The 112,378-nt window shown below is 67.3% G+C and carries 106 protein-coding genes, 2 tRNA genes and 1 pseudogene (1 of these 109 cut by a window edge); 60 read left to right on the forward strand and 49 right to left on the reverse strand.

Features of this window, described 5'->3' with window-relative positions; genetic code table 11:
• Positions 1-356 (forward strand): annotated as a pseudogene (locus tag QZ853_RS07260) (4-hydroxyphenylpyruvate dioxygenase); the annotation flags it as partial.
• A gap of 102 nt (positions 357-458) precedes the next feature.
• Positions 459-1,766, forward strand: a complete 1,308-nt coding sequence (gene hmgA, locus QZ853_RS07265) for a homogentisate 1,2-dioxygenase (RefSeq protein WP_295571658.1) — start codon at positions 459-461, stop codon at positions 1,764-1,766.
• Positions 1,767-1,843: 77 nt separating this feature from the next.
• Here hmgA and QZ853_RS07270 read toward each other — a convergent pair whose 3' ends face one another.
• Positions 1,844-2,383 (reverse strand): hypothetical protein, encoded by a 540-nt coding sequence (locus QZ853_RS07270; protein WP_295571660.1) that lies wholly within the window; start codon positions 2,381-2,383, stop codon positions 1,844-1,846.
• 125 nt (positions 2,384-2,508) lie between these two features.
• Between QZ853_RS07270 and QZ853_RS07275 the strand changes: the two genes are divergently transcribed.
• Together QZ853_RS07275 and QZ853_RS07280 are read left to right on the forward strand one after the other, a co-directional pair.
• Positions 2,509-3,141 carry a hypothetical protein gene (locus QZ853_RS07275; RefSeq protein ID WP_295571662.1) on the forward strand — a complete coding sequence of 211 codons (633 nt, stop codon included), beginning with the start codon at positions 2,509-2,511 and terminating at the stop codon, positions 3,139-3,141.
• A gap of 75 nt (positions 3,142-3,216) precedes the next feature.
• Complete coding sequence (locus tag QZ853_RS07280) at positions 3,217-4,176, forward strand: sodium:calcium antiporter (protein ID WP_295571663.1); 960 nt, start codon at positions 3,217-3,219, stop codon at positions 4,174-4,176.
• A gap of 74 nt (positions 4,177-4,250) precedes the next feature.
• Here the strand turns inward: QZ853_RS07280 and QZ853_RS07285 are convergent, their stop codons facing one another.
• The 8 genes from QZ853_RS07285 to QZ853_RS07320 form a co-directional block, all read right to left on the reverse strand.
• Positions 4,251-4,640: a Na+/H+ antiporter subunit G gene (locus QZ853_RS07285; protein ID WP_049401677.1), complete on the reverse strand. Its 390-nt coding sequence runs from the start codon at positions 4,638-4,640 to the stop codon at positions 4,251-4,253.
• On the reverse strand, positions 4,637-4,921 hold the full coding sequence (locus QZ853_RS07290; RefSeq protein ID WP_005411334.1) for a K+/H+ antiporter subunit F: 285 nt from the start codon (positions 4,919-4,921) through the stop codon (positions 4,637-4,639). Before QZ853_RS07290 ends, QZ853_RS07285 begins: the two co-directional genes overlap by 4 nt.
• Positions 4,918-5,424: a Na+/H+ antiporter subunit E gene (locus QZ853_RS07295; RefSeq protein WP_295571664.1), complete on the reverse strand. Its 507-nt coding sequence runs from the start codon at positions 5,422-5,424 to the stop codon at positions 4,918-4,920. Before QZ853_RS07295 ends, QZ853_RS07290 begins: the two co-directional genes overlap by 4 nt.
• The gene (locus QZ853_RS07300; protein ID WP_295571666.1) at positions 5,421-6,956 is read right to left on the reverse strand and encodes a monovalent cation/H+ antiporter subunit D; all 1,536 of its coding nucleotides are present in this window, start codon (positions 6,954-6,956) and stop codon (positions 5,421-5,423) included. Before QZ853_RS07300 ends, QZ853_RS07295 begins: the two co-directional genes overlap by 4 nt.
• Positions 6,953-7,345 carry a Na+/H+ antiporter subunit C gene (locus QZ853_RS07305; protein WP_295571668.1) on the reverse strand — a complete coding sequence of 131 codons (393 nt, stop codon included), beginning with the start codon at positions 7,343-7,345 and terminating at the stop codon, positions 6,953-6,955. The genes QZ853_RS07300 and QZ853_RS07305 overlap by 4 nt, the downstream gene beginning before the upstream one ends.
• On the reverse strand, positions 7,345-10,173 hold the full coding sequence (locus QZ853_RS07310; RefSeq protein WP_295571670.1) for a monovalent cation/H+ antiporter subunit A: 2,829 nt from the start codon (positions 10,171-10,173) through the stop codon (positions 7,345-7,347). The genes QZ853_RS07305 and QZ853_RS07310 overlap by 1 nt, the downstream gene beginning before the upstream one ends.
• A 331-nt stretch (positions 10,174-10,504) precedes the next feature.
• A complete protein-coding gene (locus tag QZ853_RS07315; protein WP_295571672.1) occupies positions 10,505-10,990 on the reverse strand; it encodes an Mpo1-like protein in 486 nt (161 codons plus the stop codon).
• Between the two features lie 226 nt (positions 10,991-11,216).
• Positions 11,217-12,143 (reverse strand): phosphoribosylaminoimidazolesuccinocarboxamide synthase, encoded by a 927-nt coding sequence (locus tag QZ853_RS07320; RefSeq protein WP_295571674.1) that lies wholly within the window; start codon positions 12,141-12,143, stop codon positions 11,217-11,219.
• Positions 12,144-12,284: 141 nt separating this feature from the next.
• Between QZ853_RS07320 and QZ853_RS07325 the strand changes: the two genes are divergently transcribed.
• From QZ853_RS07325 to QZ853_RS07380, 12 genes are all read left to right on the forward strand, one after another.
• Complete coding sequence (locus tag QZ853_RS07325; protein WP_295571676.1) at positions 12,285-12,614, forward strand: DnaJ domain-containing protein; 330 nt, start codon at positions 12,285-12,287, stop codon at positions 12,612-12,614.
• A gap of 32 nt (positions 12,615-12,646) precedes the next feature.
• Entirely contained in the window at positions 12,647-13,321 is a 675-nt protein-coding gene (gene rpe / locus QZ853_RS07330; protein WP_295571678.1) for a ribulose-phosphate 3-epimerase, read from the forward strand.
• A gap of 58 nt (positions 13,322-13,379) precedes the next feature.
• A complete protein-coding gene (locus QZ853_RS07335; protein WP_295571679.1) occupies positions 13,380-13,859 on the forward strand; it encodes a GNAT family N-acetyltransferase in 480 nt (159 codons plus the stop codon).
• A 7-nt stretch (positions 13,860-13,866) separates the two neighbouring features.
• Positions 13,867-14,466: a hypothetical protein gene (locus tag QZ853_RS07340; RefSeq protein WP_295571680.1), complete on the forward strand. Its 600-nt coding sequence runs from the start codon at positions 13,867-13,869 to the stop codon at positions 14,464-14,466.
• Between the two features lie 194 nt (positions 14,467-14,660).
• The gene (locus QZ853_RS07345) at positions 14,661-15,146 is read left to right on the forward strand and encodes a hypothetical protein (protein ID WP_295571681.1); all 486 of its coding nucleotides are present in this window, start codon (positions 14,661-14,663) and stop codon (positions 15,144-15,146) included.
• A 74-nt stretch (positions 15,147-15,220) separates the two neighbouring features.
• Positions 15,221-16,156, forward strand: coding sequence for a lipid kinase YegS (yegS, locus tag QZ853_RS07350; protein WP_295571683.1), 936 nt, complete (start codon positions 15,221-15,223; stop codon positions 16,154-16,156).
• 207 nt (positions 16,157-16,363) lie between these two features.
• Positions 16,364-17,839: an anthranilate synthase component I gene (trpE, locus tag QZ853_RS07355; RefSeq protein ID WP_295571684.1), complete on the forward strand. Its 1,476-nt coding sequence runs from the start codon at positions 16,364-16,366 to the stop codon at positions 17,837-17,839.
• 67 nt (positions 17,840-17,906) lie between these two features.
• Positions 17,907-18,677, forward strand: a complete 771-nt coding sequence (locus QZ853_RS07360) for an SIMPL domain-containing protein (RefSeq protein WP_295571686.1) — start codon at positions 17,907-17,909, stop codon at positions 18,675-18,677.
• A gap of 2 nt (positions 18,678-18,679) precedes the next feature.
• On the forward strand, positions 18,680-19,267 hold the full coding sequence (locus QZ853_RS07365) for an aminodeoxychorismate/anthranilate synthase component II (RefSeq protein WP_014038739.1): 588 nt from the start codon (positions 18,680-18,682) through the stop codon (positions 19,265-19,267).
• Positions 19,268-19,283: 16 nt separating this feature from the next.
• On the forward strand, positions 19,284-20,315 hold the full coding sequence (gene trpD / locus QZ853_RS07370) for an anthranilate phosphoribosyltransferase (protein ID WP_295571687.1): 1,032 nt from the start codon (positions 19,284-19,286) through the stop codon (positions 20,313-20,315).
• 74 nt (positions 20,316-20,389) lie between these two features.
• Positions 20,390-21,184, forward strand: coding sequence for an indole-3-glycerol phosphate synthase TrpC (gene trpC / locus QZ853_RS07375; RefSeq protein ID WP_295571688.1), 795 nt, complete (start codon positions 20,390-20,392; stop codon positions 21,182-21,184).
• Positions 21,181-21,897, forward strand: a complete 717-nt coding sequence (locus QZ853_RS07380; protein WP_295571689.1) for a haloacid dehalogenase-like hydrolase — start codon at positions 21,181-21,183, stop codon at positions 21,895-21,897. The genes trpC and QZ853_RS07380 overlap by 4 nt, the downstream gene beginning before the upstream one ends.
• 77 nt (positions 21,898-21,974) lie before the next feature.
• Here the strand turns inward: QZ853_RS07380 and QZ853_RS07385 are convergent, their stop codons facing one another.
• Both QZ853_RS07385 and crp read right to left on the reverse strand, forming a co-directional pair.
• Positions 21,975-22,736 (reverse strand): sulfite exporter TauE/SafE family protein, encoded by a 762-nt coding sequence (locus QZ853_RS07385; RefSeq protein WP_054172646.1) that lies wholly within the window; start codon positions 22,734-22,736, stop codon positions 21,975-21,977.
• Between the two features lie 54 nt (positions 22,737-22,790).
• Positions 22,791-23,480, reverse strand: coding sequence for a cAMP-activated global transcriptional regulator CRP (gene crp, locus QZ853_RS07390; protein WP_197584449.1), 690 nt, complete (start codon positions 23,478-23,480; stop codon positions 22,791-22,793).
• Positions 23,481-23,629: 149 nt separating this feature from the next.
• Here crp and speD point away from each other — a divergent pair, with 149 nt between their 5' ends.
• Both speD and sugE read left to right on the forward strand, forming a co-directional pair.
• Positions 23,630-24,424: an adenosylmethionine decarboxylase gene (gene speD, locus QZ853_RS07395; protein WP_006473908.1), complete on the forward strand. Its 795-nt coding sequence runs from the start codon at positions 23,630-23,632 to the stop codon at positions 24,422-24,424.
• A 168-nt stretch (positions 24,425-24,592) separates the two neighbouring features.
• Positions 24,593-24,913, forward strand: coding sequence for a quaternary ammonium compound efflux SMR transporter SugE (gene sugE, locus QZ853_RS07400; RefSeq protein WP_295571690.1), 321 nt, complete (start codon positions 24,593-24,595; stop codon positions 24,911-24,913).
• 55 nt (positions 24,914-24,968) lie between these two features.
• Here the strand turns inward: sugE and coq7 are convergent, their stop codons facing one another.
• Positions 24,969-25,613 carry a 2-polyprenyl-3-methyl-6-methoxy-1,4-benzoquinone monooxygenase gene (gene coq7 / locus QZ853_RS07405; RefSeq protein ID WP_295571691.1) on the reverse strand — a complete coding sequence of 215 codons (645 nt, stop codon included), beginning with the start codon at positions 25,611-25,613 and terminating at the stop codon, positions 24,969-24,971.
• Between the two features lie 197 nt (positions 25,614-25,810).
• Here coq7 and rplM point away from each other — a divergent pair, with 197 nt between their 5' ends.
• Together rplM and rpsI are read left to right on the forward strand one after the other, a co-directional pair.
• Positions 25,811-26,239 (forward strand): 50S ribosomal protein L13, encoded by a 429-nt coding sequence (rplM, locus tag QZ853_RS07410; RefSeq protein ID WP_005414692.1) that lies wholly within the window; start codon positions 25,811-25,813, stop codon positions 26,237-26,239.
• Between the two features lie 2 nt (positions 26,240-26,241).
• The gene (gene rpsI / locus QZ853_RS07415; RefSeq protein ID WP_005411311.1) at positions 26,242-26,634 is read left to right on the forward strand and encodes a 30S ribosomal protein S9; all 393 of its coding nucleotides are present in this window, start codon (positions 26,242-26,244) and stop codon (positions 26,632-26,634) included.
• 319 nt (positions 26,635-26,953) lie between these two features.
• On the opposite strand, the gene QZ853_RS07420 is transcribed toward rpsI, so the two are convergent.
• Positions 26,954-27,028: transfer RNA gene (locus tag QZ853_RS07420), tRNA-Gln, on the reverse strand.
• Between the two features lie 55 nt (positions 27,029-27,083).
• Positions 27,084-27,160, reverse strand: a tRNA-Met gene (locus QZ853_RS07425).
• Between the two features lie 121 nt (positions 27,161-27,281).
• Between QZ853_RS07425 and QZ853_RS07430 the strand changes: the two genes are divergently transcribed.
• From QZ853_RS07430 to bfr, 3 genes are all read left to right on the forward strand, one after another.
• Positions 27,282-27,902 (forward strand): RNA pyrophosphohydrolase, encoded by a 621-nt coding sequence (locus QZ853_RS07430; protein ID WP_295571692.1) that lies wholly within the window; start codon positions 27,282-27,284, stop codon positions 27,900-27,902.
• Positions 27,903-28,010: 108 nt separating this feature from the next.
• A complete protein-coding gene (locus tag QZ853_RS07435) occupies positions 28,011-28,220 on the forward strand; it encodes a bacterioferritin-associated ferredoxin (protein WP_100474180.1) in 210 nt (69 codons plus the stop codon).
• Positions 28,221-28,361: 141 nt separating this feature from the next.
• Positions 28,362-28,832 carry a bacterioferritin gene (gene bfr, locus QZ853_RS07440; RefSeq protein ID WP_295571695.1) on the forward strand — a complete coding sequence of 157 codons (471 nt, stop codon included), beginning with the start codon at positions 28,362-28,364 and terminating at the stop codon, positions 28,830-28,832.
• Between the two features lie 40 nt (positions 28,833-28,872).
• On the opposite strand, the gene QZ853_RS07445 is transcribed toward bfr, so the two are convergent.
• From QZ853_RS07445 to QZ853_RS07455, 3 genes are read right to left on the reverse strand one after another with little or no spacing between them, the layout of a single operon-like run.
• Entirely contained in the window at positions 28,873-31,113 is a 2,241-nt protein-coding gene (locus tag QZ853_RS07445) for a hybrid sensor histidine kinase/response regulator (protein ID WP_295571698.1), read from the reverse strand.
• A gap of 1 nt (position 31,114) precedes the next feature.
• On the reverse strand, positions 31,115-33,001 hold the full coding sequence (locus tag QZ853_RS07450; protein ID WP_295571699.1) for an EAL domain-containing protein: 1,887 nt from the start codon (positions 32,999-33,001) through the stop codon (positions 31,115-31,117).
• Positions 33,002-33,045: 44 nt separating this feature from the next.
• Positions 33,046-33,663 carry a DUF4126 domain-containing protein gene (locus tag QZ853_RS07455; RefSeq protein WP_295571700.1) on the reverse strand — a complete coding sequence of 206 codons (618 nt, stop codon included), beginning with the start codon at positions 33,661-33,663 and terminating at the stop codon, positions 33,046-33,048.
• A gap of 179 nt (positions 33,664-33,842) precedes the next feature.
• Between QZ853_RS07455 and QZ853_RS07460 the strand changes: the two genes are divergently transcribed.
• The 5 genes from QZ853_RS07460 to ampE all read left to right on the forward strand — a co-directional run bounded on the left by QZ853_RS07460 (position 33,843) and on the right by ampE (position 37,538).
• Entirely contained in the window at positions 33,843-34,586 is a 744-nt protein-coding gene (locus QZ853_RS07460; RefSeq protein ID WP_345777895.1) for a DUF6776 family protein, read from the forward strand.
• A gap of 4 nt (positions 34,587-34,590) precedes the next feature.
• The gene (locus tag QZ853_RS07465; RefSeq protein ID WP_295571701.1) at positions 34,591-35,055 is read left to right on the forward strand and encodes a polymer-forming cytoskeletal protein; all 465 of its coding nucleotides are present in this window, start codon (positions 34,591-34,593) and stop codon (positions 35,053-35,055) included.
• 31 nt (positions 35,056-35,086) lie between these two features.
• Entirely contained in the window at positions 35,087-35,479 is a 393-nt protein-coding gene (erpA, locus tag QZ853_RS07470; protein ID WP_106550933.1) for an iron-sulfur cluster insertion protein ErpA, read from the forward strand.
• Between the two features lie 119 nt (positions 35,480-35,598).
• Positions 35,599-36,504 carry an NAD(+) diphosphatase gene (gene nudC / locus QZ853_RS07475; protein WP_295571703.1) on the forward strand — a complete coding sequence of 302 codons (906 nt, stop codon included), beginning with the start codon at positions 35,599-35,601 and terminating at the stop codon, positions 36,502-36,504.
• A gap of 146 nt (positions 36,505-36,650) precedes the next feature.
• Positions 36,651-37,538, forward strand: coding sequence for a regulatory signaling modulator protein AmpE (ampE, locus tag QZ853_RS07480; RefSeq protein ID WP_295571704.1), 888 nt, complete (start codon positions 36,651-36,653; stop codon positions 37,536-37,538).
• A gap of 508 nt (positions 37,539-38,046) precedes the next feature.
• Here the strand turns inward: ampE and QZ853_RS07485 are convergent.
• The 9 genes from QZ853_RS07485 to QZ853_RS07525 all read right to left on the reverse strand — a co-directional run bounded on the left by QZ853_RS07485 (position 38,047) and on the right by QZ853_RS07525 (position 52,282).
• Positions 38,047-38,472 (reverse strand): DUF2752 domain-containing protein, encoded by a 426-nt coding sequence (locus QZ853_RS07485; RefSeq protein WP_295571706.1) that lies wholly within the window; start codon positions 38,470-38,472, stop codon positions 38,047-38,049.
• Between the two features lie 43 nt (positions 38,473-38,515).
• Positions 38,516-38,794, reverse strand: a complete 279-nt coding sequence (locus QZ853_RS07490) for a CD225/dispanin family protein (protein WP_295571708.1) — start codon at positions 38,792-38,794, stop codon at positions 38,516-38,518.
• A gap of 34 nt (positions 38,795-38,828) precedes the next feature.
• A complete protein-coding gene (locus QZ853_RS07495; RefSeq protein WP_005419784.1) occupies positions 38,829-39,116 on the reverse strand; it encodes a CD225/dispanin family protein in 288 nt (95 codons plus the stop codon).
• A 184-nt stretch (positions 39,117-39,300) separates the two neighbouring features.
• Positions 39,301-41,190, reverse strand: coding sequence for an MFS transporter (locus QZ853_RS07500; protein ID WP_295571710.1), 1,890 nt, complete (start codon positions 41,188-41,190; stop codon positions 39,301-39,303).
• A gap of 85 nt (positions 41,191-41,275) precedes the next feature.
• Positions 41,276-42,070, reverse strand: coding sequence for an SDR family oxidoreductase (locus QZ853_RS07505; protein ID WP_295571712.1), 795 nt, complete (start codon positions 42,068-42,070; stop codon positions 41,276-41,278).
• 170 nt (positions 42,071-42,240) lie between these two features.
• Positions 42,241-44,418 carry a YccS family putative transporter gene (gene yccS, locus QZ853_RS07510; RefSeq protein ID WP_295571714.1) on the reverse strand — a complete coding sequence of 726 codons (2,178 nt, stop codon included), beginning with the start codon at positions 44,416-44,418 and terminating at the stop codon, positions 42,241-42,243.
• Positions 44,419-44,575: 157 nt separating this feature from the next.
• Positions 44,576-47,698: an efflux RND transporter permease subunit gene (locus QZ853_RS07515; RefSeq protein WP_295571716.1), complete on the reverse strand. Its 3,123-nt coding sequence runs from the start codon at positions 47,696-47,698 to the stop codon at positions 44,576-44,578.
• 31 nt (positions 47,699-47,729) lie between these two features.
• Positions 47,730-50,963 carry an efflux RND transporter permease subunit gene (locus QZ853_RS07520; protein ID WP_295571718.1) on the reverse strand — a complete coding sequence of 1,078 codons (3,234 nt, stop codon included), beginning with the start codon at positions 50,961-50,963 and terminating at the stop codon, positions 47,730-47,732.
• A 74-nt stretch (positions 50,964-51,037) separates the two neighbouring features.
• Complete coding sequence (locus QZ853_RS07525) at positions 51,038-52,282, reverse strand: efflux RND transporter periplasmic adaptor subunit (RefSeq protein WP_295571720.1); 1,245 nt, start codon at positions 52,280-52,282, stop codon at positions 51,038-51,040.
• A 186-nt stretch (positions 52,283-52,468) separates the two neighbouring features.
• Here QZ853_RS07525 and QZ853_RS07530 point away from each other — a divergent pair, with 186 nt between their 5' ends.
• The 9 genes from QZ853_RS07530 to QZ853_RS07570 all read left to right on the forward strand — a co-directional run bounded on the left by QZ853_RS07530 (position 52,469) and on the right by QZ853_RS07570 (position 61,384).
• Positions 52,469-53,788 (forward strand): M20 family metallopeptidase, encoded by a 1,320-nt coding sequence (locus QZ853_RS07530; RefSeq protein ID WP_295571721.1) that lies wholly within the window; start codon positions 52,469-52,471, stop codon positions 53,786-53,788.
• A 533-nt stretch (positions 53,789-54,321) separates the two neighbouring features.
• Positions 54,322-55,140, forward strand: a complete 819-nt coding sequence (queF, locus tag QZ853_RS07535; protein WP_295571723.1) for an NADPH-dependent 7-cyano-7-deazaguanine reductase QueF — start codon at positions 54,322-54,324, stop codon at positions 55,138-55,140.
• A gap of 197 nt (positions 55,141-55,337) precedes the next feature.
• Positions 55,338-55,631: a LysM peptidoglycan-binding domain-containing protein gene (locus tag QZ853_RS07540; protein WP_005411287.1), complete on the forward strand. Its 294-nt coding sequence runs from the start codon at positions 55,338-55,340 to the stop codon at positions 55,629-55,631.
• Between the two features lie 45 nt (positions 55,632-55,676).
• A complete protein-coding gene (locus QZ853_RS07545; RefSeq protein WP_295571724.1) occupies positions 55,677-56,189 on the forward strand; it encodes a hypothetical protein in 513 nt (170 codons plus the stop codon).
• A gap of 332 nt (positions 56,190-56,521) precedes the next feature.
• Complete coding sequence (locus tag QZ853_RS07550) at positions 56,522-58,744, forward strand: NADP-dependent isocitrate dehydrogenase (RefSeq protein ID WP_295571725.1); 2,223 nt, start codon at positions 56,522-56,524, stop codon at positions 58,742-58,744.
• Between the two features lie 314 nt (positions 58,745-59,058).
• Positions 59,059-60,024, forward strand: a complete 966-nt coding sequence (locus QZ853_RS07555; RefSeq protein ID WP_295571726.1) for a hypothetical protein — start codon at positions 59,059-59,061, stop codon at positions 60,022-60,024.
• The gene (locus QZ853_RS07560) at positions 60,017-60,565 is read left to right on the forward strand and encodes an ATP/GTP-binding protein (RefSeq protein ID WP_295571727.1); all 549 of its coding nucleotides are present in this window, start codon (positions 60,017-60,019) and stop codon (positions 60,563-60,565) included. The genes QZ853_RS07555 and QZ853_RS07560 overlap by 8 nt, the downstream gene beginning before the upstream one ends.
• A complete protein-coding gene (locus QZ853_RS07565; protein ID WP_295571728.1) occupies positions 60,558-60,971 on the forward strand; it encodes a roadblock/LC7 domain-containing protein in 414 nt (137 codons plus the stop codon). Before QZ853_RS07560 ends, QZ853_RS07565 begins: the two co-directional genes overlap by 8 nt.
• 53 nt (positions 60,972-61,024) lie before the next feature.
• Positions 61,025-61,384: a hypothetical protein gene (locus QZ853_RS07570; RefSeq protein WP_295571730.1), complete on the forward strand. Its 360-nt coding sequence runs from the start codon at positions 61,025-61,027 to the stop codon at positions 61,382-61,384.
• Between the two features lie 81 nt (positions 61,385-61,465).
• On the opposite strand, the gene QZ853_RS07575 is transcribed toward QZ853_RS07570, so the two are convergent.
• Positions 61,466-62,212, reverse strand: coding sequence for a KilA-N domain-containing protein (locus tag QZ853_RS07575; RefSeq protein ID WP_295571732.1), 747 nt, complete (start codon positions 62,210-62,212; stop codon positions 61,466-61,468).
• 218 nt (positions 62,213-62,430) lie between these two features.
• On the opposite strand from QZ853_RS07575, the gene aceK reads away from it, so the two are divergent.
• Both aceK and QZ853_RS07585 read left to right on the forward strand, forming a co-directional pair.
• A complete protein-coding gene (gene aceK / locus QZ853_RS07580) occupies positions 62,431-64,161 on the forward strand; it encodes a bifunctional isocitrate dehydrogenase kinase/phosphatase (RefSeq protein ID WP_295571734.1) in 1,731 nt (576 codons plus the stop codon).
• A 66-nt stretch (positions 64,162-64,227) separates the two neighbouring features.
• Positions 64,228-65,115: an energy transducer TonB gene (locus QZ853_RS07585; RefSeq protein ID WP_295571736.1), complete on the forward strand. Its 888-nt coding sequence runs from the start codon at positions 64,228-64,230 to the stop codon at positions 65,113-65,115.
• A 34-nt stretch (positions 65,116-65,149) separates the two neighbouring features.
• Here QZ853_RS07585 and QZ853_RS07590 read toward each other — a convergent pair whose 3' ends face one another.
• The 3 genes from QZ853_RS07590 to QZ853_RS07600 all read right to left on the reverse strand — a co-directional run bounded on the left by QZ853_RS07590 (position 65,150) and on the right by QZ853_RS07600 (position 70,960).
• On the reverse strand, positions 65,150-66,721 hold the full coding sequence (locus tag QZ853_RS07590) for a sensor domain-containing diguanylate cyclase (protein WP_295571738.1): 1,572 nt from the start codon (positions 66,719-66,721) through the stop codon (positions 65,150-65,152).
• A gap of 114 nt (positions 66,722-66,835) precedes the next feature.
• On the reverse strand, positions 66,836-67,852 hold the full coding sequence (locus tag QZ853_RS07595) for a cupin-like domain-containing protein (RefSeq protein ID WP_295571740.1): 1,017 nt from the start codon (positions 67,850-67,852) through the stop codon (positions 66,836-66,838).
• 111 nt (positions 67,853-67,963) lie between these two features.
• Positions 67,964-70,960: a TonB-dependent receptor gene (locus QZ853_RS07600; protein WP_295571742.1), complete on the reverse strand. Its 2,997-nt coding sequence runs from the start codon at positions 70,958-70,960 to the stop codon at positions 67,964-67,966.
• 467 nt (positions 70,961-71,427) lie between these two features.
• Between QZ853_RS07600 and QZ853_RS07605 the strand changes: the two genes are divergently transcribed.
• Positions 71,428-72,648 carry a sugar MFS transporter gene (locus QZ853_RS07605; protein ID WP_295571744.1) on the forward strand — a complete coding sequence of 407 codons (1,221 nt, stop codon included), beginning with the start codon at positions 71,428-71,430 and terminating at the stop codon, positions 72,646-72,648.
• 17 nt (positions 72,649-72,665) lie between these two features.
• On the opposite strand, the gene QZ853_RS07610 is transcribed toward QZ853_RS07605, so the two are convergent.
• Positions 72,666-73,673: a LacI family DNA-binding transcriptional regulator gene (locus QZ853_RS07610; RefSeq protein WP_295571745.1), complete on the reverse strand. Its 1,008-nt coding sequence runs from the start codon at positions 73,671-73,673 to the stop codon at positions 72,666-72,668.
• Between the two features lie 341 nt (positions 73,674-74,014).
• Here QZ853_RS07610 and QZ853_RS07615 point away from each other — a divergent pair, with 341 nt between their 5' ends.
• Positions 74,015-76,546 carry a glycoside hydrolase family 3 protein gene (locus QZ853_RS07615; RefSeq protein ID WP_295571747.1) on the forward strand — a complete coding sequence of 844 codons (2,532 nt, stop codon included), beginning with the start codon at positions 74,015-74,017 and terminating at the stop codon, positions 76,544-76,546.
• A 107-nt stretch (positions 76,547-76,653) separates the two neighbouring features.
• Here the strand turns inward: QZ853_RS07615 and rho are convergent, their stop codons facing one another.
• A complete protein-coding gene (gene rho / locus QZ853_RS07620; protein WP_295571749.1) occupies positions 76,654-78,432 on the reverse strand; it encodes a transcription termination factor Rho in 1,779 nt (592 codons plus the stop codon).
• 228 nt (positions 78,433-78,660) lie between these two features.
• Positions 78,661-78,990 carry a thioredoxin gene (trxA, locus tag QZ853_RS07625; protein ID WP_005411275.1) on the reverse strand — a complete coding sequence of 110 codons (330 nt, stop codon included), beginning with the start codon at positions 78,988-78,990 and terminating at the stop codon, positions 78,661-78,663.
• A 511-nt stretch (positions 78,991-79,501) separates the two neighbouring features.
• Between trxA and rhlB the strand changes: the two genes are divergently transcribed.
• The 6 genes from rhlB (at position 79,502) to rpoH (ending at position 85,674) form a co-directional block, all read left to right on the forward strand.
• Positions 79,502-81,214 carry an ATP-dependent RNA helicase RhlB gene (gene rhlB / locus QZ853_RS07630; RefSeq protein ID WP_295571751.1) on the forward strand — a complete coding sequence of 571 codons (1,713 nt, stop codon included), beginning with the start codon at positions 79,502-79,504 and terminating at the stop codon, positions 81,212-81,214.
• Between the two features lie 108 nt (positions 81,215-81,322).
• Positions 81,323-82,009: a cell division ATP-binding protein FtsE gene (gene ftsE, locus QZ853_RS07635; protein ID WP_014648630.1), complete on the forward strand. Its 687-nt coding sequence runs from the start codon at positions 81,323-81,325 to the stop codon at positions 82,007-82,009.
• A 3-nt stretch (positions 82,010-82,012) separates the two neighbouring features.
• Positions 82,013-82,960: a permease-like cell division protein FtsX gene (gene ftsX, locus QZ853_RS07640; protein WP_295571753.1), complete on the forward strand. Its 948-nt coding sequence runs from the start codon at positions 82,013-82,015 to the stop codon at positions 82,958-82,960.
• A 7-nt stretch (positions 82,961-82,967) separates the two neighbouring features.
• Positions 82,968-83,810 (forward strand): response regulator, encoded by an 843-nt coding sequence (locus QZ853_RS07645; RefSeq protein WP_295571754.1) that lies wholly within the window; start codon positions 82,968-82,970, stop codon positions 83,808-83,810.
• Complete coding sequence (gene ung / locus QZ853_RS07650) at positions 83,807-84,520, forward strand: uracil-DNA glycosylase (protein WP_295571755.1); 714 nt, start codon at positions 83,807-83,809, stop codon at positions 84,518-84,520. The genes QZ853_RS07645 and ung overlap by 4 nt, the downstream gene beginning before the upstream one ends.
• Positions 84,521-84,798: 278 nt before the next feature.
• Positions 84,799-85,674: an RNA polymerase sigma factor RpoH gene (gene rpoH, locus QZ853_RS07655; protein ID WP_249842682.1), complete on the forward strand. Its 876-nt coding sequence runs from the start codon at positions 84,799-84,801 to the stop codon at positions 85,672-85,674.
• A gap of 90 nt (positions 85,675-85,764) precedes the next feature.
• On the opposite strand, the gene purD is transcribed toward rpoH, so the two are convergent.
• From purD to purH, 3 genes are read right to left on the reverse strand one after another with little or no spacing between them, the layout of a single operon-like run.
• Positions 85,765-87,048, reverse strand: coding sequence for a phosphoribosylamine--glycine ligase (purD, locus tag QZ853_RS07660; RefSeq protein WP_295571756.1), 1,284 nt, complete (start codon positions 87,046-87,048; stop codon positions 85,765-85,767).
• Positions 87,049-87,106: 58 nt separating this feature from the next.
• A complete protein-coding gene (locus QZ853_RS07665; protein WP_295571757.1) occupies positions 87,107-87,985 on the reverse strand; it encodes a hypothetical protein in 879 nt (292 codons plus the stop codon).
• A gap of 16 nt (positions 87,986-88,001) precedes the next feature.
• Positions 88,002-89,585 carry a bifunctional phosphoribosylaminoimidazolecarboxamide formyltransferase/IMP cyclohydrolase gene (gene purH, locus QZ853_RS07670; RefSeq protein WP_295571759.1) on the reverse strand — a complete coding sequence of 528 codons (1,584 nt, stop codon included), beginning with the start codon at positions 89,583-89,585 and terminating at the stop codon, positions 88,002-88,004.
• 209 nt (positions 89,586-89,794) lie between these two features.
• Between purH and QZ853_RS07675 the strand changes: the two genes are divergently transcribed.
• From QZ853_RS07675 to QZ853_RS07700, 6 genes are read left to right on the forward strand one after another with little or no spacing between them, the layout of a single operon-like run.
• Complete coding sequence (locus QZ853_RS07675) at positions 89,795-90,412, forward strand: CDP-alcohol phosphatidyltransferase family protein (protein ID WP_295571760.1); 618 nt, start codon at positions 89,795-89,797, stop codon at positions 90,410-90,412.
• A 34-nt stretch (positions 90,413-90,446) separates the two neighbouring features.
• Complete coding sequence (locus tag QZ853_RS07680; protein WP_295571761.1) at positions 90,447-92,198, forward strand: bifunctional alpha/beta hydrolase/class I SAM-dependent methyltransferase; 1,752 nt, start codon at positions 90,447-90,449, stop codon at positions 92,196-92,198.
• A gap of 23 nt (positions 92,199-92,221) precedes the next feature.
• Positions 92,222-93,526 (forward strand): phosphatase PAP2/dual specificity phosphatase family protein, encoded by a 1,305-nt coding sequence (locus QZ853_RS07685; protein ID WP_286072066.1) that lies wholly within the window; start codon positions 92,222-92,224, stop codon positions 93,524-93,526.
• A complete protein-coding gene (locus QZ853_RS07690) occupies positions 93,523-93,960 on the forward strand; it encodes a hypothetical protein (RefSeq protein WP_295571762.1) in 438 nt (145 codons plus the stop codon). Before QZ853_RS07685 ends, QZ853_RS07690 begins: the two co-directional genes overlap by 4 nt.
• Positions 93,961-93,973: 13 nt before the next feature.
• Entirely contained in the window at positions 93,974-94,603 is a 630-nt protein-coding gene (locus QZ853_RS07695; protein ID WP_295571763.1) for a lysophospholipid acyltransferase family protein, read from the forward strand.
• Entirely contained in the window at positions 94,600-95,595 is a 996-nt protein-coding gene (locus tag QZ853_RS07700) for a phosphatidate cytidylyltransferase (RefSeq protein WP_295571765.1), read from the forward strand. Before QZ853_RS07695 ends, QZ853_RS07700 begins: the two co-directional genes overlap by 4 nt.
• 106 nt (positions 95,596-95,701) lie before the next feature.
• Here QZ853_RS07700 and fis read toward each other — a convergent pair whose 3' ends face one another.
• From fis to prmA, 3 genes are all read right to left on the reverse strand, one after another.
• Positions 95,702-95,977 carry a DNA-binding transcriptional regulator Fis gene (fis, locus tag QZ853_RS07705; RefSeq protein ID WP_005419706.1) on the reverse strand — a complete coding sequence of 92 codons (276 nt, stop codon included), beginning with the start codon at positions 95,975-95,977 and terminating at the stop codon, positions 95,702-95,704.
• 115 nt (positions 95,978-96,092) lie between these two features.
• Complete coding sequence (locus QZ853_RS07710) at positions 96,093-96,866, reverse strand: DUF3426 domain-containing protein (protein WP_295571767.1); 774 nt, start codon at positions 96,864-96,866, stop codon at positions 96,093-96,095.
• 42 nt (positions 96,867-96,908) lie between these two features.
• Positions 96,909-97,829 (reverse strand): 50S ribosomal protein L11 methyltransferase, encoded by a 921-nt coding sequence (prmA, locus tag QZ853_RS07715; protein ID WP_295571957.1) that lies wholly within the window; start codon positions 97,827-97,829, stop codon positions 96,909-96,911.
• A 164-nt stretch (positions 97,830-97,993) separates the two neighbouring features.
• On the opposite strand from prmA, the gene QZ853_RS07720 reads away from it, so the two are divergent.
• Both QZ853_RS07720 and QZ853_RS07725 read left to right on the forward strand, forming a co-directional pair.
• Positions 97,994-98,959: a hypothetical protein gene (locus QZ853_RS07720; RefSeq protein WP_295571769.1), complete on the forward strand. Its 966-nt coding sequence runs from the start codon at positions 97,994-97,996 to the stop codon at positions 98,957-98,959.
• Positions 98,956-99,330, forward strand: coding sequence for a hypothetical protein (locus QZ853_RS07725; protein ID WP_295571771.1), 375 nt, complete (start codon positions 98,956-98,958; stop codon positions 99,328-99,330). Before QZ853_RS07720 ends, QZ853_RS07725 begins: the two co-directional genes overlap by 4 nt.
• A 127-nt stretch (positions 99,331-99,457) precedes the next feature.
• On the opposite strand, the gene accC is transcribed toward QZ853_RS07725, so the two are convergent.
• The 5 genes from accC to QZ853_RS07750 all read right to left on the reverse strand — a co-directional run bounded on the left by accC (position 99,458) and on the right by QZ853_RS07750 (position 103,299).
• Entirely contained in the window at positions 99,458-100,825 is a 1,368-nt protein-coding gene (accC, locus tag QZ853_RS07730) for an acetyl-CoA carboxylase biotin carboxylase subunit (protein WP_295571772.1), read from the reverse strand.
• A 10-nt stretch (positions 100,826-100,835) separates the two neighbouring features.
• The gene (gene accB, locus QZ853_RS07735) at positions 100,836-101,315 is read right to left on the reverse strand and encodes an acetyl-CoA carboxylase biotin carboxyl carrier protein (protein ID WP_295571773.1); all 480 of its coding nucleotides are present in this window, start codon (positions 101,313-101,315) and stop codon (positions 100,836-100,838) included.
• A gap of 53 nt (positions 101,316-101,368) precedes the next feature.
• A complete protein-coding gene (locus QZ853_RS07740) occupies positions 101,369-101,788 on the reverse strand; it encodes a lysozyme inhibitor LprI family protein (protein WP_295571958.1) in 420 nt (139 codons plus the stop codon).
• Between the two features lie 2 nt (positions 101,789-101,790).
• A complete protein-coding gene (gene aroQ / locus QZ853_RS07745; protein WP_295571774.1) occupies positions 101,791-102,240 on the reverse strand; it encodes a type II 3-dehydroquinate dehydratase in 450 nt (149 codons plus the stop codon).
• Positions 102,241-102,564: 324 nt separating this feature from the next.
• Entirely contained in the window at positions 102,565-103,299 is a 735-nt protein-coding gene (locus QZ853_RS07750) for a DOPA 4,5-dioxygenase family protein (protein WP_295571775.1), read from the reverse strand.
• A gap of 160 nt (positions 103,300-103,459) precedes the next feature.
• Here QZ853_RS07750 and QZ853_RS07755 point away from each other — a divergent pair, with 160 nt between their 5' ends.
• On the forward strand, positions 103,460-104,287 hold the full coding sequence (locus QZ853_RS07755) for an isocitrate lyase/phosphoenolpyruvate mutase family protein (protein ID WP_295571777.1): 828 nt from the start codon (positions 103,460-103,462) through the stop codon (positions 104,285-104,287).
• Positions 104,288-104,356: 69 nt separating this feature from the next.
• Here the strand turns inward: QZ853_RS07755 and QZ853_RS07760 are convergent, their stop codons facing one another.
• Complete coding sequence (locus QZ853_RS07760; RefSeq protein WP_295571778.1) at positions 104,357-104,890, reverse strand: hypothetical protein; 534 nt, start codon at positions 104,888-104,890, stop codon at positions 104,357-104,359.
• Between the two features lie 124 nt (positions 104,891-105,014).
• Here QZ853_RS07760 and QZ853_RS07765 point away from each other — a divergent pair, with 124 nt between their 5' ends.
• Together QZ853_RS07765 and QZ853_RS07770 are read left to right on the forward strand one after the other, a co-directional pair.
• Positions 105,015-105,611 carry an NAD(P)H-dependent oxidoreductase gene (locus QZ853_RS07765; RefSeq protein ID WP_295571780.1) on the forward strand — a complete coding sequence of 199 codons (597 nt, stop codon included), beginning with the start codon at positions 105,015-105,017 and terminating at the stop codon, positions 105,609-105,611.
• Positions 105,612-105,627: 16 nt separating this feature from the next.
• The gene (locus QZ853_RS07770; RefSeq protein ID WP_295571782.1) at positions 105,628-106,221 is read left to right on the forward strand and encodes a TetR/AcrR family transcriptional regulator; all 594 of its coding nucleotides are present in this window, start codon (positions 105,628-105,630) and stop codon (positions 106,219-106,221) included.
• 6 nt (positions 106,222-106,227) lie between these two features.
• On the opposite strand, the gene QZ853_RS07775 is transcribed toward QZ853_RS07770, so the two are convergent.
• Entirely contained in the window at positions 106,228-107,022 is a 795-nt protein-coding gene (locus tag QZ853_RS07775; RefSeq protein ID WP_295571783.1) for a D-alanyl-D-alanine carboxypeptidase family protein, read from the reverse strand.
• A 122-nt stretch (positions 107,023-107,144) separates the two neighbouring features.
• On the opposite strand from QZ853_RS07775, the gene QZ853_RS07780 reads away from it, so the two are divergent.
• Together QZ853_RS07780 and QZ853_RS07785 are read left to right on the forward strand one after the other, a co-directional pair.
• Entirely contained in the window at positions 107,145-108,680 is a 1,536-nt protein-coding gene (locus tag QZ853_RS07780; protein WP_295571784.1) for an alkaline phosphatase, read from the forward strand.
• Positions 108,681-108,960: 280 nt separating this feature from the next.
• Positions 108,961-109,860 carry a LysR substrate-binding domain-containing protein gene (locus QZ853_RS07785; protein ID WP_295571786.1) on the forward strand — a complete coding sequence of 300 codons (900 nt, stop codon included), beginning with the start codon at positions 108,961-108,963 and terminating at the stop codon, positions 109,858-109,860.
• A gap of 62 nt (positions 109,861-109,922) precedes the next feature.
• On the opposite strand, the gene QZ853_RS07790 is transcribed toward QZ853_RS07785, so the two are convergent.
• The 3 genes from QZ853_RS07790 to QZ853_RS07800 form a co-directional block, all read right to left on the reverse strand.
• Positions 109,923-110,636, reverse strand: a complete 714-nt coding sequence (locus tag QZ853_RS07790) for a transporter substrate-binding domain-containing protein (protein ID WP_295571788.1) — start codon at positions 110,634-110,636, stop codon at positions 109,923-109,925.
• Positions 110,637-110,697: 61 nt separating this feature from the next.
• Positions 110,698-112,221, reverse strand: a complete 1,524-nt coding sequence (locus tag QZ853_RS07795) for a carotenoid oxygenase family protein (RefSeq protein WP_295571790.1) — start codon at positions 112,219-112,221, stop codon at positions 110,698-110,700.
• A gap of 26 nt (positions 112,222-112,247) precedes the next feature.
• On the reverse strand, positions 112,248-112,378 hold the 3' portion of the coding sequence (locus QZ853_RS07800; RefSeq protein WP_295571792.1) for a DUF2141 domain-containing protein. The gene runs 292 nt beyond the window's last position; 131 of the gene's 423 nt are visible here — the last part of the coding sequence; its start codon lies off the right edge, out of view; it ends in the stop codon at positions 112,248-112,250.

A 112,378-nucleotide genomic window follows, 5' to 3' on the forward strand; every position in this document is an offset into this window, starting at 1 on the left:
ACAACGGCGAAGGCATCCAGCACATCGCCCTGACGACCGAGAACATCTTCGAGACGGTCGAGGCGATGAAGGAACGCGGCGTCGCCTTCCAGGACACGATCGAGACCTATTTCGAACTGATCGACAAGCGCCTGCCCAACCATGGCGAGGACGTGGAGCGGATGCGCAAGAACCGCATCCTGATCGACGGTTCGGACGAGGAAGGCCTGCTGCTGCAGATCTTCACCCAGGACACCTTTGGCCCGATCTTCTTCGAGATCATCCAGCGCAAGGGCAACGAAGGCTTCGGCGAAGGCAACTTCACCGCGCTGTTCGAGAGCATCGAGCGCGACCAGATCCGCCGCGGCGTGCTGTAACGTCATCAGCAGCGCCGGGCCAGTCCCGGCGCCTGCCCATCTGTAGAGCCGAGCCATGCTCGGCTGCTTTCTGTTCCGGTTTTGCTGTATCCAGGAGCCCCCATGTCCAGCGCCATCACCGCCCGCGGTTACCAGTCCGGCTTCGGCAACGAGTTCGCCACCGAGGCCGTTGCCGGCGCGCTGCCGGTTGGGCAGAACTCACCGCAGAAGGTGGCCCACGGCCTGTACGCCGAACAGCTGACCGGCACCGCCTTCACCGCGCCGCGCGGCAGCAACCGCCGCAGCTGGCTGTACCGGATCCGCCCGGCGGTGGCCCATGGTGAGTTCACCCCGTTCGCGCAGTCGCAGCTGCAGTGCGATTTCGGCGCGCAGCCGGCCTCACCGAACCAGCTGCGCTGGAGCCCGCTGCCGCTGCCGGAACTGCCGACCGACTTCGTTGAAGGCCTGTACACGATGGGCGGCAATGGCTCGCCCGATGCGCATGCCGGCCTGGGCATCCATTTGTATGCCGCCAACCGCGACATGGTCGGCCGCTATTTCTACAACGCCGACGGCGAGCTGCTGATCGTGCCGCAGCTGGGCGCGTTGCGCCTGCTGACCGAAATGGGCGTGATCGAGATCGAACCGCAGCAGATCGCGGTGATCCCGCGCGGCGTGCGCTTCCGCGTGGAGCTGCCCGATGGTCCGAGCCGTGGCTATATCTGCGAGAACTACGGCGCGCTGCTGAAGCTGCCTGACCTCGGCCCGATCGGCTCCAACGGCCTGGCCAATCCGCGCGACTTCGAGACCCCGCATGCGGCGTTCGAGGATGTGGATGGCGACTTCGAACTGATCGCCAAGTTCGAGGGCCGCCTGTGGCGCGCGCCGATCGATCATTCGCCGCTGGACGTGGTGGCCTGGCACGGCAACTACGCGCCGTACCGCTACGACCTGCGTCGCTTCAACACCATCGGCTCGATCAGCTACGACCACCCGGACCCGTCGATCTTCCTGGTGCTGCATTCGCCCAGCGACACGCCGGGTACCAGCAACATGGACTTCGCGATCTTCCCACCGCGCTGGCTGGTGGCGCAGAACACGTTCCGGCCGCCGTGGTTCCACCGCAACATCGCCAGCGAATTCATGGGCCTGGTGCACGGTGCCTACGACGCCAAGGCCGAAGGCTTCGTGCCAGGCGGCGCCTCGCTGCACAACTGCATGAGCGGCCACGGCCCGGATGCACCGACCTTCGACAAGGCGTCCAATGCCGACCTGTCCAGGGCGGATGTGATCAAGGATACGATGGCTTTCATGTTCGAGACCCGCGCGGTGATCCGCCCGACCGCGCAGGCGCTGGCTGCCGGCCATCGCCAGGGCGATTACCAGCAGTGCTGGAACGGCCTGCGCAACAACTTCCGGTCGTCCCGCTAGGTAGGTGCCGACCTTGGTCGGTACGGGCCGTGACCGCATCCACGCCACGCGTGGATGATTACCGCCGGAACCTGCGCTTACGCGACCTCGGCAAACGCGTCGCAATGCTCCAGCGGCAACGCCTCCAGCAGGCGCTGTCGCACGCGCTGGCAATAGCCCTCCGAAGTCAGCGCAGGCAGCAGCCGCATTGCCGACTGCAGCCGCTGCAGTACCTCATCCTCCGCGCGTGCCTGTTGCAGGTCGCGGAACAGCGCCGCTGCCTGTGGATGCCGCTGCATCTCCAGGATGCCCAGCACGTAGATGCGCGCGGCCACCAGCGAGCGACGGCGCTCGACCGGCGTGGCTGCTTCTGCCACCGGCACGGGAGCCGCCACGGTGGCACGCGGTGCGGCGACGGCCGCAGGCGCAGCGTCCGCACCGGCTGAACCCGCGCTCAGGTAGCCCGCCTGCACCAGTTGCATGACCATCGCCGGTGCTTCCTGGCCCAGCAGGCCGGTCAGGTCGGCAACGGTGCGCTGGCCGTCGCACAGGATCAGCAGCCGGCGCTGGCGCATGTCCAGCGGCGCGCGGTGGGCCTGCAGCGCGGTTCGGGCGAGGTCGGTCTTGCGCGGTTGCATGGGAGGGACAGCCAAGTCGGTGCACGCCGAGCCTGAACGCGGGGCATGAAACGGCGATGACAATGCAGCGCCTGCACGCGCGCTGCGCTAGCGTGCAGCCAACCACGTGCCAAGGAACCGCACCGATGAAGCATCTTCCACTTGCTGGTCTTCTGCTCCTTTCGCTCGCCGCTTGCGGCCGTGCGCCTGAAGCACCCGCTGAGGCCCCAGCCAAGGGCGCGACGCCGCCCACTGCAGCGGCCGATGCCGATCTGGCGACCCGGTCGCCGGCCGATCCCCGCACCGACAGCCCTGCGCGGCTGGACGGCTACGCCGGCGCGAAGCTGGGCGCAGGTATCGCCGAGGTGCGCAGTGGCTTCGGCACGCCGCTGCAGGGCCTGGGCACCGATGCGGCAGGCAAGCCGCTGCCGGCCGATGACAACAACGACGGCTGCTATTTCCTGCGCCCGCAGGATGCCGAGGACCCGCGCCTGATGATCGAGGGCCGCAAGCTGGTGCGCTACGACGTACGCAGCACCGGCATCGTCGCCCCGGGCGGCGGCAAGGTCGGCATGACCCTGGGCGAGCTGCAGCTGCTGTACCCCGAGCGCGCCGACGTCGGCCCGGACAAGTACGACGAGAAGGCCCAGCACCTGCGCGTGCGCCCGGCCCAGGACGGCGCGGCCATCATCGATTTCGCGCTGGGCGCCGACGGCAAGGTCGGCAGCTGGCGGGTCGGCCAGACCCCGCAGGTGGATTACGTGGAAGGCTGCGGCTGACCACGGCCGCCGTGGCTCACCCGCCAAGGGTGGGCCACGCGTAGAATCGCGCCACGACCGCTGGGGGAGTGCTCGATGATCGCCATTGCCATTGCCTGGTTCCTGCTTGGCCTGCTGCTGCTGGCGCTGGGCGGGGACTCCATCGTCAAGGCCGTGTCCGGCCTGGCCCAACGCGTCGGGGCCACGCCCTTCACCGCGGGCCTGCTGCTGCTCGGGGTGGCCACCTCGTTGCCGGAACTTGCGGTCAACGCGCGCGCACTGGCGGTGGGTCAGCCGGAACTGGCGCTGGGCAATGCGGTGGGCAGCAGCATCGTCAACCTCGGCCTGACCCTGGCCATGGCGGCCATTGCCGCGCCGCTGCTGCTGCGCGCACGCCTGCAGACGGTGCTGTGGTGGTCGCTGCTGGCGGCCGGCATGCTGCTGATCCTGTTCGGCCTGGATGGCCGCCTGGCGCGATGGGAAGGCGCCGTGCTGGTGGCCGGCTTCATCGTCGTGCAGGTCGTGCTGCTGCGCCGTGGTCGCAGCGAGAACGCCGCGGTGCAGGCGGCCATTGCCGAATCCGCGTTGAGCCGCACCAGCCTGCCGTTGAACGTACTGAGGGTGTTGATCGCGGCGCTGGCGCTGTACTGGGGGGCGCGCCTGGTGGTGGGGTCTGCCGCCGACTTCGGTGCTGCGCTGGGCTGGACCCCGCTGCTGGTCGGCCTGCTGCCGGTGGCAATCGGCACCGCGCTGCCGGAAGTGGCCACCGCCATCGCCGCCGCGCGCCGCGGGCATGGCGACATGGTGCTGGGGCACGTACTGGGCTCGAGCGCGGTCAACCTGCTGCTGGTGATCGGCGCGATGGCGCTGCTGCAGCCGTTGGCACTGCCGGCCTCGTTCGTGCGTCTGGAACTGCCCGCGTTGCTGGCGTTCGCGCTGGTGCTGTACCCGATGCTGCGCGGCGACCTGAAGATCAGCCGAGGCGAAGGCGGCATCCTGCTGGTCGCATTCGTCGGCTGGTTCGTGCTGGAACTGCTGCTGGTCGGCCTGGCATGAGCTAGTGCCGGCCGCTGGCCGGCAACCTCATTGCCTCTGACGGAACCCTTGCGACTGCCTGCCAGCGGCCTGCACTACCGGTTCTGCGTGGTTTCTTCTTCCCGCACCGGCTCTGGCGGCGGCAGCTGCTCCTCGGCGGCCGGCTCGTTGCCCGGCAGGCTGGGGCGGGTTTCCATCAGCAGCGACAGCGCGGCCTTGGCCATCATGTGCGCGCTGATCGGCGCGGTGATGAACAGGAACACGGTGATCAGCAGCTCGCGCGGCTGCGGGTCCTGGCCCAGGAAGATGTGGTAGCAGACCGAACATACCAGCACGCAGCCCACGCCCAGCGTGCTGGCCTTGGTTGGTGCGTGCAGGCGCTTGAAGAAGGTGGACAGCTTCACCAGGCCCAGTGCACCGACCAGGATGAAGAAGCAGCCGAACAGCAGCAGGATCGACAGGCCGATCTGGATCGCGGTGATCATTCGACGATGTCCCGGCGCAGCACGAACTTGCTCAGCACGACGGTGCTGCCGAAGCCCAGCATGGCGATGATCAGCGCGGCCTCGAAGTAGATCGGCGAGTTGAGGTACATGCCGAACAGCATCAGCTCGGCGATCGCTGTCACCGACAGGGTATCCAGCGCGAGGATGCGGTCGGGCACGGTCGGCCCGCGCAGCAGGCGCCAGGTGGCCAGCAGCATGGCCAGGCCGACCACGTGCATGCACACGACCAGGGTGGTCTGGATGACTTCAAAACCGGTCATGGGAAGATCTCCATCAACGGCGCCTCGTAACGGCGCTTGATCGTATCGATCAGGTCCTGCGGGTCCTCCAGGTGCAGCACGTGCACCAGCAGGTACTTGCGGTCGTCGCTGAGCGCGGCCGAGACGGTGCCCGGGGTCAGCGTGATCATGCTGGTCAGCGCGGCGATGCCGTGGATGTTGGCGATGTCCAGCGGCAGCCAGATGAAGCCCGGGTGGATCTTCTTCTCCGGGCCGAGCACCTGCAGGGCGACGCGGATGTTGGACATCAGGATGTCCCACAGGGTCACGCACAGCAGCTTGGGCACCGGCCGCAGCGTACCGATGCGGGCGAACTCGCGGTCCAGGCGTGCGGCGAACAGTGGCACCACCACGCCCAGCAACAGGCCCAGCACGATCTGGCCGAGAGTGAAGCTGTCGGACATCAGCAGCCAGAACGCCACCACCATGATGCTGAGCATCGGCGAGGGAATGATGCGGCGGAACAGGGAGCGCTGGGCGGTCATGGCTGGCGGATCTCCGGCGTGGTCGCGCGCAGCTGCTGCACGTACTCGCTGGGGTGCAGGAGCTGTGCAGCGGTGGCGTCGGTGTAGCGCATCAGCGGGGCGGCAGCCAGGGTCATGCCGATGCCGTAGCCCAGCAGGATGCAGGCGGCGTACAGCTCGACCCGGCGCAGGCGTGCCTTGCGCGGCTTCGGTGCCTCCGGATCGACCGGTGGCACGCGCCAGAACAGGCGGATGCCGCCGCGGGTCAGGCCCATGATCACCAGCAGGCTGCTGGCCAGCACTGCGGTCCAGACCGGGCCGGTGTATTGCGCCGGCATGCCGGCCAGCAGCGCGGCCTTGGCCAGGAAGCCGGACAGCGGCGGCAGGCCGGCGACCGATACCGCGCCGACCAGGAACAGCACCGCCGGTGTTTCCTTGCCCGGCATTGGCGCGACCACCTCCTTGCGGTCGCTGGCGCCGCCACGACGGCGACGGATCAGATCGGCGATCAGGAACAGCGCGGCAGCGACGAAGCTGCTGTGCGGCAGGTAGTACAGACCGGCCGAGAGCACCTGCGGTGTCCCCACCGAGAAGGCGATGAACAGCGTGGCCGCCGAGACGATCACCAGGTACGAGATCAGCACGCGCAGGCGGGTCGCGGCCATCGCACCGAGGCCGCCGAGCACCAGCGTCGCCACGCCGGCCCACAGCAGCCAGTCGCGGCCGTAGCCGGCCATCGCACCGGCGTCATCGCCGAACCACAGCATCTGGATGCGCAGCACCGAGTACAAGCCCACCTTGGTCATGATCGCGAACAGCGCGGCCACCGCCGCCGGTGCGCGCGAATAGGCTTCCGGCAGCCACAGGTACAGCGGCATCAGTGCGGCCTTGGCGCAGAACACCAGCAGCAACAGGCCCATCGTGGCCTTTACCAGGGTCAGCTGCGCCGGCGGCACCTGCGCGATGCGCTGCGACAGCTCGGCCATGTTCAACGAACCCAGCGAGGCGTACAGCAGGCCCAGTGCGATCAGGAACAGGGTCGAGGCGGTGACGTTGAACACCACGTAGTGCAGGCCGATGCGCATGCGCAGGCCGCGGCCACCGCTCAGCAGCAGGCCGTAGGAGGCGATCAGCATCACCTCGAAGAACACGAACAGGTTGAAGATGTCGCCGGTGAGGAACGCGCCGTTCAGGCCGACCAGCTGGAACTGGAAAAGCGCATGGAAGTGCGGTGCACGCCGGTCCCAGCCCGAGCAGGCGTGCAGCAGGCAGGGAATGGCCAGCAGCAGGGTGGTCAGCAGCATCCACGCCGACAGCCGGTCGGCCACCAGCGCGATGCCCAGCCGCGATGGCCAGTCGCCCAGCAGGTAGACGTTGATTTCACCGCTGGCCGTGCTGGCAAACAGCAGGCCCACCGCCAGCGCCAGCGCCGACAGCGCGGTCCAGGCCACCGCGCGCTGCACCCTCGGGCCGTAGCGACGGTGTTCGACGAACAGCGACAGCGCAGCACCCAGCAGCGGAATCAGGATCGGCAGGATCACCAGATGGTTCATGCGCGGTCCTCGCCCTGGCGCGGCGGCACGCTCTCATCCTGCAGGTCGTCTTCAGGCTCGTGGGCGTCCACGTGGTCGCTGTGGTTGTCGCTGCGGCTGCGCATGGCCAGCACGATGCTGACCGCAGTCATCGCGAAGGCGATCACGATCGCAGTCAGCACCAGGGCCTGCGGCAACGGGTCGGTGTAATTGCCGAGGTGGCTGTCCACACCTTCCTGCAGCACCGGCGCCTTGCCCAGCACCACGCGGCCACCGGCGAAGATCAGCAGGTTGGTGGCGTAGGACAGGAAGGTCATGCCGAGGATCACATCGAAGCTGCGCGCACGCAGCAGCAGGTAGATGCCGATGGCAGTCAGTACGCCGATCGCGGTAGCCAGGGCCAGTTCCATCAGTGCATCTCCCCGGTGCGTGCCGAACGGCGTTGCAGGTCGATCTCACCCTTGCGGGCGGTGCGGGTACGCGAGGGCTTGATCGTGCCCATCATCGACAGCATCAGCATGGCGCCGCCGAATACCACCAGGTAGACCCCGATGTCGAAACCGATCGCGCTGGCCAGCGGCACCTCGCCAATCAGCGGCAGGTGCAGGTCGAGGTGGCCACTGGTCAGGAACGGCACGCCGAACAGCATCGAGGCACAGCCGCTGAGCAGGGCGATCAGCAGGCCCATGCCGATGCAGCGGATGTAGTCGAAGCCGAAGCGCGACTCCACCGATGCGGTCCCCTGGATCACGTACTGGATCAGCAGCGGGACCGCCAGCACCAGGCCGGCGATGAAGCCGCCGCCCGGTGCGTTGTGGCCGCGCAGGAACAGGAAGATCGACACGGTCAGGGTCAGCGGGAACATGATCTGCGCCAGGTCGGCCGGTACCGGCAGCTTGATCGGCGGGCCGGGCATGATCTGTTCCGGTGCCATCCGCGTGCGGCGCAGCAGGGCGTGCACCACCAGCGCGGCGATGCCGAATACGGTGATCTCGCCGAACGTATCGAAACCGCGGAAGTCGACCAGGATCACGTTGACCACGTTCTGGCCGTACGCCTCGGGCAGGGCACGGGCGAGCAGCTCGCCGGCCATGGTGTTCGGCGGCAGGGTCATCGCCGAATAGGCCAGCGCGCCAAGCCCGGCACCGGCAACGATCGCGATCACCGCGTCGCGCCGCTTGCGCCAGCGCGGCCGCTCCGGCCCGGACTGCGCGGGCAGGTAGTTCATGCCCAGCAGCATCAGCACCAGGGTGACCATCTCCACCAGCAGCTGGGTCAGCGCCAGGTCCGGCGCGGACAGGAACACGAAGGTCAGCGCCACCATCAGGCCGACGCCGCCGACCAGCAGCACCGCCAGCAGGCGCTGCTTGTAGACGCGCAGGGTGGCTACCGCACAGGCCATCATCACCAGCCACAGCGCCCAGCCCAGCAGCGGGATCGGCTGTGGCTTGGTCCAGTTCGGCGAGGCCGGATTGGCGATGTAGGGTGCAGCGGCCACGGTGATGGCCACCAGCACCAGGCCCAGCAGCATGCGCTGCAGGCTGCCATTGGCGATGCCGTTGGTCAGGCGCATGGCCAGCGCGGAGATCGCATCCAGCTGCGCATGGAACACATTGCGGCCAGTGCTGACGTTGGTCACGGCGTGCAGGTTGATCAGCTTGCGCAGGCCGAAGTACAGCGCCACGCCGCCGACCACGCCGATCGCGCTCATCGCCAGCGGCAGGTTGAAGCCGTGCCAGACTGCCAGGCTGTACTCGGGCATCGCGCTGCCGAGGATCGAGGCGGCGGCGGCATGCAGCACCGGCGCCACGGTCACTGCCGGGGCCACGCCCACGGCCACGCAGATCACCACCAGCAGTTCCACCGGCACCTTCATCCAGCGCGGGGGTTCGTGGGGCACGCGGTCCAGGTCGTGCGGACCGGGGCCGAAGAAGGTGTCGTGCACGAAGCGCAGGCTGTACGCCACCCCGAATACGCCAGCCAGCAACGCCGCGATCGACACCGCCGTGCGCATGATTCCCGGGCCCCCGGCCGTGATGGCTTCGGCGAACAGCATTTCCTTGGACAGGAAGCCATTGAGCAGGGGGATGCCCGCCATTGCCAGCGAGGCAATGATCGCCAGCGCGCTGGTGAACGGCATCAGCCTGCGCAGGCCTCCCAGCTTGCGCATGTCGCGGGTGCCGGTCTCGTGGTCGATGATGCCGGCGGCCATGAACAGCGAGGCCTTGAAGGTGGCGTGGTTGAGGATGTGGAACACGCCGGCCACCACCGCCATCGGCGTGGACAGGCCGAACAGCAGGGTGATCAGGCCCAGATGCGAGATCGTCGAATAGGCCAGCAGGCCTTTCAGGTCGTGCTGGAAGATCGCGTTCCAGGCGCCGATCAGCAGGGTCAGCGCGCCGATGCCGCTGACCGTGTAGAAGAACAGGTCGCTGCCGGCCAGCGCCGGGTGCAGGCGCGCCAGCAGGAACACGCCGGCCTTCACCATGGTGGCCGAGTGCAGGTAGGCCGAGACCGGGGTGGGCGCGGCCATCGCGTGCGGCAGCCAGAAGTGGAACGGGAACTGCGCGCTCTTGGTGAAGATGCCTGCCAGCACCAGGAACAGCGCATACGGATAAAGCGCGCTGGCGCGTATCTGCTCGCCGGCGGCCAGCACGACGTCCAGGTCGAAGCTGCCGACGATGCGGCCGATCAGCAGCACGCCACCGAGCAGGGCCAGGCCACCGCCGCCGGTGATCACCAGCGCCATGCGCGCGCCTTCGCGGGCGTCCTGGCGGTGCGACCAGAAGCCGATCAGCAGGAACGAGCTGATGCTGGTCATTTCCCAGAAGATCATCAGCAGCAGCAGGTTGCCCGACAGCACCATCCCGAGCATGGCGCCCATGAACAGCAGCAGGTAGCAGTAGAAGCGGTGCGCGTTGTCCTGCTGGCTCAGGTAGTAGCGCGCATACAGCACCACCAGCGCGCCGATGCCCAGCACCAGCCCGGCGAACATCCAGGCCAGCCCGTCCAGGCGCAGGGTGAAGTCCAGCCCGATCTGCGGCAGCCACGGCACCAGGGTGCGGACCACCTGGCCATCAAGTACAGCGGGCGTCAGCCAGCCGAGGATGGCCAGTCCGCCCAACGGCGCCAGCGCCGCCAGCCAGGCAGCAGTCGAGCGCGAACTACGGGGGAAGGCCGCAACGGCCACTGCCATCAGGAAGGGCAGGACCAGCAGCAGGGGCAGGCTGGGGAGCATGCAGGGAATCCATGATTCACGAGCAGGTCAGGGAGGATAACAGGCTGCGAAATGTCGCCGAAACCCATCGAACAGCGATCAATTGCATGTAACGTCCGCTGATTCATTTTTTCTGCGACGCAACATCACGTTCCTGCGGTACCTCGCTGCCTGCCCTCGGGGATCACCCTACGCCCACGCAGGGAGACCGCAGGCCCTGTCGCACAGGGGCTGCCGTCGACGGGCGGGAAGTGGGGAACGGGTCACCGGCGCAGGCTGGCAGGCCTGCCGTGGAGTGACGGTGACGGAATCTGCCCGTTCAGGAAAGAACGGTTGCGGTCGGGTAGGCAGGTCAGTAGCGCCAATCGAGCTTGCGGTAGAACTTGGCCATCACCCAGGCCGGGCCGATCAGCAGGTAGGTCAGGTCGGTCAGGAAGCTGGGCTTGCGGCCCTCGAACGTGTGGCCGATGAACTGCGCCACCCAGGCCACCACGAACACGCCCATCGCCAGCCAGAACAGGTTGTGCAGGCCGATCTCGGCCTCCAGCAGGCGGCACAGGCAACCGAACACGAAGAACTGGATGAGCATGCCGATGCCCAGCGGGCGCGACAGCTTGTTGTAGAAGCACCAGGCGCTGAACATCGCGAACGCCGACCAGATGCCGTACTGGAACCAGGTGATCAGCGGCGGCAGGCACCACAGCAGGGCCACCACCGACCACAGGATCGCCGGCACCGCCACCACATGGATGCGCTGGTTGATCACGTTGCGGTGGTCATCGGAGTAGCTGGCGAAATAGCGGTCGATCGGCCGCGCAAGCTCGGTGGAGGTCTGCATGCGGCCAGCATACTCCCGCCGGGGCCAGGCGGTGAGGGGCGGCGGATGGCTGGCGCCGACGAGTGGGGCCGATGGGACGAGGCCGACCGGGTAGAGTCGACTGTATCGCGGCCGATTTCATGCCAGTCGACCGCATCCCGGCCGATTCCATCCCAGCAGACGCACCGCCGTCGGCGGCCGCGCCTTCAGAACGCCCCCAGCCTTTCCGGCCGGGGGCGCAGGCGGATCAGTCGACGCTGATCCCGGCCAGGCGCTGCAGCGCCTCTGCGTACTTGGCGCGGGTGCGCTCGATGATTCCCGCCGGGATGTTCGGGCCCGGGGCGGTCTTGCCCCAGTCCAGCGTCTCCAGGTAATCACGCACGAACTGCTTGTCATAGCTCGGCGGGCTGGTGCCCACTTCGTACTCGTCGGCCGGCCAGTAACGCGAGGAATCCGGCGTCAGCATCTCGTCCATGATGTACAGGCGGCCGTCGGCATCGGTACCGAACTCGAACTTGGTGTCGGCCAGGATGATGCCGCGCTCGCGGGCGTAATCGGCGGCGAACTTGTAGATGCGCAGGGTGGCATCGCGCACGCGCTCGGCCAGGTCGGCACCGACCTGCTTGACCATCGCATCGAAATCGATGTTCTCGTCGTGGTCGCCGACGGCGGCCTTGGTCGACGGGGTGAAGATCGGCTCGGGCAGCTGCTCGGCCTGTCGCAGGCCGTTGGGCAGGTCGATGCCGCTCACCTTGCCGGTGCGCTGGTAGTCCTTCCAGCCGCTGCCGATCAGGTAGCCGCGGGCGATCGCTTCCACCGGCACCGGCTTCAGCTTGCGGGTGACCACCGCGCGCTTTGCATACAGGGCCGGGTCCACGCCCTCGGGCAGCACGCCGGCCACGTCGATGCCGGTCAGGTGGTTGGGCATCAGGTGCGCGGTCTTGGCGAACCAGAAGTTGGACACCTGGCAGAGCATCTCGCCCTTGCCCGGGATCGGGTCGGGCAGCACCACGTCGAACGCCGACAGGCGGTCGGTGGCGACCATCAGCAGGTAGTCGCCCGGCGGGGTCCCTGCGGGCAGCCGCTCGCGCGGGATATCGAACACATCACGCACCTTGCCGCGATGGCGCAAGGGCAGGCCGGGGAGATCGGATTGCAACAGCGTGGTTGGCACGGGCACTCCTGGGGCGTTGTCGATACGGCTGCCCAACGGACCCGGCGGGCCCGCTGACCAGCGGGCGGCCTAGTGTAAAGCCGTCCGGGCCCGCTGTGACGTAAAATGAGCGTCCATTTCGTCGGTCGACCCCGGAGCGCCATGCGCTGGTACGGAAAACTGCTCGGATTCATCGCCGGCGCCCTGTTGTTCCGGCCCAATCCGCTGTTCGGCGCGGTGGTCGGCCTGTTGATCGGCCATGCCTTCGACTCGGACTGGTTCCGCCTGAACAAGGAGAACCCGTACCGGGAGCTGGGGCTGACCTCGGAGGCCACCGATGCCGAGGTCGAGCGCGCCTACCGCAAGCTGATCTCCCAGTACCACCCCGACAAGCTGGGCGGCGCCGCCCCCGAGCTGCAGCAGCAGGCCGAACAGAAGTCGCGGCAGATCAACGCCGCCTACGACCGCATCAAGACCCTGCGCAAGCGCTGAACCCCTTTCCCCTCGTGCCCAAGGCCCCGGCCATGTCCAACTGCCTCATCGCCCCGTCCATCCTGTCCGCCGATTTCGCCCGCCTGGGCGAGGAAGTGGACAACGTCCTGGCCGCCGGTGCGGACTGGGTCCACTTCGACGTGATGGACAACCATTACGTGCCCAACCTGACCATCGGCCCGATGGTCTGCCAGGCCCTGCGCAAGCACGGCGTGACCGCGCCGATCGACGTGCACCTGATGGTCGAGCCGGTGGACCGCATCATTCCCGATTTTGCCGAGGCCGGTGCCACCTACATCAGCTTCCACCCGGAGGCCAGCCGCCACCCGCACCGCACCATCCAGCTGATCCGCTCGCTGGGCTGCAAGCCGGGCATCGTGCTGAACCCGGCCACCCCGGTGGACATCCTCGACTGGGTGCTGGACGAACTGGACCTGGTGCTGCTGATGTCGGTCAACCCGGGCTTCGGCGGCCAGGCCTTCATCCCCTCGGCGCTGGACAAGCTGCGCGTGGTCCGCCAGAAGATCGATGCCAGCGGCAAGGACATCCGCCTGGAGATCGACGGTGGCGTGAAGGCCGACAACATCGGCGCAATCGCCGCTGCCGGTGCCGACACCTTCGTGGCCGGCTCGGCCATCTTCAACACCAAGACCAGCTACCAGGACGTGATCGCGCAGATGCGCGCGAACGTTGCCGCCGCCCGCTGACAAAAAGGGGACGGAGGGGATTAAGCTCGAATAATCCCCTCCGTCCCTTTTTGCGCACATGGCACTGTTGAACATCCGCCCGGCCACCGTCGCCGACGCTGGCCTGATCCTGCATTTCATCCGCGAGCTGGCCATCTACGAGAAGGCCGAGCATTCGGTGCAGACCGATGAGATCGGCATCGCCGAGAGCCTGTTCGGCGCCGATGCGACCGCACGCGCGCTGATCTGCGAAGCCGACGGCCAGGCCATCGGCTATGCGGTGTATTTCTACAACTATTCCACCTGGCTGGGCCGCAAGGGCATCTACCTGGAAGACCTGTACGTCAGCCAGGAAAAGCGCGGCGTCGGCGCAGGCAAGGCGTTGCTGAAATACATCGCCCGGCAGGCCGTGGCCGAAGGCTGCGGCCGCTTCGAATGGTCGGTGCTGGACTGGAATACCCCGGCCATCGAGTTCTACACCGCCGCCGGCGCCAAGCCGCAGGACGAGTGGACCGTGTACCGGCTGGAAGGCGCGGCGCTGAAGGCATTTGCCGGGTAGCCGCCAAGTGGATGCGCTGACCCTGCCGCAACGCATCACCCTGCTTCGCCAGCAGCTGCCCGCGTCCATCCGTATCTGCAGGCAGGCACTGATGGAATCGGGCGGGGATCTTGCCGTGGCGCATGCCTGGATCGTGCGCCGGCTGGTTGCCGAGTACAGGCAGCGCACGGGTGCCCCGGGGGATGAGGCCGCCGCCGACCTGCAGCGGTGCGGCCATGATGTCGAGCGCGCGCTGGTGCTGTGGCAGCGCCGCCATCCAGCACCGCCGCTGCCTCCCCTGGAGCGGATCGCGCAGGGGCATCCGCTGGCAGCAGAGCTTCCAGCACAGGACGACCTGCGCCGGTTCGTGCATGTCCTGCCGGGTGCGTACGGTGCCTTCGAGGTGCGTCTTGTCACCCACGCCGCACGCTTCACCGAGACCGCCTATGGCTTCGACTACGACCTGGCCATGCAGGATCCGCTGACGCGGGTCGAGCGCCGGTTTGCCGATGGCATGGGCGCACTCGCCATCCTCCTGCAGCAGCACGGCATCGAACCGGCAGGGCTGCGCGACGTGGATGATTTCGACAGCTGCCTGCTGCACAGCCCGATCGACGCCTATCTCTGAGCCGCCGCGCCATGGCAAAAAAAAGACCACGCCAAACGCCGGCGTGGCCCTGCTCTATTCGTGGGAGGCTGATCCTGCCTCCATCCGTCGTCCCTGCTATGGCCTTCCATTCTCCGGGTCTTCAATGACAACCTGGTGACATGATGTCGTCAGTGATCCTGCAGGGACTGGCGCAGGCGCACTAAAGTGCGCTGATGAAGAATGATGCCGCCGACCTGCTTGAAACGTGGTTTCAGTCTGCATCAGAAGATGCGCTGGTGATGGATCTGGAATACATCAACACTGAGGCGCGCGGGAATCTCTACACATTCTCTCCACCGGCGGAAGTGACTCTGGATGTCGAGCAGGTGGTTGCCTTCATTGACAGGGTCGCCGCGCACCGATCCGCACAGGTCGCAGGCCATGCAATGACGTTCTACTGCTGGCATGACATGAAGGTGCGCCAGCTGCGCCTGAGCCTAGTGTCATCCGTGCACGGTAAGTTGCCATTTGCCTGCCACCACGTCGAGCCAACGGATATCCGCAGCGTTGTGCATCCCATTGTGCTCGATGGCTGGAACAATCCTCGATTCATGTATTTCGAGGAAAATGACGCGTTTGACGAATTCGAAACCGACACCGACGAGCCGCTGTATACGGAAAAGCATCCCCTCCGGGGCGCGGTCATTGCGCTTGTCTGAACGGTTGCCACCGCCTTTCACCGGCCCGGAACGCGCGATTGCTAGCCTGTGCCACCCCCTGCTGGAAGCATCGAATGACCACCCCGCGCTGGCGCCTGATCCTCAACGGTAAATCCGCGGGCAACGACGAACTGCGTGAGGCTGTTGGCCACTGGCGCGGGCAGGGTGTGCAGCTGGAGGTGCGGGTGACCTGGGAGGACGGCGACGCCGAACGCTATGTGGCCGAGGCGATTGATCACGGCGTGGATGTGATCGTCGCTGCCGGTGGCGACGGCACGCTCAGCGCGGTCGCGGAAACACTGGCGCATCGCGAGGAATCGGCCGATGCGCTGCCCTCGCTGGCGCTGATCCCGATGGGCACCGCCAACGATTTCGCCACCGCCGCCGGTATTCCCACCGAGCCGCAGGACGCCTTCGCGTTGATCGGCCAGGTGACCCCGCACGCCATCGATCTGCTGCGCGTGGACGCCGATGGCACGCCCTGGTGGTGCGCCAATCTGGCCAGCGGCGGCTTCGGCACGCAGGTCACCGTGGAGACCGATGCCGGGCTGAAGAAGATGCTGGGCGGTCTGGCCTATGTGATCACCGGCATCGCCAAACTGGGGCGCATCGAGCCGATCAACGCACGCCTGTCGGGGCCGGACTTCGCCTGGGAAGGCGACTTCATCGCCCTGGGCATCGGCAACGGTCGCCAGGCCGGTGGCGGCCAGCAGCTGTGCCCGCAGGCGCTGATCGACGATGGCCTGCTGGATGTGACGGTGCTTCCGGAGCTGGAGGGTGAAGTGGCTGCCACCCTTGGCCAGATGTTGAAGTCCGGCACCCAGGCCGCGCTGGAACAGTTGGCTACGCGTGCGCGCCTGCCGTGGCTGCAGATCGACGCGCCGAAGACGCTGACCCTGAACCTGGACGGCGAGCCGGTGCAGGCCCGGCAGTTCCGCATCGACTGCGTGGCGGGCCGGGTGCGCATGCATCTGCCGGCCGGTTGCCCGTTGCTGGGCGGGCAGGGGTAGTGCCGACTCTGCCGGTCCCCGCCGCCGGCCCGGCGCTTGCCGTGGTTCAGGTTCACAGGGTTTCCCTCCCGCCGATCCTGCGATACAGTCAGGGGGTGTCCAGCCTGACGACCCCGCATACCCTTTCTTCCGCACGCCGTTGGTGGCGATGGTGGCCCGTTGCCGTCGTCCGCCCCCATAACGCTGTGTCCCGGAAGGAAAGTCGTCTTGAACTCGCACGCTCAGTTTCAGCAGCAGGCCGCTGAAGGCCACACCCACATTCCCGTTGTCCGCGAAGTGCTGTCCGACCTGGACACCCCGCTTTCGGTCTACCTGAAGCTCGCCGACGGCCCCAATACCTACCTGTTCGAATCCGTCGAAGGCGGCGAGCGCTTTGGTCGTTACTCGATCATCGGGCTGCCGGCGCGCCGCGTGTATGCCTTCCACGGCCACACGCTGACGGTGCGCGAGGATGGCCAGGTGGTGGACACCCGCGAGGTGGCCGATCCGTTCGCCGAGGTCGAGGCGCTGCGCAGCGCCCACTCGGTGCCGAAGCTGGACGGCTTGCCGGGCTTCACCGGTGGCCTGGTTGGCTGGTTCGGTTTCGAGTGCATCGGCTACATAGAGCCGCGCCTGGCGCCGCCGGCCGGCCGCGATGAGCTGGGCACCCCGGACATCCTGCTGCTGGATTCCAACGAGCTGGCGGTGTTCGACAATCTCAAGGGCCGGCTGTACCTGATCGTGCATGCCGACCCGCGTGTCGACGGTGCCTTCGAACAGGCGCAGGCGCGCCTGGACGCACTGACTGCGAAGCTGCGTGCACCGGGGGCCGGTTATCCGGCACCGCTCAACAGCGACGTGCTGGACGAGTCCGATTTCGTCTCCGGTTTCACCCGCGAAGGCTTCGTCGATGCGGTCCAGCGCAGCAAGGAATACATCCGCGCCGGCGACATCTTCCAGGTGGTGCTGAGCCAGCGCCTGAGCGTGCCGTTCAAGGCGCGCCCGGTGGATGTGTACCGCGCGCTGCGTGCGCTGAACCCGTCGCCGTACATGTATTTCCTCGATGTCGGCGACCTGCAGGTGGTCGGCTCCTCGCCGGAAATCCTGGTGCGCCTGCAGGATGGCGAAGTGACCGTGCGCCCGATCGCCGGTACCCGCCCGCGCGGTGCCACCGTCGAACAGGACCTGGCGCTGGAAGCCGAACTGCTGGCCGATCCGAAGGAACGCGCCGAGCACCTGATGCTGATCGACCTCGGCCGCAACGATGCCGGTCGCGTGTCCAAGGCCGGCACCGTGGAAGTGGGCGAGCAGTTCGTGATCGAGCGCTACAGCCACGTCATGCACATCGTCAGCGAAGTGACCGGGCAGCTGCAGCCGGGCCTGAGCTACGCCGACGTGCTGCGCGCCACGTTCCCGGCCGGTACGGTCAGCGGTGCGCCGAAGATCCGCGCGCTGGAAGTGATCCGCGAGCTGGAACCGATCAAGCGCAATGTGTATGCCGGCAGCATTGGCTACATCGGCTGGCACGGCGATGCCGATACCGCGATCGCGATCCGCACTGCGGTGATCAAGGATGGCCGCCTGTACGTGCAGGCCGGCGCCGGCATCGTCTACGACTCGGACCCGGGCAAGGAATGGGACGAGACGATGAACAAGGGCCGCGCGCTGTTCCGCGCCGTCGCCCAGGCCGCCAAGGGCCTGTAAGCCTCCCCGTGCCGTGGCCCGCTCCGCGGCATCTTCCGCTGTTCCCGTTCAAGACAAGGAGTACCGCATGAAGCTGCTGAGCGCATTGCTGTGGTCGTCGCTGCTGGCCACGATGGCCCAGTCTGCATGGGCGCAGGCCAACACCATTCCCTCACAGCCGCATCTGCTGGTGAAAGGGCAGGGTACCCGCACGGTGATGCCCGACCGGTTCGGCCTGCAGTTGAACCTGGAAGAGACCGACATGGACGCCGATGCGGCGCGCCGACGCGTGCAGGACAACGTGGCGCGCGCGCTGGCGCTGTTCAAGCAGCACAAGGCAGTGGAGGACAGCGTGCGCGCGGACAACCTGCGTATCGGCCCTGCAACGCGCTACGAGCAGAACCGGCAGGTCTTCATCGGTACCCGCGTGTCGCGCCAGTTGCGTGCCAGCTTCGCCAGCGTGAAGGCGATGCAGGACGTGCTGGGCGCGTTGAAGGCCAATGAGAACGTGCAGGTCAGCAACGTCGCCCCGACGTACTCGGGCGAAGTGGCGCTGCGCCGGGAGCTCAAGGGCGAAGCCGTGGCCCAGACGCGCGACGCTGCGCAGGGCCTGGCCAAGGCTTACGGCACCCAGCTGCGCGGGCTGTACAGCATTTCCGACGTGGCGCCGAACTTTGCCTACGGCGTGCAGGCCGGCACCTGGCCCAGCAGTGGGGATCTAGTGACGCCGCCTTCGCCGCCCGCGCCGATGAACAGCATCGAGGCCACAGGCTCCCGCCTGGGCGAGTCGGTACAAGCCGGCCCCATCACCTATACCGAAAACGTATACGCCATTTTCCTGATAAGCGACGGAACCTGACCATGTTGTGGATGATCGACAACTACGACAGCTTCACCTACAACCTCGTGCAGTACCTGCAGACGCTGGGCGCCGAGGTGAAGGTGGTGCGCAACGATGCGATGAGCGTGGACGAGATCGCCGCGCAGAAGCCCGAGCGCATCGTCATCTCGCCCGGCCCGTGCACGCCCAACGAAGCGGGCGTGTCGCTGGAACTGATCCAGCGGCTGGGCCCGACCACGCCGATTCTCGGCGTCTGTCTGGGCCACCAGGGCATCGGCCAGGTCTACGGCGGCACGGTGATCCGTGCCGGCAACATCATGCACGGCAAGACCTCGCCGATCCGCCATGAAGGCAAGGGCGTGTTCGCCGGTCTGCCGGACCGCTATCAGGCCACCCGCTACCACTCGCTGGTGGTGGACAAGAACAGCCTGCCGGACGTGCTGGAAGTGACCGCCTGGACCGAGAACGACGACGGTTCGATCGAAGAGATCATGGGCCTGCGCCACCGCCAGTTCCCGGTGGAAGGCGTGCAGTTCCACCCCGAATCCATCCTCACCGAACACGGCCACGCCCTGCTGCGCAATTTCCTGCAGCGCCCGGCGGCCTGATCCAAGGAGCATTCCCATGAGCTTCTCCCCCCAGGAAGCCCTGCACCGCACCATCGAGCACCGCGAAATCTTCTTCGACGAAATGGTCGACCTGATGCGGCAGATCATGCGCGGCGATGTCTCGCCGATGATGACCGCGGCGATCCTCACCGGCCTGCGCGTGAAGAAGGAGACCGTGGACGAAATCGCCGCGGCGGCCACCGTGATGCGTGAATTCGCCCGGCCAGTGCCGGTGGCCGATACCTCCAACCTGGTCGATATCGTCGGCACCGGTGGCGACGGCTCGCACACCTTCAACATCTCCACCTGTTCGATGTTCGTCGCCGCCGCCGCCGGTGCGCGCGTGGCCAAGCACGGCAACCGTAGCGTGTCGTCCAAGTCCGGAAGCGCCGATGCACTGGAAGCGCTGGGCGCGGTGATCGAGCTGCAGCCGGAGCAGGTGGCCGCAGCCATCGAGCGGACCGGCATCGGCTTCATGTTCGCGCCGATCCACCATCCGTCGATGAAGGTGGTGGCACCGGTTCGCCGAGAAATGGGCGTGCGCACCATCTTCAACATCCTCGGCCCGTTGACCAACCCGGCCAGTGCGCCGGCGGTGCTGATGGGCGTGTTCCATCCCGATCTGGTCGGCATCCAGGCGCGCGTGCTGCGCGAACTGGGCACCGAGCGCGCGATGGTGGTCTGGGGCCGCGACAACATGGACGAGATCTCGCTGGGCGCCGGCACCCTGGTCGGCGAACTGCGCGACGGCAAGGTGCGCGAGTACGAGATCCACCCCGAAGATTTCGGCATCGCCATGTCGGCCAGCCGCAACCTGCGGGTGGACAGCCCGGAGCAGTCCATCCAGATGCTGCGCGCGGTGCTGGACAACACGCCGGGCCCGGCGCTGGACATCGTCGCGCTCAACGCCGGCGCCGCGCTGTACGTGGCCGGCGTGGCCCACGACATCGGTGACGGCCTGGCCCGAGCCCGTGCCGCCATCGCCAACGGCAGCGCCCGCCAGCGCCTGCAGCAGTATGTCGAGACCACCCGCGCGCTGGCTGCCTGAGCGCGCGGTTCAGCCTGACCTCCTTGATGGCCGATAATGGCCGTCCTCACCGCCCCCGCACCGAACCGAAGACGATGAGCGACATCCTGCAGACGATCCTGGCCCGCAAGGCCGAAGAAGTGGCCCAGCGCCGCGCCCAGCGCCCGCTCGAGGCGCTGCAGGCCGCCTTGGCCAGCGCCCCACCGGTACGTGGCTTCGTGCGCGCGCTGCAGGCGGCGGTGGCCAACGGCGACCCGGCGGTGATTGCCGAAGTGAAGAAGGCCAGCCCCTCCAAGGGCGTGATCCGCCCGGACTTCCGCCCGGCCGACATCGCCGTCAGCTACGAATTCGGCGGCGCCAGCTGCCTGTCGGTGCTGACCGACGTCGATTTCTTCCAGGGCGCCGACGCCTACCTGCAGCAGGCCCGCGAAGCCTGCACGCTGCCGGTGCTGCGCAAGGACTTCGTGATCGATGCCTACCAGGTATACGAAGCGCGCGTGCTGGGTGCCGACTGCATCCTGCTGATTGTCGCTGCACTGGACGACACCCAGCTGGCCACCCTGTCCGAACTGGCCCTGTCGCTGGGCATGGACGTGCTGGTGGAAGTGCATGACATCGACGAACTGGAGCGCGCACTGCAGGTGCCGGCGCCGATGATCGGCATCAACAACCGCAACCTGCGCACTTTCGAGGTCTCGCTGCAGACCACCCTGGGCATGCAGAACGCCGTACCGCGCGACCGCCTGCTGGTCACCGAAAGCGGCATCCTCGGCCCGCAGGACGTGGCCCTGATGCGCGACGCCGGCATCCACGCGTTCCTGGTCGGCGAAGCCTTCATGCGCGTGGAAGAGCCGGGCGAGGGCCTGCGTCAGCTATTCTTCGCAGCATGACAACGCACTATCCAACGCCGCGCGGGGACGCGCCGCTGGTGGTCTTCGACTTTGACCACACCCTCTACGACGGTGATTCGGGCACCCACCTGTTCGCCTCGCTGATCAAGCGCAATCCGCTGCGCATGCTGGCCGCGCTGCTGGTTACGCCGATCGCCGGGCCGCTGGTGGCGATGCTGCCGACCCGGCGAACCGGTATCTCGGTCTACGTGTGGATCGGCAGTTTCGGCCTGCACCGCGCGCGTGATTTCAACAAGGTCATCGACGCCTACGTGCTGCGCAACGAGGCGCAGATGCGCGCCAAGCTGCTGCCGCAGGCGCTTGAGGTGTTCGCCGCGCACCGTGCCAAGGGCGACCGCGTGGTGGTGGCCACCGGCGCGCCGCCGGAGCTGGCCCGCGCCATCCTGGCCTTCGTGGCGCACCAGGATGTGCCGGTGATCGGCACCGAGGTCGGCCCGCGCCTGGGTGGCGTCGGCCCGACCCGGCACTGCCACAACGAAGAGAAGATGCGCATGCTGCGCGAGCGCGGTTATGGCGATATCGACATCGCCTATTCGGACAGCACCGCCGACCTGCCGCTGCTGCTGGCGGCCAAGGCCCCGGTGGTGGTGAACCCGAAGCGCTCAAAGGTGGACTTCTTCCGCCGCGTGTTGCCGGCCGGCACCCGCATCCTCAACTGGGGCTGCGTCGAGCGCGGCGGCGACAAGACCTGAGCCGGGGTTGGATCCCCAAAGGGGCTCTGACCCGCACGGCACGATCACCGATCCGCCGGGCCATGCCCGGCGAGCGATCAGCGGTACAGGTGCCCGTACACCGCATGGCCGATCTGGAACAGGCTGATGCCCAGCACCAGGACGCCCACGGCCACCAGCACCCAGCGCTCCTTCACCCGCTTGACCAGGATCGCCGCCACCGGCGCGGCCATCATGCCGCCGATCAGCAGCCCGGCGACGATCTGCAGGTGCTGTACGCCCATCGACAGCAGGAAGGTGGCCGAGATGGTCAGGGTGACGATGAACTCGGCGGCGTTGACCGTACCGATGGTGGTGCGCGCCTGGCCGCCGCGGGCGAGCAGGGTGGAGGTCGCCACCGGCCCCCAGCCGCCGCCGCCGCTGGCGTCGAGCAGGCCGGCGAAGAAGCCCAGCACCGGTACCCGGCGGATCTCGCCCTTGGGCATCCAGCGCCCGGCGGCACGGGCCAGGATGATGATCGCCAGCACCAGCAGGTACAGGTAGATCAGCGGCCGGATGATGTCGCCGGGGATCTGGGTGAGCACATAGGCACCGACGGCGCCGCCCACCGCGCCAGGCAGGGCCAGGCGCAGGAACAGGCGTTTATCGACATTCCCGGCGGCGAGGTGCGACACACCCGAGGCGCCGGTGGTGAACACTTCCGCGGTGTGGATGCTGGCGCTGACCTGCGCCGGCGGCAGGCCCATGCTCAGCATCACCGACGATGAGACCAAGCCGAAGGCCATGCCCAGCGCGCCGTCGACCAGCTGCGCGCCGAGGCCGATGAGGATGAACCACCAGAATTCGCTGCTCAGTTCCATGCACCGAGCCTAGCGCGCGAAGGAGTGCGGACCAAGGTCCGCACCCACCGGGGATCAACGGGTACCGTACAGCACCACGGTCTTGCCGCGCGCGTGAAGCAGGCCGTCGGTCTGCAGCTTCTTCAGCACGCGGCCGGCCATTTCACGCGAGCAACCGACCAGGCGCGCCAGTTCCTGGCGCGAGACGCGCAGCTGGCTGCCTTGCGGATGGCTCATCGACTCCGGCTCCTGCGCCAGGTCGTGCAGGGTGCGCACGATGCGATCGGTAACGTCCAGGAATGCCAGGCGGCTGGCTTTGCGGCTGGTGTCTAGCAGGCGCTTGGAGATCTGCTGGCCCAGCGCGTACAGCAGGCGCGGGGCGTCGGCCGACAGCGGGCCGAGGAACAGCTGATGCAGGCGCTCGTAGCTGATTTCAGCCAGTTCGCAGGCGGTACGGGTCCGCAGGATGACCTCGCGGCGGTCCGATTCGACGAACAGGCCCATCTCGCCGACGAACTCGCCGGCACCGAAGTAGCCCAGGACCAGCTCGCGATCGTCATCTTCCTCGGCCATGATCGAAACCGAGCCGCTGACGACGTAATACAGGGTTCCGGCCGGGTCTCCGGGGCGGAAGACATCGGTACGGGTGGGATATCGCCGCCTGTGGCTGTGGGCCAGGAAGCGATCGATTGTGGCGATATCCAAGGCCAGTGGACTGCTAGCTAGGCGCACGGTTGACACGATAGGGGCGCTCCCTCTGCGCATGAACGGATTCACGGGTTCGATAGCGGAGCTTAACCAGCGCAATTGTTAAGGGCAAACAGTGTGCCAGAACTCTTGCGTCTTCACGTTCCCCCCGGGGGCAGTTTGCCCCATAATTCCCCCTTTCCCTTCTTACACAGGAATCGACCGCCGTGGTCAAGCCGTTGCCTCGCCTGAGGCTGCAGGGTTTCAACAACCTCACCAAGGCGCTGAGCTTCAACATCTATGACGTGTGTTACGCGCGCACCGAAGAGGAGCGTCAGCGTTACATTGAATACATCGATGAAGAGTACAACGCCGACAGGCTGACTCAAATCTTGACCGATGTCGCCGAAATCATCGGTGCCAACATCCTGAACGTGGCGCGCCAGGACTACGACCCGCAGGGTGCCTCGGTGACCATCCTGATCTCCGAAGAACCGGTGATCGACAAGAAGCAGGCCGGCAAGGAGCTGATCTCCGACGCCGTGGTCGCGCACATGGACAAGTCGCACATCACCGTGCATACCTATCCGGAAACGCACCCGCAGGAAGGCATCGCCACCTTCCGCGCCGACATCGACGTGGCTACCTGCGGCGTGATTTCGCCGTTGAAGGCGCTGAACTACCTGATCGAGAGTCTGGAATCGGACATCGTGATCATGGATTACCGCGTGCGTGGCTTCACCCGTGACGTGAAGGGCAAGAAGCACTACATCGATCACAAGATCAACTCGATCCAGAACTTCCTGGCCAAGAACATCAAGTCGCGTTACGAGATGTTCGACGTCAACGTCTATCAGGAAAACATCTTCCACACGAAGATGCACCTGAAGGACTTCGATCTGGACCAGTACCTGTTCGAGGAAAAGGCCAAGAACCTGTCGTTCAAGGAACGCATGAAGATCGAAGCGCTGCTCAAGCGCGAGATCGAAGAGCTGTTCCACGGCCGCAACCTGTCCGAGTAATGCCCCATGCGCGATGCCCGCCGGCATCGCCACCAGGCGGGACGACCCGTTCCGTGGAACCCGTGCTTGGTGCGCGTTATGGTTTCACGGTGATGTACCGACCCACGGCCCGGTGTGAAAACACCGGGCCGTTTCGTTTTTTCAAAAAAAGGTAAGGAGCCCCCACCCATGCCCTGGATCTACCTGCTGCTGGCCGGCCTGTTCGAGATCGGTTTCGCCCTCGGGATGAAGTACTCTGAAGGCTTCAGCAGACCCCTGCCCACCGTCGCCACGGTGGTGTCCGCGCTGATCAGCCTGTACCTGATGAGCCAGGCGATGAAGAGCATTCCGGTCGGCACGGCCTATGCGATCTGGACCGGCATCGGCGCGCTGGGCGTGGCGGTGCTGGGCATCTTCCTGTTCAACGACAGTGCGTCGCCGGCCCGTCTGGCCTGCGTAGGCCTGATCGTGGCCGGTGTGATCGGCCTGAAGCTGGTGTCGCCCAACTGACATGATGGGGTCGGAACCTTTTCCCGAGGAAAAGGGATCCGACCCCGTATCGCGACTACAGCCGGTAGGCGATGGTCTTCATCACCTTGGAGGCCAGCGCCATCGCCCCCGGGATCGGGAACGGCAGGCGGCGTGCGCCGGCCTGCTCGGCGTGGTCCGCGTGGCGGGCCTCGTCTTCCTTCATCACCGCGATGACCGCGCGGCTGCGCAGGTCGCCGGCCGGCAGGTCGACCAGGTGTTCGTCCAGATGGGCTTCCACCTGGCGCTCGGTCTCGACCACGAAGCCCAGGTTCCAGCCATCGCCACGCAGCCCGGCCAGGGTGCCGATGGTGTAGCTGCCGGCGTACCACAGCGGATTGAACAGGCTCGGGCGGCTGTCCAGTTCGCCCAGCCGGGTGGCGCACCAGGCCAGGTGGTCGGTTTCCTCCTGGGCGGCTTCCAGCAGGTGTTCACGCGTGGCCGGGTCACGGGCCACAGCGGCCTGGCCGAAGTACAGACCCTGCGCGCAGACTTCGCCGACGTGGTTGATCCGCATCAGGCCGGCCGCGTGCCGGCGCTCGGCGTTGTCCATGCCTGGCTCGGCGGTGTCCGCCGCCGGGTAGGGGCGGGCCGCCGGCGGGTTGCCGAACACCGTGTCCAGGGCGCGCTGCGCCTCGGTGAGCAGGTGGTCCAGCGGGGTGGTCTGGCGGAGCACGGTCATGGCGGCACGCGATGGGGCGGAAGACTCCCGATTCTCGCCCGCGCCCGGGCCCCTGCCAACCCGGGACCCGGCGCGGCTTGCACCCGGCCGCCAGGGTGAGTACAATCCCGCCTCTTACGCTTCACCTTTTCACAACGCGTGGCAGAGTTCCGGTGAGCCTTTCGCCGCAATGAGCCCGACCTAACCTAGAGTTCTTCATGAGCACTTTCACTGCCAAGAACGAGACCGTCCAGCGCGACTGGTACCTCGTCGACGCCGAGGGCAAGACCCTGGGCCGTCTCGCCACCGAGCTGGCCCGCCGTCTGCGTGGCAAGCACAAGCCGGTCTACACCCCGCACGTTGATACCGGCGACTACCTGGTCGTCATCAATGCAGAGAAGATTGCCGTCACCGGCAAGAAGCTGCAGGACAAGATGTATCACCGTTTCACCGGTTACATCGGCAACCTGAAGACCGAATCCCTGGCCCAGGCGCTGGAGCGCCACCCGGAGCGCGTGATCGAGATCGCCGTGAAGGGCATGCTGCCGAAGGGCCCGCTGGGTCGCCAGATGTACCGCAAGCTCAAGGTCTACGCTGGCACTGAGCATCCGCACGCCGCACAGCAGCCGCAGGTTCTGGATATCTAATCATGGCTATCACTCAAAACTACGGCACTGGCCGCCGCAAGTCCTCCACCGCTCGCGTGTTCCTGCGCAAGGGTTCGGGCAACATCACCGTCAATGGCCGTCCGCTGGACGAGTTCTTCGGTCGTGAGACTGCGCGCATGATCGTGCGCCAGCCGCTCGAGCTGACCAAGAACACCGAAAGCTTCGACATCCTGGTCACCGCCGCTGGCGGCGGCACCACCGGCCAGGCCGGTGCGATCCGTCTGGGCATCGCCCGTGCTCTGGTCGAGTACGACGAAACCCTGAAGTCCGAGCTGCGCAAGGCTGGCTTCATGACCCGTGACGCCCGTGAAGTCGAGCGTAAGAAGGTCGGTCTGCACAAGGCCCGCCGCGCCACCCAGTTCTCCAAGCGCTGATTTACCGCGCCTGGTTGGGCTCCTTCGGGGGCCCGCTGGATGGAAAAACAAAAGCCCGGCTTCGGCCGGGCTTTTGCTGTTTCTGGGTTGTGCATTCCCAGGTTGCCGGCCAGCGGCCGGCACTACCCGTGGTTTCGCGTCTTGGGAGGAGGTGGGGCAGGGCCTTTTCCTGTGGAAAAGGATCCGCCCCCTGGTCTCTCTGGGGGAGAGCTCCTTTGGTGTTCAAGAGGATGCGCCCACAGGCGCGGGGATACGGTGAGATGCGTGACCAAACAAAAAAAAAGCCTGATCTTTCGATCAGGCTTTTTTCTTTTTTGTCTGGCTGCCCCGGATGGATTCGAACCACCGAATGCCTGAGTCAGAGTCAGGTGCCTTACCGCTTGGCGACGGGGCAAAACGTGCAACTATTGTCTCACTTTTCACACTGAAAAACAACTTGATTTTCAGTGTGGTGGCTATGGGTGGACTCGAACCACCGACCCCAGCATTATGAGTGCTGTGCTCTAACCGGCTGAGCTACATAGCCTTGGTGAGCCCGCTATTCTGCGGATGTGTATCGTCCCTGTCAACACTTTTGTACCGCGCTTGTGGGCTGACAGGCGGCATGGGATAGTCCCAACCAGTAGATTTTCTTAGGAGTCCGCATCGTGATCGATCCGGACGGCTATCGACCGAACGTCGGCATTGTGCTGATGCGGCAGGACGGCCAGGTGTTCTGGGCACGACGTGTGCGCCGGGATGGCTGGCAGTTCCCGCAGGGTGGCATGAACACCGACGAGACGCCTGTCGAGGCCATGTATCGTGAACTGCAGGAAGAGACCGGCCTGCTGCCTGAGCATGTGGAAGTGCTCGGGGCGACGCCCGGCTGGCTGCGCTACAAGCTGCCGGCGCGGGCCATCCGCCGCAATGAGCGGCAGGTCTGCATCGGGCAGAAGCAGGTCTGGTTCCTGCTGCGCCTGACCGGCGACGAATCCCACGTGAAGCTCGACCACACCGACTCGCCGGAGTTCGACCACTGGCGCTGGGTGGATTTCTGGTACCCGGTGGAGCACGTGGTGATGTTCAAGCGTGGCGTCTATGCGCGTGCCCTGCGACATCTGGCGCCCCTGGCGCGCGGGGTGGCCGGGCAGGGCGTTACCGCCATGCCCAAGAGTGCCGCCGAGGCCTGGATGCCGGGCCACACCGCCGGCCATGACCGCCCCCGCAAGCGCCCGCGAAGCCGCGGTTACTGGCCAAAGAAGGCCACGGGCGACGTTCCATCCAACTGATCGGCTGAACGGTATCGAGAATGGTTCAGGCCTCTGATTGACAACCATTCTCGTTTCCATTGGAATATCCACCAGGCCACTCTTGGCCTGTCAGCCCGGTTCACGCCTGTGTACGTCTGCATCTGCAACGGAGTCACCGACCACCAGATCCGCGAAGCCGCCAGCCATGGCGTCAGCACGGTGGCCGAACTGACCATGCGTACCGGCTGTGGCGCCACCTGCGGTTCCTGCCTGGACATGGCCGGCGAGCTGCTGGCCAAGGCACGTGCCACCCACGATCTGCCGCTGCCGGTACTTGGCCTGGCCCAGGTTGCCTGACCGTCTTTCGCGGCGGATTGACGCCGCGTTTCCGCCTCCTTCAGCGACCGCCGCGCAGGCCAATGCGCACGATTCGCGTTCCTTCACCGCGGCGCGCAAGGCGCTAAAGTGCCTGCGTTTTCAGCGTGCAGGAGCATCCCCATGAAGGGCGACACCAAGGTCATCGAATTCCTCAACAAAGTCCTCTACAACGAGCTGACCGCGATCAACCAGTACTTCCTGCACGCCAAGATGCTGAAGAACTGGGGCATCAAGGAGCTGGCCGAACACGAGTACAAGGAATCGATCGACGAGATGAAGCATGCCGACATGCTCGCCGACCGCATCCTGTTCCTCGAAGGCCTGCCGAACTTCCAGGCGCTGGGCAAGCTGCGCATTGGCGAGAACCCGACCGAGATCCTGCAGTGCGACCTGTCGCTGGAACGCGACGGCGTGGTCACCCTGCGCGAGGCCGTGGCCTATGCGGATTCGGTCGGTGACTACGTCAGCCGCCAGTTGTTCGTGAAGATCCTCGACTCGGAGGAGGAACACATCGACTGGCTGGAAACCCAGCTGGACCTGATCGAGCGCATCGGCGAGCCGAAGTACCTGCTGAGCAAGCTGGAAGACTGAGCGTTCGCATGGAGCGTCGAGCCATGCTCGACGCTACCGGTTACCGGTGCTGGCCGAGGTAGCCGGTCAGCGCCACGCGCGCACGGGCGAACTCGGCCACCAGCAGCGCCACCGCCACGGCGGGGCGCTGCAGGCTGCCGCTGCGGGCTTCGTGCTCGATGCGTCGCGCCACCGCCGACAGCGACAACGCGCCGACGTTCGCACTGGATGATTTCAGGCTGTGCGCGACTGCCAGCAGGCGGGTGTCGTCGCCGGCCTGTGCGGCCTGCTGCAACTGCTGTACCAGTGCGGGCGTGTCTTCCAGGAACACCGAAATGATCTGGTTGGCGGCCTCGCCGATCACCGCGCGCAGTTCGTCCAGTACTGCGCGGTCGAGCACCGGTTGCGGGGCCACGCTGGCTGGCTTGGCTTGTGGCGTCGAGCGTGCGCGACGATCGCCCGATCGATCGCTGTCGAGTTCCGCCAACCGAGCATGGCCCGGCTCTACCGGGGGCGCGCCGTCGAGCAGGCTCGACGCTACGGCATCGCCAGACCGCTGGCCCCAGCGCCGCAACAACGCATGCAGCGTGCCGCGTGTAATCGGTTTGGACAGGTAGTCGTCCATCCCCGCCTGCAGGCAGCGCTCGCGGTCGCCGGCCATGGCGTTGGCAGTCATCGCGATGATTGGCAGCCGCGCCAGCCCGCGCTCGGTTTCCTCGGCACGCCAGCGGCGGGTGGCGGCGTAGCCGTCCAGCACCGGCATCTGGCAGTCCATCAGCACCACATCCATGCCGCCTTCGCGCAGCAGCCCCAGGGCCTGCTCGCCATCGGCTGCGTTGCGTACTTCGCACTGGAATACGCGCAGCAGCTGCTCGGCGACCATCCGGTTGACGGTGTTGTCTTCCACCAGCAGCACGCGCAGGTGCAGCGGCGGCAGCGTGGTGGTCGCCGGCGCTTCCTCTGCGTTGGCCAGCAGGGCCGCCGGGCGCGCCTGCGTGGTGGGTGCGGCCAGCAGGGCATGCAGGGCCGCATCGTCGAAATGCGCCGGCAACGCCTGCTGACGCGGCCGCGCCGGCATTGCATCATCCTGCAGCCACAGCACGTGCAGGCCGTCGTCGTCGCCGCGCTCGGCCAGCGCCTGCTGCAGTGTCGCCTCGCCGTGCCGGCGCGCACGCGCATCGATCAGCAGCCAGGCTGGCGCCGGTTGCCCCGGGCGCGGCATTGCGCGCAGGCGCTCGACCAGTTCGTCGAGCTGCGCCAGCGCCAGCGCCTGCACCTGCAGCCCGTGATGGGCCGCAATGCGCTCGACTCGCGCCTGCAGCAGCGCATCGCCGCTGAACAACAGCAGCGCGGCCGGCGCGCGTGCCATCGCAGGCAGGTCGCCGGGCACCTTCAACAGCGGAATCTCGAACCAGAACGTGGCGCCCTGGCCGGGCGTGGACTGCACGCCGATGCGCCCGTGCATCAGGTCGATGATGCGCTTGCAGATCGCCAGGCCCAGGCCGGTGCCGCCGTAGATGCGGGTGGTCGAGGCGTCGGCCTGGCTGAAGGACTGGAACAGGCGTGCCTGCAGGGCCTCGTCGATGCCGATGCCAGTGTCGACGATCTCGAAGCGCAGCTGGTGCTGCGCCGCGCTTTCGCCCAGGCGCTGCACCCGCAGCAGCACCTGGCCGCGGGCGGTGAACTTGATGGCGTTGGCCAGCAGGTTGCTCAGTACCTGCCGCAGCCGCACCGGATCGCCACGCACCGGCAGGCGCACCGTCGGATCCAGCTGCAGCCCCAGTGACAGGCCCTTGGAATCGGCGGCGCGCTGCATCAGCTGCACCACGCCATCGAGCAGGTCGCGCAGGTTGAAGCTGGTGATCTCCAGTTCCAGCGCCTGCGCTTCCAGCCGCGAGTAGTCGAGGATGTCGTCGACGATGCGCAGCAGCTGCTGCGAGCTGGCCGATGCGGTGGCCAGCATCTGCCGCTGGTCTTCACCCAGCGGGCCACGTGCGATCAGCTCCAGCATCGGCAGGATGCCGTTGAGCGGCGTGCGGATTTCATGGCTCATCGTGGCCAGGAATTCGCCCTTGGCCAGCACCGCCGCTTCGGCGGCCTGCTTGGCCTGCAGCAGCTGCTGTTCCAGCTGCCCCTGGCGCTCGGTGGTGTGGCGCAACTGGTCGCGCTCGCTGGCCAGCGTGTTGCGTTCCCGCTGCAGCAGGGCCAGCGCACGATCCCGTGCGCGCAGGCGCAGGCCCATCAGCAGCAGCCCCGCCGCTGCCACCATGAGCGCCGCCAGCAGCGCGACCCACAGCGGCACCTCAGAGCACCGCGTTGTGGAAGTCGAAGTTCAGGTCACTGCCGGCCGACTGCACCATGTTGCCCTGGATGTAGTCGACACCGCCCACCCACATTGCGGCAGCGGCCTGCGGGTCTTCGATCTGCTGGCCGATGATCTGCAGCCCCGCACCGTGCGCGCGTTCGATCGCCCGGCGCAGTTCCTCGCGGGTGGCCGGATTGGTATGGCTGCTGGAGAAACGCGCGGCCATGCGCACGAACGACAGGGGCAGTTGGGTCAGCAACGCATCGGCTTCGCCGCCCGGCTCGAACTGGCTCAGGCAGAAGCGCACGCCGGCCCCGGTCATGCGCTGGCAGAACTGCTGCAGCGGTACGGTGTGGATCAAGGCGTCGGGCAGGCGCACGTCGATCACCAGCGCGCTGCCGGGCAGGTCGCGCCGCTGCAGTGATTCCAGCAGCCAGTCGGTGAACGCATCGCGCTGCAGTGTGCGCAGCGACTGCGAGACGAACAGGTTCAGCGGCTGTGTCGCGTGCCGGTACAGGTCCAGCAGGCCCAGCGCATGGTCCATCACCTGCTGGTCGAGGTCGGCGATGCGGCCGGCGGCTTCGGCGGCCGGGATCACCTGGCCGGCGGCCAGCACCGTGCCATCGGCCTGGCGCAGGCGCAGCAGCAGCTGGTACTGCGCGGTATTGCCGCCGGCGACGGCGACAATCGGCTGATACGCCAGTTCCAGCTGGCCTTCCAGCAACGCCAGGTGTTCCTGATCACTGACCGCGTCGCGATGTACGTGGCCGGCCACGCCGGCGCTGAGCAGGCGTGCCTGCAGTGTGGTGCGTTCGACGGCTTCCAGCGCGCTGTGGGCATCGTCGAAGCCGGGCGACAGCGGTGCATAGCCGACCACGCCGCGCAGGTGCACGGACTCGTCGTCGCGGATCACGAAGGCCCGTACCGACAGCTGCTCGCGCAGGGCGGCGGCGATGCCTTCCAGGCTGTCCTCGGCGGCATTGCGCGCCAGCAGCAGGAAGCTGTTGTCGTTCAGGCGCGCCAGCAGGTGCGGATGGCCAGCCTCGGCCAGGCGCTGTCCGGCCTGTACCATCAGGCGTTCAAAGGCGGCATAGCCGTAGCGCTCGCGCAGGCCCAGCGCACTGGAGACTTCGACGAAGAACACCCCGCCCGTGTCGCGGTGGGCGAGGGCGGCGTTGAGCTGCTGCAGGACGTGGTGGCGCGTCGGCAGGCCGGTTTCCGGATTGCTGGTGGCCGGCGCGCCGGACGCACCGGGCAGGGTCGCGGCCTGCGCACGTGCACGGCGGATGCGGTTGGACACGGCGGCGATCAGGTGGCGCGGCCGGATCGGCTTGCTGAGGTAATCGTCGGCGCCGCTGTCGAGCACCTCGAACTGGCGCTCCGGATCCGGGTCGCCGCTGAGGAACACGATCGGCAGCAGCTGCAGGCCGGGTTGCTGGCGGATCAGCGCAGTCAGGCGCATGCCATCCAGGCCGGGCAGGTGCAGGTCCATCAGGATCAGGTCCGGATGGTGTTCCTTGATCGCCTGCAGCGCGCCATCGGCGTCGCTGTGCACGATCGCCTGCATCCCGGCGCCGTGCAGCACGCTCTGGGCGAACAGGGCCTGGGCGCGATCGTCTTCGACGATCAGCACGCGGTAGGGCGAGTCGGACGGTGACGGTGCGTGGTCGCTGTTGCCTGCTTCGGCGGCAGTTGCCGCGATCGGGCCGGGCAGCGGCGGCGGTGCCGCATTGGCCATGGCGGCACCGGCAGCGGCGACAGGCACCGTGGTGGGCGTTGCGGCGGTGGGGCTGGTCGCGGTGCTGGCCCAGCGTTGCCAATGATCGGCCGGAGGGGTTTCAGCGCGTCCCGGGCGGGCGCCCGCGGGGGATTCGTTTGCGGCCATCGGTGCTCCTGGTGTTCGCATCCATTATGCGACAAGCCCGGCGGTCAGCCGCTGCTGTGCTGTCGTGGACTGTCGGCTGCAGCACCGCGCGCCAGCCAGCGCACGCCCTTCCACAACGCGCGCCAGACCAGCCACACCAGCAGCGCGCCGGCCAGGCTGCAGGCCAGCACCACCACCAGCGCGATCCACGGGTGCGCCAGTGCCAGCGCCAGACCGCCGACCACCACGGTGTCTTCGGCGGCCGACGCTACCCAGTTGCTGGCCGGCTCCGGCGAGGTGTTGAGCAGGGCGCGGGTGCCGGCCTTCAGGCCGTGGCTGGCCAGGGCGACACCGGCGCCGGCGGCAAGTGCGCCGGTTCCCAGCTGGCCGTCCGGCGACAGCGTGGCGGCAGCGAGGAAGGCACCGGCGGGCACGCGCGCCAGGGTCTGTACAAGGTCCCAGGCCGAGTCCACGCCAGGAATCTTGTCGGCAAAGAATTCGGTGATCGCCAGTGCCGCAGACGTGCCCAGCACCCACCACGATTCGGTGGCCTGCAGGGCGGGCGGCAGATCGACCCAGCCGAGCAGTCCGGCCAGGCCGACGCCGAACACGGTGAGGTAGACGCGGATGCCGGCCAGCCAGGCCAGCAGGATGCCGATCACGAACAGATGGGCTTCGGTCATGGCGGTGCTCCGGCGACGGAACTGTGCAGGGGGCCACACTATCGGCGATGGCGTGGCTGAACGCCACCGGCCGCGGCCGGGCCCTGCGCAGGAAACCCGCCCGTCCTGTCATACACTAGCCCGTCGTTTGCCACAGGGGCCGTACTGGTGTCGCCCTCGCGATGCCCCGGAATCCACCCATGACCAACCGCCCTCCCATGCGCGTGCAGGTGCGCCTGCCCGGTGCGCCGCAACCGCCTGCCGACCGTCGCCGCCTGCTGGTGATGGGCGGCATCTGGCTGCTCAGCCTGGTGCTGGCGGTACTGGGCGGCTGCTGGATGGCCACCCCGCGCGATGCCCAGGGCCAGCGCCTGCAGGCCGCCGAGAAGCGCGCCGAGGCGCTGCAGGGCCAACTGACCGAGCTGCGCCAGAAGCAGGCCACGCTGGAAGCCTCCGACCGCATCAGTCGTGCCGCCAACACCGAAGTGCAGTCCTCGCTGGCCGAGCGCGACGAGGAAATCGCCGGCCTGCGCGCCGACGTGGCGTTCTACGAGCGCCTGGTCGGATCGACCAGTCAGCGCAAGGGCCTGAACACCCATTCGATCGAGTTCAGCCCGGAAGCGGCCGGCACCTGGCAGTACACCGCCGTGCTGACCCAGAACCTCAACCGCGGTGCCATCAGCCAGGGGCAGATGCGTTTCACCGTGGAAGGCGTGAAGAACGGCAAGCTGGCCACGATCAGCTGGGATGATCTGCACCAGCGCAGCAAGGTGCCGGGACAGGATTACTCGTTCCGGTACTTCCAGCAGATCACCGGCAGCGTGATGCTGCCGGCTGACTTCACCCCGCAACGCGTGCGGGTGACATTGGGGAGTGGTACGGGGGGTACCACCCAGGTATTCGACTGGAAACAGGCCGGTGCGCCGGCCAGCAAAGGGGAGTAGGCAGATGTTCGGAAGCAGCAAATCCAACCGTGACGGCCAGCTGGTGGTGGATGCCCTGATCGGCAACCAGGTGGTGATCCGTGGTGATGTGGAATTCAGTGGTGGCCTGTATGTGGAAGGCCGCATCCACGGCAAGGTGATCGCCGCCGAAGGCGCCAGTGGCGCGACCCTGACGGTCGCCGAGCATGGCGTGATCGAGGGTGAGATCCGTGCCCAGGTCGTGGTCATCAGCGGCCGCCTCGACGGTGACGTGCATGCCACCGAGAAGGTCGAGCTGACCCCGAGCGCGCGCGTCAACGGCAACGTCCATTACCAGGTGGTGGAAATGAATGCGGGCGCGCAGCTGAACGGCCGCCTGATCCATGCCAGCGCCCCGATGGCGGCCCTGCCGGCGCCGGAAGGCGCCGACGCCGCTGATGGCAAGGGAGACACCGCTGCGCGCCGCAAGCTGGCCGAGGCGATGTCTTGAAAGCCATCTTCGGCGCCCCCATGCTGACGCCATGAGCACGCTAGTCTCCCTGCCCGGCGCCACCCCGGCCGCCGCGCCCGATTACCAATCGCTGGAGCGCCCGCTGAACTTCACCGAGTCGGCGGCTGCCAAGGTCAAATCCCTGATCCAGGAAGAGGGCAACCCCGACCTGGCATTGCGCGTGTACATCGAAGGCGGCGGCTGTTCCGGTTTCCAGTACGGGTTCGAGTTCGACGAGAACCGTGCCGACGATGACCTGGCGGTGCAGACCAGCGGGGTGACCCTGCTGGTCGACCCGCTGAGCCTGCAGTACCTGATGGGCGCCGAGGTGGACTACACCGAGAGCCTGACCGGTGCGCAGTTCGTGATCCGTAACCCGAACGCCAAGACCACCTGCGGCTGCGGCAGCAGCTTCAGCATGTAGGCAGGGCGCGGGGCCTGCGTCCCGCGCGACAAGGTGTGTGGAGCAAGCTCCGCACCCGTAGACAGTTTCCGGATAGCCTGCGGCTTGCCACCCGCATCGATTGGCGGCACGCTTGCCGGATGCCCAAGACTCCTTCGCCGCTTTCCGGTTTCGCCTTCGTTGGTGAACCGCTGGAGCGCGCCGATGCCCTGCGCGAAGATGCCGATGCACTGGCGCGCCTGTGGCCGGGCGCGCGTATTCTCGTACTCGATCAGGACGGCAGCGCTTTCACCGGCGATGACGACCAGCCGCTGGCGCTGAGCGGTGCCGACATCGGCGGTGGCCCCGGTGCCGCGATCTTCTTGGGCCTGCGAGGGGAGCAGGCCTGGTTCTCGGTTGAAGCGGCCAACGTCGCCGTCGCCGCGCCCCGCCGTCTCGACCTGCGGCAAGCCGCCCTGCTGTGGTCGATGGCCGACGCGACCGCCTTCAGCTACGCCCGTGGCATGTCCTACTGGCATTCGCGCACCCGCTTCTGCGGTGTGTGCGGTGGCACCGTGGCGTTCGCCCGCGGCGGCTTCGTTGGGCACTGTGCGCAGTGCTCCACCGAGCATTATCCGCGGGTCGATCCGGCGGTGATCGTGGCAGTTGAGAACCAGGGCCGGCTGCTGCTGGGCCGCCAGTCGAACTGGGCGCCGCGTCGCTACTCGGTGCTGGCCGGTTTCGTCGAACCCGGCGAGACCTTCGAGCAGACCGTGGTGCGCGAGGTGCACGAGGAGAGCAAGGTGCGGGTGACTGCCTGCCAATACCTCGGTTCGCAGCCCTGGCCGTTCCCGGGGGCGCTGATGGTCGGTTTCCGCGCGCAGGCACACGACGACCTGCCGACCGTGGACGGTGAACTGGAAGATGCGCGCTGGTTCAGTGCCGACGAGGTGGGCGCGGCGCTGGCGCGTGATGCCGAGGACGATGGCCAGGGCATTCGTCTGTCACCACCGATCTCGATTTCCCGGGGCCTGATCGAGCACTGGTACCGGCAGCAGCGGGCATGACGCCCGGCCGCTGGCGGTGCGTCCTGGGTGCGAGCATTGCCGCCACCTGAACACGCCTCCGGTTACAGTCCGAATCACTGCTGAGGGGCTCGCTGCCAAAGGTAAGGTAGCGTCGCCGAGCGTCTTGTTTCGTAGGGAGTCCTGCCATGTTCACCACTCTGGCCGCCGTGCTGGTGGCGCTGGCCCTGGGCCATGTTGCCCCGGCCGCTGCCGCTTCGCTGCGCCGTTTCGACGGCTTCCGGCGCTGGCTGGTCTGGCTGGACGCACAGGGGGGCAAGGCCTGGCAGGGGCCGGCGGGTGTGGCGCTGGCGCTGCTGCCGCCGGTGCTGCTGATGGCGCTGCTGGCGTGGCTGCTGCGCGGTGTGCTGTTCGGCCTGCCATCGCTGTTCCTGGGGGTGGCGGTGCTGGCCTGGTGCTGGGGGCCGCGTGATCTGGATCGCGATATCGAGGCGATCATCGACGCTGACGATGCCGCGACGCGCCAGGCAGCGGTGCGCAACCTGCAGGCCGCGGGTGGCAGCCTGCGCGAAGACATGCCGTCGCTGGTCGAGGCGACCGTGCTCAACGCATTGCGGCGCTGGTTCGCGGTGCTGTTCTGGTTTCTGCTGCTGGGCCCGGCCGGCGCGCTGGGTTACCGGCTGCTGGCGCTGATGGCGGAAAGCCCGATGCGCGCGCGCGTGCCGGTAGAGCCGTTGGCGCTGGCGCAGCGCCTGCTGGGCTGGATCGAATGGCCGGTGGCACAGTTGATGGCGTTCTCGATGGCACTGGTGGGCAACTTCGATACCGCGTGGAAGGCGTGGCGGCAGGCGCATGGCGAGCGCCTGGCAGGCAATATCGGCTTCCTCGGCGCGGTGGCACGCGCCAGCGTCAACGCCGAGCTGCGCGAGGATGCGCACGACTACACCGAGGCCGGATTGCTGCCGGTGTGGCAGCGCCTGCCGGAATTGCGTGATGCGATGAGCCTGGTGTGGCGGATGCTGCTGCTGTGGCTGGCCGTGCTGGCGCTGCTGGTGATTGCAGGCTGGGTGACGTAGGTGCTTTGCAGGGCTTGCAGCCCTGCACCTGCAGAGGCCGGAGCCAAAGCCAAAGCGGCTCTGGGTTGCCGATGGTTGGGCGGGGCGGTGTGGGGCTGCAGGACACGCCGTAAACCCGTCCGTGGGGGCTCGATGGCGCCATCCATGGCGCCAACGGTCCTTCAGCCCCACACCGCCCCACCCCCGACAGTTTCCCGCTGACGGTGGGTCAACTGCGACTGCCGGTGGGTGTCGACCTTGGTCGACACGGTAGATCCACGCCATGCGTGGATGCAGAGCGAAGCGATCCGCTTGCGCTTTTGATCTTCTCTTTCTTTTCCGTGGTGGACGCGCACGGAAACTGTCCGTGGCCGGGCGGGTGGGCTGCGCCGGGGCGTGAGCCGCATGGATGCGGCGACCGAGCTTACATGGACGTACTTGCAGCGGCCCCTGCGCAGCCCACCCGCCCGGCCAGATCCCGTATCAATGCACTCGCCCACCACGAGGGGCTGCGCCGTTGGCTGCAAACCTAGATCGGCGCCAGCGCGGTGAACGGTGCCCACGGCAGGTTGCGCAGCAGCGCATAGCCGGGCAGTACCCAGAGCCAGAACGTGGGATTGGCCAATACCCGCATCAGCGGGTCGAGCATGCGCGGACGGATGCCAGCGATGTTGAGCAGCATCAACAGCAGGAACGGCAGGCTGACGACCAGCAGCGGGTTCATCGCCATCGCGCCGGGCAGGTCGAAATGGACCAGTGAGTACAGGCAGCGGGTGCTGCCACAGCCCGGGCAGTACAGGCCGGTCAGCGCGTACAGCGGGCAGCTCGGCAACGGGTTGCCGGCGGCATAGGGATTGACGTTGCGCAGCACCACTGTGGCACCTGCAGCCAGGCCAGCGGAAACCAGCAGTGGCGCCCAGCGGGCGAGTCGGGAGCGAGCAGGAAGCGCGGACATGCAACAACGGATCCGGCGCGGACGCCGGATCCGTCCACGTCGATCAGTAGCTGCCGTTGCTCATCGCGCCCATGCCGCCGAGCACAACGAAGAACAGCACGTACAGCACGACCACCACGACCCAGGCGATGGCCGACCAGATGGCCCACTTCTTGGCCTTGGCGGCGGAGTCCTGGGCGCCGGCGATGTCGCCAGCAGCCAGCTTGCCGTTGACCTGTGCGGCGTAGACGATCGACACGATTCCGGCCGGCAGGCAGCAGAACAGAGTGGTCAGGATGGCCCAGACCAGGTTGTTCGGGACCTGCGGAGTGGCGGTATTCATGGGTTCAAGCTCCTTGATGGGTGATGGTGGTGAATCATTGGTCGGAAAGAGCGCCCAGTACGGCCAAGCCGCCGAACAGCCCGAACCACAACAACAACAGGACCGGCAGGGCAACGGCCGAAGCCACCGCCCACCAGCCCGCCTTGCGCGACGCGCTATAGGCCCCGGGCAGGTCGCCGGCCGCGCGGCGGCCGTCGACCTGGGAGGCATAGACGATCGACACCACGCCCAACGGCAGACAGCAGAACAGCGTCGTCAGGATCGCCCAGACCAGATGGTTGGGGATGTAGACCGGACGGCTGAGCGGTGGTGGTTGATTCAAAGCGAGACTCCATTCCTTGGTGGCCGGCCTTGGTGAATTGGCCGGACCTCCCCCCTGTGGGTGCGTAATCTACCGCAACCTGCGTTGCATGTATGCGTTTACAGTTGCGCCACGACGGCATATCCACTGGACGGTGGCGTATGCAGAGGGGGGAGGGCTGGCGCTGACCGCCGGGCCGATTCGGTCAGGCGTGATCGCCACGCAGGGCCCGGACCTGCGCCTCCAGCAGCGGAGCGCTGGTGTTGTGCCCATCTACCGCCGGCGCTGCCACCACCTCGATGGTGGCGCGGAAGCGGCGCGGCACGCGCATGCGGCCCAGGCGGCTGTCGCGCCGGCTCCACATGCTCGACCACATGCCGCGCAGCGCCATCGGCACCACCGGCACCGGCCGCCGTTCGAGGATCTTCTCGACGCCGGATTTGAACGGCGCCATCGCACCATCCTTGGTCAGCGCGCCTTCCGGGAAGATGCAGACCAGCTCGCCTTCGGCCAGCGCCGCATCGATCTCGTCGAACGCGCGCTGCATCAGCGCCGGGTCTTCGCGGGCGCCGGCGATCGGAATCGCCTTGGCGGTGCGGAAGATCCAGCGCATCACCGGAATGTTGAAGATCCTGTAGTACATGACGAAACGCACCGGGCGCGGAATCGTCGCCGACAGGATCAGCGCGTCCATGTAGCTGACATGGTTGCAGACCAGCAGTGCGGCGCCTTCGTCAGGCACGTTGGCCTCGATGCCGTGCGGGCGCAGGCGGTACAGGGTGCGCACCATCAGCCAGCTGAGGAAGCGCATCAGGAATTCGGGGACGATGGTGAAGATGTAGATCGCCACCAGCGCGTTGGCGATGGCCAGCGCCAGGAACTGCTGCGGGATGGTCCAGTGCAGCAGCCGGTGCGCAGCCAGCGACAGCAGCGCCGCAGCCACGATGAAGCCGGAGTTCTGGATGTTCAGCGCGGCGAACACGCGCGACATCTGCGCCTTCGGCGTACGGCTCTGGATCAGCGCGAACAGCGGCACCACGAAGATGCCGGTGAACAGGCCGATGCCGATCAGGTCGACGACGATGCGCAGGCTGCCGGGCTGCTGCAGGAAGGTGCCGATGGTCAGCCCGTGCGCACTCGCTTCGCCGCTGCGGGCGAAGTACAGGTCGAGCAGGAAGGCGGTCATGCCGAACGCACCCAGGGGCACCAGGCCGATTTCCACCGTGCGTGCGGACAGCTTCTCGCACAGCAGCGAGCCGACGCCGGTACCGACCGAGAACAGCGCCAGCGCGAAGATGTACAGGATCGGCTCGCCGCCGAGGTTGGTCACCGCATAGGCCGGCAACTGCGAGGTCAGCACCGTGCCGACGAACCAGAACCAGGACACACCCAGGATCGAATTGCGCACCGCCTTCTGCTGCCGCGCCATGCGCAGCACCGCCAGCGATTCGGGCAGCGGATTCCAGTTGATCTCCAGGTTCGGGTCGCCGGCATCCACCTTGGGAATCAGGCGGGCGGCGATGTTGCCGCAGATGGCCAGCGCGATGATCGCGCACGCCGCCACTACCGTGCCATGGCTGCCGGCCACGGTGAACACCAGGCCGCCGACGATCATGCCGGAGAGGATCGACATCGAGGTGCCCATCTCGACCAGGCCGTTGCCGCCGGTCAGTTCCTCGGGCTTGAGCACCGAGGGCAGCACCGAGTACTTCACCGGGCCAAAGAGCGTGGATTGCATGCCAGTGCAGAACAAGGCGACCAGCAGCACTGGCAGGCTCTGGGTAAGGAAGCCGGTCGCGGCCAGCGACATGATCACGATCTCCATGGTGGTGGTGATCACGATCAGCCGCGATTTTTCCAGCTTGTCGGCGATCTGCCCGGCCAAGGCCGAGAACAGGAAGTAAGGCAGGATGAAGATGGCCGGTGCCAGCGTGGCGTACAGGCCGAGTTCTTCCTCCGGCACGGCCATGAACAGCAGCATGCTGATGATCGCCTGCCGGTACACGTTGTCGTTGAACGCACCGAGCGCCTGGACGACGAAGAACGGCAGGAAACGGCGCTGGCGCAGCAGAGCGAACTGGTTGTGACCGGACATGGAGCCTCCTTGACCGGCGCAGCCTAGCATTCCTGCCGGGATGCAGGGACCGGTGCGGACCGTTGGTCCGCACTACTCCAGAACTTCAGACGATATCGTCGACCACGCCGCCATCCACGCGCAGCGCGGCGCCTGAGGTGGCCGAGGCCTGCGGTGAGGCCAGATACACCACCATGTTGGCCACTTCCTCGACCGTGGCAGTACGTTGGATGACCGAGGACGGGCGATGTTCCATCACGAACTCGCGGCCGATCTGCTCCAGCGGCTTGCCACTGCGCTGGCGTTCATCCTCGAACATCGCGGCAAAACCCTCAGAGAGCGTCGGCCCCGGGAGCACCGCGTTGACGGTGACGCCACTGCCGGCCACGCGCTTGGCCAGGCCACGTGACAGCGCCAGCTGGGCGGTCTTGCTGACGCCGTAGTGGATCATGTCGGCGGGGATGTTGCGCGCCGACTCGGAGGAGATGAACAGCACGCGGCCCCAGCCGGCATCAACCATCGCCGGCAGCAGCGCACGCGACAGGCGCACGCCGGACATTACGTTGGTCTGCCAGTAGCGTTCCCAGGTGGCGTCGTCGGTCTGGAAGAAGTCTTCCGGGCCGAAAATGCCAGCGTTGTTGACCAGGATGTCGATCGCGGGCACGCCCGCGAGCAGTGCCTCGACACCCGCCGCACCGGACAGGTCCGCGGCGACGCCGATCACTTCGGCGCCTGGAACTGCGGCCAGTACGCGCCGGCGTGCGCGTTCGATGCTGCCGGTGCTGCGACCGTTGAGGACCACTCGCGCACCGGCTTCGGCCAGGCCTTGCGCGATGGCCAGCCCGATGCCGGCGGTGGAGGCGGTGACCAGCGCGGTGCGGCCGCTGAGTTCGATCTTCATGGCCGGAATCCGTGAGCAGGGCATCACCCAGTATCCGCGCGGCGGCGTGATCGGGCTGCAGCGCCCGGCGCAACGCGCTGTTGCGGCGCGGGTAGCGCCGGGTCATGCCCGGCGGCCTCGTCACGTTGCCGCAACCGGCACCTGCCGGGCATGGCCCAGCGCTCCCGAGGTCAGGTCAGGCTCCGCACCGCCTCATTGGCCGCCGCGCGGACCTTCGGCAGCAGGCGCAGCACCAGCGCCATCTGCGTGCGGATCAGCTGCAGCTTCGGCGGCATCGCGTCGTCGATCTGTTCCAGCTCGGCGGCCACCGCGCGGTCGGCATCGTTGTCGTCCTCGGTCACCGGCTGGCGTGCAGTAAGGGCACCCGCCAGCTGCTGCAGCGCCTTGCGCACGCGTTCACCGGCGGCCAGCGCCAGCGGATCGCCGGCATAGCTGTCCACCTGGTCGCGGTGTGCGCCGAGGGCCGACAGATGGCCGAGCAAGGTGTTGGACAGGGCCAGGAAATGGAAACCGGCATCCAGATTACGGCGTACATGGCCGGGCTCGCGCAGCATGTTCGACAGCGCCGTGGATAATGCGGCGTCGGCGTTGTGCATGTCACGGCGGGCGATGCGGTAGGCCAGGTCGTCGCGCATGCCGCTGCGGTACTGGCCCAGCACGGCATCCAGATAGCGTGCAGCGGTATCCAGCACGCGCCCCAGAACAAGGTGCAGCTGGCGACCCTGCCAGTCGGGCAGGATCAGGAACGCTGCCGCCGCCGCGATCGCACAGCCCAGCAGCGTATCGACCATGCGCGGCACGATCAGCAGGAAGCCATCACCGATCAGGTTGAAGCAGGTCAGCGCCATCACCGTGATCGCTGCCGAAGCCACCAGGTAGCGGTCGGTTCGGGTGAAGAAGAACAGCAGCGCCGACAACAGTGCGATCAACAGCTGCACGTGCAGCTGCGGGAACAGCTGCAGCAGTGCCCAGGTCAGCACCAGGCCGGCCACGGTGCCAACGATGCGTTGCGCCAGGCGCTGGCGGGTGGCGCCGAAATTGGGCCGGCACACGAACACGATGGTCAGCAGCACCCACGAACCGTTCTGTGCATTGAACAGGCGGATCGCCGCGAAGCCGGCGATCAGCGCCAGCGCCATGCGCAGGCCGTGGCGAAACAGCACCGAACCGGGCGTGAGCTGCTGGCGCAGGCGCACGCCCATCTCGCGCAGTGTGTGCGGGTTGCTGTCGCGCAGGCGGGTATCGACGTTGTCGAGGCTGGCCTCGGAGCGCTCGGCATCGAGGAGGCGGCGCTCGATGCTGCGCAGGTTGTGCACCAGCAGGTCCAGCGAGCCGAGCAGGCGTTGCCACTGCGGGCGCTGCTGGTGGCGCAGGTAGGCCAGCGCATCGACCAGATCGCGCCCTGCCTGCTGGTTGCTTTCACCATAGACGAACGGGCGGCGCAGGCGGATCGCCTCGCCCAGGCGTGCGCAGGCCTGCCCTTGCAGATCGAGCAGGCGCTGGCAGCGGTACAGCACGTCGCTGTGGAAGAACGCCTCGACCAGCGCGCCGTACGGGTAGTGCGAGGAACTGGCGCGCTCGTGGAAATCCTGCGCCATGTAATACAGCCGCAGGTACAGGCCGGAATTCACGCCGGGCCGGCCCGAGCGGCCGAAACGGGCCAGGATCGCGGCCTTGGCTTCGTTCAAGGCACCGACCACGCGGCGGTTCTGCTCGGCCAGATCCAGCTGGCGGCGCTGCAGGTCGGCCTCGCGCACCGGCTCGAACAGGGCGGCCTTCAGCTGCAGGTAGCGGCCCAGCTCCTGGTACAGCCGCGCGACGCGCTCGCGCACCGGACGGTTGGCGAACAGCGCGGTCCACAGGATCGACAGCAGCCCATACCAGGCGGCGCCGGCCAGCAGGTGGCTGACCGCATCCAGCGCGGTGTGCAGGTCGCGGCTGCCGTGCTGCTCCAGGCCGATCATGGTGTAGATCGCCAGCGTCACCGTGGCCTGGGCGATGGACGCATAGCGTTCGCCCAGCGCACCGAGCAGGGTCAGGCCGAAGGTGGACAGCGCCAGTGCGCCGATGAAGATCCACGGCCACGGGAACAGCCAGATCACTGAGGCCGCCGCGATGCAGAAGCACAGCAGCGACAGCAGCACTGCCTTGGTCCGGCCCCACGCGTTGTCGTCGGTCTCGGCGATCGCGCTGGCGATGATGCCGAGGAATACCCCGGGCAGCGCGGTAAGCGCGTCCCAGTACCAGCACACGGCCATCGCCGCGCTCAGGGCGATGAACACCCGCAGGCCATAGCTGGCCTTTTCGTGGGCCCACAGGCGGCTGAGGCGGGATTGGCGGGCGGACATGCAGGCTCGGCGTATGGATCGACCACCATTATTGCGGGGTACGCGTGAAGTATGCAGTGCGGGCCAACGGCCCGCACCCACCATTCGCACCACGGTAGTGCCGGCCACTGGCCGGCAGATGCACCGGGGAGGCCGGCCAGCGGCCGGCTCTACCGGGCTATGCCCGCTGCGCGCGCTTGAGCAGCTTGGCTTCGCGCTTGCGTGCGCGACGTGCCCGCCAGCGTTCGGCCAGGCAGGAGAAGATCACGTACAGCGCCGGCGTGCTGAGCAGGGTCAGGCTCTGCGAGAACAGCAAACCACCGATCATCGCGATGCCCAGCGGGCGCCGCAGCTCGGAGCCCTCGCCGAGGCCGATCGCCAGCGGCACCGCCGCCAGGATCGCCACCATGGTGGTCATCATGATCGGGCGGAAGCGCACGATGCTGGCTTCGCGCGCGGCATCGCGCGGTGCCAGGCCGTGCACGCGCTGTGCCACCAGCGCGAAGTCGATCATCATGATCGCGTTCTTCTTGACGATGCCGATCAGCAGCACCAGCGCGATCATCGAGATCACCGACAGTTCGGTATTGGTGCCGAACAGGGCCAGCAGCGCGCCCACGCCCGCCGCCGGCAGCGTCGACAGGATGGTGACCGGGTGGATCAGGCTCTCGTAGAGCATGCCCAGCACCAGGTATACGGTCAGGATCGCCGCCAGCACCAGGATCAGCATGTCGCTGGGGTCGGAATTGAAGCCGAAACCGGCATCGTCGGCCAGGCGGATGTCGCCCGGCATGCGCATGCCGGCCACAGTCGCGTCGATGATCGCCTTGGCCTCGCCCATGCTCACGTTCGGGGCCAGGTTGTAGCTCAGGTCCATCGTCGTGTACTGGTTTTCATGGGTGATCTGCGATGGCGCCAAGCCCGGAACCTGGGTCGCCACTGCGGTGATCGGCACCATGTCGCCGTTGCGCGCACGCACGTAGATCTCGTCCAGCGCCGCCGGGGTGGCGGTCTGCGAGGGCAGGGCGTTGACCACGACGCTGTACTGGTTGATGTCCGAGTAGATGGTGGAAATCTGGCGTTGGCCGAATGCACCGTACAGCGCGCCGTCGATGGCGCCGACGGTGATGCCCAGGCGCGCGGCCTTGGCACGGTCGATCTGGATGTTCTGGCGCAGGCCGGCGTTGTCCACGTCGGTGCCGACGTCGCGCAGCTTCGGGTTCTTCTTCAGTTCCGCCTGCAGCTTGGGCAGCCATTCCTGCAGTGCGGCGAGGTCGTTGCCCTGCAGCGAGATGCGGTACTGCGCGCCCTGGCTGGAACCACCGCCGTCGTTGCTCGGCAGATCCTGGATCGCGCGCAGGCGCAGTTGCAGGTCCGGGTAACGGTCGGCCTTGGCGCTCAACCGTGCCAGCGCATGCGCGGTGGTTTCGCGGCGGCCGTCGCTGCGCGATTTCAGCTCGATATTGAACTGCGCACTGGAGCCCTGGCGGCCGCTGCCCAGGCGCACGCCCACGGTCTTCACCGCCGGGTCGGCCATCAGCATGTCGGTGATGCGGCGCTGGCGGGCGACCATGTCCTCGAAGGACACGGTGGCGCTGGAGTTGGCGCGTCCCCAGATCAGGCCGGTGTCCTGTGGCGGGAACGCGCCCTTCTTCACTGCGCCAAACAGGAAGATGGTGACGCCGATCAGCAGCAGCGGGGTCAGCGACATCAGCAGCGCATGGCGCAGGGAGAAGTCGAGGAACAGGGTATAGACGCGCAGCATGCGTTCGTGGCCGGCATCGAGCCAGCGGCCGAAGCGCGACGGCGGCGCGGCGTGGTCGTGGGCGCTGAGGAAACGGCTGCACAACGCAGGGGTCAGCGTCAGCGAGACGATCATCGACACCACGATCGCCGCGACCAGGGTGACGGTGAACTCGCGGAAGAACGCGCCCATCATGCCGCTGGCGAACAGCAGCGGGATGAACACCGCCACCAGCGAGGCGGTGATCGAGACGATGGTGAAGCCGATTTCGCGTGCACCGGTCAGCGCCGCCTGCATGCGAGGCATGCCTTCGTCGAGGTGGCGCATGATGTTCTCGATCACCACGATCGCATCGTCGACCACAAAACCAATCGCGATCACCAGCGCCAGCAGGCTCAGGTTGTTCAGGGTGAACCCCATCACGTACATCACCAGCGCAGCACCGGCCAGCGACAGCGGCACGGTCACCGCGGCGATCAGGGTAGGGGCCAGACGGCGCAGGAACAGCGCCATGGTCAGCACCACCATCGCCAGGCTGATCAGCAGGGTGATCTGCACTTCATGCAGCGAGGAACGGATGGTCGGCGTACGGTCGAAGTACGGCGTCATCGTGGTGCCGGGCTGCAGGTAGTCGCGCAGGGTCGGGATCTGCGCCTTGACCCGGTCCACGGTCTCCACGATGTTGGCCCCGGCACGGGTGAACACGTACATCACCACCGCCGGTTTGTGGTCGAACCACGCGGCCTGGTAGGCATCCTGCTGGCCGTCGTAGACGTTGGCGATGTCCTTCAGGCGGATCACCCGGCCATCGCCCTGGGTCTTGACCACCAGGTTGGCGAAGTCGGCGGCGCGCGCCACCGAGTCGTTGGCGATGATGGCAGTAGTGGTGTTGCCATCGCTGAGGAAGCCGGTGGGCGAGGTCACGTTGGCCGCACGCACCGCATTGCGCAGGTCATCTGCGGTCAGGCCGAGCGCGTTCATCAGGCGCAGGTTGACGTCCACGCGCACCGCCGGCGTCGAGGCACCGGCGATGTCGACCGAGGCGACGCCGCTGATCTGGCGGATGCGCTGGGCCAGCAGCGAGTCGGCGACGTTGTACAGCTCGTCGGCCGACTGCGTCTGCGAGGTCAGCGCGATGGCGATCACCGGGTCGTCGTTCGGGTTCGCCTTCTGGTACATCGGCGAACCCATGCCCGAAGGCAGGTCGGCCTGCGCCGAGTTGATCGCGGTCTGTACGTCCAGCGCGGCCGAATCGATGTTGTGGCCACTCTGGAAGATCATGAACACCAGCGAGCTGCCTTCCGAGCTGGACGAGCGCATGCGGTCGATGCCCGGCAGCTGGCCGAGGTGGCGCTCCAGCGGCGCGGTGACCGTGCTGGCCATGGTCGCCGCGTCTGCACCAGACTGGCTGGCGTGCACGAAGATCACCGGGATCTCGATGTTCGGCAATGCCGATACGCCCAGGCGCAGATAGCAGATCAGGCCGACCATGAACAGGCCGATGGCCAGCAGGGCGGTGCCGATCGGGCGGCGGATGAAGGGGCCGGACAGGTTCATCGCGCGGCCCCCCGCAGCAGCGGGGCGTGGATCATGCCTGCGGCTCCTGCAGCGAACCGTTGCGCAGCGCACGCTGTTCGCGGCGGCGCGCCAGCCACTCGGAGAAGCGCTCCATGTACAAGTAGATCACCGGTGTGGTGTACAGCGTGACCAGCTGTGACAGCAGCAGGCCACCGACGATGGCGATGCCGAGCGGGCGGCGCAGTTCCGACCCGATGCCGGTGCCCAGTGCCAGCGGCAGTGCGCCGAGCATGGCCGCGGCGGTGGTCATCATGATCGGACGGAAGCGCAGCAGGCAGGCGCGACGGATTGCTTCGTGCGCGTTGGCACCGGCACGACGTGCCTCGATCGCGAAGTCCACCATCATGATGCCGTTCTTCTTGACGATGCCGATCAGCAGGACGATGCCGACGATGCCGTCCACCGACAGGCTCAGGCCGCACACCATCAGCGCCAGCAGCGCGCCCACGCCGGCCGGCGGCAGGGTCGAGATGATGGTGATCGGGTGGATGTAGCTCTCGTACAGCACGCCCAGCACGATGTAGATGACCACCAGCGAGGCCAGCAGCAGCCACACCACGTCGGTCTGGCTGCCGGTGAACTCGGCGGCCTTGCCGATGAACTCGGCGTGCAGGTGGGCCGGCATGTCCAGGCTGGCCTTGGTCTCTTCAATGGCCTTGACCGCATCGGACAGCGAATAGCCCGGCGCCACGTTGAAGGAGACGGTCACCGCCGGCAGCTGCTGCTGGTGGCTGACCACCAGCGGCGCGCTGCTGACCTTGCCTTCGGCCAGTGCCGACAGCGGGATGATGTTGCCGGCGCCGACGGTGATGCCGGTGTTCTGCGCGCCGATGCCGGTGGCGGTGGACGAGTTGGACGAGGTGACCTGGCCGAAGCTGGTGGCGTTGGTGCCGGTCAGTGCGCCGGCACCATTGGAAGCCACGGCCAGCTGCTGCATCAGCGCGGTGCTGGTGCGGAACTCCGGCGCCACTTCCAGCACCACGCGGTACTGGTTGAGCTCGGTGAAGATGGTCGAGATCTGGCGCTGGCCGAACGCATCGTAGAGGGTGTCGTCGATGGTCTGCATCGGCACGCCCAGCACGCTGGCCTTGTCGCGGTCGATGTTCAGTTCCAGCGCGCGGCCCTGGTTGGACAGGTTGTTGTCGACGTCGGCCAGTTCCGGCCGCTTGCGCAGCGCTTCGGTCAGGCGCGTGGCCTGCTTGGCCACTTCGGCGCTGTCCACGTCCGACAGCGAGTACTGGTACTCGGTGGCAGCCACGCGGGTATCCAGGGTCACGTCCTGCACCGGCTTGAGGTACAGCGCCACGCCCGGGATCCCGGCCACTGCCTTCTGCAGGCGCGGCAGCACCTCGTCCAGGCTGTCACGCTGGCTGCGCTCCTTCAGTACGATCGACAGCTGGCCTTGGTTGAGCGTAGGGTTCATGCTGCCGGCACCGATGAAGGCCGACACGCCGGTCACGTCCGGGTCCTGGCGCAGCGCTTCGGCGACCTGCCTGGTGCGCTGCTCCATCTGCGGGAAGGCGATGTTCTGGTCGGCCTGCACTACGCCGGTGATCAGGCCGGTGTCCTGCTCGGGCAGCAGCCCCTTGGGAATCAGCACGTACAGCAGCACGGTCAGCACCAGTGCGCCACCGGCCACCGCCAGGGTCAAGCGCTGGTGGCCCAGCACCCAGTCCAGGCTGTGCTCGTACAGGCCCACGGTGCGCGTCCACAGGTTCTGCTTGCCGGCCGCCGCCGCGCGCTCATGCGCGTCTTCGCCTTCCGGCAGGGCGTCGGGCTTGAGCAGGTAGGCGCACATCATCGGGGTGAGCGTCAGCGAGATCAGCATCGACAGCACGACCGCGATGCTCAGCACCCAGGCGAACTCGTGGAACAGGCGGCCGGTGACGCCGGGCATCAACAGCAGCGGCAGGAACACCGCCACCAGCGAAACAGTCAGCGACAGCACGGTGAAGCCGATCTGGCGCGCGCCGATCTCGGCCGCTTCCTTGCCACTCTTGCCCTGCTCGATATAGCGGACGATGTTCTCGATCATCACGATCGCATCGTCGACCACGAAGCCGGTGGCCACCACCAGCGCCATCAGCGAGAGGTTGTCCAGCGACATGCCGGCGAAGGCCATCACCGCGAAGGTGCCGGCCAGCGACAGCGGTACCGCCACCGAGGGAATGATCGTGGCCCACAGCCTGCGCAGGAACACGAAGATCACCGCCACCACCAGGCCGATGGTCAGGATCAGGGTGAACTGCACTTCATGCACCGAGGCGCGGATGGTCTCGGTACGGTCATTGAAGATCTCCAGGTGCACGTCGGCCGGCAGCACGCCCTGCAGCTGCGGCAGGATCGCGCGGATGCGCTCGACCGTCTGCACGATGTTGGCACCGGGCTGGCGGCGCACTTCCAGCAGCACCGCCGGCTTGCCATCGGCCCAGGCGGCGAGCTGGTCGTTCTCCACGCCATCGACGACCTGTGCCACGTCCGACAGCCGCACCGGGCGGCCGTTCTTGTAGCTGATGATGGTGTCGCGGTATTCGGCGGCGCTGGCCAGCTGGTCGTTGGTGCCGATGCTGTAGGACTGGGTCTTGCCGTTCAACGAACCCTTCGGCGCATTGACGTTGGCCTGGGTCAGCGCGCTGCGCAGCTGCTCCAGGGTGAGGCCCATGTTCGACAGCTGCGCCGGATTGACCTGGATGCGCACGGCAGGCCGCACGTTGCCGGCAATCGAGACCAGGCCCACGCCCTGCACCTGCGACAGCCGCTGGGCCAGGATCGAGTCGGCGTAGTTGTTGACGTCACGCAGCGGGCGTGTGTCGGAGGTCAGTTTCAGGGTGACGATGGCCGCGTCGGCCGGGTTCACCCGGTTGTAGACCGGCTGGTAGGGCAGCGACGAGGGCAGGGTGGCCTGGCGGATCGCCGCCTGCACGTCCTGCGCGGCGATGTCGATGTCGCGATCCATCGAAAACTGCAGGATGATCGTCGACAACCCGGCCGACGAGTCGGAGGTCATCAGTTCCAGCCCGGAGATCTGCCCGAACTGGCGCTCCAGTGGCGTGGTGACCAGTGAGGCCATGGTGGTGGCGTTGGCGCCGGGGTACTGGGTGGTGACCACCAGGCTGGGCGCATCGATTTCCGGTAGCGCCGACACCGGCAGCTTGCGGTAACCGAGAATGCCCAGCAGCAACAGCCCCGCCATCAACAGCGAGGTGGCGATCGGGCGGCGGATGAAGATCGTCGAAAAGCCCACGGACTGATCCTTGCTGGCACTTCAATGTCGGCGCCGGCAGTTTCGCCGGCGCGGGGGAAGACAGTGGCCTGCGCTCAGCGCGGGCCACCACCGCGACGGCCACCGCCGCCACCGTTCTTCTGCTCGGCGGCCTTCAGCTCGGCCTCGGTCGGTGCGGCCGGGGTTTCGCCCGGCTTCAACGCGGTGACCTTGCTGCCCGGCTTCAGGCGGAACTGGCCTTCGCTGACCACGCGCTCGCCGCCCTTGAGGCCTTCGGCGATCTGCACCTGGCTGTCGCCCACTTCCACACCGCTGCGCACGGTCTGCATCTTCACCGTGTTGTCGCCCTGCACGACGTAAACGTACTCGCCGTCCGGGCCACGCAGCACCGCCTGGGTGGGGATGACCACGCCGCCGCCGATGGTGCGCAGCTGCATGCGCACGTTGACGAACTGGCCCGGCCACAGGCCGTTGTCGGCGTTGTCGAACACCGCACGCGCCTTGAACGTGCCGCTGTCGGCACTGATCAGGTTGTCGACCACATCCAGCTTGCCGTCGCCGGACAGCACGTGCGAATCGGCACGGTCCAGCGCCGCCACCGGCACCGCGCCGGCGGCCTGCGCCTGACGCACGTCGCCGAGCTGGCGCTCGGGCAGGTTGAACAGCACATGGATCGGGTGGACCTGGGTCAGCGTCACCAGCGCGGTACCGGCAGTGACCACGTTGCCGGCGTCAACCGCACGGATGCCGGCGATGCCGGAGATCGGCGCGGTGACCTTGGTGTACTGCAGCTGCACCTGTGCCGAGCGCATGCTGGCCTCGTTGGCCGCGACTGCGCTTTCGTACTGTGCCACTTGGTTTCGCTGTGTATCCAGATCGGTCTTGGCGACGAACTGGCGATACTCCGGCGCGTTCGAGCGCTGGTAGTTGGATCGCGCGGTGGCCAGCAGGGCTTCGTTCTGGCGCTTGGCCGCCGCGGCCTGGTCGTAGCTGGCTTGGGCGGTGCGCGGATCGATCACCGCCAGCACGTCGCCCTGCTTCACTTCCTGGCCTTCGCGGAAATTGAGGCTCATCAGCTGCCCGCCGACCTGCGGGCTGACGGTGACGGTGTTCATCGCGGTCACCGTGCCCAGCGCGCTGGCATACACCGGCACGTCCTGGCGCGCGGCTTCAACCACGGTCACCGGCACCGGGCCGGCATCGGGGTCTTCGCCGCCCTGGCGCGCACCCGCTGCGGGTTTTCCAGCCTTGTCCTTGCCACCGCCGATGACCCGCAGGCCAACCACGGCCAGCACCAGTACCGCCACGACCAGCAGCACGATCTTCCAAACACGTGACATTACGAGGACTCCGAGAGGGCTGGACCGGGCGGGACGCCGGGACAATGCGCAAAGCATACCTGTGCCACATCACGTTTCCTGCATGACGGATGGGACGGGCGCTAAGACCGGATCCGGCGGCGGAGGTTCCCGTGGAGGCAGTGTTGGCCTACATTCAGCTGGAACCCCCTTGCTGTGGAGATCGCGATGCGTCGTTCGTTGCTGCTGTCCGCCCTGCTGCTGGCCCTGCCGGCGCTTGCCCACGCCCAGGACGGGCAGCGCCCGGAAGTGACCGCCGCTGCACAGCGGCTGCAGGCCAAGGTGGTCGAGTGGCGCCGTGATTTCCACCAGCATCCGGAGTTGTCCAATCGCGAGGCCCGCACCTCGGCCGAAGTCGCCAAGCGCCTGCGTGCGATGGGCCTGAAGCCGAAGACCGGCATTGCCCATCACGGCGTGGTGGCGATCATCGAAGGTGGCAAGCCGGGCCCGAAGATCGCTCTGCGCGCGGACATGGACGCGCTGCCGGTGACCGAGCAGACCGGACTGCCGTTCGCGTCCAAGGCGACCGACCAGTACCGCGGCCAGACGGTGGGCGTGATGCATGCCTGTGGCCATGATGCGCACACCGCCACCCTGCTGGGCGTGGCCGAGGCGCTGGTGTCGATGAAGAAGGACCTGCCGGGCCAGGTGATGCTGATCTTCCAGCCGGCCGAGGAAGGCGCACCGCCGCCGGAAGAGGGCGGTGCCGCGCTGATGCTGAAAGAAGGCCTGTTCGCCGACTTCAAGCCGGAGGCGGTGTTCGGCCTGCATGTGTTCTCCAGCGTGCAGGCTGGCCAGATCGCGGTGCGCGGTGGCCCGCTGATGGCCGCCTCGGACCGGTTCGGGATCAAGGTGATCGGTCGCCAGACGCACGGTTCGGCGCCGTGGAACGGTGTTGACCCGATCGTCGCCACTGCCGATCTGGTCGGTACCGCGCAGACCATCGTCAGCCGCCGCGCCAACCTGTCCAAGCAACCGGCAGTGCTGACCTTCGGCGCGATCAACGGCGGCATCCGCTACAACATCATCCCCGATGAGGTGGAGATGGTCGGCACCATCCGCACCTTCGACGAGGGCATGCGCCAGCAGATCTTCGCCGACCTGCGCAACGTGGCCGAGCACACCGCCGCCGCGCACGGTGCGAAGGCGGTGACCGACATCTACGAATCAGAAGGCAACCCGGCCACGGTGAACGACCCGGCGCTGACCGCGAAGATGCTGCCGAGCCTGCAGGCGGTGGTGGGCAAGGACAATGTGTACGAGCCGCCGCTGCAGATGGGCGCGGAGGATTTCTCGCTGTACGCGAAGGAAGTGCCGGGCATGTTCTTCTTCGTCGGTTCGACCAGCGTGGGCATCGACCCAGCGACGGCGCCGGCGAATCATTCGCCGAAGTTCCTGCTGGATGAGAAGGCGCTGGATGTCGGATTCCGCGCGCTGTTGCAGGTGAGCCTGGATTACCTGCACGGTGCAGGCACTCCTGCGGGGTGAGGGTTACCGGCAGGGCTTGCAGCCCTGCACCCGCTGCAGATCAACGTCAACGTCAAAGGCAGAAGCTGGTTTCCTGAGGGTAGGCGGGGTGGGTCCGGTTGAGGGGGACGCCGTAAACCCATCCATGGGGGCTTGGTCGCCGCATCCATGCGGCTCACCCCCCCTCAACCGGACCCACCCCGCCTTCGACAGTTTCCTGCGAGCTGTCGGAACGGCCTTCTGCCTTGGTGGGCGCCGACCGTTGGTCGGCACGGCAGACGTCATGAACGTCTGAAGGATTGGCTTTTGATTTTGATTTTCCTGATCTTTCCCGGGGTGGCGCGGGACACTGTCCGTGGCCGGGAGGGTGGGTTGGCTGGGGGCGTGAGCCGCATGGATGCGGCGACCGAGCCTCCATGGACGAATTCACGGCGTCCCCCAGCCAACCCACCCTCCCGGCCAACCCCGAAATCCTGCTCTTAACCACCACGGAGGGGCTCCGCCGTTGGCCGACCCGGCCGAAGGCCCGCTTCCGGCGCGATACAATGACGCCCATGAACACCCCCCAGGACTCCAGCCTCGGTCGCGAGGTCAGTTACCCGTCGCAGTACGATCCCGGCCTGCTGTTCCCCATCCCCCGCAGCGGCGCCCGCGCCGAGATCGGTCTCGATGACGCCGCGCTGCCATTCGTCGGCCATGACCGCTGGCACGCCTTCGAGTTGAGCTGGCTGGACCCGCGTGGCAAGCCGCAGGTCGCCGTCGCCACCGTGCAGGTGCCATGCACCTCGCCGCGCCTGATCGAGTCGAAGTCGTTCAAGCTGTACCTGAACTCCCTCAACAGCACCCGCATCGACTCCGCCGAAGCGCTGCGCGGACGCATCGTGGCCGACCTGTCGGCCTGTGCCGGTGCGCCGGTGCAGTTGGAATTCGGCCTTCCCGAACTGCGCGCGGCACCGCTGGGCGAGTCGATCGACGGGCTGGAGCTGGAGATCGACTGCTACGGCCCGCCGCAGGCGGATTTCCTGTCTGCCAATACCGATAAGGTGGTGGAGGAGACGCTCGTCTCGGCGCTGCTGAAGTCCAACTGCCCGGTCACCGGCCAGCCGGACTGGGCCACGGTCAGCCTGCGTTACCGCGGACCGGAGATCGACCGCGCCGGCCTGCTGCGCTATCTGGTCAGTTATCGCGAGCATGCCGAGTTCCACGAGCAGTGCGTTGAGCGCATCTTCAGCGAGGTGTCTGCGCGCTGCCGGCCGCAATGGCTGGAAGTGGAAGCCCGCTACACCCGCCGTGGTGGCCTGGACATCAATCCCTGGCGCGCCAGTCCCGGCATCGCCGCCCCGGCCGCGACCTACCGCGAACTGCGCCAATAACCGGTAGTCCCGGCCGCTGCCCGGCAACCGCGTGGAACCTGCCCGGAGGGCAAGCCAGCCGGCGGCCGGCACTGCGGGGTTCCCATTCTCCCGATTGTTCAGCCGCCCCCCGGGGCGGCTTCACATCTGCACCATCCCCATTTAACAACCGTCATGGCACCGTGCGAGCCACGTAGTCATGCAGACGGGAGTTGTGGATGAGTACCGAGAAGAAAGCCGATTTCTCCGGCGTCAGTGCCAGCGTCGACAGTACCGCCGAACAGGTGCCGAAGGCGGACTTCTCCGGCGTCAGCGCTTCGGTGGACAGCACCGCCGAGATCGTCAGCGGCGGGACTTACACCGTGCAGAAGGGCGACTCGCTGTCGAAGATCGCCAAGCAGCATCTCGGCGATGCCAATGCGTGGAAGAAGATCTTCGAAGCGAATCGCGATGTGCTTGACGACCCGGACAAGATCTTTCCGGGCCAGACCCTGAAGCTGCCGCCGAAGTAAGCCGGCGATCGAACGCCGTCCGACAATCCCTGGGAGGAACCCCGAATGATCAAGACCACCCCGCTCCAGACCGCCCTGATCGCCGCCCTGCTGGGCAGCGTTGCCTTGGTCGGTTGCAAGAAGAAGGAAGAGTCGACCGACACCAACGCCGCTCCGGCCGCCACGGCCCCGGCCGAGCCGACAGCGCCGGCGCCGATGACCGGTGCACCGCCGCCGATGGCGGAAGCTGCCGCGGTCAACGTTTCCACTGTCACCGTGGGCAAGACTGCGGCCGCCGACAAGTCGGTGGCTCCAGCTGCATTGTTCTCGCCCAAGGATGACATCATCGTCTCGGTCAAGACCGATGGTGCCGCCAACAACGTCAATGTCGGCGCCAAGCTGACGTTCCAGGACGGCCAAGTGGCCGGCGAACAGACCGCGACCCTGAATGCCAGCGGCGCGGAGACCACCAACGTTACGTTCAAGAATGCAAAGGGCTGGCCGGCGGGCAAGTACCGCGCTGAAGTCATGGTCGATGGCAAGGCGGCTGGAACGCCGCAGGAATTTGAGGTCAAGTAAGTCCTGCCGACTCTCTCCCGGCAGGGCTCACGATGGACGCAGCCGCGAGGCTGCGTCCTTTTTTCGTTGGGCGATCGCCAAACCCATGCGTGGATGCGCACTGGCCGTCCCACGTAGATCCAGGCCACGCGTGGATCGATCACAGGGTTGCCCTGGTGCAGTACCGTCGCGTATGGCGCGGCTTTGCCCCGCGCGGCTGAAAACGCGACAATGCAGGGGTTTCCCCGGCGCGCGCCCACCCTGACGGCGACGAGGGAAAGTGACACGGTTGCACGTGGCCCGGCGCTGGCGCCGGCCTTCCCCTGAGAACTGCTACAGAGTCCAAGTCCCCCATGTCCAAGATCCTCTACACGCTGACCGACGAAGCACCGTTCCTGGCGACCCAGTCGCTGCTGCCGATCGTCGACGCCTACACCGCCACCGCCGGTATCGTGGTGGAAACCCGTGACATCTCGCTGTCCGGCCGCATCCTCTCGCAGTTCCCGGAACTGCTCAGCGACGCGCAGAAGGTCAGCGACGACCTGGCCGAGCTGGGCCAGCTGGCGACCACTCCGGACGCCAACATCATCAAGCTGCCGAACATCTCCGCTTCGGTGCCGCAGCTGAAGGCGGCCATCAAGGAACTGCAGGAGCAGGGCTACCCGCTGCCGGATTACCCGGAAACCCCGGCCGACGACCAGCAGCGCGACTACAAGGCGCGCTACGACAAGGTCAAGGGCAGTGCAGTGAACCCGGTGCTGCGCGAAGGCAACTCCGACCGCCGTGCACCGCTGTCGGTGAAGAACTACGCGCGCAAGCACCCGCACCGCATGGGCGCTTGGGCGTCGGATTCGAAGTCGCACGTTGCGCACATGGCCGCCGGTGATTTCTACGGCAGTGAGAAGTCGGCCACCCTGGCCAACGCCGGTTCGCTGAAGATCACCTTCCACGGCAAGGACGGCAGCGCCGTCGTGCTGAAGGAAAAGACCGCGGTCAAGGCCGGCGAGATCGTCGATGCCGCCGTGATGAGCCGCAAGGCACTGGCCGCGTTCATCGGTGAGCAGATCGCCGATGCCAAGGCCCAGGGCGTGCTGTTCTCGCTGCACCTGAAGGCGACCATGATGAAGGTCTCCGACCCGATCATGTTCGGCGTGGCGGTCAATGAGTTCTACAAGGATGTGCTGGCCAAGCACGCCGACGTGCTCAAGCAGGCCGGTTTCGATGCCAACAACGGCATCGGCGACCTGGCCGCGCGCCTGCCGTCGCTGCCGGAAGCCACCCGCGCCGCGATCGAAGCCGATCTGACCGCCGAGTACGCACAGCGCCCGGGCGTGGCCATGGTCAACTCGGACAAGGGCATCACCAACCTGCACGTGCCGAGCGACGTGATCGTCGACGCCTCGATGCCGGCGATGATCCGCGACTCCGGCAAGATGTGGAACGCCGAAGGCAAGCTGCAGGACACCAAGGCCGTCATTCCGGACCGCTGCTACGCCGGCGTGTACCAGGCCGTCATCGACGACTGCAAGGCGCACGGCGCCTTCGATCCGGCCACCATGGGCTCGGTGCCGAACGTCGGCCTGATGGCCCAGAAGGCCGAAGAGTACGGTTCGCACGACAAGACCTTCCAGATCGCTGCCGACGGCGTGGTCAAGGTCACCGACGATGCCGGCACCGTGGTGTTCGAACACGCCGTGGAAGCCGGTGACATCTGGCGCATGTGCCAGACCAAGGACGCGCCGATCCAGGACTGGGTGAAGCTGGCCGTCGAACGCGCCCGCCTGAGCAGCACCCCGGCCGTGTTCTGGCTGGATGCCGGCCGCGCCCACGACGCGCAGGTCATCGCCAAGGTCGAGCAGTACCTGAAGGACCACGACACCAGCGGCCTGGACATCCGCATCCTGCCGCCGGTGGAAGCCACCGCGTTCTCGCTGGCCCGCATCCGCAAGGGCGAGGACACCATCTCGGTGACCGGCAACGTGCTGCGCGACTACCTGACCGACCTGTTCCCGATCATGGAGCTGGGCACCAGCGCCAAGATGCTGTCGATCGTGCCGCTGATGGCCGGTGGCGGCCTGTTCGAGACCGGCGCCGGTGGTTCGGCCCCGAAGCACGTGCAGCAGTTCGTCGAAGAGGACTACCTGCGCTGGGATTCGCTGGGTGAGTTCCTGGCCCTGGCCGCGTCGCTGGAGCACCTGGGCAACCGCTACGACAACGCCGCCGCCCGCGTGCTGGCCAAGGCGCTGGACGAAGCCAACGGCCAGTTCCTGGACAACGACAAGTCGCCGTCGCGCAAGCTCGGCGGCATCGACAACCGTGGCAGCCACTTCTACATCGCGCTGTACTGGGCCCAGGCCCTGGCTGCGCAGGACGAAGACGCTGCCCTGAAGGCACGCTTCGCACCGCTGGCCAAGGCACTGACCGACAACGAGCAGAAGATCGTTGAAGAGCTGATCGCGGTGCAGGGCAAGGCCGTGGACATCGGGGGTTACTACCGTCCGGACGTGGCCAAGGCCAGCAAGGCGATGCGCCCGAGCGCGACCTTCAACGCCGCACTGGAGCAGCTGCACGGCTGATCCATCGCCGCCCGCGTCTGACCCCGGAACCCGCGCTTCGGCGCGGGTTTCTTTTTTCCGCCTCCGGGGTCAGATCCCTCTGCCCGCGCAGGGCTCGGACCCCATCCCCCAACGACGACAAACGTGAAATCGGTCAACCGTCGTAACGCCGTCAAGAGGGCATGAAACTTGCCCGCGATGGCCGTCGCAGAACCGAAAAGGGCGCCTTCGCGGTCACCCCGAATCTGAGCAATCGATCACGACGGTCGCTGCGAACGATGCCCTAGCCTTGGCGACGCGAGACCACCGGGGAGGTGGTCGCACGGGGAACACCGATGGCACGCGTGCTGGTAGTGGGAACCGACATCCAGGGCGAGCAGGCCCTGCTGCAGCGGCTGCGCGTGGCCTCGGCACTGCCCGACGGCCACATCCGCCGCAGCCAGGACCTGGACGATTGTGACCTGCTGGTCATCCGCGATACGCCGGCGCTGCGCAATGCGGCGCTGCGCATGCGCCAGCAGCGCCCGCGCCTGCAGTGCTGGATCGAGGACCTGGGCGGCCAGTTGCGTGCCGACGATGGCCCGCAGGACGTGCTCGATGATGGCGCCATCGGTCGCGCGCTGCGCGGCATGCAGGTGGACCCGGAGCCTTTGCCCATGCACGCTTCGACACCGATCCGGCTGGCCGATGGTGCGCACGCCATCACCCGCCTGCTGCGCGAGCGGCTGCCGCTGCGCCAGGGCCAGGCGCTGCTCAGCGATGCTGGCGAACCCCTGCTGCTGATGGATCTGGAACACGACCACGCGGTGCTGCTGCAGGAGCCGGCAGCCGCGCTGGTGGAGCGCCTGGCTGAGGCCATCGAGCGCCTGCAGCTGGACGCGCTGACGCCGGCGCGACTGCAGGCGCTGGCCGACGATCGCCCCCGCCAGCCACTACGGCCATTGCTGTGGCAGTGGGCACAACGCAGTCGCCACTGGCAGACACTGGATGAGCGCCTGCGCAGCGCCTCGGTGAAGCTGCTGCGCTGGCCCGACTTCCGCGTGCTGGGTCATGACCATGATGGCTTCCGCCTGTGCTCGCTGCTGCTCAAGCGCGCCTGTACGGTGGACGAGTGCGCGATGCTGCTCGACCTGCCGGCCGCTGCCGTGCGCGACTTCATCCATGCCGCTTACCTCTGCGGCTACGCGCAGCTGCAGGCCGCCGCCGCGGCACCGGTAACGGCGCGTGCCGCAGGTACAACCGACAACGGCCTGCTGGCGCGGTTGTGGCGGCACATGCGCGGGAGTGGGCGCAATGCGTGAGCACAAGGTGGTGGTGCTCGGTGGCATGGGCAGTGGCAAATCGACCCTGGTGCGCAGCATCGCGGCCGGGGCCGTGGTGGATACCGATGTGGCCAACAGTGACCGCCTCGGCGCCGACAAGGCATCGACCACCGTCGCGCTGGACTACGCCGACATCGATCTGCCCAACGGTGAGCGGCTGCGCCTGTATGGCACGCCGGGCCAGCAGCGTTTCGACTTCCTGTGGCCGATCCTGCTGCAGGGCGCACGAGGCGCCGTGCTGCTGTTGGATGCGCGTCACGCGGGCGTGGCTACCGAACTGGAGGACTACCTGCAGGTGCTGCGGCCGTTCGCGCCTGGGGTGGCGCTGGTGGTGGCGGTCACCCACCTGGACCAGGCCCCGCACGCGGTACTGGACGACTGGGCCGCGCGTGCCTGCCTGGATGATCAACCGCTGCCATTGCTGGCAGTGGATGCCCGCGATCGCAAACAGGGATTGCTGCTGATGGATGTGTTGATGGGCGAGATGGAAGCGCACGCACTGGTGGCTGCGCATGGCTGACGGGCAGGCGATCCTGCCCGACGCCGGCCAGCGTGAGCGCCTGCAGCCACTGTTGCAGGACCTGCGGCAGCGGGTGGAAGGCGTACGCACGGTGGTACTGGCCAGTGTCGATGGCTTTGCGCTGGTCAGTGCCGGTGCCGAAGGGCGCGGTGAACGGCTGGCGGCGATGACCAGCGCGATGCTGGCGCTGGCCGCCGCCGTCGGCCGCGAACTGGTGCTGGGCGATATGCAGACACTGATGCTGGAGGCGGCGGGCGGCAAGGTGCTGATGCTGGCGATCCAGGCCGAAGGGCGCGCACCGCTGCTGTTGATGGCGGCCTGCGACCAGCGCAGCGTGATCGGCCAGGTGCTGTGGCAGAGCAGGGAATGTGGCCAGGCGATCCTGGCCGAACTCGGCGGATCGTGAGCCCGGCCGCAGGGGAACGTGGGGCTCGAACCATTCTTGAAAGGGGAGCGGACGTGGCTGGATTGACTGAATCGTTGAACGCACTGATGGGCATCGACGGCGCGCAGGCCGTGGCGCTGGTCGACTACGAAAGCGGCATGCTGCTGGGCGAAGCCGGCACCGGCATGGACATGGAAGTGGCCGCTGCCGGCAATACCGAAGTGATCCGCGCCAAGATGAAGACCGCCGCGTCGCTGAACCTCAACGACACGATCGAGGACATCCTGATTTCACTGGGCAAGGCTTACCACATCATGCGCCCGGTGGCGAAGAAGAAGGGCCTGTTCTTCTACATCGTGCTGGACCGCACCAAGTCCAACCTGGCGCTGGCCCGGCGCAAGGTGCAGGACGTCGAGGCCGATCTGGCGATCTGAGCCCCCGGCTTCTGCGGAGCCGAGCATGGGTTCGGCTCCACAGGAGAACGGAAGACGACGCTCGTCGGCTTCCGGTCGCAGTCACGGCGCCGGAAGCAGCAGCGCGGTCACGAACGAAAGCGCCTTGCTGTCGCGCGCGGCAAAGTACGCAGGCGCCTTTTCCGGCAGCCACACTTCGTTGAAGTGGCGGCGGAAGTCCTCGTAGAACTCGTTGGGATACAACTTGGCCGGCACCGTGCGCCCATCCGGGTAGGTGTGGTCATAGGTGGGCAGTGCATCGGTGTCGACACCCCGTTGATCTCTCAGCCACTTGCAGAACAGGCGGCCTTCGGAGATGTCCGGCACCAGCGCCTGCGGCAGGGTGTAACCCGCCTGTTCAAGCGGCGCAATCAGGTTCAACGTCAGCTCGTTGAGCATCGAGAAATGGGTGTAAGGCACCTTGGCGCGGTTCTGCATGTAGCGCTCGATATGCCCTGGCATCACCGCATTGGCACGCCCCTGCTGCCATTCCACCACCCACTGTGAGACCTTCACCGCGAACTTGCGCGACAGCCACTGGCCCAGGTTGATGGCCAGATAGGGATGGATCCAGGTGCCCTGCATGGTCGGGTTGCCGCCGGAGACCACGTGGATCAGCTGATGCTCGTCCAATCCGGTCTGAACGGTCAGCTCATGCAGGAACTCTTCCGTCGATTTCAGCGCCCGATAATCCGACCAGCGCTTGTTGACGGACTGGCACAGCGCGGTGGCGCTGATGTAGCCGTCACGGGCGCGCTGCGGGATCACGGTGCCTTCCTCCATGCGCGGGATCAGGGTCATCTGCTGCATGCGTCACCTCGTGCCGTTGTGGGCCTGAGAGAGTAGGCAATGCAGGGCTCCCGGGTCTTTAGGAATCGTTGCGTTATTCGTGGCGCTGCCTGTGTAGCGTCGAGCTTGCTCGACTGCTTCTGCGACGTAAGGGCCAGGAGCCGTTGAGCAAGCTCGACGCTACACAAGCTACCTCACGGCAGCGTATGGTGGATGCCTGTCCTCCTGCCGAGCCGTGCATGTCCCAGCCCGACATTTCCGCAGAGCTGGCACCGCGCATCGCGGTGGCCATCCGCGATGGTTTCGAGGATTACCACGCTCGATTCGCTGGCGTGACCGCGCGTGCACAGCAGCGCTTCGAGCAGCGCGACTGGGCCGGGGCGCGCCAGGATGCGGTCGAGCGCATCGCCCTGTACGACCTGTGCATCGCGGCTCAGATGGACGCGCTGCGGCGCCTTGCCGGCGACGCCATCGGCGAGCGCACGCTGTGGCTGCAGGTGCGTGAGCAGTACAGTGCACTGCTGCAGGGCCTGATCGACGCCGAGCTGTACAAGACCTTCTACAACACGCTGTCGCGACGGCTGTTCGCTACCCGCGGCGTGGACCCGGCGCTGGAGTTCATCGCCTTCGATGTCGAGCCGTCCGATGCCATCACCCATCCGGTCGCGCGGCATACCTATGCCGTGTCGCCGACGCGGCCGGTGGAAGCCTTGCAGCGGGTGCTGGCCGACTACCGCTTCGATATCCCGTATGCGCACCAGCTACGCTGCGCGGCCGCGATCGCGGTGCGGCTGCAGGACGACCTCGCCCATTGGGGCGATACGCCGGTGCGCAGCATCGAGCTGCTCGACACCGTGTTCTATCGCGAGCGCCGTGCCTACCTGGTCGGTCGCGTGTTCGGCGAGCATCGCTTCTCGCCGTGCGTGATCGCGCTGGTCAACGACGAACGTGGCCTGCGCGCCGATGCGGTGTTGACCCGGCGCCGCGACGTGGCCCATCTGTTCGGCGTGTCGCGCAGCTACTTCCAGGCCAACCTGGCCACGGTCGGCGACGCGGTGGTGTTCCTGCGCAGCCTGCTGCCGGGCAAGCCGATCGACGAGATCTACACCGTGCTTGGTCGCGCCAAGCAAGGCAAGACCGAGCGCTACCGCACCTTCTTCCGCCACTTCAACGAGCATCCGCAGGAGCGGCTGGCGCATGCCGAAGGTACGCCGGGCATGGTCATGGCGGTGTTCACCCTGCCCAGCTACCCGCTGGTGTTCAAGCTGATCCGCGACCGTTTCGCCTGGCCCAAGGCGATGTCGCGGCAGCAGGTGGAAGAGAAGTACGCGCTGGTGTTCAACCTCGACCGCGTCGGTCGCCTGCTCGATGCACAGCCCTACCGCCACCTGCGCTTCCCGCGTGAGCGTTTCGCGCCGGCCTTGCTGGAGGAACTGCTGCGGCAATGCGCGCAGAGCGTGCGCGTCGATGGCGATGAGGTGGAGATCGCGCTGTGCTATGTACAGCGCCGCTTCCGTCCATTGAACCTGTACCTGCGCGAGCAGGGCGGTGAGGCGGTGCGCGCGGCGGTGCTCGACTACGCGCAGGCAATCACCGACATGGCGCGCAACAACATCTTCCCCGGCGACATGCTGCCGAAGAACTTCGGCGTGTCCCGGCATGGCCGCGCCGTGTTCTACGATTACGATGAGCTGTGCCTGGTCAGCGACTGCGTGTTCCGTGCCTGGCCGAAGCCGCGCACACCGGAGGACGCGCTGGCCGACGAACCGTGGTTCCATGTCGGTCCGCGTGACGTTTTTCCCGAGCGCTTCGGTCCGTTCATGGGCCTGCCGGCAGGCGAACTGGCGGCGGTGCGCGAGCATTACCGGCACCTGTTCGACCCAGCCTGGTGGCAGGGCCTGCAGGCGCGCTTTGCCAACGCCGATTACCCCGATACGCCACCCTATGCGGTAGCCCATCGCTTGGCCTAGCCAGGCCGGACTATTACCGATGTGAAGACTGGGTTACGCTCGGCGTTCATCACCAAGGATCCGGCAATGATGCGCCCCCCTCTGTTCCTCGCCCTTGCGTTGGCCGTCGGTGCCGGCGCTGCGCTGCAGCCCCACGACGCCAGCGCGCAGTCCACGCGCGAGGTACGTGCCACCACCGAACTGAGCATGACCCTGACCGGAAAGATCGAGGTCACCGCCGACGGTGCGGTCAGCGACCTGGTGCTCGACCAGAAGGCGAACATCGGCGCGGGTGTTGCAGCCTTTGTTGAACGCACCATTCGACCCTGGCGCTTCGAACCGACGCTCGTGGATGGCAAGGCTGTCGCCGTCCAGGCGCCACTGCGCATGCGCCTGCGCGGCAAGTCCACTGGCAAGGGCGACTACGAAGTCAGCATGACCAGTGTGGATTTCAGCGATTACGACCCGAAGGCTACCGATTCGGTAACCGCAAAGCGGCTGACGCCGCCGCGCTATCCGGACGAGGCGATCAGGGTCGGTGGCCAGGGTGAAGTGATGCTGATCGTCAAGGTCGCCCGTGACGGCACGGTGGCCGACGTCATCGCCGAGCAGGTCAACATGACCGTGGCGGGACCGGAACGGACCATGGCCAAGCTACGCGATGTGCTGGCCAAGGCCAGTATCGCTACCGCGCGCAAATGGACCTTCATCGCCCCGACCACTGGCGAGGACGCCGCAAGTGAGTTCTGGTCGGTGCGCGTGCCGGTGAGCTATGCGTTCACGGATGATCACAATGCCGCGGTCGAGCGCAATGGGCGCTGGCGGGCGTTCATTCCAGGGCCGAAACAGCGCGCACCGTGGGTGACCGGTGACGCTGCGGAAGCCGGCAGCGACCTGCTGCCCGAGGGTGGCGTCTACATGGTCGACGGCGCCAAGCGCGGCCTGCGCCTGCTCACTCCGCTGGAACAGGGCTGAGTGCAGTGTCGGAGCCGGGCAAACCGGCTCCGCGTCAGTCGGCGTAGGGGTAGACCACCACCCGGTTGCGGCCCTGCTCCTTGGCCAGGTACAGCGCCTTGTCGGCCAGCCGCAGCGCCTGCTCGGCGTCGACATGGAAGCTGGGGAAGTGGGCCACGCCGAGCGACACAGTGATGGCGCCGACTGGCTCGAATGGATGGTCGGCGATGTGCTGGCGCAGGCGTTCGGCGGCCTGGCGCGCCGATTCGGTGCCGATGCCGGGCAACAGCAGCAGGAACTCCTCGCCACCGGCACGGCAGAGAATGTCGCTGTCGCGCGAGTAGCGGCGCATCTGGTCGGCGATATGGACGATGGCGGCATCACCGATGTCATGGCCGTGGCCGTCATTGATCGACTTGAAGCGGTCGATGTCCAATGCCAGGATCGCGAACGGAATGCCCTGCACCTGCAGCGCATCCAGCGCCTGCTGCAGGCCACGGCGGTTGAGCAGGCCGGTCAGCGGGTCGGTGCGGCTGGCGCGGTTGAGCGTACCGATGCGGTCCTGCAGCGCGTTGAAACTGTGGAGCACGGCATGCTTCAGCTGCGCGACCTCGTAGTACCAGGCGCGGATGCCGCTGACATGGCTGATCGCGTTGCCGGTGTCTTCGCCCTGAACATTACGCGCCAGCTGCCACAGCGGCAGCGAGATGCGGCGCGCAAACCACCAGGTGACCAGCAGCGACAGCACGCCCAGCGGGATCGCGTTCCAGATCACCGCGGTCATCAGGCGCGACAACGGCTGCAGCGTGGCCTCGGTCGGGCGCTGGGCGATGATGCCCCAGCCAGTGGCCGGCACCGGTGCATAGCCGGCCAGCATCGACACACCGAGGTTGTTGCGCACCTGCTGCGCGCCGTGCTCGCCGCGCACCACGGCCTTCACCGCCGGGTTGCCGACCACGTAGTCGCCCACCCGCTTGCCATCGGCGTGGTACAGCAGGCGGCCATGGCGGTCGACCACGTACAGGTAGGAACCGTCGCGGTAGTAGTGCTTGCCCAGCAGCGTGTGCAGCGCACTGCGCTGGCGCAGGTACAGGGTGCCGCTGACGTAGCCGCGATAGCGACCGCCGCGGTCGAAGATCGGATGCGACAGCGAGACCAGCAGCTTGCCGGTGGCCGACTGGTACGGGTCGCTGATCATCGGTTGGCGCGCGGCCAGCGCCGCGTTGTTGCCGACGCTGTGCAGTACCTCGCCCTGCAGCTGCAGGGTCTGCGGCGAGGTGGCGATCACCAGGCCGTCGGCGTCCACCACCAGCGAGGAGTTGAAGCTGTTGGTCTGCAGCTGCAGGCGACTGGCCTCGTCCTGGGCCTGCGCCGGATCGAGGTTGCCCTGGCCCAGCCGGGTGGCGGCGTAGGCCAGCTCCTGTTGCGCACCCAGCAGGAAGTTCTGGGTGGTCTCTGCCAGTTTGGTGGCATAGACGCGGTTGGCTTCCAGGGTGTTGCCGACCAGCTGGTCACGCTGCACCCGGTAGCTGGCCAGCAGCGTATTGGCCAGCGCGATGATGGCGCTGAGCAGGGCCAGGGCAAGGATCAGCTTGCCCAGGTTGAGGCGGGGCGAAATCAGGCGCATGCGGAGCAGAGTCGGGCGGAGGGCGCGCAGCGCGCGCGGGCGCCGCCGGGTGCGGGGCTGCATTATCGCCACAAACCGGGCCGCTGCGGGTGAAGCGTGCCGCCGCTGTGAGGCTCAGCGCTGCAGGCGGCGCTGCAGGGTCTGGCGGATCTGTTCGGCACTCTCGGCCTGCAGCGGGGCCAGCACGCCACGCGCCTCGGGCGGAATATGTGCGCTGGTCGACAGATCGGCGTCGAACACATAGTGATCGAGCATCGCGCGCCAGTGCGCACGCTGTGTTTCGGGCAGATCACGCAGCGCGAGGATCGAGAGCATCAGCGCGTTCATCGGCGAATCCATCCATGCCGGCACCGGGCGCCACCAGCTGTTGACCAGCACGTTGAACGCGTCCAACCCTTCCATGTGGTGCCACCACAGCGAAGGGATGTAGACCGCGTCGCCTGCGGCCAGCTCGGCCACCTGGGCCTGCGCCAGCGCCTCGCGGAAGCGTGGAAACCGCTCGAAATCGGGCGCGTGGAAGTCAACCAGGCTGATCGCCTGCCCGGCCGGGGTGAAATCGAGCGGGCCGATGTACAGATTGCGCACCTGCTCGGGCGCAAACAGGGTGACCCGACGCCGACCGGCGGCCACGCAGGCCAGGTTGTCGGGCACGTCCTGATGCGCGGCAATGCGCGAACGGTTGCCGATCCAGATGCTGGTGAGGGGATCGGCGACGCCCAGCGGCAGCGGGTTGTGTGCGCTGAAGCCGGGCAGGAAGCTGTCCAGGGTGGTCGAGGCCACGTAGATCGATGGCGGCGACGGATGGGCGGCGTACTTCAGCAACGTGGCCAGCACCACTTTCAAGGGCACCTGCTCGCGGCGGAAATTGAAGCCGCTCATGTCCGCGTTGTAGAACAGCCGGCCGCCGGTCTCGGGCGCCGCCGTGGTGGCGGTAACCGGCATCTGGCCGGGGTCGAAGCCCGCCAGATGGGCGGCCACCGCGGCAGGCGATACCCGTGCGGCGGAAACCACAGGCCAGTGCGAGACCAGCCCGCGGATCACCTTGGGTGTGGTCCAGCCGGGCAGCTGCGCGGCCAGGTCTGCCGGTTGCAGGCCGTGGATCTCTTCGATGGGGCAGGGCAGGGGCAGCATGCGCGGTTGTCCGGGGCGGCGTGGCGCCGGGCCGGGGCCCGGCGCTACGGAGGTGCACGAGCCGGCCCTGTGCAGCCGAGTCGGCGCTCGGCTCCACAGTACCGCAGCCGGTCAGAACTTGTAGCGCACCCCGAACATGTAACGCGGCCCGGTCTGGGTCGCATAGCGCAGCATGTTGGTGTGGCGTGCGTAGGTGCGCATGGTTTCGTCGGTCAGGTTGATCGCTTCCAGGCTCAGCGTCAGCTGGTCGCTGACCGCATAACTGATGTTGAGATCGACCTGGCCGTAGGCAGCGGTGTAGTTCGGGTTCGGGCCCTGGCCGCCGATGCCGTTGAGGAACTTGTCGCGCCAGTTGTAGGCCGCACGGATCTGCCACTTGTACTTCTCGTAGAACGCCACGACGTTGGCCGAGTCGCTCAGGCCGATCATCGGGTACTGGTCACCCAGGCTGAGATTGTCGAAGGTCAGGCCGGACTTCACCTTGGTGTAGTTGGCGGCCACGCCGAAGCCGGATTGGCCGAACAGGTGCTGCACCGCCACTTCCCAGCCCTGCAGGTGGTCGGAGTGCTGGTTGGCCGGTACGGTGGTATCGAAGCCGGCTACCGGATCGCCGGGCTGGCCGGTAATGGTGCCGGTCATCTGCCCGGCTGAGTTGCGGCCGGTGTAGTTCACGCCCGGTGCACCGGCGTGGTTGGTGAAGATGTAGTCGCGGATGCACGGCATGTCGGTCGCACCGCAACCCGAGGCCAGCGCTTCGTTCCAGTAGGCACCACCCACCGGCGTGTGCAGATTGCCGGTGTTCTCGCGCACGATGGTGTTGCTGATGAAGTTCTTGATGTTCTTGCGGAAGAAGCCGACCGAGGCGTAGCTGGATTCGCCGTAGTACCACTCCAGCGACAGGTCGAAGTTGTCCGACACCAGCGGTTCCAGTGCGGGATTGCCGCGCGAGCCGGTGCCGCCCTGGGTACGCACGATGTCATCCACGCGCGAACCGCTCTGGATCTGCGTCCAGCCCGGGCGGCCGATGCTGCGGCTGTAGCTGCCGCGCAGCGCCAGCGCATCGCTGATGTCCAGCTTCAGGTCCAGGTTCGGCAGCACGTAGTCGTACTTGCCTTTGCCACCGACGAACGTTCCGCTGGGGGCGTAAGTGATGTTGAACTCGTTGGCCGAGCCCCAGCTGATGCCGTTCGGAACGCGGACCAGCGCCAGTGATTCCACTTCGGTCTGTTCGTAGCGCACGCCGGCCGCCACGTGCAGCGGCATCGACCCGTCGAAGCTGGTGCGGTACTGCATGTAGGCACTCTTGGACTTCTCGGTGGTGCGGATGTCCTCGGAGTATTCGGTCGGCGCCACATAGCAGCTCGGGCAGGGCGGATCGGCCTGGGTGCCGACCTGCGCCGCGCGTTCGCGCAGTCGGTCGAAATCAAACACCAGGAAACGACCGGTCATGCGCGGATCGTTGTGCCCGGAGAACGACTTGAAGTAGCGGCTCATGTCGTCGGCGTACCAGATGCTGTCATCGTAGTCGCTGGCATCACCCAGGCCACCCCACGAGTTGCGCTGCATGATGGCCGAGGCCGAGCGGTTTTCCACCTTGGCGAAGCCGGCGCCGAAATCCAGCGCGGAGTAGTCGGCGAAGCGGAAGGTGCCGCGCCCCTGGTACTGCGCCACCTTGGACTTGTTGTAGCTGTTCTGGAACACCGAACCGGTGACCAGCGCCTGCGACGGCTGCACGCCACCTGGCGGCAGTTCCATGTGGATGATCGGCAGGTCGCCGCTGTAATCCACGGTGGTCTTGCCACGCACGAACGCCGCCACGCCGAGCACGCCAGCCGAGCCGTACGGACCGTCCGGCTGCGATTCGGCGGTGGAGTTGTGCGCGTCGAAGGACAGGTCCAGCGCGTCGTTGACTTCCCAGTCGACGTTGAAGCCCAGCGAGTGCATGGTGTTGCTGGTGGCCAGTTTCATGCCGCCCATCGACACGTCCGACCCGGTCATGTCCTCGCTGTAGATGATCGGTGCCGACACCGGGCCGTTGGTCCAGGTGCTGTCGCCGGGCCCGTAGTTGAACCACACCGACAGCTCGCTGCGCTGCTGCTGCACCTTGTTCTCGACGTAGGTGTAGTCCAGCGTGGTGGTCACGTTGTCCGCCGGTTTCCACTGGAAGGTGGCCTGGCCGTTGGTGCGCTGGCGCTGCACCGCGTTGACGTTGTACGCGGTGTTCTGCGGACGGCCGTACACATCGTTCGGGCCGGGGCGGTTGGTGATGCGGTCCGAATAGCCCTGGCCCGGCAGCGGCAGGGCGCGGCCATCGCTGGCGTCGTTGCCGCGGAAGGTGGCCCAGCCCTCGGCCACGGTGGCCTGGTTGAAGCCCGAATCGCGTTCCTGGTGGCTGGCACTGAGTGCCACGCCGAAGCGGTCGTCGGCGTAGCGCTGGCTGAAGATGCCGGACAGTTCACCGGTCACGCTGGAGCCCTGCAGTGTGACCGGCAGATTGTCGTTGGACGAATCGTTGACCGCCTTCATGCCCAGGCTGATCACCGGCTCGGCTTCCAGCGGACGCAGCGTCTTGATGTTGATCGTGGCACCGATGCCGCCGGCCGGATTGTCGGCGCGGCCGGTCTTGTAGACCTCCACCGCCGACACCGATTCGGAGGCCAGGTTGGCGAAGTCGAACGAGCGCGAACTGGACAGGCCGGCACCGCCGATGCCGAGGTTGGACGCGGGCATCTGCCGGCCGTTCAACAGCACCAGGTTGTAGTCCGGGCCGATGCCGCGCACGGTCACCTTGGAGCCTTCGCCGCTGGAGGTGCGGTCGATCGATACGCCGCTGATGCGCTGCAGCGATTCGGCCAGGTTGGTATCCGGGAACTTGCCGATGTCCTCGGCGACGATGCCATCGACCACGCCCTGGCTGTCGCGCTTGAGGTTCATCGAAGAGGTGAGACTGCCGCGGATACCGGTGACCTGCACCGTATCGAGCGTGGCCGGGTCGGCCGGATCGCGGCCCGCAGCGGGTGCATCCTGCGCCCAGGCGGGCGCAGCCAGGGCCGCGAGCAGCGCGGAAGTGAGCATCGTCTTGCGAGGTACGGCCGTGTACGTCTTCATGGAAGCTCCCTCCCCAGGGAATTCAGTGGTGGCGATCCTGCGTCGTCTCAATCAAGAGTTGGTGCGTGTGGCCGGATTGGAGCCACGGTTGACAGCGTTGTCAACAAACTGCCATCAAGAGCGCCGCACGAATGGTCGCCGAGCGGGAGCTGTAACCGTTGCCAGAACGCCGCGCGCATCGGCGAATTGGCTTGTACTGCAGTATCTGCAGCGTTTTATCAGCAATGACAGCGCTGCCAATCCGAGTGCGCAAACGTGTTGTGCGCTGCAAAACAAAACTGCGCGGAGAGGGGCGCGCGGGGGATCGGCAAGGGAAGCTCTCGCGCTGACAGCGCTGGACAAACTGGATGACGCGTCGCGTCTCGGGCATGACCGCCCGATGACTTCAATCACTGACCTTGAGGACAGAATTTGGACATGGCAACGACCGTTCGTGGACAGCACGTGCAGGCTCCCCCCGCGCCCTGATGGTGGTCACCGCGATCTTCTTCATGTGGGGGTTTCTCACCTGCCTCAACGACATTCTCATTCCCCACCTGAAGGCCGCCTTCGCCCTGACCTGGGTGCAGGCGATGCTGATCCAGTTCACGTTCTTCGGCGCCTACTTCCTGATGTCGCTGCCTGCCGGTCGCTTGGTGGCCGCGGTCGGCTACAAGCGCGGCATCGTCGCCGGCCTGGCCATCGCCGGTGTGGGCGCGCTGCTGTTCTGGCCGCCTGCGGCCGCACATGTGTATGGCCTGTTCCTGGCGGCGCTGTTCGTATTGGCCACCGGCATCACTGTGCTGCAGGTCGCGGCCAATCCGTATGTCGCGCTGCTGGGCGATGAGCGCACCAGTTCCAGCCGGCTGACCCTGGCGCAGTCGATGAACTCACTGGGCACGACGCTGGCGCCGTTGTTCGGCGGCCTGCTGATCCTGTCGGCACAGCCACGCAGCGAAGCGCAGCTGGCGTTGCTGCCGCCCGCCGAAGCGCTGGCGTATCGGGCCGCGGAGGCGCAGTCGGTGCAGTTGCCGTATTTCGGCCTGGCCGTAATGCTGTTCCTGCTGGCCGCGGCAATCTGGATGTTCCGCCTGCCCGCCATTGCCGGTGTGGAAGGCCGCGCCAGCGCACGGGGGCGCGTGTGGGATGCACTGCGCCACCGCCATGTGCGGCTGGGCGTGCTGGCGATCTTCTTCTACGTCGGCGCGGAGGTGTCCATCGGCAGCGTGCTGGTCAACTTCCTGTCCTCGCCGGGTATCGGCCACGGCATGACCGAACAGGAAGCCACCGCTTACGTATCGCTGTACTGGGGCGGCGCGCTGGTCGGTCGGCTGTTGGGGGCGGCGCTGCTGGCGCGACTGGATGCGCGCCATCTGCTGGGCGGTTTCGCGCTGGCCGTGGTCGTTCTGCTCGGCATCACCGTCAGCACCCACGGCAGCGTCGCCACGTGGGCGGTGGTCAGCATCGGCCTGTTCAACTCCATCATGTTCCCGACCCTCTTCGCGCTGGCCATCGCCCGCCTAGGAGCACTCACCGGGCAGGCCTCCAGCCTGCTGGTGATGGCCATCGTCGGAGGCGCGGTCATCCCGTTGGCGATGGGCTGGCTGGCCGACAACCACGGCCTGCAGCTGTCCTTCCTGCTGCCGGTGCTGTGCTATGTGTACATCGCCTTCTACGCCTGGAAGGGTTCGCGGGTGCTGGCGCCATGAGTGGACTGCGGCGTGGTTCAGCGCTTGCGTGGCGGCGCGGTGGACTCGCGCTCCAGCACCGTGTGCTCGACGGTGATCATGCGTCCGGCCAGATCGGCACGGATGTGCTCGATCAGCTGTTCCGTGGCCAGCCGTCCCATGTGCGAGGTCGGCTGCCGCACGGTGGTCAGTGCCGGGTAGATGTGGCTGGCGATCGGGGTATCGTCGAAACCACACACCGACAGGTCGCGTGGAATGCGCAATCCACGTCCACCGGCGACCCGATATACCGCGGCGGCCATGTCATCGTTGGCGGCGAAGATCGCCGTCGGCGGGTCACGCAGATCGAGCAGGGCATTGGCCGCGTCCACGCCCGATTCGAACGAGAACTGGCCGCCGACCACCAGCGCCGGATCGTAGGCGATGCCGGCCGCGCGCAGGGCCTGGCGATAGCCGGCGTGGCGCCACTGGCAGGCACCGTGCGTGCGTGGGCCCTTGATGTGGCCGATGCGCCGGTGACCCTGCGCGACCAGCCGGCCGACCAGCTCGACCACCGCCGTGGTTTCGTCCATGCGCACGCCGATACGCCCGTCCGGGTGCCGCGGCGCGATGCAGGAGAACGGAATGTCGTGCTCTTCCAGGTAGGACAGCACCACCTCGTCGTCGGTCAGCGGCGGGATCAGCACCACCCCGTCCGGACGCGAGTTCTCGAACAGCGCGGCCAGGTCGGGCAGGGTGCGGCGGCCGGTCCCGACCGGGCCCAGGATCAGGTTGTAGTGCTGCGCATGGCAGGCGTCCAGCATGCCGCTCAGGATCTCCATCAGGTAGTTGCGCGATGGATTGTTGTAGACCAGCGCCAACGCGTAAGAGCGCTGGCCGGCGAGGCTGCGCGCCGAAGGGTTGGGCTTGTAGCCCAGCCGTGCCACGGCCGCGAGCACCCGTTCGCGGGTCTGTTCGCGCACGTTGGGCTCATGGTTGAGCACGCGGGACACGGTCTTGATCGAAACCCCGGCAACGGCGGCGACATCCTCGATTCGACTGCGCATGGTGCGATGGATCCTCCTGGAAGGCTGCGTGCACGCCGCGATGGTAGTGCGTGGTCGCCCGGTCGATGTTGCCGAAGCAGGCGGATGGTGCCACGACGCAAGGGGCGCTGGCACGCTCCGATTCCTTGTCGCGATGCAGCACCCGGGCTCCACTGTAGCGCGCCTCCGGTACGCGGGAGCCCGCAGTTGCACGCCCCGTACCTCGCCCTGCATGCACACCGATTGACAGCGCCAGGGCCGGCTTATATGACAGCGCTGTCAGGAAGAGTGCCACAGCGCCCGCGCCGATGTGCCGGCGCCGCCGCGCACGCCAGCAACTTCATTCACGGAGGTAGAACCCAGTGATCCGCCCCAGCCACACCTTTCTTGCCAGCTGCCTGCTGGCCGCCCTTTCCTCGCCGGTCGGTGCCGTTCCGGCCGCCGGCGAACGCCTGCAGGACTGGCCGCGCGTCCACAGCGCGATCGCCACCGACTCGGCCATCGAACGCCGCGTGCAGACGATCCTTGCGCAGATGACGCTGGCGCAGAAGATCGGGCAGATGACCCAGGCCGAGATCAAGACAATCACCCCGGAACAGGTGCGGCAGTACTACATCGGTTCGGTGCTCAACGGCGGCGGATCGTGGCCGGGCATGGACAAGCACGCCAGCGTGCAGGCGTGGCTGGATCTGGCCGATGCCTACCATGAGGCCTCGCTGGCGACCGATGCGCAGACGCCGGTGCCGGTGATCTGGGGCACCGATGCAGTGCATGGCCACAACAACGTACTCGGCGCCACCCTGTTCCCGCACAACATCGGCCTGGGAGCCGCGGGCGACCCGGAACTGATCGAGCGGATCGGTGAAGCGACCGCGCGCTCGGTGCGTGCCACCGGCATCGGCTGGGTGTTCGCGCCGACCCTGGCGGTGGCCCACGATCCGCGCTGGGGCCGCACCTATGAAAGCTATTCGTCCGATCCGCAGGTCATCCGCCGCTTTGCCCAGGCCTATGTCAAAGGCGCCCAGGGCGCGTTCAAGGATGACGGCAACGTGGTCACCACCGCCAAGCACTACCTCGGTGACGGCGCCACCGACAACGGCCGTGACCAGGGCGAGGCGCTGGTCGACAAGGCGACCATGATCAACGTCCACGCGCAGGGCTATTACGGCGCACTGGCCGAAGGTGCGCAGACGGTGATGGCCTCGTTCAACAGCTGGAATGACGTGGCCGCTGGCGTCGACTACGGCAAGATGCACGGCAGCAAGGCACTGCTGACCGACGTGCTGAAGCAGAAGATGGGCTTCGATGGCTTCGTTGTCTCCGACTGGAACGGCATCGCCCAGGTGCCCGGCTGCCGCAACGACAGCTGCGCGCAGGCGATCAACGCCGGCATCGACATGGTGATGGTGCCTGATGACTGGAAGGCGTTCATTGCCAACACCACTGCGCAGGTGCAGAAGGGCGAGATCCCGATGGCGCGCATCGACGATGCGGTGGCGCGCATCCTGCGGGTGAAGCTGCGCGCCGGCCTGTTCGAGCACAAGCCGTCGGACAGCCGTTATGCCGGCGATGCCCGCGCCGTGCAGCACCGCGACCTGGCCCGTCGTGCGGTGCGCGAATCGCTGGTGCTGCTGAAGAACGAAGGCCAGGCGCTGCCGCTGCGCCGTGATGCGCGCGTGCTGGTGGTCGGCAAAGCCGCCGACAGCATCGGCGACCAGTCCGGTGGCTGGTCGTTGACCTGGCAGGGTACCGAGAACAGGAACGCCGACTTCCCCAACGCCGATTCGGTGCTCGGCGCGCTGCGCGCCGAACTCGGTGCCGACAAGGTCGGCGTCAGCGCCGATGGCCAGGGCATCGATCCGAAGGCCTTTGACGTGGTGCTGGCGGTGATCGGTGAAACGCCCTACGCCGAAACCAACGGTGACATCCTGCCTTCGGACACCGTCAGCCACAGCCGCGCCCACCCGCAGGATCTGGCGGTGCTGGAGACCGCCGCAGCCACCGGCAAGCCGGTGGTGACGGTCTACCTGTCCGGCCGGCCGATGTACACCAACGACCTGCTCAACCTGTCCAGCGCTTTCGTTGCAGCGTGGCTGCCCGGGACCGAAGGCAAGGGCGTGACCGATGTGCTGGTGGCGGGCAGCGATGGCAAGCCCGCGCATGACTTCCGTGGCCGCCTGAGCTTCCCATGGCCGGGCGCGCCGTGCCCGGCGCCGATCGATCGTCCCGATGCGAAGAAGCCTGCGCTGTTCGCGCTCGGCTATGGCCTCAGCTATGCCAAGGGCAGCAAGGTCGCCCGGCTCGACGAGGCCACCCAGGACAGCTGCGGCGAAGTGACCGTGCTGCCGATCTTCAACCGGGCCGACACGCCGCCGTTCGCGCTGCACGTGGCGGCGAGGGGCGCCACCCAGCCGCTCGGCAATGATCTGAACGCCACGCTGCGCTGGCCTGCCGCCGCGCCGGTGGTACAGGTGCGCACCGTGCAGGTGAACACCCAACAGGACGCCAGGGAAGTGACCTGGTCGGCACCCGCGCAGCTGATCGCGCGCAGCACCTCGCGCCGCAATCTCGGCGCACTGGCACGCAGCAACGGCGCGTTGCAGTTCGATGTGCAGCTGGTGAAGCGCCCGGCGTCGGCGGTGAAGGTGACCATGCAGTGCGGTACTGGCTGCGAGGGCGGGGTGGACATTGCTCCGTTGCTGGGCAAGCTCTCTCCCGGCCAGAAACGGACGGTGACCGTGCCGTTGGCCTGCTTCGCCAGGCAGAGGGTGGATCTGGGCGCGGTGGAAGCACCGTTCGTGGTGAGCGCGGACACGCCGTTCGCCGCGGCCTTCACCCAGGTCAAGCTGACCGCCAACACGGCCAACGCCGAGGGCGCGGTGGCCTGCCCGTAAGCCGAAAATGGCGCCGGGCCATGCCCGGCGTTTGCGGGCAGCATCCACGCCATGCGTGGATGCGCCGCTCCCCAGGCAAAAAAGAGCCCCGCAGCGCGGGGCTTTTTCTATCGCTTCATGGAACCGAAGAACTCGTCGTTGGACTTGGTGTTCTTCATCTTGTCCAGCAGGAATTCCATCGCGGCCATTTCATCCATCGGATGCAGCAGCTTGCGCAGGATCCAGATCTTCTGCAGCAGCTCCGGCTCGATCAGCAGGTCTTCGCGGCGGGTGCCCGAACGGTTGATGTCGATGGCCGGGAACACGCGCTTTTCAGCGATGCGGCGACTCAGGTGCACTTCGCTGTTGCCGGTGCCCTTGAACTCTTCGTAGATCACCTCGTCCATCTTCGAGCCGGTATCGACCAGCGCGGTGGCGATGATGGTCAGGCTGCCGCCTTCTTCCACGTTGCGCGCGGCACCGAAGAAGCGCTTCGGGCGGTGCAGGGCATTGGCGTCCACACCACCGGTCAGCACCTTGCCCGAGCTCGGCACCACGTTGTTGTAGGCGCGGGCCAGGCGGGTGATCGAGTCGAGCAGGATCACCACGTCCTTCTTGTGCTCGACCAGGCGCTTGGCGCGTTCGATGACCATTTCGGCCACCTGCACGTGGCGCGCGGCCGGCTCGTCGAAGGTCGAGCTGATGACCTCGCCGCGCACGGTGCGCTGCATTTCGGTCACTTCTTCCGGGCGCTCGTCGATCAGCAGCACGATCAGGTGCACGTCCGGATGGTTGGTGGTGATGGCCGTGGCGACCTGCTGCATCATCATCGTCTTGCCGGCCTTCGGCTGGGAGACGATCAGCGAGCGCTGGCCCTTGCCCTGCGGTGCCATCAGGTCGAGGATGCGGCCGGTGATGTCTTCCGACGAACCGTTGCCACGCTCCAGGGTGAAGCGGCGGCGCGGGAACAGCGCCGTCAGATTCTCGAACAGCACCTTGTTCTTCGACGCTTCGATCGGTTCACCGTTGATGGTGTCGACGATGTTCAGCGCGAAGTAGCGCTCGCCGTCCTTCGGGAAGCGGATGCGGCCGGAGATGTGGTCGCCGGTACGCAGGTTGAAGCGGCGGATCTGGCTGGGCGAGATGTAGGTGTCGTCCGGGCCGGCCAGGTAGCTGGCTTCGGCCGCGCGCAGGAAGCCGAAGCCGTCCGGCAGGATTTCCAGCACGCCGTCGGCGGCGACGCCGTCACCGTGGCGGGTCAGCACCTTCAGCAGGGCGAAGATCACGTCCTGCTTGCGGGCGCGGGCGACGCCTTCGGAGATCTGCAGCTGCTCGGCGATTTCCAGCAGCTTCTGCGCCGGCATGCGCTTGAGGTCGCTCAGCGAGTAGACCGGGAAGCCTTCCGGCACATTGGCGTGCGGGCGCGGCACGAAGGGCTGCTGCTCGCCACCATCCTGAGGCATGCCGTCATCACGGCCACGGCCGCCACGGTCACGGTCGCGACGGTTGCGGAAGCGGTCGCGGCGATTGCCCTGGCCCTGCTGGCCATTGTGGTTGTAGGGGTTGTTGTTCTGGTTCTGGCCCTGGCCCTGGCCTTGGCCCTGGTTATGGCCACCGCCCTGGTGGTTCTGCTGGCGCGGCTGGCCGGATTCGCGGCCTTCGCCGGCGTCACCGCCACCGGAGGCGGGGGCTTCAGCGGCGGGCGCGCTCGGTGCGGGGGCGGCCGCGGCAGGTGCCGCCGCGGGTGCCGGCGCTTCGGGCGCGGCGCTCAGCGGCAGGGTCGGCTGCGCCGGGGCGGCGCTGGTTTCGGCGGCTGCCGGGGCGGCGGCCTTGCTTACGCGGGGCTTGCGCACGCGCTTCTCGGCGGGCGCATCGGCGCTGCCGGTTTCGGAAGTGTTATCGGACAAGAGCGTTATTCCTCGCTTGAAGGTGCGAGCGCCCGGCTGGGGCGGCGAACGTTGGGAATGGGTCTGGAAGAAACTGCGTCCAGAGGGTGCGGCACGCGAGCGCGGCCGGATGTGCCGACACTATCATCGGCCCGCGGCGCCTTGCAAGGGCTGCCGGAAACAGCATTCATCATGGACGCGGTGCGCCCGACGGCAGCCGCACGTGGCGGCTGCCGTGAAACAGCACGATCAGGCCAGGGCCTTGTCCAGCAGGCCGGCCAGCTGGGCCTTGCCCACTGCACCGATCTGCTCGCCGACCTTCTCGCCATCCTTGAACACGACCAGGTACGGAATCGAGCGCACGTGGTACTTGGCGGCCAGCGCGCGGTTGTGGTCGACGTTGACCTTGGCGATCTTGGCGCGGCCCTGGTAGGCATCGGCCAGCTCGTCCAGCGCAGGGGCGATCATCTTGCACGGACCACACCACTCGGCCCAGAAATCGACCAGCACCGGTTCCTTGGAATTCAGTACGGCGCTATCAAAGTCGGCATCGCCGACATGTACAACCTTGTCGCTCATCTTGGTTTCTCGTCTTGGATTGCACCCGGCCATGCCGGAGGTGGGTGAACTGGGCCATGCCCGGTGGCGCGACCCTCGTCGTTGCCTCGCGGCGCTCTGCCGCGGTGCGTTCGGCGGGATGCCTGGACGCTCACGGCCGGCAGTGTACCCCTATCGCAGGGCGGGGACAGGCGCCGGCTGGAACCCAGCGTATCGTGATCGCTTCGAAACGCGGTATGTGTCGGATTTCACTGTCATCCTCAACATGGGGCTGGCAACGGACGACACCAGCGCCCGGCGACGGGCCATTCAAGTCCGGTGTGGCTGGGTGAAGATTCCCCGTCTCCCGGTCGTGTGAGACGGCCCATTCCGGTTTGCCGGCCCGAGTGCGTTAAACTGGGGCATTGTGCGGCGTGCGGACCAAGTGGTCCCAGCCTGCCAACCCGCCGCAGGGGCCGCAGTTTGCGACGGTGCCCCTAGACGCTGAAGTGCCAGCCGCCCCACGGGCCGGCGGCCATACCAAGACGGACACATGAGCGACAAACCGCTGACCGATTTAACCTTCTCCTCCTTCGAGCTGCACCCGGCCCTGCAGGCGGGTCTTGAAGGAGCCGGATTCACCCGCTGTACGCCGATCCAGGCGCTGACCCTGCCGGTCGCGCTGCCCGGTGGTGATGTCGCCGGCCAGGCCCAGACCGGCACCGGCAAGACGCTGGCCTTCCTGGTCGCTGTCGTGAACCGCCTGTTGACCCGCCCGGCACTGGCCGACCGCAAGCCGGAAGACCCGCGCGCGCTGATCCTCGCCCCGACCCGTGAACTGGCGATCCAGATCCACAAGGATGCGGTGAAGTTCGGTTCCGACCTGGGCCTGCGTTTCGCCCTGGTCTATGGCGGCGTGGATTACGACAAGCAGCGCGAACTGCTGCAGCAGGGCGTGGACGTGATCATCGCCACCCCGGGCCGCCTGATCGACTACGTCAAGCAGCACAAGGTGGTGTCGCTGCACGCCTGCGAGATCTGCGTGCTGGACGAAGCCGACCGCATGTTCGACCTGGGCTTCATCAAGGACATCCGCTTCCTGCTGCGCCGCATGCCCGAGCGCACCATCCGCCAGACCCTGCTGTTCAGCGCCACCCTCAGCCACCGCGTGCTGGAGCTGGCCTACGAGCACATGAACGAGCCGCAGAAGCTGGTGGTCGAAGCCGAGACCATCACCGCCGCGCGCGTGCGCCAGCGCATCTACTTCCCGGCCGACGACGAGAAGATCCCGCTGCTGCTGGGCCTGCTGTCGCGCAGTGAAGGCGCGCGCACCATGGTGTTCGTCAATACCAAGGTGTTCGTCGAGCGCGTGGCCCGTTCGCTGGAAAAGGCCGGCTACCGCGTCGGCGTGCTGTCCGGCGACGTGCCGCAGAAGAAGCGCGAGAGCCTGCTCAACCGCTTCCAGAAGGGCCAGCTGGAAATCCTGGTGGCCACCGACGTGGCCGCGCGCGGCCTGCACATCGACGGCATCAAGTACGTCTACAACTACGACCTGCCGTTCGATGCCGAAGACTACGTGCACCGCATCGGCCGTACCGCGCGCCTGGGCGAAGAGGGTGATGCGATCAGCTTCGCCTGCGAACGCTACGCGATGGGCCTGCCGGACATCGAGGCCTACATCGAGCAGAAGATCCCGTCCGAGCCGGTGACCAAGGAACTGTTGACCCCGCTGCCGCGCCCGGAACGTCCGGCGCCGGCCGCTGGCGAGGAAGGCGAGGAGAACGAGAGCGTCGGCCAGATCTTCCGTGAAGCGCGCGAAGCCCGCGCCGCCGAGGAAGAGCGTCGTGGCGGTGGCCGCAGTGGTGGGCGCTCCGGCGGTGGTCGCGGCGAGCGTCGCGACGGTGAGCGCAGCGGCGAACGCCGTTCGCGTGGCCCGCGCAAGCCGCGCGTGGAAGGCGAGCAGGTCGCTGCCCCGGCCGAGGGTGCCGAGGCCGCCGTCGCCCAGGCCCCGCGCCCGCCGCGTCCGCCGCGTGCCGAAGGTGCGCCGGAAGGCGCCGCCGAGGGCGAGCGCAAGCCGCGCAAGCGTCGTCGTCGTCGCCACGGCCGTCCGGTCGAAGGCGCCGAGGGCGTGCAGGCCAATGCCGCCGCCGGCCCGGTCACCCCGGTCCAGGTGGTGGCCAAGCCGGTGCGTACCGCCGCCGATTCCGGCGACTCGTTCCTGACCCGCATCGGCCGCAAGATCCGCCGCATGCTGTCGGGCAACTGATCCGCCGATGATGGTGCCCCATGGGGCAGGGTAGTGCCGGCCAGCGGCCGGCACTACCGATCGGGCGGCCATCTCCACGCCGTCGCGCCGCTCCTGCATAATCGGGGCATGAGTGTCCTGCGCTTCGACAATGTCAGCAAACAGTACGCCGGTGGCCACGAAGCACTGATCGATGTCAGCTTCGAGGTCGCGCCGGGCGAGATGCTGTTCGTCACCGGCCATTCCGGTGCGGGCAAAAGCACCCTGCTCAAGTTGATCCACCTCGACGAGCGGCCCAGCCGTGGCGCGGTGGTGTTCGACGAACGCAACCTGCTGAAGGTGCGCGGTGGCGATGTGCCCCGCCACCGGCGCGCAGTCGGCGCGGTCTACCAGGACCACCGTTTGCTGATGGACCGCTCGATCGCCGAGAACGTGGCGCTGCCGCTGATCCTGCGTGGCACCCGCCGCGGCGATATCAGCAAGCGGGTGCGCTCGGTGCTGGAGCGGATGGGTCTGGGCCACCGCGAAAAGGCGCTGCCCTCGCAGCTGTCGGCCGGCGAGCAGCAGCGCGTCGGCATCGCCCGCGCGATTGTCGGCGAACCCAAGCTGCTGGTGGCCGACGAGCCGACCGGCAACCTCGACCCCACCCTGGCGGCGGAGATCATGGCCCTGTTCGCCGAGCTGCCGTCGCGCGGCACCAGCGTGCTGGTGGTCAGCCACGATCTGCCGCTGCTGCGCCGCATGCGGAAGCGCGTGCTGATCCTCGACCACGGCCGGCTGGTGGATGACATCTCGCCGCAGGACCTGGCGGAGTAGCCCATGGCGAAGAACGAAAACAGCGAAGCCGCCGCTCCCTCGCGCGTGGGCGTCTGGTTCCAGCACCACGCGCACAGCGTGGTGTTCAGCCTTGGCCGCGCCTTCCGCAAGCCGTGGGCGACCCTGCTGACGGTGATGGTCATGGCGCTGGCGCTGGCCCTGCCGCTGGGCCTGTCGATCGCGCTGGACAACCTCAAGCAGTTCGCCGGCAGCGTGCAGCAGTCGCGCGACATCAACGTGTTCCTGAAGGGCAATGTCGATGGCCCCGGCGCGCTGCGCCTGGCCGGCCAGCTGCGGGACCGCGACGACGTGGCCGAAGTGAACCTGCGCACGCCCGAGCAGGGTCTGCAGGAGCTGCGCGATGCCGGCCTCGGCGAGGCGATCGACGTGCTCAACGACAACCCGCTGCCGTCGCTGCTGGTGATCACCCCGGGCCAGGGCAAGGACGATGCACGCCTGGCGCGCGCGCTGGAAAGCCTGCCCGAAGCCGATCTGGTGCAGCACGATGCGCTGTGGCGCCAGCGCCTGGATGCCTGGCTCGCGTTCGGTGCGCGGCTGGTGCAGGTGCTGTCGGTGCTGCTGGGCGTTGGCGCCGCGCTGGTGGTCGGCAATACCGTGCGCCTGGACATCCAGGCCCGCCGCGAAGAGATCGGCGTACTGCAGCTGCTCGGTGCCAGCGACGGTTTCATCCGCCGCCCGTTCCTGTACCTGGGCGCCTGGTACGGCCTTGGTGCCGGTGCGGTGGCGCTGGCCCTGATCGGTGCCGCCGGCGCCGCGCTGCGCGTGCCGCTGGCAGAACTCTCGCGCAGCTACGGCAGCCCGTTCGTGCTGCATGGCCTGGACCTGCTGCACGGCGGCCTGGTCCTGCTCGGCACGCTGCTGCTGGGCTGGCTGGGCGCGTGGCTGGTGACCGGCCACTTCCTGCGCCAGACCCGCCCGACCGACACCTGAGACCGGCATGCAACCGCAAGCGCTGAAGCACCTTGATGGGCCCGCGACGCGGGTGATGGTGGTCGATGGCTCGAAGCTGGTCCGCAAGCTCATCGCTGATGTCCTGAAGCGTGACCTGCCCGGCGTGGAGGTGATCGGCTGCGACAGCATCGAGGATGCGCAGCAGGCGCTGGCGCAGGGGCCGGTGGACCTGGTGACCACCTCGCTGACGCTGCGTGATGGCGATGGCCTGGCGCTGGCGCGGAGCGTGCGCGAAGCGGCCGGCCAGGCCTATGTGCCGGTCATCGTGGTGTCCGGCGATGCCCAGCAGCACCTGGAGCAGCGCCGTTTCACCGAGTACGTCACCGACTATTTCGACAAATCGCTCGGCCATGAAGCGCTGGCGACCTTCATCCGCGGCTACGTGCAGCCGCAGACCATTCCCGGCGCGACCATCCTCTACATCGAAGACAGCCGCGTGGTGGCCGAAGCCACCAAGCGCATGCTCGAACGCCAGCAGTTGAACGTGCTGCATGTGGTCAGTGCCGAAGAGGCGTTCACCCTGCTCACTGCTGAGTCGCTGGGACGCAGCCGCCACCGCATCGACCTGGTGCTGACCGACGTCACCCTGAAGGGCGAACTGAGCGGCCGCGATGTGGTGCAGCGCGTGCGCGTGGACTTTGGCTACGGCAAGCGGCGCCTGCCGGTGCTGGTGATGACCGGCGACGGCAACCCGCACAACCAGACCGGGCTGCTGCAGTCCGGTGCCAACGACCTGGTGCTCAAGCCGATCGAAGAACGGCTGCTGGTCACCAAGGTGCTGTTCCAGCTGCGGCTGGCCCGATTGAACGATGGACCCCTGATTCGATGATGGATGAAGTAGCCGACACCCCGACGATCCAGCTGGAACCGAGCTGGAAGCAGCATGTCGGCGATTACCTGCTGCAGCCGCAGATGCGCGAGCTGTCCAGCTTCCTGCGCCAGCGCAAGGCCGCTGGTGCGGCAGTGTTCCCGCCTGGCCCGCAGATCTTCGCTGCGTTCGACGCCACGCCGTTCGAGCAGGTAAAGGTGGTGATCCTCGGCCAGGACCCGTACCACGGCCGAGGCCAGGCCCATGGCCTGAGCTTCTCGGTGCAGCCGGGCGTACCGGTGCCGCCGTCGCTGCTGAACATCTACAAGGAGATCGAGAGCGATCTCGGCCTCCCGCGCCCGGACCACGGCTGCCTGATCCCGTGGGCGCAGCGCGGCGTGCTGCTGCTCAACGCGGTGCTGACGGTGGAAGAGGGCAAGGCCGGCGCGCACCAGGGCCGTGGCTGGGAGGGCTTCACCGATCACGTAGTGGACGTGCTCAACCGCGAACGCGAAGGCCTGGTGTTCATGCTCTGGGGCGCCTATGCGCAGCAGAAGGGCAAGGTCATCGACACCCGTCGCCATCGCGTGCTGAAGTCGCCGCACCCGTCGCCGCTGTCGGCCCATCGCGGCTTCCTCGGTTGCCAGCACTTCTCGATGGCCAACGAGTACCTGCAGCGCCGGGGGCAGGCTCCGATCGACTGGTCGCTGCCGCCGCGGTCGGCGCTCTGAGGGTGAATGGCGGCCCGGGGCTGAACGTTGGGCAACCTGTCTGGCCCTGAATGGGCCTTCGCGATGACCTGTTCAGCTCCGCTTGACCGGAATTGGCCGGTTTCAGGTCGGTAATTGCTTGAATTTAAAGGGATTGTGAATCCCGAAAAGCATGCTCGCCACTGTCATCAAATCGCGCTACGGTAGGGCTCTGTTTGGGACCAGTGTTGCATCAATAGGATGCTGGAACTTTTTCCTCCTTTAGCAGTCCAAATCCCGGACTGCTAAGATGGGTGCCTATGAGCCAGAACACCTCTACTGCCCTTGTGGCAAACAATCTCCCGATTCCCAGTGCGCTCGGTTCGCTGGACGCCTACATCGGTGCCGTGCACCAGATCCCGGTGCTGTCGGTCGATGACGAACAGGACCTGGCCCGTCGCTTCCGCGACGGCAACGATCTGGACGCCGCCCGCGAGCTGGTGCATTCGCACCTGCGCTTCGTGGTGCACGTGGCGCGCGGCTACAACGGCTACGGTCTTGCGCTGGGCGACCTGATCCAGGAAGGCAACATCGGCCTGATGAAGGCGGTCAAGCGTTTCGACCCCGAAATGGGCGTGCGCCTGGTGTCCTTCGCCGTGCACTGGATCCGTGCCGAGATGCACGAGTTCATCCTGAAGAACTGGCGCATCGTGAAGGTCGCCACCACCAAGGCGCAGCGCAAGCTGTTCTTCAACCTGCGCAAGTCGAAGACGCGCCTGGGCTGGATGAACGCGGCCGAAGTCAGCGCGGTGGCCAAGGACCTGAATGTGTCCGAGCGCGAGGTCATGGAAATGGAATCGCGCCTGTCCGGTCGCGATATCGGTTTCGATGCGCCGACCGACGAGGACAACGACCACGCGCCGCCGTCGCCGGCTGCGTTCCTGGTTGCCAACGACGAAGATCCGTCGATGGCCTATGAGCGTGCCGACAGCGAAGACAACCAGATGCAGCTCCTGCGCGAAGGCCTGGCCGAGCTGGATGCACGTTCGCGCGACATCATCCGCCGCCGCTGGCTGGATGCCGACAGCAAGGTGACGCTGCAGGAGCTGGCTGACGAGTACGGCGTGTCGGCCGAGCGTATCCGCCAGGTGGAAGCGAACGCGCTGAAGAAGATGAAGGCGCTGTTCACCGCGTAAGCGGGAGGGCGTTGGAACGAAGAAAGGCCCGGCATTGCCGGGCCTTTTTGTTTTCGCGGCGTTCTCATCCGCGCATGGCGTGGGTCTACTTCACCCCTCGCGTGCGATCGCGCGCCAACCAATGTCGTTGCGGTGGAACTCATTGGCCCACGTCACCTTGGCCACGCCGGCGTAGGCATTGGCCTGCGCGTCACGCACGCTGTCGCCCAGCGCCACCACGCACAGCACGCGGCCGCCGGCACTGACCACCTGGCCCTGTGCATCCAACGCCGTACCGGCGTGGAACACCTTGGCACTGGCCGGCACGTCATCCAGGCCGGAAATCACGTCACCGGTGATCGGCGCTTCCGGGTACGGCTTGGCGGCCAGCACCACGCCCAGCGACGGGCGCGGGTCCCACTGCGCCTCCACCTGGTCCAGGCGACCGTCGATGGCCGCCTCCACCAGGTCGACCAGGTCGGACTGCAGGCGCAGCATCACCGGCTGGGTTTCCGGATCACCGAAGCGCACGTTGAATTCGATCACCTTGGGCGCGCCGCTGGCGTCGACCATCAGGCCCGCGTAGAGGAAACCGGTGAACGGGATCCCGTCGGCGATCATGCCCTGCACGGTGGGGTTCACCACCTCGCGCATCACGCGTGAATGCACCTCCGGCGTCACCACCGGAGCCGGCGAATAGGCACCCATGCCACCGGTGTTCGGGCCGGTGTCGCCGTCGCCGACGCGCTTGTGGTCCTGCGAGGTGGCCATCGGCAGCGCGTGCACGCCGTCCACCATGGAAATGAAGCTGGCTTCCTCGCCATCGAGGAACTCTTCGATCACCACGCGGGCGCCGGCATCGCCGAACGCGTTGCCCGAGAGCATGTCACGCACGGCGTCCTCGGCTTCGGCCAGGGTCATCGCCACGATCACGCCCTTGCCGGCGGCCAGGCCATCGGCCTTGACCACGATGGGGGCACCCTTCTCGCGGATGTAGGCCAGCGCCGCGTCCACGTCGGTGTGCACGGCATAGAACGCGGTGGGGATGTTATGGCGGGCCAGGAAGTCTTTGGCGTAGGCCTTGCTGCCTTCCAGCTGCGCGGCGGCGGCGGTCGGCCCGAAGATGCGCAGGCCGGCGGCACGGAAGCGGTCAACCACGCCGGCCACCAGCGGTACTTCCGGGCCGACCACGGTCAGCGCCACGCCTTCGGCCCGGGCCAGCGCCAGCAGGCCGTCGATGTCGGTGACCTTCACCGCCACGTTGCGGCACTTGTCTTCGCTGGCGGTGCCGGCGTTGCCGGGCGCCACGATCACTTCGGTGACACGGGAGGACTGGGCCAGCTTCCATGCCAGGGCGTGTTCGCGGCCGCCAGAGCCGATGACAAGTACGTTCATCACGAGATTCCAGATTGCGTGGGAAGGGAAGGTCGATGTCCCCGGCGGCGCGCGTGCTTCATTCGCAGCCTTCGCGTCGCAGCGATTCAGGGAAGGAATAGGCCCAGGTCTTCGGGTCCAGGGTAAAGCGGTGTTCCTGCCGGACCTGCTTGCCGCCGCAGGTAGTGCCGGTTTCCTCGATCAACAGCGGCCAGACGCGCGCGTTGCGATCGCTGTCGTCGAAACGCAGTGCGAAATCGATGCTGAAGCGGCGGGTACGGCAGTTCTCGACGGTCTCCGGGTCGCTGCTGGCCCCCAGGTCGTCGCACTCGTACTGGGCGTCATTGTCGATATGGCTGCGCACGCTGCCACTGGCCACCAGGCCGTTCGGGCCCGGCAGGATCAACGACTGCGAGAGCAGTGAGAAGCCCTGTCCGAACCAGCCGTCCTCGACCCGGAAGCCGTAGAAGTCGCTGCCGGCGCGGATGACGCTGACGGTGCCGGGCTGGCCGCCGCTGCCGAAGCGTTCGCCGGTCAGCTCGCTGGTCACGTCGAAGCCATCGTCCTTAGGACGCAGCACGAAGAAGTCGATCGTGCCTGCGTCGATGTGCGCGCCTTCGGACAAGGCACCGCAGACCGCCAGCAGCTGCTGCCAGCTGTCACCGCTCACCACCGGTTGCTCGGCGCAGACATGCCAGTCCATCGGGCGGGTCTCGCCGTCGTCGTTCCAGCTGCCGTGCCATTGCACGGAGAGCCTGGCATTCTTGTCGTAGCGCTGGACCAGGAAGGCCTGCAGTCGCGCGGTACGGCTGACCTGTGCCGTTGGCTCGACAGGGGCCGCAGGAGCGGCCTGCGGCGACGGCGCAGGCCCGGGCGGCGCCGCAGGCTTACACCCGGCCAGCACGGCTGCGCCCGCGAGGGCAAGCACGGCCAGCGATTTCAGTGAGACTGCGGACATCCGTGTCGCTCCAGTATCAGTGGCGGAAGTGGCGCACGCCGGTGAACACCATGGCCAGGCCATGTTCGTCGGCGGCGGCGATCACTTCGGCATCGCGCATCGAACCGCCCGGCTGGATCACCGCCTTGATGCCGGCGGCAGCAGCGGCATCGATGCCGTCGCGGAACGGGAAGAACGCATCGGAGGCCATCGCCGAACCTTCGACCACCAGGTTCGCGTCAGCGGCCTTGATGCCGGCGATGCGCGCCGAATAGACGCGGCTCATCTGGCCGGCACCGACACCGATGGTGCGGTTGTCCTTGGCGTAGACGATCGCGTTGGACTTCACGAACTTGGCGACCTTCCAGGCGAACAGCAGGTCGGTGAACTGCTTGTCGGTCGGCGCCAGCTTGCTGACCACCTTCAGTTCGTCGCGGGTCATGCCGCGATTGTCCGAGGACTGCAGCAGCAGGCCCGAGCCCACGCGCTTGCTGTCGAAGTTGTTCAGGCCATCACCATGCGGAATACGCAGCACGCGCACGTTGGCCTTCTTCTGCGCGTATTCCAGCGCGGCCGGCTCGTAGTCCGGGGCGATCAGCACTTCGACGAACTGGCGGTCCAGGATGACCTTGGCGGTGGCGGCGTCCAGCGGCGTGTTGAAGGCGATGATGCCGCCGAAGGCGCTGGTCGGGTCGGTGGCGTAGGCCAGCTCGTAGGCATCGCCGTTGCCGGCACCCACCGCCACGCCGCACGGATTGGCATGCTTGACGATCACGCAGGCCGGCGCGTCGAACTGGCGCACGCATTCCCACGCCGCATCGGCGTCGGCCAGGTTGTTGTAGCTCAGCTCCTTGCCCTGCAGCTGCTGGAACGTGGCCAGGGTGCCCGGCACCGGATACAGGTCGCGGTAGAACGCGCCGCTCTGGTGCGGGTTCTCGCCGTAGCGCAGGTCCATCACCTTGACGAAGGTGGAGTTCATCTGCGCCGGGTACTCGGCACGGGTCGGCACGGCGGCGTCGGTGGCGGTGACCGCCGACAGGTAGTTGCTGATCGCCGCGTCGTACTGGGCGACGCGGTTGAACGCGGCCACCGAGAAGGCGAAGCGGGTGGCGGCCGACAGCTGGCCGTCGTGGGCGTCCAGCGAGGCCAGCAGTTCGGCGTACTGCGACGGGTCGGTGGCCACCGCCACGCGGGCGAAGTTCTTGGCCGCCGAGCGCAGCATGGCCGGGCCGCCGATGTCGATGTTCTCCACCGCATCGGCCAGGGTGCAGTCGGCCTTGGCGGTGACCGATTCGAACGGATACAGGTTCAGCACCAGCAGGTCGATGGCACCGATGCCATGCTCGGCCATGACCGCATCATCCAGGCCCGAACGGCCCAGCAGGCCACCGTGCACCATCGGGTGCAGGGTCTTGACCCGGCCATCCATCATTTCCGGGAAGCCGGTGACCTCGGCCACGTCCTTCACGGCCAGGCCCGCATCTCGGATCGCCTTGGCAGTGCCGCCGGTGGACAGCAGCTCCACGCCGCGTGCCGCCAGCGCAGTGGCCAGCTCGACCAGACCGGTCTTGTCGGAAACGGAGAGGAGGGCCCGGCGGACGGGCAACAGATCAGCAGTCATGGGACAGAATCGGCAGCGGAGCGGGGCCGATATTGTAGGCGGTGGGGGCCGGTGGCGGGCGCCGCCGGGTGAAATCGGCTGCCGGCATGGGCCTGTGGCCGCCTTCGGCACAGCCTGCTGGGCCGCAGACCGCAAGCGATGCGATGCGGTGTCGGCGCCCCGATCGGGTAGGCTGTGCCCGGACTGCCAAGGATCAGCAGGTACAGATCGTGTCGATCTATGCATTGAAAGGACGTTTCCAGGACCTCTTGCGTCCGGCCGTGCGCGGGCTCTATCGCCTCGGCATCACCGCCAACACGGTGACCGTGGCTGCCGCCATGGTCTCGCTGCTGGTGGCCGCCGCCGTGTGGTGCTGTGCGCCTGCGCACCCGCTGCTGTACCTGCTGCTGCCGCTGTGGATGCTGCTGCGCATGGCGCTGAACGCCGTGGACGGCATGCTGGCCCGCGAGTTCGGCCAGCAGTCGCGGCTGGGTGCCTATCTGAACGAATTGTGCGATGTGATCGCCGACGCGGCGCTGTACCTGAGCCTGCTCAGCGTGCCGGGCGTGCGCCCGGAGGCGCTGTGGCTGCTGGCCTGGACTGCGGCGCTCAGCGAGTACGCCGGCGTGCTGGGCCTGATGGTCGGTGCCAGCCGCCGCTATGACGGCCCGATGGGCAAGAGCGACCGCGCCTTCGTGATCGGTGTGCTGGGCCTGTTGCTGGCCTTCGGCTGGGGCGGCGCACTGACGGTCAGCGGCGTGGCCGCAGCCATGGCAGCGCTGTGCATGCTGACGATGATCAATCGCGTACGGCGCGGGCTGAAGGAAGCGGCGCTTCCGCCGCAGTAATCAACTACATACCAAGAGACAATCTGGAGATTGCATGCGTCAGGCGCAGGAACGGGAATTCCACAGCTTCGACCAGGTACCGCTGTTCTACCGGTACTGGGCGGGCACCACGACCACCACGCCGGCCAAGGCCGTCGTGCTGCTGCATCGCGGCCACGAACATTCCGGCCGGGTCACGCACCTGGTCGATGAGCTGGACCTGCCCGATACCGCCTTCTTCGCCTGGGATGCGCGCGGCAATGGCCGTTCGCCGGGCGTGCGCGGCGATGCACCGGGTTTCCCTGCGCTGGTGCGTGACCTCGATAGTTTCATCGCGCACATCGGTGCCGAGCATGGCATCGCGGTGCAGGACATCGTGGTGATCGCGCAGAGCGTGGGCGCGGTAGTGGCTGCGACCTGGGTGCACGATTACGCGCCGCGCCTGCGCGCGCTGGTGATGGCCTCGCCGGCGTTCAAGGTGAAGCTGTACGTCCCGTTCGCGCGCCCAGGCCTGGCGCTGATGCAGAAACTGCGTGGCAATTTCTTCGTCAACAGCTACGTCAAGCCACAGTGGCTGACCCACGACCCGGCGCGGGTGGAGAGCTACCGCACCGATCCGCTGATCACCCGGCCGATTTCGGTGCGCGTGCTGCTCGGCCTGTACGAGGCCGCCGACCGCATCGTGGCCGATGCGCAGGCAATCAGCGTGCCGGTGCAGCTGCTGGTGTCCGGTTCGGACTTCGTGGTGCACCGTGGTCCGCAGGACCGTTTCTACGAGCGCCTGTCCAGCCCGATCAAGGAGCGCGTGCACCTGCCGGGCTTCTTCCACGACACCCTGGGCGAGCGCGACCGCGCACCGGCACTGGCGCGCATCCGCAGCTTCATCCAGGCCCGCTTCGCCGAACCCCTCCGCGAACTGTCGCGACGCGATGCGCATCGCCACGGACCGACCTTCGAGGAATCGGAAATTCTGGCCTGGCCACCCGAGCGCAACAGCGTGGCCGACCTGCGCTGGCGCGTGGTGCGCGGTGGTCTGCGCTTCGGTGGCACGTTGTCCGAAGGCATCGCACTGGGCCTGCAGACCGGTTTCGATTCGGGCAGCACGCTGGATTACATCTACCGCGACGAAGCGCGCGGCAAGGGCCCCTTGGGGCGGATGATCGACCGCAACTACCTGGATGCAATCGGCTGGCGCGGAATCCGCGTGCGTGGCCAGCACCTGCAGGAACTGCTGCGCGATGCTGCCCAGCGCCTGCGCGGGCAGGGCACGCCGGTGCGTGTGCTGGACGTGGCCGCCGGGCATGGCCGCTATGTGCTGGAAGCGCTGGGCCAGGGCGAGCAGCGCGCCGACCGCATCGTGCTGCGTGACTTCAGCGATCTGAACGTGTCCCAAGGCCAGGCCTTGATTGAGCGCCTGGGAGCGGCCGACATTGCGCGCTTCGAACAGGGTGATGCATTCGACCCGGCGCAGCTGGCGAAGGTCGATCCGGCGCCGACGCTGGCGGTGGTGTCAGGCCTCTACGAACTGTTCCCCGACAACGATGCCGTGCTGCGCTCGCTGAAGGGTATTGCCGCAACGGTGCCGGTGGGCGGCTACCTGACCTACACCGGCCAGCCCTGGCACCCCCAGCTGGAATTCATCGCGCGCGCGCTGACCAGCCACCGCGGCGGCGCCGCGTGGGTGATGCGCCGCCGTACCCAGCAGGAGATGGATGAGCTGGTGCGCCTGGCTGGGTTCGAGAAGGTGGCGCAGCGTATCGATGACTTCGGCATCTTCACCGTGTCGCTGGCGCGCCGGAGCGCGTGATGGCGACGCTCGCCGCCACCCCGCTGGCCGCGGAAGGGCGCCCCTGGCGGCGCGCCCTGCTGTGGCTGGCCCTGCTGGGCCCGTTCTTCTTCGCCAGCTATGGCTTTGCCAACTGGATGGCCGGTCGCCATGCCGAACTGCCGGTGATGGCGTTCGCCTGGGAGACCCGCATTCCGTTCGTGCCGTGGACGATCGTGCCCTACTGGTCGATCGACCTGTTCTACGCGGTCTCCTTCTTCCTGTGCCGGCAACGGTTGGAGCTGGACCGGCATGCGCTGCGGCTGTTCAGTGCACAGCTGATCGCCGTGAGCTGCTTCCTGCTGTGGCCGCTGCGCTTCAGCTTCGAGCGGCCGGAGATCGGCGGCGTGTTCGGTTGGCTGTTCGATGTGCTGCTAGGCTTCGACAAGCCGTTCAACCAGGCGCCATCGCTGCACATCGTGCTGCTGATCGTGCTGTGGGTGAAGTTCGCGCAGTACCTGCACGGCGTGTGGCGCTGGGTGCTGCATGTGTGGGCGCTGCTGATCGGCGTCTCGGTGCTGACGACGTTCCAGCACCATTTCATCGACATCCCGACCGGGCTGCTGGCCGGGTGGCTGTGCGTGTGGCTGTGGCCGGAGCAGGGCACGCCACCGTTGCGGGCCTGGCGCACCGTGCGTGATGCCAAACGGTGGCGATTGGCAGCGCTGTACCTACTGGGGGCCGCCGTATTGCTGGTGCCGGTGGTGCTTCTGCGTGGCGCAGCGCTGTGGCTGCTGTGGCCGGTGGTGTCGCTGCTGCTGGTGGCGCTTGCCTATGCCGGGCTGGGTACGGCGGTGTTCCAGAAGCGCGCCGATGGTCGCTTGACGATGGCGGCACGCTGGCTGCTGGCTCCATATCTGGCGGCAGCGTGGATCAACTCACGGCTATGGACCCGGCGCGCGGCGCAGCCAGTGCCGGTGCTGGATGGCGTGTGGCTGGGCCGGATTCCCTGCACGGCGTTGCCGACACCTTTGGGGGGCGTGGTCGATGCCTGCGCCGAGCTGTCCTGCTGCGCGCCGGGTGCGGCGTACGCCGGTGTGCCGATGCTGGACCTGGTGGTGCCGGAACCGGAGCAGCTGCGCGAGGCTGCCGAGGCCATCGCGCGCCTGCGGGCGCAGGGGCCGTTGCTGGTGTGCTGTGCACTGGGCTATTCGCGCAGTTCGGCCAGCGTGGCGACCTGGTTGCTGCGCAGCGGTCGTGCGGCGGATGCCGATGCGGCGGTGGCGATCGTGCGTGCCGCGCGTCCGGGCATCGTGCTGGGCAAGGCGCACCTGCGCGCGATCACCGTCGCCGCCGGAGACCCTGCATGAGCACGACGCCTGACATCGCGGCCATGCAGCTGCTGCTGCGGCAGGGGCGTTGGCCGGCAAGCCTGTCGCTGGGGCTGGTGCTGGTGGCGTTGCTGCTGCTCGGCATCGAGCCGGGGCTGGCGATGCTTGCCGCCGGCCTGTTGCTGCTCAGCGTGGTGGCAGGAGTCGCCCAGGCCTATCACGCGTGGCGGGTGGCACTCGATGCCAGCCTGCTGCAGCTGCTGCGCGATGAAGGCTTGAAGGACGAGGCCGCGGCGCAACGCATCGACCGGCTGCTGCATGACTGCGGCCTGCGCCGCACGCCGGGCGCGGAACCGCCGCGGGGCTGGGAGCTGCGCTGGTCCGGCATGCGTCGTCTGCTGCTGCGCCAGTACCTGCTGACGGCGGTGCAGCTGGTGCTGGTGTTGCTGGCTGTGCTGTGGCCGCAGACGTGAACGGGAGAGATGGATGTTCGCCGAACTGATTGCCCGCGCCTGCAGTGGCGCGATCCATGTGGTGACCGGCGCGCGCGCGCTGTGGCTCGGCTGCGCGCCGTCCAGCGAGCACCGCGTCTACTACGGCAACCACGCCAGCCATGGTGACTTCGTGCTGATCTGGTCCTCGATGCCACCGGCCCTGCGCCGCCAGGTGCGCCCGGTGGCGGCGGCCGAGTACTGGCAGCGCGATGGCCTGCGCCGCTACCTGATCGACGCGGTATTCAACGGCGTGCTGGTCGAGCGCGAATCCGGGCATCGCCAGCAGGATCCGTTGCAGGTGCTGCGCGAAGCGGTCGATGAAGGCTGTTCACTGATCCTGTTCCCGGAAGGCACGCGCAATGTCGGCGACGAGCCGCTGCTGCCGTTCAAGAGCGGCATCTACCATCTGGCGCGGCAGCGGCCGGAACTGGAATTCGTGCCGGTGTGGATCGACAACCTGAAGCGGGTGATGCCCAAAGGCCGGTTCCTGCCGCTGCCACTGCTGTGCACGGCCACCTTCGGCACGCCGTTGCGCCTGCAGGCCGATGAGGACAAGGCCGCATTCCTGGCGCGCAGCCGGCAGGCGCTGCTGGAGCTGGCGCCGAACGGAGGGCGCGCATGAGTTTCCTGATCGATGTTTCTGGCGACCTGGCATCCCAGAGCGTGGGCCAGCAGACCGGCCTGTTGTTCGCCGGCATCGGTGCGGTGCTGGTGCTGGCCACGCTGGTGGCCGAGACCCTGCGCTGGCGCCAGCGCGGGCAGCCCAGCGCGGTCATCGCCAACCTGGTGTCACGCATCCGCGCGTGGTGGGTGATGGCGATCGTGGTCGGGCTGGCGCTGTTCTTCGGCCGCGCCGGCGTGATCGTGCTGTTCGCGATCATCTCGCTGTTCGCGCTGCGCGAGTTCATCACCCTGGCGCCGACGCGCTCGGGTGATTACTACGCACTGCTGGCGGCGTTCTACATTGTGCTGCCGTGGCAGTACTACCTGGTCTGGATCGACTGGTATGGCATGTACACGCTGCTGATTCCGGTCTACGCGTTCCTGTTCCTGCCGATCCTTTCGACCATCGGCGGTGATACCACGCACTACCTGGAGCGGACGGCCAAGGTGCAGTGGGGGCTGATGATCTGCGTGTTCTGCATTTCGCATGTGCCGCTGCTGCTGAACCTGCACGTGCCCGGCCATGATCCGGCGCGCAACGTGCTGCTGTTCGCCTTCCTGGTCATCGTGGTGCAGTCCTCGGACGTGCTGCAGTACATCTGGGGCAAGCTGCTGGGCAAGCACCTGATCGCACCGAAGCTGTCGCCGTCGAAGACGGTGGAAGGGTTCGTCGGCGGTGTGCTCAGTGCGAGCGCGCTGGGCGCGGCATTGTGGTGGATCACCCCGTTCACGCCGCTGCAGGCGTTCGGCCTGTCGCTGCTGATCAACCTGATGGGATTCTGGGGCGGCCTGGTGATGTCGGCGATCAAGCGCGACCGTGGCATCAAGGACTGGGGCCACATGATCGAGGGCCACGGCGGCATGCTCGACCGGCTGGATTCGGTGTGCTTCGCCGCACCGGTGTTCTTCCATGTGGTGCGGTATTACTGGAAGGCGGGCGGGGGGAGCTGATTGCACCGCGCTTTCAGCCACGCATGGCGCGGATCTACCGGAGTGGCATTGATCCGCGTCTGTAGAGCCGAGCCACGCTCGATCTCAACAACGCCGGTATCGGCGCTCAGGCACTGATGCCGTATTCCTTCAGCTTCTTGCGCAGGGTGGCACGGTGGATGCCCAGCATCGCTGCGGCGCGGCTCTGGTTGCCTTCGCAGTGGTTGAGCACTTCCACGAACAGCGGAATTTCCATCTCGCGCAGCACGATCTCGTAGACATCGTCCGCGTCGCAGCCATCGAGGTCACGCAGGTAGCGGCGCACGGACTGGGCGACGTGTTCACGCAGCGGTGGCCGGGGAGCGCCACGACTGTTGTCAGGACGAGAGAGGACAGCGTTCAAGGGGGTTCCCGATTCGGTTGGCCCGTGCGCGCGGAGCGCGCGGCCGGACGAGGTGGTGGCGGTCAGTCTAGCGCGAGCGTGCCCGACCTGCCACGGCTGGATGCCTCTGTCCCGGTCAGAGGAAGTCGAAAGTGAATGCGACGGTCGACGCGGCAGGCTCCTGCACACGGAACGCAATGCGTGCGCTCTGGCCTGGTTCCAGCATGGCCGCAGCGGGGTTCTCGCCCAAGTACTGCGCGGGGGTGAACACGCCGCTTCCAATCACCCGCCCATCGGCATCGGACAGCGACAGGCGCAGGTCCGGCCAGGCCTGCGCCCAGCGCGCATCATTGCGGATGCTGGCCTGGACCTGCAGCACGCCGGGCTGACCGGGCAACGGACGGATCTCGCGGCTGGTCATGGTGAATGCCGCCGGTTCATGCCATGCCGGCAGGCTGCAGTGCAGCACGCTGCACAGCGGGCCCAGCCATGCACGGTTGGCGGCATCGGCGGCGAGCCGGGCGCGATCGGCGAGCACGCTCTGCACGACCAGCAGCAGCGCCAGCGCGGCCACCAGCAGCCAGTACCAGCGTGGCGTCGGCAGCGCACGGGACCGGGGGGCGCCGAGGAAGCTGGGCACATCGCTGGCAACGGCGGTTGCCATCAACGCGACCGGTGCCGGCTCGGCGACCGCTGCCACCGCGACGAGCTCGGTGTCATCGTCATGTCGTGGGTCGATCGCCGATGGTGCTGCCGTTGCTCCGATCGGCTCGACCGGCACCTGCTCATCGACGGGTGCCGGCACGCCCGCATCCGGGGTGTGCGCATTGGTCGCAGGCGTGGACACTCTCTCCGGCGTGGTGCGCAGGAAGGTGGCCAGGGGGCGGCGGGGCGGGTTCGGCTCGGACATGCTCAGGACGCGGGCTCGGATCCAGCGCTCATTCAACCATGATCAGGCGCGGCGCACGCCGGTGATGCGCATCCAGTCGCCGTCCTGGGTGGCCTGCAGGTCGTCGAACCATGCCGCGTAGCGTTGCAGCAGTTCGCCTTCCTGGCCATGCAGAATGCCGGACAGGGCGATGCGGCCACCGCTGGCCACACGCGCGGCCAGCAGTTCGGCCAGTGCATCCAGTGCCGAGGCGAGGATGTTGGCGACCACGATCGGATAGGTCGCGACTGGTTCGTCCTGCGGCAGGTAGACGTGCATGCGCGGCTGCTCGCCGTTGCGCTCGGCATTGTCGGCGGTGGCGACCAGGGCCTGCGGATCGTTGTCCACGCCGATGGCCTCAGCGGCGCCCAGCTTCAGCGCGGCAAGCGCAAGGATGCCGGAGCCGCAGCCGAAGTCGAGCACGCGCTGGCCCTGCAGCAGGCCGTCCACGGCCAGCTGGTCCAGCCAGCGCAGGCAGAGCGCGGTGGTCGGGTGGGTGCCCGAGCCGAACGCCAGGCCCGGGTCCAGCCGCACCACGGCGGCGTCGGCCGCCTGTGCGGCCTCCGGCAGTTCATGGTTCCACGGCACGATCCAGGTACGGCTGCCGAAATCCATCGGCTGGAACTGGTCCAGCCAGGCGCGTTCCCAGTCTTCGTCCTCGACCGCGCGGAAGCTGCCGCTGCTCCAGTCCAGCTCCGGGTCGAAGGACTCCAGTGCGGCCAACAGCAGCAGTGCATTGCTGTCGGCCGGGAACAGCGCGCTCAGCACCAGGGTGTCCCACAGCGGGGTCTCGCCCACGCCCGGCTCGAGGATGGCCTGTTCGTTGCTGGTATCGGCCTCGGCATCAAGCAGCGTGACGGCCAGTGCGCCGACGTCCTCCAGCGCATTCTCATAGCGGGGCTGGGTGGCTTCGGTGCAACGCAGGGTCAGTTCCAGGAACGGCATGGCGGTGGGGGCAATCGCGGGAAAGGGGGCCATGCTAGACCATTGGGGCGTCTCCGTATCGCATGAGATGACCCTTGGAGATGAACCAAGCCGGTTCAGCCAGGTCTGCCGGGCCTTGCTAAAATGTCTGCTTTACTGTGAGCCGTTACGCCCGACCGCTGCCGATGGCCTTCGTTCCGACCCTCAAAACCTGGTTGTTCGTGCTGCCGGCGGTGGCCGTGCTGGGCGTGGCCGGGTATCGGGCCAGCGGACATATTCCGGCGCTGCCAGTGCCGTCGGCGGAGCTGCCGGCGACGGTAGCGTCCAGCGACAGCAGTGCGCCGCTGCCGGTGGTGCCGGAGGCGCTTGCACGCCGGCTGGCCACGTTTGAACGCGGCAATGCGCTGCCCTCGGGCCTGCCGTTGGATCTGCGCGCCGACATCGAGGATGCGACCGATCTGTATGCCTACGCGCAGCGCCTGCGCGTGCAGGCCGACGAGGGCAACCACGAGGCGCGCTGGATGCTCAGCCGCGTCTACGACTATTGCGCCCAGTACGCCATCGATCCAGGCGGCTACCGGCTGGACAACAACGTGCTGGCCGGGCTGGGCCTGACCGCCGCGCCGGCGATGGTGCAGGCACGTGAGCGCGTGGCGCAGCGCTGCGGTGGGTTCGTGCCCGGTGACAAGCTGGGCGCCGCGTTGGTGCTGGCCGAGCGCCGCAAGGCGGCCGCGCAGGGCAACCTGGCGGCGGAGGCTTCGTTGTTCGCCGAAGGTGAGCCGTTGCACGACAGCCCCGAGTACCGCCGTGATCTGGTCGAGCGGGTGCGGACCTCACGCGATCCGGAGGCCTTCATGGCCATTGCCCCGGGCATGGGCCTGCGCGCGGCGGGGGATCGCGCGTTCGATGGCCTGGTGGCGGGCGAGCAGCTGAGCGAGCTTGCATGGCGGCTTGCCGCCTGCGAACTCGGTCTACCGTGTGGTGCGGACAGTGTGCTGGTCAACGGTTTTTGTGCGAACGGAGGGATCTGTTCGCCGGATGGGACGCAGGATTTCCGGGATTTTGTGTATGACGCTGCGGTATCGCGGCAAGGTGCGGGGAAAATGAAGCAGTGGATCAAGCGATTGGTTGGAAAGAGGGACGGGCAATGAACTACCGTCGATTCCTGCATGGGGCCAAGTTCTGGTTCTGGGTGGCGCTGTTCGTTGCCTATTCGGCGGGCGCGGTCGGGTTGTTGATGATCGACACCTACGAAGATCGCTACCGGCATCTGTCGAAAGTGGAACTGACCACGGTGAAGGCGCAGGAAGAAGTGCGCCGCGTGGGTGCCAGCCAGGTCGCGGCGGTCTATCGCGCGCAAAGTGGCATGCCGTTCACTTCGCTGCCGGCCGGCAGCACCTTCCAGGTGGTGTGGCCCGATGGTTCCACCGAAACCATGGTGATCGTCGATCCGAGCTCGCCCAACGGCGTTCGCCCGCTGGCGAATTCGCAGATCCCGGCGCAGGCGGCCGACGCGCGCTGATCCTGCATCTGCAGAGCCGAGCCACGCTCGGCTGCTTTTCCAGCAGGCCGAGTGCGGGCGCGGCTCTACAAAAACAAAAAAGGGCGGGGAAATCCCCGCCCTTTTCATGTCCCGCACTGGCTGCCGATCAGGTCAGAGCAATCGGCTTGTTCTTGCGCTCGGCAAGACGCTTTTCCAGGTAATGGATGTTCTGGCCGCCGGCCTGGAAGCCCTTGTCACGCATGATCCGCTGCTGCAGCGCGATGTTGGTCTTGATGCCATCGACCACCATTTCGCTCAGCGCCACCCGCATGCGGGCAATGGCGGTGTCGCGGTCCGGGCCGTGCACGATCAGCTTGCCGATCATCGAGTCGTAGTTCGACGGCACGCGGTAGCCACTGTAGATGTGGGTGTCCACGCGCACGCCGGGGCCGCCCGGCGGATGGAATCCGGTGATGGTGCCCGGGCTCGGCACGAAGGTTTCAGCGTCTTCGGCATTGATGCGGCACTCGATCGCGTGGCCGGTCAGCACCACGTCGCTCTGCTTGATCGACAGCTTCTGGCCGGCGGCGATCTTCAGCTGCTCGGCCACCAGGTCAATGCCGGTGACCATTTCGGTGACCGGATGCTCCACCTGGATGCGGGTATTCATTTCGATGAAGTAGAAGCGGCCGTCCTCGTACAGGAACTCGAAGGTGCCGGCACCACGGTAGCCGATGCGGATGCAGGCTTCAGTGCACACCTTGCCGATCTGCTCGCGCTGCTCGGCAGTGATGCCCGGCGCCGGTGCTTCTTCCACCACCTTCTGGTGGCGGCGCTGCATCGAGCAGTCGCGCTCGCCAAGGTGGATGGCGTTGCCCTGGCCGTCGGCCAGCACCTGGATTTCCACGTGGCGCGGATTCTCCAGGAACTTCTCCATGTAGACCTCGCCATTGCCGAACGCGGCCTTGGCCTCGCTCTTGGTGGTTTCGATCGAGGTCTTCAGCGAGGCTTCGGCGTGCACCACGCGCATGCCGCGGCCGCCACCGCCACCGGCCGCCTTGATGATGACCGGGTAGCCGATCTCACGGGCGATCTTGGTGTTGGCGACGATGTCTTCGCCCAGCGGGCCGCCCGAACCGGGCACGCACGGCACCCCGGCCGACTTCATCGCGCGGATGGCTTCGACCTTGTCGCCCATCATGCGGATGGTGTCGGCCTTGGGGCCGATGAAGATGAAGCCGGACTCTTCCACGCGCTCGGCGAAGTCGGCGTTCTCCGACAGGAAGCCGTAGCCCGGGTGGATCGCCTGCGCGTCGGTGACTTCAGCGGCGGCGATCAGCGCAGGAATGTTGAGGTAGCTCTGCGGCGACGGCGCCGGGCCGATGCAGACCGACTCGTCGGCCATGGCCACGTGCTTGAGGTTGCGGTCGACCGTGGAATGTACGGCCACCGTGCGGATGCCGAGGGTATGGCACGCGCGCAGGATGCGCAGCGCGATTTCCCCTCGGTTGGCGATGACGACTTTGTCGAGCATGGCGTGCCCCTCAGCCGATCACGAACAGCGGCTGGTCGAATTCCACCGGCTGGCCGTTCTCGCCGAGGATGGCGACGATGGTGCCGGACTTGTCGGCCTCGATCGGGTTGAACATCTTCATTGCTTCGATGATGGCCAGGGTCTCGCCTTCCTTGACCTGCTGGCCAACGCTGACGAAAGCCGGCTTGTCCGGAGCGGACGAGGCATAGAAGGTGCCCACCATCGGCGAGCGCAGAACGTGGCCTTCCGGCAGTGCCGGGCCCGGCTTGGCGGTGCCGCCGGTGGAGGCTTCGGTCGGCGACTGCATCGGCATTGCCTGCGGCGCCGGGGCGGCCGGAGCGGCGTACACCGGGGCGGAGACGGGGGCGGCATAGCCGGCTACCGGGGCGCGCGACAGGCGCACCGACTCTTCGCCTTCCTTGATTTCGATTTCAGCCAGGTTCGACTCTTCCAGCAGGTCGATCAGTTTCTTGATTTTGCGGAGATCCATGGTGGCCTCTTTGCTCTAGATGTCAGTGTGGTGGAAAGCGCGTCGCGCTCGGGTCAAAGCAGTTCGTAGAACTCGCGCAGCTGCCGCGTACGGTCGCGCGCGAGGGTGATCAGGCAGCGCATCTGTGCGCCGTTGCGGGCGGTGCCGTCGGAATTGAGGGCATAGACCGCGTTGCAGTCATGGTCGCGCAGCTGCATCCAGGCGCGCTGGGCAAGCACCAGCTGCTGCTCGGCATCGCCGCAGTAGCTGCATGCGCCGCCTTTGGCGGGCGTGCGCAGCTGGCGACGAGCCTGTGCGTACACCATATTGAGTTCTGCGTCGGCGGCTGCGGCCACGTCCGAGGCGCACAGGTCGCTCTCCATCGTGGTGGCAGGATGGGCGCAGTCGATGCCTTCGTCCTTGCGGTCGAACGCTGCGGCGGCACCGCACAGGCCGGCCCACAGCAGGGTGCTGGCAAGCACGCGCGGCAGCATCTTCACGCGGTGGCCGCCTGTACCCGCAGCAGCGCCGCATCCATCGCGTAGCGGTAGCTGTCGGCACCGAAGCCGCACACCACGCCCACTGCCTTGTCACTGAAGTAGCTGTGCTGGCGGAATGGTTCGCGGGTATGCGGGTTGGAGAGGTGAATCTCGATGAACGGCAGCGCCACCGCCGCCAGCGCGTCGCGCAGGGCGACCGAGGTGTGAGTGAAGGCGGCGGGGTTGATCAAGATGAAAGCGGTTTCGTCGTTGCGCGCGGCCTGCACGCGGTCCACCAGCACATGCTCAGCGTTGGACTGCAGGCTCTCCACGACGTGCCCGGCGGCGCCCGCCTGCGCAGTCAGGGCCTGGTCGATGTCGGCCAGCGTGGTGTGGCCGTAGACCTCCGGCTCGCGGGTGCCGAGCAGGTTGAGGTTGGGGCCGTGCAGGACCAGCAGCTTCGCCATGGGATCCGGAAGACGGGAAAGGGCGGCAGTCTGGCGGAAGCGGCGGATGCTGTCCAGTTCGGCGAAGTTTACCGCGTTTCAAGCAATTGTTTGAAATCTCCCGGAGGGCTTGTGGCCGTATGCGGGGCGCCGGATCAAGGCGCGCTGAATGCCGTGCAGTCGCGGGATGAGTGCACGTACGCCGACGATCGCCGCAGGGCCATCGCTCCGCACCTCCGCGCAATGCCTGCATGCCAGTGGATCCACGCCACGCGGGGATGCCGGGTGTCCAGTGCCCAGCAAGCTACGCACCCACCGGGGTGCAGCCCCCCGCCACACACCCGCTCAGGTCTCCAACGGCACCGTCGGCACCACGTTCGGGAACACCTCCTCAAGCGCTTCGCGCTCGCCCGGCTTCGGCGCCGGCCAGTTGTAGGCGTTCACCGGCTGCGCGCGGTTCACCCACAGCGCGTAGTACAGATGGTCGGCGCGGCCATCCCCGGTGTTGGGGTGGATCAGGATGGTCAGGCCCAGGCTGTTGAGCTGCAGCCACGGCACCAGCACCGGCAGCAGGTCGTTGTTGAAACCGAAGTAGAACGAGGGCGTGACATGCGGGCCGCGCGGCTCCATGTTCCAGTTGCCCAGCTCCACGGGGAAGCGTTCGGCCGCCCAGCGCCGCAACAGCGCGGCTTTTTCGAAGCTGTCCTCATCAAAGTAGATGTGTGCGTGATAGCTCTTGATATCGGTGTAGGCGCGTGGCGCGGTGGGCAGCGTGGCCTCGCCGGGGCGCACGCTGGTGGGGCGCGGCGTGGGTTCGCCGGCGGTGGCCTGTCCCCACGGGCTGCGCCCTTTCGGCGCTGGCGGAACGATGGCGCGGAAGCCCGGGCGACCCGGCTCGGTGGTGTTCACGGCGGCGTCGCTGGATGCGGCAGCCGTGGACGCGCAGGCCAGGCCGCCTGCGGCCAATCCGGCCGAGGCGAGCAGGCCCCGCCGTGCGGGCGAGAACAGGTCGGCCCAGTGGGCGCCATCGTCACCGGCGTCGAGCAAGGCGTCGCTGGCGGTGGGCAGGTCCGGGTGCATGGAGGGCTCCGTGGCGGCAGGGGCAGACAACCACGCTCGGGCAGCGCTGCCGGTGGCGTCCAATAAGCAGGCGGCATCACTTCATGCAGGGGGCCACCGCCGCTATTGAGGACGGCCGCGCGGGGGGCTAGGGTGCCGCTGTACCGCTCTGGAACCCGCCATGACCACGTCAGCCGCCGATACCCTGCGCAAGCGCGTGCGCTTCCGCCAGCTGCACGCGCAGGGCTGCTTCGTGCTGCCCAATCCGTGGGACGTGGGCAGTGCCCGCTATCTGCAGGCGCAGGGCTTCACGGCGCTGGCCACCACCAGTGCCGGGTGTGCCTGGAGCGAGGGACGGCCGGACGGCGCGGTTTCGCTGGCGGCCACTCTGGAGCACCTGCGGCTGATGGCCGCTGCAACCCCGCTGCCATTGAATGCCGATTTCGGTGATGGCTTCGGTGCCACCCCGCAGCAGGTCGCCGAGGCGGTGGCTGCCGCCATCGATACCGGCGTCGCCGGGCTCTCGATCGAGGACGCCAGCGGCGTGGCCGATGCACCGCTGCGTCCGATCGGCCAGGCTGTCGAGCGGCTGCGTGCGGCGCGCGCGGCGATCGATCAGGCCGGTGCCGATGTGCTGCTGGTCGGGCGTGCCGAGAACTTCTTCGTCGGCGTGCCTGATCTGCAGGACACGCTGCAGCGCCTGCGCGCCTATGCCGAGGCCGGCGCCGATGTGCTGTACGCGCCGGGCATCACGACTCCGGAGCAGATCCGCGCGGTGGTCGCCGCAGCCGGTGCGAAGCCGGTCAACCTGCTGGTGGGTGGACCGACGCCGCTGGGCTTGCCGGACATCGCCGCATTGGGTGTACGCCGTGTCAGCCTCGGCGGTGCGCTGGCACGCGCCGCGTGGGGTGGGTTGATGCAGGCGACGCGGACAATCGTGCAGGACGGTCGTTTCGACGGCCTGCAGCACGCTGCCCCGGGCGCGGCGTTGAACGCGTTGTTCCGCTAGCGGACAGCCAGTGGATCCACGCCGTGCGTGGATGGATGCGCCGGAACGTGGCGCTGCCCTGCAAGTGCGCTACAGCGTCTCCACGCCGCCCTTGGGCAGGATCACGCCCGGTTCCAGTGCCGGCAACAGCTGCCGGAGCATTGCCGGATTGTCGATCAGGCCGGCGCCATCAAGGTAGCGCCACTGGGAAGTGCCGACCTGGCGCACGGCAACCATGAACAAGGTGCTGCGGATAGCGGTTTCGCGCACACGCAGCAGTGACTGTCGCGGTACGAAGCAGACTTCCTCGTTACCCGCCGCATAGGTGCGGCCAGGTACGCCCGCTACGTCGCTGATGATGACGACGCCCGCTTCGCGCAACGCCTTGATGGTGTCGCGGGTGGTACTGGCATATACCTCATCACCACCTGCGAGCTGCTTCAGGCTGGGATGGGTCCGCTCGATGATCAGTTCGGCATCGCCCTTGGCGAACGCCGTCAGCATGGCCTGTACATCTCGGCGCAGCGCGGCCGAATCGCCGGGACTCAGTTCGCCGGCGGCGGCGGGAAACACGGCCAAGGCCAGCAGCAGGGCCAGCAACGGGGAACACAGGCTACGGCGCATCATCCGCCCTCCTTGAGGAATCGACGCACTATACGGGGTACGAAAACAGTGTCCCATCGGTGACTCTGGTCTCCTGCGCGTTGTTACTTACTCTTGGTAAGTAGTGATTCCTGGAGATTCCCGCATGCACAGCCTCATTGTCACCACTCATCCTGAACCTGCTTCGCTCACCCACGCCATCGCCCGCCGCATCGGCGAGGCGATCGCTGCGTCCGATGCCGGCAACAGCGTGGCCCACGCCGATCTGGTGGCCGAGGGCTTCGACCCGCGCTTCACCGCGCAGGACCAAGCTCTGTTCCGTGGCGCCGGCGCTGTTCCGGCCGACGTGGCGGCCGAGCATGCACGGCTGGATGCCGCCGATACGCTCGTGCTGGTCTATCCGCTGTACTGGTGGTCGTTCCCCGCGCTGCTGAAGGGATGGATCGACCGCGTGTTCACCCAGGGCTGGGCCTACCAGGACGGCGCCGATGGCAAAGTGCAGAAGAAGCTGCAGCGCCTGCGCGTGCATCTGGTTGGCGTCGGTGGCGCCGGCGCGGAAATGATCGAGCGCCGCGGTTACGGTGCGGCGATGAAAACACAGATCGACATGGGCATCTTCGACTACTGCGGCGCGCGCGTGCTGTCCTCCGAACTGCTGCTGGAGGCCGACAGCGGCGCGGCCGAAGCGCACCTGCAGACCGCGCTGCAGATCGGTCGTAAAATTGGTGATCCGATGAGCTGATCGCCGTGTTCCGCCGATGCCTGCCAACGCCGCTCCCACGCGCCGCCGACTGACCCGAGAGCAACGTGCCCGCCAGTTGCTGGAGGTGGCATGGACGCTGGTCGGCGAGGAAGGCACCGATGCGCTGACGCTGGGGCGGCTGGCCGAAGCGGCCGGCGTGACCAAGCCGGTGGCCTACGATCACTTCGTCACCCGCAACGGACTGCTGGCCGCACTCTACGACGACTACGACGGCCGCCAGACCGTGGTCTTCCACGAGCGCATCGGACGCGCACGGCCGCAACTGGCCGATCGCGCGGCGGCGATCGCATCCGGCTACATCGACTGCGTGCTCAGCCAGGGCGGCGAAGTGCAGGGCATCCTTGCCGCGCTGGTCGGCGCGCCGGAACTGCAGGAAGTGCGGCGGCGCTACCAGCAGGATTTCATCGACAACTGCGAGGTCTGGCTGGGGCCGTTCGCCGCTGGCGGCAGCGTGCCGCTGGCGGGGCGCTGGGCGATCCTGGGCGCAGCCGAATCGCTGTCCGAGGGCGTGGGCGCAGGCGCGCTCGACAAGAACGATGCCGAGGCCGAGCTGCAACGCCTGATCGTGGCGGCCGTCAAGCGGCGTTGATCGGCCTCACCCGTCGATGGTGGCGCCCGCGAGTGCGGTGAAGCCTGCGGCCAGCTGCTCGCGCACCCGCGCGTCGCGCGCTTGGCGGCTGTCCGAACCGAGCACAACGGTGATCAATCGCGCCGGCTGCACTTGGCCGGGCAGCTGCCGGAGCGCGGTGGCGGCCAAGCAGAAACCTGCGGCCTGGGTGTAGCCCGTCTTCAATCCATCCACACCGTCTTCGCCAAGCAGCGCGTTCTGGTTGTTGCGGCTGAAGCTGCCGTGCGCGAACGCGCGTTGCGCGGTGATTGCCAGCACCTGTGGATAGTCGGCCAGCAGCCGCGCGGAGAGCATCGCCATGTCGCGCGCGCTGGACGCTTGCCGTGGCGTGGTGATGCCGGAAACGCTGGCAAACCAGGTATCGCGCAGCCCGAGCTGACCTGCATGCCGGTTCATGCGCTGCAGGAACGCATGCTGTGATCCCTGCAGATGCCGCGCGATGGCCAGCGCGGCGTCGTTCCCGGAAACCACCATCATGCCCTCCAGCAGTCGCGCCAGGGTGACCGTTTCGCCGGGCACCAAGCCCATGCGGGTTTCATCGTGGGCCACCGCGTGCACGTCTTCAGCGGCGATGCGCACCGCTTCGCTCCAGCTGCGTCCCTGTTCGGCCACGCATGCGTAGGTGGCGTAGGCGGTCATCAGCTTGGTCAGTGATGCCGGTTGCCGCGCGAGCCCGGCGTTGTGCTGGTGGATCACGGTGCAGGTCGCCGCATCGAGCGTGATGGAGGACAGCGGTGCACGCGCAACAGGAGATGACGGCATGGGTCCGGCGATGCTGGAGGAGGGCCCGCAGGGTAGCGCGCAGCGGCTGCACGAAGCTGTAATATCGAGACGTTATAACGTAACCACTCTTCCCGCCGTCGCTGGCCCCACAGGACGCTCCGATGACTGCCGCTCTGCCCAGGCGCTGGCTTCTCGCGCCGCTGCTGCTCGCACTTGTCGCCTGCCAACCGCATCCGCGTGCCGATACCGCGCCTGCGGCCGGGCCGCGACCGTACAACGTGATCGTGATGATCAACGACGGAGCCGGTTGGGGGACTTGGGATGCCGCTGCCTACTGGCAGTACGGCAGCCGCGAAGGTGCACCGTATGCGGATTTTCCGCAGCGCTTGGCGGTGACCACCTTCCCGCTGAATTCCAGCAGCCAGCCGACCGGCGACACCGCGCAGAGCCTCGGCTACGACGCCGGCAAGGCATGGGATGCCGCGCCGCTACCGGCGCAGGACCTGCCGTTCGTCGGCTACCAGTACCTGGCCACAGTGGCGACCGACAGCGCCGCGGCAGGCACGGCGTTGTCCTCGGGCATCAAGACCTACAACAACGCCATCAATTTCAACAACGATGGCCAACCCGTGGAGTTCAACACGCTGCGCGCCAAGCGCCTGGGCATGGCCACCGGCGTGGTCACCTCGGTGCCGTTCGCGCATGCCACGCCCGCAGCGTTCGCGGCGCAGAACGTATCGCGCAACAACTACCACGCCATCGCCCACCAGATGCTGGCGCAGGGCCATATGGACCTGGTGATGGGCACCGGTGGCCCGGGTTACAGCGTCGATGGCCGCGCCTGTGATGAAGGTACGGGCGCGCCGCTGGAAGGCTGCGCGAACCCGTGGGAATGGGTGTCGCAGCAGGATTGGCAGCAGCTGGAAGCGGGCAGCACGATCGGCGCAAACCCGGCCGGTCCGTGGCGCCTGATCCGCAGCAAGGATGAGTTCGCCGCACTCGCGCAGGGCCGGCTGCCGGCCGACCGTCCGTTGATCGGCGTGCCGCGCGTTGCCAATACGCTGCAGCAGGCGCGCCAGTTGCAGATACTGGGCAAGGACGCGGGCACGCCTTCCGGCGTGCGGAAGATCGACAGCGTGCCCGACCTGGCGACCATGGCCCGTGGCGCACTGCAGTTCCTGCAGCAGCGTTCACCCCGCGGCCTGTTCCTGATGGTGGAAGGCGGCGCCACCGACTGGGCCGCGCACACCAGCGCCTGTGGCACCGAATGGCACTACGGCCAATGCAGCGACCAGCCGCAGTACGGCCGCCTGATCGAGGAAACCGTGGAATTCAATGACGCGGTTGCGGCGGTGATCGGCTGGGTCGAGCGCAACGGCGGCTGGGAACGCAACCTGCTGATCGTCACCACCGACCACGACAACAGCATGCCGATGGGCCTGGACGCGCAGAACGTGGCCTTCCAGGCGGTGCGCAACAACGGCCGCGGCCGCATGCCGGGGATGAGCTTCCGCCCCACCGGCAACCATTCCAACGCACTGGTGCCGCTGTGGGCCAAGGGGGCGGGCGCGGAGCTGCTCGGCCAGCGCGTGCGCGGCGTCGATCCGGGTTACCGGCAGCACGTGGGCTGGAATGACGGCAGCTACATCGACAACACCGATGTGGCAGTGGCGGTGCAACAGGCCCTGCAACGCTAGCGCAGTGCCGACCGCTGGCCAGGAGCTGCCGCATGCCCGGTCGGTGAGGTTGGAGGCCAGCGGCCGGCACTACCCGCAGCGCCGCTTGGCGGCGGAGTCGGGGAAGGGCTGGCCAGCTGCCGCGCCAGTTCGGCGCTCGCCACGTGGCCGTGCAGGAACAACAGGCTGCTGAAGATGTTCATGAGCGTGCCTCCACTTGAGTCGATTGCACGATACGGGCAGCATGTCGGCGCAAAAATAGACATTTCCGCAAGTTCGTCTTGAGAGGAATTCAAGCCTGATGACACGCCCGCCGCTGCATGCCCTGCAGGGATTCGTCGCCGCCGCACGGCTGGGCAACCTGTCGCGCGCTGCGGCGTCGATGAATCTCACCGTCAGTGCGCTGAGCCATCAGATGCGCCAGCTGGAAGCGCGTCTCGGCCAGCCGTTGCTGATCCGCCAGCCACGCGGCGTCTCGCTCACCCTGGAGGGCCAGCGCCTGATCGACCGGATCGGCCCGCACCTGGATGCGATCAACGAAGCGTTCCAGCCCTATGCGGCGCGTGCCGAGCATGTGCTGACCGTCAGCGCGGTGCCATCGATGGCTTCGGCCTGGCTGGTGCCGCGGTTGGGGGATTTCGTCGCCGCGCATCCGCAGATCGAGATCAATCTGCAGTCCAGCGAGCGCCTGATCGACTTCGAGCGCGAGCGGCAGTTCGACGCCGCGCTGCGCTTGGGCCGTGGCGATTGGCCCGGGCTGGTGGTGGAGTCGCTGTTCGACGAATGGTTGGTGCCGATGGCCAGCCCGGCGCTGATTGAGCGCATGGGCGGCAGCGATCGCGTACCGCTGACCCAGTGGCCGCTGCTGGGTGATCCCGATGGCGCATGGGGCGCCTGGTTCGCATTGAGCGCGCAGAGGCCGCCGGCACGCTTCGTGGCGGTGCTGGACGGCTCAGAGGCGCACCATCGTGCGGCGTTGGACGGTGTCGGTGTTGCCCTTGGCCGGGTGACGCGCGCGCGCCTGCTGTTGGATTCCGGCCAGCTGGTCGCACTCTCCAGCCAGCGGCTGAAGACCGACTGGCCGCACTGGCTGGTGTATCCGCAGCGTTCGGCCAGCCATCGCGGTTTCCTCGCCTTCCGCGAGTGGCTGCATGCGCAGGCCGCCGAGCATGTGCAACACATGGCAGACGCGCACCGGTAGCGTCGAGCTTGCTCGACTGCCTTTGCGCACAGGCAGTCGAGCACGGCTCGGCCCTACAATCATCACACCAGCGTTACCGCCTGCCCGGCACGCGCGAATGCTTCGCCCAGCAACGGGCCAGCCTTGATCGCTTCCACCTCCTCGAACAGCGCCCGCAGCGCGTCGGCGGGTCGCGAGGCTGGTGCCGCCACCGCCTGCTGGATCGCGGTGAAGCGATCGGGCAGCACGCGATGGCCGGGATGCGCCTTCGCCCAGGCCGCCAGCGGCTGGCGCACGCCGGCGGCGGCATCCAGTTGCTGTTGGTCGAACAGGTCGATCGCTGCCGCCGACGTGTCCGCGCGTTCGATCGTGGCGTGGCGAAGCTCCCGGCTCAGGGACAGATCGTAGGCCGCACCCCGGCCAACGGCGATGCGCATGCCGTCGCGGTCGAGGTCGGCCACCTGCTGCGCCGGGCTGTCCTCGCGCACCAGATAAGTGCCTTCGATTTCCACATAGGGCGCGCTGAAGGCGATGCGGTCGGCGCGCGCCGGATCGATCGCCAGGAAGGCCAGATCCCAGGCATCTTCGGCGGCCGCGGCAACCACCGAAGCCGCCGCAGCGTGGCAGGTGAAGCGTGCCTGCACGCCCATCCGTTGCGCCAATGCGGTGGCCAGCTCCAGTGACGGCCCGCGCGGCGAGCGTGCATCTCCCTGTGCCAGCACGGGATTACCGAGGTTGATCGCCACGCGCAGGAACCCCTGCGGTGCCAGCGCGCTTCGATGGTCGGCCAGGGGCATGCACGTCTCCGCAGGAAGGGAAGCCGCAGCATGCCAGCGCCGGTGTCCGCACGGCGTGGACTCAACCGTGTGCGGCGAACGTACCGTGGAAGCCCAGCGGCACCGCGTAGGGCAGCCATGCCTGTGCCAGCGGACCGTCGTCCAGGTGTCGCGCATCGAGTACGGCCAGGCCGCTGCGCTTGTTCACCGGATCGAGCAGGGTGCCGATCAGCCAACCGTCGTCGGTGTTGCGGCTGCCCGGGCGCGGAACGAAGACGTGCTCCTCGGCCATGATGTCTGGCCCGTAGTGCCACAGCTGGCGACGCCCGCGTTCGATATCGAAGGCCGCCACCGCATTGAAGTACGGCGCGTTGGCTGGGCCATCGATGGTGGGTGCGTACAGTCGCGCCCCCCGTTTGCCCGGGGAGCGCGGGTCGAACAGCGGGAACTCCACCGCGCTGATGCCCAGCGATTCCCAGCGCGCACGGCCACGGCGCAGGTCCAGGTGCAGCTCGACCAGGCTGGCACCACTGTTGGCCGCATGCGCGCCGTCGCCGGCCATCGCCTCCTTCATCGGCGAGCGCGCTTCGCTGATGTCGTCATGACGCACCGCGCGCAGCACGATGCCGCCATCGCGGGTGAAGGCATCGCCGAAGTGGTAGATCGCGGCGAACGGTGCCTCGAACCACTGCGCCTTGTCCGGCGCATCCTTGGCGACCACCGCGATGCGTGTCGGGCGCTGCGGCGCGAACTGCATGCGCTCGAAGAAGCTGCCGCCGGTGCCGGTAAAGTCGAACGGCATCAGCACGAACACCAGGTGCTGCTCGGTCATCGCGAAGGCATGCAGGTAGCCATGTTCAGGCGTTTCAATCACATTGGCACTGCGCAGCTGGCCGTCCTTGCCGATGTGCCAGACCAGCAGGCCGTGGCCTCCCATCAGGCTGATGGAACCGAAGTTCCACACGCTGCCATCCCGGTCCGGCAGCGGATGCGCGGAGAACGGCAACGCCGCCAGGTCCGGGCGCCAGGTGACCGGGCCAAGGGTCTGCAGCGAATCGGGGTCCACTTCGAAGGCCGAGCCGGATTCGCACAGCGCAAACAGGCGGCCGTTGATCATCATGACCGAGGTGTTGGCCACGTTGGCGTCATCATTGTTGCGTACCGCCAGGGCACCGGGAACGCTGGTGCCGGCCGCCGGGTACTGGAAGCGACCGGCCTTCTGTTCACGGCTGAACTTCGGCGTGGCCACCATGCGCCCGTGGTGGGTCAGGCTGCCATCGCCGTTGAAGCGCCAGCCATGCACCATGCCATCGCCATCGAACCAGTGGTCGTAGCGGAAGCCATCGCGCTCGGTCCAGGCCGGGCCATTGCGGTAAAGCGTTCCGGCGAGGCCAGCCGGCAGCAGGCCCTGCAGCTGCACGGTGGCCGGGCCAAGGTTCTCGCCGGTGACGCTGCGCCAGCCGAGCAGCCACGGGTGCTCCTGCAGGCCCTGTGCGAAACGGGCCGGGTCACCGGCGAAGGCGGGCGCGCTGCGCAGTGCGGTGGCACCCAGTGCCAGGCAGGCGCTGCTGCTGAGCAGGGTACGGAGGAAACGGCGACGGTCCATGATGGCCTCGGGTCTGGATGCAGGAATCAACGGAGGGTGATGTCGATGGCAGCGCCGGCAGCCGGCACGGTGATGCGCGCTTCGTCGAAGGTCGGCTTGCGCATCACCTGCGGGTTGTTGCTGAAGCCATAGCCTTCCACGGGCATGCCGACCAGGT

Source organism: uncultured Stenotrophomonas sp., assembly GCF_913778665.1.
GTDB lineage: Bacteria > Pseudomonadota > Gammaproteobacteria > Xanthomonadales > Xanthomonadaceae > Stenotrophomonas.

Excerpts from the sequence above, each read along its gene's own strand:
- hmgA (WP_295571658.1), top strand. The coding sequence starts at position 459 with ATGTCCAGCGCCATCACCGCCCGCGGTTACCAGTCCGGCTTCGGCAAC.
- QZ853_RS07270 (WP_295571660.1), bottom strand. The coding sequence starts at position 2,383 with ATGCAACCGCGCAAGACCGACCTCGCCCGAACCGCGCTGCAGGCCCAC.
- QZ853_RS07275 (WP_295571662.1), top strand. The coding sequence starts at position 2,509 with ATGAAGCATCTTCCACTTGCTGGTCTTCTGCTCCTTTCGCTCGCCGCT.
- QZ853_RS07280 (WP_295571663.1), top strand. The coding sequence starts at position 3,217 with ATGATCGCCATTGCCATTGCCTGGTTCCTGCTTGGCCTGCTGCTGCTG.
- QZ853_RS07285 (WP_049401677.1), bottom strand. The coding sequence starts at position 4,640 with ATGATCACCGCGATCCAGATCGGCCTGTCGATCCTGCTGCTGTTCGGC.
- QZ853_RS07290 (WP_005411334.1), bottom strand. The coding sequence starts at position 4,921 with ATGACCGGTTTTGAAGTCATCCAGACCACCCTGGTCGTGTGCATGCAC.
- QZ853_RS07295 (WP_295571664.1), bottom strand. The coding sequence starts at position 5,424 with ATGACCGCCCAGCGCTCCCTGTTCCGCCGCATCATTCCCTCGCCGATG.
- QZ853_RS07300 (WP_295571666.1), bottom strand. The coding sequence starts at position 6,956 with ATGAACCATCTGGTGATCCTGCCGATCCTGATTCCGCTGCTGGGTGCT.
- QZ853_RS07305 (WP_295571668.1), bottom strand. The coding sequence starts at position 7,345 with ATGGAACTGGCCCTGGCTACCGCGATCGGCGTACTGACTGCCATCGGC.
- QZ853_RS07310 (WP_295571670.1), bottom strand. The coding sequence starts at position 10,173 with ATGCTCCCCAGCCTGCCCCTGCTGCTGGTCCTGCCCTTCCTGATGGCA.
- QZ853_RS07315 (WP_295571672.1), bottom strand. The coding sequence starts at position 10,990 with ATGCAGACCTCCACCGAGCTTGCGCGGCCGATCGACCGCTATTTCGCC.
- QZ853_RS07325 (WP_295571676.1), top strand. The coding sequence starts at position 12,285 with ATGCGCTGGTACGGAAAACTGCTCGGATTCATCGCCGGCGCCCTGTTG.
- rpe (WP_295571678.1), top strand. The coding sequence starts at position 12,647 with ATGTCCAACTGCCTCATCGCCCCGTCCATCCTGTCCGCCGATTTCGCC.
- QZ853_RS07335 (WP_295571679.1), top strand. The coding sequence starts at position 13,380 with ATGGCACTGTTGAACATCCGCCCGGCCACCGTCGCCGACGCTGGCCTG.
- QZ853_RS07345 (WP_295571681.1), top strand. The coding sequence starts at position 14,661 with ATGAAGAATGATGCCGCCGACCTGCTTGAAACGTGGTTTCAGTCTGCA.
- yegS (WP_295571683.1), top strand. The coding sequence starts at position 15,221 with ATGACCACCCCGCGCTGGCGCCTGATCCTCAACGGTAAATCCGCGGGC.
- QZ853_RS07360 (WP_295571686.1), top strand. The coding sequence starts at position 17,907 with ATGAAGCTGCTGAGCGCATTGCTGTGGTCGTCGCTGCTGGCCACGATG.
- QZ853_RS07365 (WP_014038739.1), top strand. The coding sequence starts at position 18,680 with ATGTTGTGGATGATCGACAACTACGACAGCTTCACCTACAACCTCGTG.
- trpD (WP_295571687.1), top strand. The coding sequence starts at position 19,284 with ATGAGCTTCTCCCCCCAGGAAGCCCTGCACCGCACCATCGAGCACCGC.
- trpC (WP_295571688.1), top strand. The coding sequence starts at position 20,390 with ATGAGCGACATCCTGCAGACGATCCTGGCCCGCAAGGCCGAAGAAGTG.
- QZ853_RS07380 (WP_295571689.1), top strand. The coding sequence starts at position 21,181 with ATGACAACGCACTATCCAACGCCGCGCGGGGACGCGCCGCTGGTGGTC.
- QZ853_RS07385 (WP_054172646.1), bottom strand. The coding sequence starts at position 22,736 with ATGGAACTGAGCAGCGAATTCTGGTGGTTCATCCTCATCGGCCTCGGC.
- crp (WP_197584449.1), bottom strand. The coding sequence starts at position 23,480 with ATGCGCAGAGGGAGCGCCCCTATCGTGTCAACCGTGCGCCTAGCTAGC.
- sugE (WP_295571690.1), top strand. The coding sequence starts at position 24,593 with ATGCCCTGGATCTACCTGCTGCTGGCCGGCCTGTTCGAGATCGGTTTC.
- coq7 (WP_295571691.1), bottom strand. The coding sequence starts at position 25,613 with ATGACCGTGCTCCGCCAGACCACCCCGCTGGACCACCTGCTCACCGAG.
- rplM (WP_005414692.1), top strand. The coding sequence starts at position 25,811 with ATGAGCACTTTCACTGCCAAGAACGAGACCGTCCAGCGCGACTGGTAC.
- rpsI (WP_005411311.1), top strand. The coding sequence starts at position 26,242 with ATGGCTATCACTCAAAACTACGGCACTGGCCGCCGCAAGTCCTCCACC.
- bfr (WP_295571695.1), top strand. The coding sequence starts at position 28,362 with ATGAAGGGCGACACCAAGGTCATCGAATTCCTCAACAAAGTCCTCTAC.
- QZ853_RS07450 (WP_295571699.1), bottom strand. The coding sequence starts at position 33,001 with ATGGCCGCAAACGAATCCCCCGCGGGCGCCCGCCCGGGACGCGCTGAA.
- QZ853_RS07455 (WP_295571700.1), bottom strand. The coding sequence starts at position 33,663 with ATGACCGAAGCCCATCTGTTCGTGATCGGCATCCTGCTGGCCTGGCTG.
- QZ853_RS07460 (WP_345777895.1), top strand. The coding sequence starts at position 33,843 with ATGACCAACCGCCCTCCCATGCGCGTGCAGGTGCGCCTGCCCGGTGCG.
- QZ853_RS07465 (WP_295571701.1), top strand. The coding sequence starts at position 34,591 with ATGTTCGGAAGCAGCAAATCCAACCGTGACGGCCAGCTGGTGGTGGAT.
- erpA (WP_106550933.1), top strand. The coding sequence starts at position 35,087 with ATGAGCACGCTAGTCTCCCTGCCCGGCGCCACCCCGGCCGCCGCGCCC.
- nudC (WP_295571703.1), top strand. The coding sequence starts at position 35,599 with ATGCCCAAGACTCCTTCGCCGCTTTCCGGTTTCGCCTTCGTTGGTGAA.
- ampE (WP_295571704.1), top strand. The coding sequence starts at position 36,651 with ATGTTCACCACTCTGGCCGCCGTGCTGGTGGCGCTGGCCCTGGGCCAT.
- QZ853_RS07485 (WP_295571706.1), bottom strand. The coding sequence starts at position 38,472 with ATGTCCGCGCTTCCTGCTCGCTCCCGACTCGCCCGCTGGGCGCCACTG.
- QZ853_RS07490 (WP_295571708.1), bottom strand. The coding sequence starts at position 38,794 with ATGAATACCGCCACTCCGCAGGTCCCGAACAACCTGGTCTGGGCCATC.
- QZ853_RS07500 (WP_295571710.1), bottom strand. The coding sequence starts at position 41,190 with ATGTCCGGTCACAACCAGTTCGCTCTGCTGCGCCAGCGCCGTTTCCTG.
- QZ853_RS07505 (WP_295571712.1), bottom strand. The coding sequence starts at position 42,070 with ATGAAGATCGAACTCAGCGGCCGCACCGCGCTGGTCACCGCCTCCACC.
- yccS (WP_295571714.1), bottom strand. The coding sequence starts at position 44,418 with ATGTCCGCCCGCCAATCCCGCCTCAGCCGCCTGTGGGCCCACGAAAAG.
- QZ853_RS07515 (WP_295571716.1), bottom strand. The coding sequence starts at position 47,698 with ATGAACCTGTCCGGCCCCTTCATCCGCCGCCCGATCGGCACCGCCCTG.
- QZ853_RS07525 (WP_295571720.1), bottom strand. The coding sequence starts at position 52,282 with ATGTCACGTGTTTGGAAGATCGTGCTGCTGGTCGTGGCGGTACTGGTG.
- QZ853_RS07530 (WP_295571721.1), top strand. The coding sequence starts at position 52,469 with ATGCGTCGTTCGTTGCTGCTGTCCGCCCTGCTGCTGGCCCTGCCGGCG.
- queF (WP_295571723.1), top strand. The coding sequence starts at position 54,322 with ATGAACACCCCCCAGGACTCCAGCCTCGGTCGCGAGGTCAGTTACCCG.
- QZ853_RS07540 (WP_005411287.1), top strand. The coding sequence starts at position 55,338 with ATGAGTACCGAGAAGAAAGCCGATTTCTCCGGCGTCAGTGCCAGCGTC.
- QZ853_RS07545 (WP_295571724.1), top strand. The coding sequence starts at position 55,677 with ATGATCAAGACCACCCCGCTCCAGACCGCCCTGATCGCCGCCCTGCTG.
- QZ853_RS07550 (WP_295571725.1), top strand. The coding sequence starts at position 56,522 with ATGTCCAAGATCCTCTACACGCTGACCGACGAAGCACCGTTCCTGGCG.
- QZ853_RS07555 (WP_295571726.1), top strand. The coding sequence starts at position 59,059 with ATGGCACGCGTGCTGGTAGTGGGAACCGACATCCAGGGCGAGCAGGCC.
- QZ853_RS07560 (WP_295571727.1), top strand. The coding sequence starts at position 60,017 with ATGCGTGAGCACAAGGTGGTGGTGCTCGGTGGCATGGGCAGTGGCAAA.
- QZ853_RS07565 (WP_295571728.1), top strand. The coding sequence starts at position 60,558 with ATGGCTGACGGGCAGGCGATCCTGCCCGACGCCGGCCAGCGTGAGCGC.
- QZ853_RS07575 (WP_295571732.1), bottom strand. The coding sequence starts at position 62,212 with ATGCAGCAGATGACCCTGATCCCGCGCATGGAGGAAGGCACCGTGATC.
- aceK (WP_295571734.1), top strand. The coding sequence starts at position 62,431 with ATGTCCCAGCCCGACATTTCCGCAGAGCTGGCACCGCGCATCGCGGTG.
- QZ853_RS07585 (WP_295571736.1), top strand. The coding sequence starts at position 64,228 with ATGATGCGCCCCCCTCTGTTCCTCGCCCTTGCGTTGGCCGTCGGTGCC.
- QZ853_RS07590 (WP_295571738.1), bottom strand. The coding sequence starts at position 66,721 with ATGCGCCTGATTTCGCCCCGCCTCAACCTGGGCAAGCTGATCCTTGCC.
- QZ853_RS07595 (WP_295571740.1), bottom strand. The coding sequence starts at position 67,852 with ATGCTGCCCCTGCCCTGCCCCATCGAAGAGATCCACGGCCTGCAACCG.
- QZ853_RS07600 (WP_295571742.1), bottom strand. The coding sequence starts at position 70,960 with ATGAAGACGTACACGGCCGTACCTCGCAAGACGATGCTCACTTCCGCG.
- QZ853_RS07605 (WP_295571744.1), top strand. The coding sequence starts at position 71,428 with ATGGTGGTCACCGCGATCTTCTTCATGTGGGGGTTTCTCACCTGCCTC.
- QZ853_RS07610 (WP_295571745.1), bottom strand. The coding sequence starts at position 73,673 with ATGCGCAGTCGAATCGAGGATGTCGCCGCCGTTGCCGGGGTTTCGATC.
- trxA (WP_005411275.1), bottom strand. The coding sequence starts at position 78,990 with ATGAGCGACAAGGTTGTACATGTCGGCGATGCCGACTTTGATAGCGCC.
- rhlB (WP_295571751.1), top strand. The coding sequence starts at position 79,502 with ATGAGCGACAAACCGCTGACCGATTTAACCTTCTCCTCCTTCGAGCTG.
- ftsE (WP_014648630.1), top strand. The coding sequence starts at position 81,323 with ATGAGTGTCCTGCGCTTCGACAATGTCAGCAAACAGTACGCCGGTGGC.
- ftsX (WP_295571753.1), top strand. The coding sequence starts at position 82,013 with ATGGCGAAGAACGAAAACAGCGAAGCCGCCGCTCCCTCGCGCGTGGGC.
- QZ853_RS07645 (WP_295571754.1), top strand. The coding sequence starts at position 82,968 with ATGCAACCGCAAGCGCTGAAGCACCTTGATGGGCCCGCGACGCGGGTG.
- ung (WP_295571755.1), top strand. The coding sequence starts at position 83,807 with ATGATGGATGAAGTAGCCGACACCCCGACGATCCAGCTGGAACCGAGC.
- rpoH (WP_249842682.1), top strand. The coding sequence starts at position 84,799 with ATGAGCCAGAACACCTCTACTGCCCTTGTGGCAAACAATCTCCCGATT.
- purD (WP_295571756.1), bottom strand. The coding sequence starts at position 87,048 with ATGAACGTACTTGTCATCGGCTCTGGCGGCCGCGAACACGCCCTGGCA.
- QZ853_RS07665 (WP_295571757.1), bottom strand. The coding sequence starts at position 87,985 with ATGTCCGCAGTCTCACTGAAATCGCTGGCCGTGCTTGCCCTCGCGGGC.
- purH (WP_295571759.1), bottom strand. The coding sequence starts at position 89,585 with ATGACTGCTGATCTGTTGCCCGTCCGCCGGGCCCTCCTCTCCGTTTCC.
- QZ853_RS07680 (WP_295571761.1), top strand. The coding sequence starts at position 90,447 with ATGCGTCAGGCGCAGGAACGGGAATTCCACAGCTTCGACCAGGTACCG.
- QZ853_RS07690 (WP_295571762.1), top strand. The coding sequence starts at position 93,523 with ATGAGCACGACGCCTGACATCGCGGCCATGCAGCTGCTGCTGCGGCAG.
- QZ853_RS07695 (WP_295571763.1), top strand. The coding sequence starts at position 93,974 with ATGTTCGCCGAACTGATTGCCCGCGCCTGCAGTGGCGCGATCCATGTG.
- QZ853_RS07700 (WP_295571765.1), top strand. The coding sequence starts at position 94,600 with ATGAGTTTCCTGATCGATGTTTCTGGCGACCTGGCATCCCAGAGCGTG.
- QZ853_RS07710 (WP_295571767.1), bottom strand. The coding sequence starts at position 96,866 with ATGTCCGAGCCGAACCCGCCCCGCCGCCCCCTGGCCACCTTCCTGCGC.
- prmA (WP_295571957.1), bottom strand. The coding sequence starts at position 97,829 with ATGCCGTTCCTGGAACTGACCCTGCGTTGCACCGAAGCCACCCAGCCC.
- QZ853_RS07720 (WP_295571769.1), top strand. The coding sequence starts at position 97,994 with ATGGCCTTCGTTCCGACCCTCAAAACCTGGTTGTTCGTGCTGCCGGCG.
- QZ853_RS07725 (WP_295571771.1), top strand. The coding sequence starts at position 98,956 with ATGAACTACCGTCGATTCCTGCATGGGGCCAAGTTCTGGTTCTGGGTG.
- accC (WP_295571772.1), bottom strand. The coding sequence starts at position 100,825 with ATGCTCGACAAAGTCGTCATCGCCAACCGAGGGGAAATCGCGCTGCGC.
- accB (WP_295571773.1), bottom strand. The coding sequence starts at position 101,315 with ATGGATCTCCGCAAAATCAAGAAACTGATCGACCTGCTGGAAGAGTCG.
- QZ853_RS07740 (WP_295571958.1), bottom strand. The coding sequence starts at position 101,788 with ATGCTGCCGCGCGTGCTTGCCAGCACCCTGCTGTGGGCCGGCCTGTGC.
- aroQ (WP_295571774.1), bottom strand. The coding sequence starts at position 102,240 with ATGGCGAAGCTGCTGGTCCTGCACGGCCCCAACCTCAACCTGCTCGGC.
- QZ853_RS07750 (WP_295571775.1), bottom strand. The coding sequence starts at position 103,299 with ATGCACCCGGACCTGCCCACCGCCAGCGACGCCTTGCTCGACGCCGGT.
- QZ853_RS07755 (WP_295571777.1), top strand. The coding sequence starts at position 103,460 with ATGACCACGTCAGCCGCCGATACCCTGCGCAAGCGCGTGCGCTTCCGC.
- QZ853_RS07760 (WP_295571778.1), bottom strand. The coding sequence starts at position 104,890 with ATGCGCCGTAGCCTGTGTTCCCCGTTGCTGGCCCTGCTGCTGGCCTTG.
- QZ853_RS07765 (WP_295571780.1), top strand. The coding sequence starts at position 105,015 with ATGCACAGCCTCATTGTCACCACTCATCCTGAACCTGCTTCGCTCACC.
- QZ853_RS07770 (WP_295571782.1), top strand. The coding sequence starts at position 105,628 with ATGCCTGCCAACGCCGCTCCCACGCGCCGCCGACTGACCCGAGAGCAA.
- QZ853_RS07775 (WP_295571783.1), bottom strand. The coding sequence starts at position 107,022 with ATGCCGTCATCTCCTGTTGCGCGTGCACCGCTGTCCTCCATCACGCTC.
- QZ853_RS07780 (WP_295571784.1), top strand. The coding sequence starts at position 107,145 with ATGACTGCCGCTCTGCCCAGGCGCTGGCTTCTCGCGCCGCTGCTGCTC.
- QZ853_RS07785 (WP_295571786.1), top strand. The coding sequence starts at position 108,961 with ATGACACGCCCGCCGCTGCATGCCCTGCAGGGATTCGTCGCCGCCGCA.
- QZ853_RS07790 (WP_295571788.1), bottom strand. The coding sequence starts at position 110,636 with ATGCCCCTGGCCGACCATCGAAGCGCGCTGGCACCGCAGGGGTTCCTG.
- QZ853_RS07795 (WP_295571790.1), bottom strand. The coding sequence starts at position 112,221 with ATGGACCGTCGCCGTTTCCTCCGTACCCTGCTCAGCAGCAGCGCCTGC.